Below are 109,160 nucleotides of genomic sequence, written 5' to 3' on the forward strand. Positions count from 1 at the left end.
CCGACGTCGGGGGCGGCGCAGGGGTCCTTCTGCATCAGCCGGATGGCGCGGCGCACCCGCCAGTCGACGCCGCCGGCCAGCGCCGCCTCGCGCAGGCTGACGCTGCGCCAGGGCGAGAAGCGCTCGATGACGGCGATCATCAGCTCGCCGAGCAGCCGCTCGTGCTCGGTCTTGGCGAGCGGCGCGTGGACCATTGCCGCCGAGAGGTCCATGGCGAGCGCCCGGATGCGCGGCGAGATCTCGCCGCAGGAGCGCTCGAAGAAGCCGCCGCCGCTGCTCGCCGCCCAGTTCGGCCGGAACTCGCCCAGCCAGTCCGGCTCGATGTAGAGCGCCAGGATCACCGTGCGGGCGCGCGCCGGATCGTGGACGTAGGCGTGCGGCTCCCAGGCGTTGACGCAGACCGCGAGCGCGTCGGTCAGCGGCGCCACCGACTCGCCGACCAGGAACTGGGTGTCGTCGCCCTCGACCTTGATCAGCAGGTGGCAGTGGTGGTGGGCGTGGCGGACCAGGCTCCGGTCCATGTCGAGCAGCGCGACCCGCCCGAAGGCCCCGTGCGCAATCCGCAGCGCGTCTGACATATCACTCCTCCCTGGGTGGAAGAGTGGCCTTGCCGGTCGGGGGCGACAAGGCTCTTTTGCGCAAGCCTCTCGTGCCGGCCGACCCGACGTTGCGGCCGGGCCGAGCGGCTACCCGCAACGCGCGGCCGGGCTCAGAGCCCCCGGAAGTCGCCGGGGCGCTCGTCGATCAGGCGGCGGCGGAAGGCCTCGACCGCGGCCTCGTCGCGCGCGTCGCGCGGGATCGCGACCGGGATGTCGGCGACGACGCGGCCCGGCGGCGGCGAGAACAGCAGGATGCGGTCGCCGAGCTGGATCGCCTCGCGCAGGTCGTGGGTCACGAACAGCACGGTGGTCGGCCGGCGCTGCCAGATCTCCAGCAGCAGGCGGCGCAGCTGCTGCGCGGTCGGCGCGTCGAGCGAGACGAAGGGCTCGTCCATCAGCAGCAGGTCGGGCTCGACCGCGAAGGCGCGGACCAGGGCGACCCGCCGGGTCATGCCCAGCGACAGGCGCTGGGGATAGGCCTCGGCGAAGCCGGCGAGGCCGGCGGCGGCGAGCAGTTCCTCGACCAGGCCCGCGCCGTGCCGTGCCGGATCCATCGCCAGCTCGACGTTCCGGCGCACCGTGCGCCAGGGCAGCAGGCGCGGCTCCTGGAACACGTAGCCGATCGCCGGCGGGCGGTCGTCGGCGGAGCGCGGCAGGCTGAGCGAGCCTTCGAAGCGCTCGTCCAGGCCGGCGACGATGTTGAGCAGGGTGGACTTGCCGCAGCCCGACGGGCCGAGCAGGCAGACCAGCTCGCCGTGGCGGACGGTCAGGGCGAGATCGCGCAGCGCGACGTGGGCCGGCGCCTCGGCGACCGCGTCGTAGCGCTTGAGCGCGACCCGGACCGCGAGATCGCTCATCGCCGCCACCGGTTGACCCGGCGCTCGAGCGGCTGCAGCAGGCCGAGCTCGATGGCCTGCACCACGGCGACGAAGGCGACGGTGTAGGCCAGGATCGCGGCGACGTCGAACAGCTGGAAGTAGAGGTTGAGCTCGAAGCCGACGCCGCTGCTGCGGCCGAGCAGCTCGACGACCAGCACGATCTTCCAGATCAGCGACAGGCCGGTGCGCGCCGCCGTCATCAGGAAGGGGGCGAGCTGGGGCAGCACGACGTGGCGCAGGGTCTTCCAGGGACCGAAACGGAAGACCCTGGCCATCTCCAGGGTGCCGGGATCGAGGGCGCGCATGCCCTCGCGGGTCGTGACCACGACCAGCGGCACCTTGTTGAGGGTGACCGCCAGCACCGCCGCCGCCTCGCCGAGCCCGAACCAGACGTAGCAGAGGATGATCGTGACCAGGGCCGGCACGTTGAGGAACAGGATCAGCCAGGGATCGAAGAAGCGGTCGAGATCGCGCCAGCGGCCGAGCGCCAGGCCGATCGCGACGCCGAGGGTCAGGGCCAGGAAGAAGCTGGCGGCGACCCGGGCCAGGGTGACGGCCAGGTTGTAGGGCAGGGCGCCGCTCGCGGTCTGGGCGACCAGCACGGCGGCGACGGCGGCGGGCCCCGGCAGGTTGCGGCTGTCGAGCGCCATGGCCAGCAGCTGCCAGAGCAGCAGCAGCAGCAGCGTCGAGGCCAGCAGCGGCCAGGGGAAGCCCGGGCTGCGCCGGCGCCGCACGGCCGGGCGCGTCAGTTGCTGGAGCCTTGCCAGAACGTGCCCTCCGGAAGGTGCTCGGCGGTGCCGACCAGGGGCGGCCCGCCGATCCGGCGGAGCAGCTCGAAAAGGCGGGCCGCCTCGGCCTGCTCGGCCTTGCCCCAGGGTCCCGGGATGCCGGCGCGGAAGCCGTCGCGCAGGGCCCGGAAGACGGCATCGTCCTCGGCCTGCATCAGCGGCCGCAGGCGCTGCCATTCGGCATCGGAGCCGGCCATCAGCCGGCGTGCCGCCGCCGTCGCCTCGACGAAGCCCTCGATCCGGCCGGGATGCTCCTGCGCCCAGCGCTCGTCGAAGACATAGCCGACCAGCGGCAGGTCACGGGCGAAGCCGAGCGCCTGCAGGATGTCGGCGACCCCGAGCAGCCGCCGGTAGCCCCTGGCCTCCAGCCGTGCCGCGTAGGGCCAGAAGGTGACGACCGCGTCGAGCCGCCCGTCGATCAGCTGCTCGTTGAGCAGCGGCGGCGCCCCGAACACCGGCTCGGCGGCGGTCGCCAGGTCGAGGCCGTCCTGGCGGCGCGCCAGCGCCTGCAGCAGCAGCCAGCTCTTGTCGAGCGGGCCGCCGGCGACGCCGAGCTTCCGGCCGGCAAGGTCGGCGAGCGACGTCACCGGCGAGTCCGACGGCACCATGACCGCGCCGAGGGCCGTCGAATAGGGCAGGAAGCTGACGGCCATGCCGGCGGCCCGCTGGCGCGCCACCCAGACCCAGTCGGTGACCATCATGTCGACCGCGCCGGCCTGCAGCGAGACGCTGGTCGCGCTCTTGCCGGCGAGCGGCAGCATCTCGAGCGCGATGCCGTTGGCGCGGTCGAGGCCGTGGGCCTGGACCGTGTCGAGCTCCCAGTTGACCGTGCCGAACTTCAGGACCGCGACGCGCACACTCTCGTCGGCCTGCGCGCCCGCCGGCAGGCAGGACGCCAGGATCACCAGGCAGAGCAGCAGTCGGGCGACCTGTCCGCGCATCGCCTCCGAACTTTTCTGTAGGCCTTGCCAGCCTTGCTATTTCGACCAACGGTCGCACGGCGGCGGGCGGCCATCAAGCCCGCTGGCGTCGCAGCCTGGGGCGCGGCGCCCTTCCCGGCCTGCGCCGGCCCGTCGGATGACGGGGCGTCGCAGCCGCCTCGCCGATCTTGTCCGGGGCGCCGTTGCTTGGCAGGATACACGGAGAGGTAAGAAAAAGACGCCCGATGAAATTCGCCTTTTACGCACGTGTCGCCGCGCTGGCGGGCCGACCCGGCCACTCCGTCCGCCGCCTCGCCCGGCGTCGCGGAGCGCCGGCGCCGCTTGCCGCGGCTCTGGCGGTGCTGGTCGCCGCCTGGGCGGCATGGTCGCCCGAGGCGGCGCGCGCGGCCGAGCCGCTGGCGGTGCCGATCGTCTATCTGACCGTCGGCGAGAAGGAGCCGCCGCCGCTGTCGCTGGTCGAGCCGATCATCACCGACAAGGGCCTGGCCGGCGCCAGGCTCGGCATCGCCGACAACAACACGACCGGACGCTTCCTCAACCAGAGCTACGCCCTGACCGAGGTGATCGCGCCCGACGACAAGGCGCTGGCGGCCCGCGTCGTGGCGCTGCTCGCCGAGGGCAAGCGCTACTTCGTCGCCGACCTGCATGCCGACCAGCTGCTGGCGGTTGCCGACCTGCCCGGCGCCAAGGACGCGCTGTTCTTCAACATCCGCGCCCAGGACGACCGGCTGCGCACCGACGACTGCCGCTCCAACGTGCTGCAGGTCATGCCGAGCCGGGCCATGAAGGCCGACGCGCTCGCCCAGTACCTGATGAAGAAGCGCTGGAGCCACTGGTTCCTGGTCGACGGCCAGCAGCCCGACGACCTCGCCTTCGTCAAGGCCGTGCACCGGGCCGCCAAGCGCTTCGGTGCCGAGATCGTCGAGGAGCGTCCCTACAGCTACAAGCCCGAGGCCCGGCGCAGCGATACCGGCTACATGCAGATCCAGGGCCAGATGACCCAGCTGACCCAGGAGGTCGACGACTACGACGTCCTGGTCGTCTCGGACGAGAGCGACATCTTCGGCGAGTACCTGCCCTACCGGACCTGGGACCCGCGGCCGGTGGTCGGCACCCAGGGCCTGGTGCCGACGGCCTGGCATCGCAGCATGGAGCAGTGGGGCGGCACCCAGCTGCAGAACCGCTTCATCGCCTCGGCCGGCCACGTCATGGTCGAGCGCGACTACAACGGCTGGGTCGCGGTGCGCTCGGTCGGCGAGGCGGTGACGCGCACCGGCCAGGCCGACCCGGCCTCGGTGCACGCCTACCTGGTCGGCGACGAATTCCGCCTCGGCGCCTTCAAGGGCGAGGGGCTGACCTACCGGCGCTGGAACCAGCAGCTGCGCCAGCCGATCCTGCTGTCCTCGGCGCGCATGCTGGTCTCGGTCTCGCCGCAGGACGGCTACCTGCACCAGCGCACGCCGCTCGACACCCTGGGCTACGACGAGCCGGAGTCGCGCTGCCGGCTGAACTGACGGCGCCCGCCCGGCGCCCGCGAGAGAGAACGACAACAAGGGGGCCGGACAGGCTCCCGCGCAAGGGAGGACGGACGATGTTGCAGCGGCTTCTGGCCGGCAGTCTCGGACTCTGCCTGTCGCTCGGCAGCGCCGGCGCCTTCGCCAGCACGATCTACGTCTCGAACGAGAAGGGCAACTCGATCACGGTGATCGACGGCGAGACCCTCAAGGTCACGGCGACCGTGCCGGTCGGCCAGCGGCCGCGCGGCATCACCCTCAGCCACGACCAGAAGCAGCTCTACATCTGCACCAGCGACGACAACCACATCGAGGTGCTCGACCTCGACAGCCTGAAGGTCGTCGGCACCCTGCCGAGCGGGCCGGACCCGGAGCTCTTCGTGCTGGCGCCCTCCGGCAACCCGCTCTACGTCGCCAACGAGAACGACAACCTGGTCACGGTGGTCGACGTGCACACGGGGTCGGTCCGGGCCGAGGTGCCGGTCGGCGTCGAGCCGGAAGGCATGGGCATCAGCCCCGACGGCAAGGTGCTGGTCAACACCTCCGAGACCACCTCGATGGCCCACTTCATCGACACCCAGACGCACCAGATCATGGCCAACGTGCTGGTCGACGCGCGCCCGCGCTTCGCCGAGTTCACCAGCGACGGCAAGCAGGTCTGGGTCTCCGCCGAGGTCGGCGGCACGGTCTCGGTGATCGACGCCGCGGCCCGCAAGATCGTCCACAAGATCACCTTCGCCGTGCCGGGCATCCGGCCCGAGGCGCTGCAGCCGGTCGGCATCAGCATCACCAAGGACCGCAAGCTTGCCTTCGTGGCGCTCGGCCCGGCCAACCGGGTCGCGGTGATCGACGCCCAGACCTTCGAGGTCTTGAAGTACCTGCTGGTCGGCCAGCGCGTCTGGCATCTCGCCTTCGGACCCGGCGAGAAGGTCATCTATTCGACCAACGGCGTGTCCAACGACATCTCGGTGATCGACGTCGCCGAGCAGCGCGTGGTCAAGTCGGTGACGGTCGGCGCCCTGCCCTGGGGTGTCGCGGTGCGGGATTGAGGACGGCCATGGCCCGGCGGACATGAGCGACAGCGCGAGCCTCGGCGAGGCCGAGGGCGGCCTCGAGCCCGGGGCGGAGATCGCCCTGGAGGTCGCGGGCGTCAGCCATCGCTTCGGCCAGCGCGTTGCGCTCGACGGCGTCTCGTTCCGCCTGCGGCCCGGGGAGTTCACGGTGCTGCTCGGCCGGAACGGCGCCGGCAAGACCACGCTGTTCTCGCTGGTGACCCGGCTCTACGGCAATCAGAGCGGTGCGATCCGCGTGTTCGGCCGGGACCTGAAGCGCCGCCCCTCCGAGGCGCTCAGCCGGATCGGCGCGGTGTTCCAGCAGCGCACCCTCGACCTCGACCTGACGGTCGCCCAGAACCTGCTCTACCACGCCGCCCTGCACGGCATGCCGCGCCGTCTGGCGCGTGAGCGCATGGCGGCCGAGCTGGCGCGCATCGGCCTGGCCGAGCGGGCCGCCGACAGGGTCCGGCAGCTCTCCGGCGGCCAGCTGCGCCGGGTCGAGATCGCCCGCGCTCTGGTCCACCGGCCGCGCCTGCTGCTCTGCGACGAGGCGACGGTCGGCCTCGACATCGAGAGCCGCCGCACGATCCTGGAACACATGCGGGCCTTGGTGCGCGACGAGCGCCTCGCCCTGCTCTGGGCGACGCACCTGGTCGACGAGGTCGTGCCCGGCAACCGCGTCATCATCCTGCACCGCGGCAAGGTGCTGGCCGACGGCGAGCTGACGATCCTGCTGGAGACCTCGGGCCAGCCGGACATCGGCGCGCTGTTCACCGCCCTGACCCGGTCGTCCGGGGCCGCGCCGGGCCCCGGCGGGGCGGCGCCGCGATGAGCGGCCGGCCGACCCCGGCCCAGTACCTGCGCTGCCTCGACGGCATCGTCGGGCGCGAGGCGCTGCGCTTCCTGCACCAGCGCGAGCGCTTCGTCGCGGCCCTGGTGCGCCCGCTGGTCTGGCTGTTCATCTTCGCCGCCGGCTTCCGCTCGGTGCTCGGCGTCTCGATCATCCCGCCCTACGAGACCTACGTGCTCTATCAGGTCTACATCGTCCCGGGCCTGGTCGGCATGATCCAGCTGTTCAACGGCATGCAGTCCTCGCTGTCGATGGTCTACGACCGCGAGATGGGCTCGATGCGCACCCTGCTGCTGAGCCCCTTGCCGCGCTGGTACCTGCTGACCTGCAAGCTCCTGGCCGGGGTCGCCGTCTCGATCCTGCAGGTCGCGGTGTTCCTGGCGATCGCCTGGTTCTGGGACGTGCAGCCGCCCTGGTGGGGCTACCTTACGCTGCTGCCGGCGCTGCTGCTCTCGGGGCTGATGCTGGGGGCGCTCGGCCTGCTGCTCTCCTCCTTCATCAAGCAGCTGGAGAACTTCGCGGGGATCATGAACTTCGTGATCTTCCCGATGTTCTTCGCCTCCTCGGCGCTCTATCCGCTCTGGCGGATCCGCGAGACCAGCCCGCTGCTCTACCACATCTGCCAGTTCAACCCCTTCACCCATGCCGTCGAGCTGATCCGCTTCGCGCTCTACGGCCAGGTCAACTGGACCTCGCTCGCCGCCGTCGTCGGCTGCACGCTCGTCTTCCTGGCGCTGGCGATCTACGGCTACGACCCGGCGCGCGGCCTGATCGCCCGCCGCGGGGGTCCCGGGGGCGGCGGCGGACCCGGCGGCTGAGACCAGATGAGGAGGCGTCCATGATCGACCCCAGGCCCGTCCCGACACGCATCCGGTCGAGCCTCGCGCTCGCCGCCAGCCTCGTCCTGCTGCTCGCGGCGCCGGTCCGCGCGGAGGAGGCGCAGGACGCCGACTGGCCCTGCGCGCAGCGTCTGGTCCCGGAGCTCTCGGCGGCCACGGTCTGGGCCGGACCGCCGCTCGACGACGCGCTCGCGACCTGGCAGGACGACGAGGAGGTCGTGCGGCTGGTCGGCGAGGCGAGCGCGCGCAGCGTGCCGCTGGACCAGGCCAGGCAGAAGATCGCGGCCTTCGCCGACGGCCTGACCGCCGACCGCGACGCGCGCCTGACGCGGCTCTTCGCCGGGCTGCTGCAGACGATCAACAGCGAGCGCAGCTCGATCATCGCCGGCATCGGCCGCTACACCCGCAAGCAGCGGGCCCTGGCCGCGCGCATCGAGCAGACCGGCAGCGAGCTCGACAAGCCCGCCGATCAGTCCGACCAGAAGACGCGCAGCCAGCTGCAGCAGCGGCAGGAGTGGGACATCCGCATCTACCAGGACCGCGAGCACTCGACGAAGTATCTCTGCCAGCAGCCGGTCGATCTCGAGCAGCGCCTGTTCCAGCTCGCCCGCGTCATCCAGGAAAAGCTGCAGTAGAGACCCCGGGTCCCGCTAGCGCTCCTCGGGCGGCCAGACGATCGGCTCGGTGCGGTCGGCGACGACGCGCAGCCGGCCCTTCTCGAGCGCCCAGTCGAGCCGCTCGTCGCCGGTAACCTGGAGCTGGACGGCCGAGCCGAAGGCCTGGGGATCGAGCAGCCGAAGCTGGCGGCCCTGGGCGCGCAGGTGACAGACGGCCAGGACGAAGGGCCGGCTCGGCATCGCGCTCTGCTGCAGCACGAAGATGCCGTCCTTCTCGCAGTCGCCGCCGTGGCCGCTGCAGAAGGCGCAGGCCGACAGGTCGAGCTCGGCGACGGTCTTGGCGCGCCCGTCGTCGGGATAGCGGCGCACCGCCAGGCTGGTCGCCCTGCGTTTGCCCTGGATCCGCCAGGCATAGTCGCTGCCCGGGATGCGGCGCAGCGTCTCGTCCGGCACGCCCGGCTTGCTGGCCGCGGCCGAGAGCTGCAGCTCCGGGCAGCGCGGCTGTGCGCGCTCGGCCTGGATCGCCAGGGCCGCCGCGCGCTGCCGTGCCAGCAGCAGGCGGCACAGGCTGGCGCTGGCCATCGAGGCGCCGTCGCCCGGCGAGCGCTCGATCAGATTGCACTGCATGGTCCGGTAGGACAGCCAGTCGTTCTGCGCCTTGCGGACCGCCGCGGCGTCGGCGCCGACGCAGAAGCGCCCGGCTTCGCGCTCGACCAGGGCCTCGACGTCCTGGTCGACCATCTCGCGGATCGCGTCGAGGCAGGCCGCCTGGACCCGGTAGCTGCCGCGGCTGCAGGTTGCCCGGTCGTTCTCGATCGAGCCGGCCCGCGCCGGCAGGCAGGCCAGGATGACAGCCGACAGCAGCGCCAGGAGGGCGCCCGGCAGCAGGCGTCCGGGCCTCGTCCTAGTCACCGACGGCCATCCTCGGGCGCTCCACAGACCCTCCCATTCCCCATCGGGGGGATGCCGGCCGCGGGCCGCTGCCATCTCATGGCGCGGATCGGGGCTGGCCCCCTCTTGCCGACCGCTCGTGCGCGAAGAGTGGATGTAAATGCGACGTAAATCAATCTATCGGGGATCGTTCTTCCCGGGCGCCAGATCAACCAGGTGGGGCGGCTGATGCGGTGGCGCTCCGGTGCCAGGCGGCTTTCCGCCTTGCTGCTCGCCTTCGCCTCGGTGCCCCTGCCGCCGCAGGACGGTCTGGCGGCCTGTCCGGGTGGCTGGCCGGCCGCGGGCCAGGTGCCGCGGCCCCGCGATCCGAGCAGCAGGCCCGCCCGGGCCCGGCCTTCGCGACGGTGACTCTAGCGCTCGCGCAGGAAGCAGAAGCGCTCGACCAGGCGCAGCAACTGCTTCTGGCTGCGGCAGCCGGCCTTGGCCAGCAGGGCCTTGAGCTGCTTGCGCGCCGTGTCGAGGCTGATGCCCCGGCGCCCGGCGTAGGCGGCCAGCGCCTCGCCCGAGACGACGCTGTCCAGCACCCGCAGCTCCGCCTGGGTCACGCCGAACAGCGCGGCGAAGCGGGCCAGTTCGGTCTCCGAAGGGGCGGCTTCGCGAGCCAGCGGCACGATCGAGACCAGCAGGACGCCGTCTGGCCGCGGTCCGGCATCCAGGGCCTCGGCGGGCACCGCCAGGAAGCGCAGCCCGTACTGCCGGTCGCCGGCGCCGTCGAGCAGCAGCACCGAGCCCGGCTCCGCGGCCGGCGGCATGCCGCCGGCCAGCGCGCGGAGCTGGCGCTCGAGCAGCGTCCTGGCCGTGCCGCGGCCGAAGCCGAGGCCGCGCCGCGACAGCCGGATCAGGCCCTCGGCGGCCAGGGCCTCGGCGGTCCGGTTCGCGAACAGCAGGCGGCCCTGCGGGTCGAGGGCGACGAGGGCGGTGCCCTTCGCCGACCAGAGGTCGCCGAGCGCCTTGCGCTGGACCTCCAGGCCGGCCAGCGCCAGCGCGGTGCGCAGCGCCTGGCGCAGATGCGGCAGCAGGGCCGCGAGCAGCCTTACCCGGTCCTCCTCGAAGGGGACCTCCTCGCGCCGGCCGACGCCGAACCAGCCGAGCTGGCCCTCGACGCCGATGTTGGCGCCGGTGATCTCGAACAGGCGGTGGACGCGCTGATAGTCGTGGTAGAGCGGGCTGGCGTTCCGCTCTTCGTCGGTCCAGATCGTGCGCTCGCGCAGCAGCCGGCCGGTCGGGCTGCGGGCCAGTCTCGGCACCCGGATGTCGTGCGGGAAGTAGCGCTCGACGTACTCCCGCTGCGCCGCCGGATCCGTGCCTTCCATCAGCCCGAGGATCTCGCGGCCGCTCGCCGGGTCGACCAGCATCAGCTGCGCGCTGTCGGCATCGAGACGCACCGAGACGCGCCGCAGCAGGGCCGGCCAGAGCGCCGGCTCCAGCGCCGCCTCGTGGATCCGCTCCACGGTCTCGAGCAGCCAGTCGTCGGTCATCGGCGGAGGCGGAGGTCGCGCGGCATCATGCCGTCCCGGTATCCGATCGGCGACCTGCGGTAAAGTGCCGCGGACCGTCGGCGGCGCCTCAGCCCTGCGTCGCCAGCATGCGCTTGAAGCGCAGCAGGGCGACGGCCAGGCAGAGCGCGCCGAGGCCGGCGATGGCGAGCAGCTGCGGCCAGATCACCGAGACGCCCGCGCCGCGGTAGAGGATCGCCTGGGACAGCGCGACGAAGTGCACCGAGGGCGAGGCCTGCATGACGAGCTGCAGCGGCAGCGGCATCGATTCCATCGGCGTCGTGCTGCCCGACAGCAGGTTCATGATCACGAAGACCGGGATCGCCAGCAGGCCGAACTGCGGCATCGAGCGGGCGATCGTCGCCAGCATGATGCCGAGCGAGGTGACGGCGAAGAGGTAGAGCGCCGTGCTGGCCAGGAACAGGGCGAGCGAGCCCTGGATCGGCACGCCGAGCACGCCCTCGACGACCAGCAGCAGGGACAGGGCCGTGGCGACCAGGACGACGAGGCCGTTCGCCCAGATCTTGGCGAGGGCGATCTCGGCGGGCCGCAGCGGCATGACCAGCAGGTGTTCGATCGTGCCGTGCTCGCGCTCGCGGATCACCGCCGCACCGACCAGCATGATGGCCAGGATGGTGATCGAGTTGATCACCTGCATGATCGAGCTGAACCAGGCCGACTGCAGGTTCGGGTTGAAGGCGGCGCGGATCACCACGGCGATCGGCGAGCCGCTGGACAGGCCGCGGCTCTCCAGGAAGTCGGTGGTCTCGCGCTCGACGATCTGCTGGATGTAGCCGGTGCCGATGCCGGCCTGGCTGACCGCGGTGGCGTCGACGAGCAGCTGCACCTCGACTTCCCGGCCTTCCAGCAGGTCGCTCTCCATGGCCGGTGGGAAGTCGAGCACGAAGGTCGCCTCGCCGCCGTCGAGGGCCTGCTCGGCCGCCTCGCGATTGAGCTGCCGCGGCGCCTTGAAGTAGGGCGGCAGCAGGGCCGCGGCGATGCGCCGCGACAGCTCCGAATGGTCGGAATCGACGATCGCCACCGAGGCGTTGTGGACCTCGGTATTGGCGCCCTGGGAGACGCTGTAGACGGCGAGGGAGAAGGCGTAGACGACCAGGAGCAGCATGACCGGGTCGTAGCGCAGGCTGGCCAGCTCCTTGAGGCCCAGTCGATAGACGTTGGCGAGGGCGCGCAGCACGGCTGTCAGCGCTCCTGCTTTCTCAGCAGCAGGCGCGCGGCCAGCAGGAAGACGAGGGCGAAGCCGGCCAGGGCCAGGTACTCGCTGCCCAGGTCGGCGAAGCCGAGGCCCTTCGAGAAGGTGCCGTTGCTGATCGTCTTGAACCAGCTCGCCGGGAACAGGATGCCGAGCCAGCGCGCCGAGCCCTCCAGCGAGGCCGTCGGATAGAGCAGGCCGGAGAAGTTGACCGCCGGGACCACTGTCAGGATCGAGCTGGCGAAGATCGCCGCGACCTGGCTGGAGACCAGGGTCGAGACCAGCAGTCCGAAGCCGGTCGCCGCCCAGACGTAGAGCAGGGCGCCGACGACCAGGGCGCCGAGGCCGCCGGTCAGCGGCACGCCGAGCACGAACAGGCTGCAGGCGAGCAGCAGCGCGAAGGCGATCATGCTGACCGCGACGTAGGGCAGCTGCTTGCCGAGCAGGAACTCGCCGACCGTCGCCGGCGCGGCGTAGAGGTTCATGATCGAGCCGATCTCCTTCTCGCGCACCACGCCGAGCGCGGTCAGCATCGCCGGGATCAGCACCAGCAGCAGCATGATCGTGCCGGGAGTCATGGCGATCAGCGAGCGGAACTCCTGATTGTAGCGGAAGCGCGGTTCGACGCTGAGCGATGGTGTCGCTTTGCCGGGCGTCGTGCGCTCGCGCGCCTGCTGCTCGATCTCGGTGGTCAGCAGGCCCTGGATGTAGCCGCGCGCGGTCTCGGCGCGGAACGGCATCGAGCCGTCGAGCCAGATGCTGACCTCCGGCTGGCGGCCCTCCAGCAGGTCGCGCCCGAAGCCCGGCGGGATGCCGACGACGGCACGCAGCTCGCCCGAGCGCAGCCGTCGGTCGATCTCGAACTCGTCGGCGACCGGCGGCCGCCGGTCGAAGTAGCGCGAGCCGTCGAAGGCCTCGAGCAGCCGGCGGCTCTCGACCGACTGGTCGCGGTCGAAGGGCGCCCAGGTCAGGTGCTCGACGTCGAAGGAGATGCCATAGGCGAAGGCGAACAGCAGGATCAGCGGGCCGAGCAGGGCGAAGGCCAGGCGGATCGGGTCGCGCAGCACCTCCAGGCTCTCGCGCCAGGCGAAGGCCCAGATCCGGCCCAGGGCCGCCGCCACCGGGCCCGGCGCCGGCAGCGCCACCGCTGCGGCGGTTGCCGCGACCGTCCGGCCCGGCGCCGGGGCCTTGCCGTCCTCTCCCGCGGCGTCTTTCCGGGCCGCCGCCTCCAGGTAGGCGACGAAGGCCTCCTCCAGGCTGCCGCCGCCGTGCGTCTCGGCCAGCGTCTGCGGCCGGTCGACGGCCAGCACCCGGCCGCGGTGCATCAGCGAGATGCGGTCGCAGCGCTCGGCCTCGTTCATGAAGTGGGTCGAGACGAAGACCGTGACGCCGTCGTCGCGCGACAGCCGGCCGAGGATCCGCCAGAACAGGTCGCGCGCCGCCGGGTCGACGCCCGAGGTCGGCTCGTCGAGGATCAGGACCTCGGGCCTGTGCAGGCAGGCCGCGGCGAGCTGCAGGCGCTGGCGCTGGCCGAGCGGCAGGCGGCCGGGCAGGGCGTCGGCGACGCCGCCGAGGTCGAACTGCTCCAGCGCCTCGGCGACGCGCCCCGCGACCTCGGCCTCGGGCACCCGGTAGAGCCGGGCGTGCAGGGCCAGGTTGGCGCCGACCGACAGCTCCTCGTAGAGCGAGAAGGACTGGCTGACGTAGCCGACCTTGAGACGCGTCTCCAGGCTCTGGCCGTCGACCGGCTTGCCGAGCAGCCGGGCGCTGCCGGCGCTGGCCGGCAGCAGGCCGGTCAGCATCTTCATGGTCGTGGTCTTGCCGCAGCCGTTCGAGCCGAGGAAGCCGAAGATCTCGCCGCGCTCGATCTGGAAGGAGACCGCGTCGACCGCGACGAAGTCGCCGAAGCGCCGGGTCAGCCCCTCGGCCTCGATGACCGGCGGGCCGTCGTACGGCCTGCGCGGCGCGATGGAGAAGCCTTCGTCCGTCTCGGCCGCTCCGTCCTGCAGCCGCCGGTAGGCCTCTTCGAGGCGGCCTGCGCCGGTCTGCGCCAGGATCGCCGCCAGCGGCCCCTCGGCGAGCAGCCGGCCCTCGCCGAGCGCGACCAGCCGGCCGAAGCGCTCGGCCTCCTCCATGTAGGCCGTGGCGACGACCAGGGTCATGGCCGGCCGCTCGGCCCGGATCGCGTCGATCAGCTGCCAGAACTGGCGCCGCGACAGCGGGTCGACGCCGGTCGTCGGCTCGTCGAGCACCAGCAGGTCGGGCTCGTGGATCAGCGCCGCGCAGAGCGCCAGCTTCTGCTTCATGCCGCCGGACAGCTTGCCGGCCGGCCGGTCGGGGAAGGGATCGAGGCCGGTCGCGGCGAGCAGGCGGTCGATGCGCTGCCGGCGTTCCGCGGCGCCCTGGCCGTAGAGCCGGCCGAAGAACGCCAGGTTCTCGGCGACCGACAGGGTCGGATAGAGGTTGCGGCCCAGGCCCTGGGGCATGAAGGCGACGCGCTGCGCGATCCGCCGGCGGTGCGTCGCCGAGGCCATCGAGCCGCCGAGCACCTCGAGCGTGCCCTGCTGCAGGCGCTTGGCGCCGGCGATCAGCGCCAGCAGGCTGGACTTGCCGACGCCGTCGGGCCCGACCACGGCGACCGCCTCGCCGGCGGCGATCTCCAGCTCCAGGCCGGCCAGCGCGACGTGGCCGCCGTAGCAATGGCCGAGGCCCTGAATCCGGACCGCGGGCAGCCGGACCGCGGGCCGGTCAGCTCCCGGCATCCGGCAGCCTCGGCGTCAGCCAGTCCGGCCAGGCGACCGACCGCTCCAGCCGCAGGTAGGCCTCGCCGGTCAGCCCGGCCTTGACGTAGTCGCGGTAGCGGCTCAGCAGCGCCGGGTCGATCTTCAGCTTGATGCGGAACATCAGCTTGGCGCGCTCGCTCTCGGTCTCGACGAACTTCGGCGTGAACTGGGCCTCGGCGGCGACGAAGGAGACCGTCGCCGGGACCACGTACTGAGGCGCGGCGTCGAGCACGATGCGCGCCTCGTCGCCCAGGCCCAGGCGCCCGGCCTGGGGATTGGGCAGGAAGATCGTCATGAAGACGTCGGTGAGGTCGAGCAGGGTGACCAGCCGGCCGCCCGCGGCGACCACCTCGCCGGGCTGCGCCAGCTTGTACTCGACGCGGCCGGCGACCGGCGCGGTCAGGGTCATGTCGGCGAGCACCGCCTCGATGCGCGTGACCTCGGCCCGCGCCGCGGCCAGCGTCGCCTCGGCGTCGGCCGAGGCGGCGTGGGCGCCGTCCAGGCTGGCGCGGGCGGCGTCGCGCTGGGCGGTCTTCTGGTCGACCGAGGCCTGGGAGGCGTTGTCGCGCCGGGCCAGGGCCGCGACCCGCTTCAGCTCGGCGTCGGCCAGGGTCAGGTCGGCCTGCTGCAGGGCGATCTGGGCCGCGGCCTGGGCGATCCCGGCCTCGGCCTTGCGCACCTGGGCCTTGGCGGCCGCCAGTTCGGCGGTCAGCTCGGCGGTGTCGAGCCGGGCCACCACGCTGCCCTTCTGGACGAAGTCGCCCTCCTCGACGTCGATCGCCGCGACGCGCCCGGCATACTTGGTCGCGACGTCGACGCGCTCGACCTCGACGCGGCCGTTGGCGCGCACCAGACCCTCGGGCAGCCGGCCGTTGGTGACCTGCTGCCAGTAGAACCAGCCGCCGCCGGCGAGGGCGGCGAGCAGGGCGGCACCGATGAGGAGCGGTGTGGCGCGCAAGGCCTCAGCCCCTCCGGCCGCGGCACCGGGCCGTCGCTGTCGCCGTCATCGTCTGCTTCCTCTCCGCGCTCGCCCGATCCGTCGCCAGGCCACAACGATGCTGCATCGCGGCATCGCCGTCCTTGAGCTAGCGCAAGCCGGGGTGCGGCGCCAGCTCCGGGGCCCGCCGCAATCTCCTCACCTCTCCACGAAACTCCAAACATCGGCCGGGGCCGGATCGCCTATGCTCGCCGGCGACGATGGGAGGGGAGCGGTCGGCCGGCGCGTCGTGTGCCGGCGGGGCCCGACGCGCGCCGTCAGCCTCCCGTCAGCTAGGGGCGGCAGGCTGCGTTCCCTGCCGGCGGGATCGCGGACGCGCGCGGCCCTGCGGGCGAAGACGGAGCAGGGCAGGGGTCGATGCACCGCATCCTACTGGTCGACGACGACGTCAATCTCGCGGAGATGATCCGCGAGTTTCTGGAGCTCGAGGGCTTCGCCGTCGAGGCGGTCCACGACGGGCAGGCCTGCCTGAGCCGCGATCTCGGCGGCATCGATCTCATCGTGCTCGACGTCATGCTGCCCAAGCTCTCCGGCTTCGAGGTGCTGCGGCGCCTGCGCCAGTCCCCGAACGTGCCGGCCGCGAACGTGCCGGTCATCATGCTGACCGCGCGCGGCGACGAGGTCGACCGCATCGTCGGGCTGGAGATCGGCGCCGACGACTACCTGCCGAAGCCGGTCAACCCGCGCGAGCTGGTCGCGCGGATCCGCGCCGTGCTGCGGCGGACCGAGGCGCGCGCGCCGGCGCCCGGCGGCGAGCTCAGGATCGGCGAGATCCGGCTCAACCCGGCCTCGCGCGCCGCCTGGGCAGACGAGCGCGAGCTGGAGCTGACCAGCGCCGAGTTCAACCTGCTGGAGCACCTGTTGCGCAACGCCGGCCGCATCGTCGCGCGCGAGGAGCTGTCGGCCGCCGCCTTCGGGCGCGACGCCTCGATTGGCGCCTACGACCGCAACGTCGACACCCTGGTCAGCAAGGTGCGGCGCAAGCTCGACCCGGGCAGCGATCTCGACCGGCGGATCAAGACCGTGCGCAACGTCGGCTATCTCTTCGCCCTGCCGACGCCCGAGCCGGGGGCGGCCGTCGCGGCCGCGGCCTCCTCCGCGCAGCAGCCGTCCTAGCGGCGGCGGGGGACGGGACCGATTCCGGGCCGCCGCACCCCGTCGTGGCGCAGCGCCGCGGTCCGCCGGGCCGGGCCGCCGCCGTCCGCCCGGATCGGGGGCGCCCGGATCGGGGGCGCCTGGGGCGGGCTCCTCCGGGTCGGTCTCGCCCTGGTCGGGCTCGCCTGGCTCGGCATCGAGGCACCGGCGCAGGCCGGCGACTACCGGCTCGGCCACGGCCTCGACCTCGGTCCGGTCAATGTCGCCGGCTACAGCAGCCTGGTCGGGCGGGTGCCGCGCGACGGCGCCGCCTCGCTGTCGCTCGACGACCTCAGCCTCTTCGTCTCCGGCCGCTTCGGCCGCTTCGTCAATCCCTTCGCCGAGGCCGAGCTGGCGCAGGTCGACCTCGCCCGGACCGGCTCCGGCGGTGGCGAGGGCGGCGACCTGGTGCTGGAGCGCTTCTACAACGATTCCTTCCTCAGCGAGGCGGTGACGCTGCGCGTCGGCAAGATGCTGGCACCGGTCGGCGAGTGGAACGAGATCCACGCCAATCCGCTGGTGCTGACCACCGTCCGTCCGGCCGTCACCTACCGGAACTTCAGCGAATACGTGACCGGCGCCTCGCTGATCTACAGCGATCCCTTCGCGCGCTGGCCCGACGTGCAGCTCTACTGGCAGCCGGAGGGCGAGCTGTCCGAGCGGCCGGGCCACCTGGTCGAGCATCACTACGAGTCGGTCGAGGGCCTGCACGTCAGCCTGCCGCTCGGGCTGCTCGACAAGGTCGGGGCCTCGTTCCAGCACGCGCGCGACGAGGCGGGCGTCGACCAGTCGCTGATCGGCCTCGACTTCCACTACACGCTCGACCGCCTGACGCTGCAGGGCGAGGCGACCTGGTCCGACCTCGGCAACGATTCCGCGGGCAATGCCCGCGACGGCGAGTGGGGAGCCTATGCGGCGGCCTCCTTCGCGCTCGACGACCAGTGGTCGCTGCAGGGCTGGTACGAGGGCTTCGCCGACCGGACCCGCGCCTCGACCGCCCACGACGTCCTGTTCGGCGTCACCTGGAAGCCGCAGCCGGCGATCGTCGGCCGGCTGGAATACCTGCAGAACTTCGGGGGCACCGAGATCAATCCGACCGGTCTCTACGCCTCCTGGTCGGTCCTGTTCTGACGCCATGCTGGCCAGGCTGCTCCTCGCCGCGGCCGTCGCCACGAGCCTGCTGCTGCCGGTCGCGGGCCGCGCGCAGGAGCTGCTGGTCGTCGCCAACCCCTCGGTCGAGGTGCCGGCGCCCCTGAGCCTCGGCCAGCTCGCCGCGATCTACCTGCTGCGCATCACCCGCTGGCCCGACGGCAGCCACATCGTGCCGGTCAACCGCGAGGCGACCAGCGGAGTGCGTGCGCTCTTCACCGAGCGCGTCCTGCGGCAGAGCAACGCCAGCCTCGCCGCCTACTGGAACGAGATGCACTTCAAGGGCCGGCTGCCGCCGGTCGTGCAGGAGTCCGAGCAGGCCGTCCTGGCCTTCGTGCGCAAGGTGCCGGGGGCGATCGGCTATGTCGGCGCCGTCGGCGATCCGCCGGTGCCGCCGGCTGGCGTCAAGGTCCTGGCCCGTGTCCGCTGATCCCCTCGTTCCTGCCGGGAGGCCGCAGGCATGCTGCGCTTCCTGACCCGCTCGATCCCCGGGCGCATCCTCGCCGCGCTGCTCAGCATCTACGTCGCGACCTACCTGGCGACGGCGCTGGTCGTCTATTCCGGGGTCCGCGCCTCGATCCTGGAGTCCGACGCGGCCTCGCTGGAACAGCTCGCCGACCTCAAGTACGGCCAGCTCGCCAACGTCTTCGGGGCCCTGGCCACGGACCTGACGGCCTGGTCGAAGCTCGACGTGATGAACGACCTGGTCTCCGGCGACATCGACAAGCGGGTCACCCGCTCGCTGGAGGAGCTGAAGCAGCTCTACAAGCTGACCGGCGACATCTACGCCTTCGACGCCTCTGGCAAGCTGCTCGCGAGCTCGCGCGGCGGGCGCCGCAGCGGGCCGACCGACCGCCTGCCGCAGAAGTGGCAGAACCACGAGCGCCGCCTGGTGCTGGTCGACAAGGACAGCGACCCGATGACCGGCGCCGAGGTCGTGACCTTCGAGATCCCGGTCTACGGCCGCTTCGACAGCAGCTACCGCATCGGCACCCTGGTCATGACCTACCCCTGGAGCTCGGTCGAGCGGCTGCTGTTCGGCCTGGAGGGCGGCATCGTCCTGCTGGAGCGCGGCGAGCGGGCGCGCGTGCTCGCGGCCAGCCCGGCGGACCTCGTCGCCCGCGCCGGGGCGGAGCGCATCCGCTCCCAGGCCGAGGGCGTGGTCGGCGACCTGGTGATCGGCCGCTCGCTGTCCAAGAGCGGGCTGATCGGCGGCTGGCAGGTCGTGACGCTGCACGACACCGACTCGGCGACCCGGCCGCTGCGCTGGGTCGCCCTGGAGCTGCTGCTGCTCGGCCTGTTCCTCGGCGTGCCGATCATCTTCCTCGGCCGCTGGCTGTCGAAGCGCCTGACCGCGCCGATCGCCGAGCTGACCCGCGTGGTCAGCGAGATCGCCGATACCGACCGGCTGGACGCGCGCGCGCCGGTGCCGCCGTCGGACGAGCTCGGCTCGCTGGCCCGCTCCTTCAACCGCATGACCGACCACCTGGAGCGCGTCGCCCGCGAGCGCGAGCGCTACCTCAACGAGCTGTCCGGCCTGAACCAGACCCTGGAAGCCAAGATCGCCGCGCGCACCGAGGAGCTGGAGGCCGCGATGCGGGCGCAGCAGCGGCTGATCGGCGACATCTCCCACGAGATCAAGTCGCCGCTGGCCCGGCTCTCGATGGCCCTCGGCCTGGCCCGCGTGGCGCCCGAGGGCGGCCGCCAGCGGCAGTTCGAGCGGATCGAGAGCGAGGTCGAGAACATCGCCGCCCTGGCCAGCGAGCTGCTGACCCTGGCCCGGCTCGAGGGTGCGGCGCCGCCGCCCGCCTTCGCACCCCTCGACCTCGATCTGCTGGTCGGCGAGATCCTCGACGACGCCGCCTTCGAGAAGCCGGACCGTGCCGCCGACCTGCGCCGGCCGGACCCGGCCCGGGACGGCGGCGGGATCGTCGTCGTCGGCAACGCCGACCTGCTGCGCCGCGCGATCGAGAACATCGTCCGCAACGCCCTGTTCTACACGGCCGCCGGCACCGCGGTGGCGCTCGGCCTGGCGCGCCGGGAGGACGGGGCGGTCGTGGTGACCGTGACGGACCAGGGGCCGGGCGTCGCCGAGGCGGCGCTGCCCCATCTCTTCGAGCCCTTCTACCGGGTCGACGAGGCGCGCGCCCGCGATACCGGCGGCACCGGCATCGGCCTCGCGATCTGCCAGCGCGTCGTCCAGCTGCACGGCGGCGCGGTCCGGGCCCGCAACAACCGGCCCCACGGCCTGGTCGTCGAGATCGACCTGCCCGGCGCGCCGGGCGATGCCGAAGCGGCGGCGGCGGTCAGCCCTCGACGCAGCGGAACGGCGCCGTCGTGATGCCCCAGAAGCTGGTGCTCTCGGGCTGCGCGACGGCGCGCCGGCCGTAGTCGGCGCAGCTCGCCTGGGCGACCTTGGCGACCGAGTCGGTCGAGGTGAAGTGGTCGTCGTACTTGATGACCACCGACTCCGGCGACTGGAAGGAGACGTCGTAGGAGCTGCCCCAGGCGGCGACGCAGCCGGTCAGCAGGATGCCGGTGACGAACAAGGCGGTGAATCTGTCCATGGCGATGCCCTCCGATAGGTCCCCGGGAAAGTCTCCGGGCCGCCGTCGCAGCCGGCGGGGGTGCGACCGAACGGCACGCGCACGGTAATTCCAGACGCCGTCGGCGGATGTGGAGTCCTGTCGAGACGCGTGGGGATGAGGCCGTGCCGCGCAGCGGGCGCCGCGATGCCGGCGAGGCCGCGCACCGGGCCGGCCAAAACCCCACCTTTGCCGCGCCCTTCTCCACACAACTCGACGGCGTCGACGCCTAGGCTCCGGCCATCCGATCGATCAGGAAGCCGGAGGTACCCCCGTGATGCTGTGCGACTGTGTTCCGTTCGCCCCGGCCGGGCCGACCCGCGACCTCGTTCCCGACCGGCCCGGCCCGGCGGTGTCCCGGACGGAGCCCGCGCCAGGCGGCGATCCGCGCGGCGGCCTGCTGCTGGTCCCGGCGTCGCACCCCCTGCGCGAGGCGGTCGAGGACTGCATCGCGACGGTCTACGAGCGGGCCTTCGGGGCGCGCGACCTCAGCTTCCCGACGCTGCTGATCGCCTGGGCCGGCGCCGACGGCCGGCCGCTCTGCGCCGCCGGGCTGCGCACCGCCGCCGACGGCTTCTTCTCCGAGGCCTACCTGGACCGGCCGATCGAGCGCCTGCTCGCGGCCGAGGCCGGCGAGCCGGTGGCGCGCGAAGCGGTCTTCGAGGTGACGACCCTGGCGAGCCGCAGCGCCGAGGCCTCGCCGGCCTTCCTGCGCCAGCTCGCGGTCTTCGGCGGCCGCGCCGGCTTCCGCTGGTCCTTCTTCACGGCGACCGAGCGGCTGCGCCGGCTGCTGCGCGGGCTCGGCATCCCGGCGCTCGAGCTGGCGCCGGCCGATCCCGGGCGGCTGGCCGATCCGGAGCGCTGGGGCAGCTACTACAGCCAGGCGCCGCGGGTCTGCGCGGTCCGCGACGGCTGGCTCGAGGGCGGCGTGCTCGTCCGGGGAGCCGCCGGCGATGCGTGAGCTCTTCCTGATGCTGCAGCGCCATGCCGAGGGCGCCGGCGACCGCCTGGCCTTCGACGACGGCACGACGCGCCTGACCTACGGCGCGCTGGCCCGGCGGGTCGCCGCGACGTCGGCCGGGCTGCAGGCGCTGCCCGGCGCGCCGCGGGTCGTCGGCCTGCTCGGCGGCAACGGCGTCGACTGGGTGGTCGGCCAGCTGGCCGGCTGGCACGCCGGCAAGACCATGGTGCCGCTGCCGCCCTTCTTCCGCGGGCCGCAGCTGCGCCACGTGCTGCGCGACGCCGGGGTCGGGCACCTGCTGACGACCGCCGCGATGGCCGACACCGCGCGGCTGCTCGGCCTGCCCTTCACCGCGATCGGCACGGCCCAGGCCCGCTTCGCCCCGCCCTCGGGGCCGCTCGGCGGGCAGGTCATCTACACCTCGGGCAGCGCGGGGCAGCCCAAGGGCGTGCTGCTCGAGAGCGGCCAGCTGCAGTGGACCGCCCGGGCCCTGGCTCGCGCCATCGACGCCACCGCCGAGGACAGCTGCCTGTCGCTGCTGCCCCTGCCGCTGCTGCTCGAGACGATCTGCGCGGTCGTCATCCCGATCCTGGTCGGCGCCCCGGTCCGGCTCGAGCCGGGCCTGACCGCGGCCTTCGGCGAGCCGGGCGGGGGCCAGGGCGGCGGCCCCGGCCGCGCCTCCCTGGCCGAGGCCGTGGCCACGCACCGGCCGAGCTGCCTGGTGCTGGTGCCGCAGCTGCTGGCCGGCTGGCTGGCGGAGCTGCGCGCCGGTGCCGAGCGGCCGCCGGAGTCGCTGCGCGTCGTCGCTGTCGGCGGCGCCGCCGTGCCGGTCGCCCTGGCCGAGCAGGCCTGGGCACAGGGCGTGCCGGTCTACGAGGGCTACGGCCTGTCGGAGTGCGGCTCCGTCGTCGCGTTCAACTGCCCGGGCGAGCGCCGTCCGGGGACCGTCGGCCGGCCGCTGCCCGGCCTCGAGGTCGACGTCGAGGGCGGCGAGATCGTCGTCGCGGGGCCGCCCCTGATGGACCGCTACCTGTCCGGCGAGCCGCTGCAGGGCCCGTGGCGCACCGGCGACGTCGGCGAGTTCGACGCCGACGGCTTCCTGACCGTGCACGGCCGGCTCGACAACCGCATCGTGCTGCCGCTCGGCCGCAACGTCAGTCCGGAGTGGATCGAGGCGCTGCTCGCCGCCGACTGGCGCGTCGCCTACGGCCTGGTGACCCATGCCGGCGGGCCGCACCTGACGGCGATCCTGGTGCCGAGCGCCCGCGGCGAGGCCTGGTTCGCCCGTGCCGCCAGCGCGGAGATCGAGGCTCTGGTCGCCGACTGCTGCCGCGAGGTGCCGGCCTATGCCGTGCCGCGCCGGGTCGCGGTGCTGGCCGCCCAGGAGCTCGGCCGCGACGGCCTGGTGACCGGCAACGGCCGCCTGCGCCGGCGCGAGGTGCTGCAGGCCTGCCGGGCGCGCTTCGGCTTCGACCGGGCGGCTTCGCCCGACGTCCTCTGGCAGGAGACCCAGCCATGAGCCTGCACGACCGGCTGCTCGCCGACAGCGCCGAGGCGCGCGACGGCTTCCTGGCGATCCCGATCATCGGGCGCGCCGTCACGGGCGAGGTGCCGCGGGCGCTCTACCTGGCGTTCCTCAGCCAGGCCTACCACCACGTCCGCCACACCTGCCCGCTGCTGTCGCTGGCCGCGGCACGCACCGAGGACGAGGGCTACCGTGCCGCGCTCTACGAGTACCTCGAGGAGGAGCGGGGCCACGACGAGTGGATCCTCGACGACATCTCGGCGATCGGCGGCGCCCCGGCAGCGACGCTGCTGGCGCCGGCGCGGCCGCCCTGCCGGGCCATGGTCGGCTATGCCTACCACGCGATCGACCGGATCAGCCCCTACGCCCTGCTCGGCATGGTCCACGTGCTGGAGGGCATGTCGACCCTGCTGGCCTCGCAGGCCGCCGAGGCGCTGCAGCGCGCCTTCGGCGGCGAAGACGCGGACGGTGGGCCGGGCTTCGTCTACCTGACGACCCACGGCGCGCTCGACGTCGGCCACACCGCCTTCTTCCGCAAGGTCGTCGACAGCCTGGATCCGATCGCGGCGGCCGAGCCGATCATCGACGGCGCGCGGATGTTCTACTGGCTCTACGGCAACATCTTCCGCGACCTGGAGCAGCTCGCGGCGGGAGGCAACCATGCCGCTCGGGGGTAGGACGGCGCTGATCACCGGCGCCGGCTCGGGCATCGGCCGGGCGCTGGCGATCGAGGCGGCCCGGCGCGGCCTGGCGGTCGCCCTGGTCGGCCGGCGCGAGGCGGCGCTGCGCGAGACGCGCGCGCAGCTGGCGCCCGGCACCGAGTGCCTGATCCTGCCCGGCGACGTGACCCTGCCGGCGGTGCGCGCCGCCCTGCGCGACCGGCTCGCCGCCGAGTGGGGCCTGCTGCACTTCCTGGTCAACAACGCCGGCATCGTCGCCGCCGGGCCCCTGAGCGAGACCCGGGACGCCGAGCTGGACCGGCTGATGGCGACCAACCTGGTGGCGCCGCTGGCGCTGACCCGCGAGCTGCTGCCGCTGCTGCGGGCCGCGGCGCCCGGCCGCGTCGTCAACCTCGGCTCGATGCTCGGCGACATCGCCTTTCCGCTGTTCGCCGCCTACTCGGCCTCGAAGTTCGGCCTGCGCGGCCTGTCGAGCGCCCTGCGCCGCGAGCTCGCGGGGCTCGGCATCGGCGTCACCTACGTCTCGCCGCGCACCGCGCGCACCGGGGCGACCCATGCCATCGCGCGCTACGTCGAGCCCTTCCGCCTGCCGCTCGACGGCGCCGAGGTCATCGCCCGGCGCACCTGGGCCGCCGCCGCGCGCGGCCGCAACAGCGCCTATCCGCCGGGCCGCGAGCGGCTCTTCGCCCTGGTCGAGCGGCTGTCGCCGGCGATCATCGACCGCGCGGTGCGCTCGCTGGTCGAGAGCAGCGGCACCGGCCGGATGATCGAGGCCTCTGTGCCGCCCGTCCCGGTCGCCGCCGCCGACGGCCCGGCCACCGGCACCCACGACTGAGCGAGCCCGGAAGCGTCGCTTCCGGGCAGACCGCTCCCGAACGAGAGGAGGAACGCCATGTTCGAGAACCCGACCCGGCCGATCCTGGCCGCCTTCGCCTTCGCCCTGGCCCTGAACGGCGCCTCGGCCCTGGCCGCCGGGCCCGCGCCGATGGAGGCTGCCCTGGCCCGCATCGCCCACGACTGGGCGCAGGTCACCTTCACGATGACCGACGAGGACGCCCAGAACACCCGGCTGAAGGCCCTGGCCGACCAGGCCGCCCAGGTCGTCGCCAGCTATCCCGACCGCGCCGAGCCGCTGATCTGGGAGGCGGTGATCCTGAGCGGCGAGGCCAAGACCGCCGGCACCTTCAGCGCCCTCGGCTACGCCAAGCAGTCCCGCGACCTGCTCGAGAAGGCCGAGCGCCTGGACTACCGCGCCCTCGACGGCGCGGTGCCGACCTCGCTGGGCGCGCTCTACTACCTGGTGCCCGGCTTCCCGCTCGGCTTCGGCGACAACGACAAGGCGCGCCAGTACCTGGAGCAGGCGGTCGAGATGAGCCCGACCGGCCTGGACGCCAACTACTTCTACGGCGACTTCCTCTACCAGGAGGGCGAGTACAAGCAGGCGACCGTGGTGCTGAAGCGCGCCCTCACGGCGCCGGTCAATGCCCAGCGGCCGGTCTGGGACACCGGGCGGCGCGCGCAGATCCGCGACCTCCTGTCCAAGGTCGATGCCAAGCTGGCCGCCGACGGCTGAGCGGCCGCGCCCCCGGCCCGTCCGTCGATCGGTCCCGCGCGTCATGACCTTGTGGCAGGCCGTCGGCCGCCAGCTCCGCCACCCCAGCGGTGCCGGCGGCCGACTGGCCGGCCGCCTGATGCGGCTGGCCAATGCCCGGCCCAACGCCCTGGCCGTCGCCGCCCTCGGCGCCCGGCCGGGCGAAACCGTCCTCGAGCTCGGCTGCGGCCCGGGCCAGGCGGTCGCGCTGCTCGCCCGGAATCTCCACGGCGGCACGATCCTCGGCCTCGACCAGTCGGAGGCGATGCTGGCCCAGGCCCGCGCCGCCAACCGCGCCGCCGTCGCCTGGGGCCGCGTCCGGCTCTGCCGGGCCCGCTTCGAGGCCCTGCCGCTGGCCAGCGCCTCGGTCGACCGCGTGCTGGCGATCAACGTCGCCTACTTCTGGCAGGACGCCGGGGCGGTGCTCGGCGAGGTGCGGCGCGTGCTGCGGCCCGGCGGCACGCTGCTGGTCTATGTCACCGACGCCGCCTCGATGCGGCGCTGGAAGTTCGCCGACCCCGAGACCCACCGCCTCTACGACCGCGCGGCGCTCTCGACGCTGCTCGAGTCCGGCGGCTTCCGGCCCGAGATGACGGCCGTCTTCGACCTTCCCGTCCTACCCGGCGTCACCGGCCTGATCGCCCGGGCGCGCAAGGGGCCGGCGGTCGCGGCGCTCGACGCCTCGGGCCTCGAGGCCCGGCGCCGGCCAGCGCGCGATTGCCCGGCGCCGGAACCGGCCCCTATCCTGCGTCCCGTCGCCGAGCGCGACGGCTGACGCAGCCCCCCGGACCTTCCGCCGCCGGGCGGCGAGCCGGGGGAGAGAGATGATCCGAATCTACCTCGCGGGCCCCGAGGTCTTCCTGCCGGATGCCGCCGGGATCGGCGCGGCGAAGAAGGAGCTCTGCCGGCGCCACGGCCTCGAGGGGCTGTTCCCGCTCGACAACGATCTCGGCGACGCCGGCCCCGGGCCCTTCGACCTCGCCGCCCGGATCTTCGACCTGAACCGCGCGCTGATCCGCTCGGCCGATGTCCTGATCGCCAACATGACGCCCTTCCGGGGCCCCAGCATGGACGTAGGCACGGCCTTCGAGGTCGGCTTCGCCGACGCCCTGGGCCGCCCGGTCTACGGCTACGCCAACGTCGAGGCGCCCTTCCTGGAGCGGGTCGCGGGCGCGCTGCCCGACGGTGCCCGGCGCGACGAGTCGGGCCGGCACCGCGACGCGCACGGCATGGAGATCGAGGACTTCGGCCTGTTCGAGAACCTGATGATCGGCGTGCCGGTCTGCCGCCACGGCCCGCGGGTCTTCAGCGGCTCGGTGCCACACGCGGCGCTCTATACCGACCTGGCCGCCTTCGAGGCCTGCCTGCGCCATGTGGCGGAGCGCTTCGGCGCGGGCCGGGAACAGACATGACGACGGGCCGGCTGGCCGGCCGTTCGCGCTCGACGTCTGCTGTCGGAACTCCTCCGCCCGAGAAGGAATGGCGTCCCCTAGGGGAATCGAACCCCTGTTTTCAGCGTGAGAGGCTGACGTCCTGGACCGCTAGACGAAGGGGACGCGGTCGGGCGTGAGGCGCGGGATATAGCGAAAGGCCGGGGGCGATGCAAGGGGGCGATTTGCTGCCCCGGCCGAATGTCCGGGCGGCCGTCGGCGCGCCGGACGCGCTCAGCCCGCGGCCGCGCCGCTCAGGGCGTCGGCGGTGGTGTCGAGGAAGGCGGCGACGTCGGCCTCGCTCGTGTTCCAGGCGCAGACCAGGCGCAGGCGGCCGGGCGCCCACTCGTAGAACTGGAAGCCGGCGGTGCGCAGCCGCTCGATGGCGAGGGCCGGGACCTCGACGAAGACCTCGTTGGCCTCGGCCGGGTGCAGCAGGCGGCAGCCGGGCAGGGCGGCCAGGCCCTCGGCGAGGCGCCCGGCCAGGCGGTTGGCGTGGCGGGCGTTCCTCAGCCAGACCTCGCCCTCGAAGTAGCCGGCGAGCTGGGCCGAGATCATGCGCATCTTGGAGAAGAGGTGGCCGGCCCGCTTGCGGTGGTAGGGGAAGGCCGCGGCCGCCGCCTTGTCGAAGAAGACCACCGCCTCGGCGCAGAGGCAGCCGTTCTTGGTCGCGCCGAACGACAGCACGTCGACGCCGGCCCGCCAGGTCAGCTCCGCCGGCGAGCAGCCGAGCGCGGCGACGGCGTTGGCGAAGCGGGCGCCGTCCAGGTGCACCTTGAGGCCGTGACGCCGGGCGACGGCGGCCAGGGCGGCGATCTCCTCCGGCCGGTAGAGCGTGCCGGCCTCGGTCTCGTTGGTCAGGCTGAGGACCGCCGGCTGGACGTGGTGGACCTCGCCGGCGCCGTGGATCGCAGCCTCGACGATTTCGGGTGTCAGCTTGCCGGCCTCGCCCTGGAGCGGCACCAGCTTGGCGCCGCCGGTCATCAGCTCCGGCGCGCCGCACTCGTCGACGTTGATGTGCGCCTCGGCGTGGCAGTAGATCGCGCCGTAGGAGGGCGTCAGGCAGGCCAGGGCGAGGGCGTTGCAGGCGGTGCCGGTCGCCACCGGGAAGGCCTTGAGGTCGCAGCCGAACAGCGCGATCAGCTTCTGCTCCACCGAGGCGGTCAGCGGATCGTTGCCGTAGGGCATGGCGCTGCCCTCGTTGGCGGCGACCAGGGCCTGCAGCACCTCGGGGCAGGCGCCGGTGACATTGTCGGAGGCGAAGTTCATCGGTCGGGTCTTTCCTGTCAGGGGGCAGCCGCGAACAAAGCCGCCTTGCCGGCGCCGGTCAAGGGCGGTCGGGGTCGCGACGTCACGACCGCCGCGGTCCGGGCGTTCAGTTCACGGACAGGAGCGGGACGACGGCCATGCAATGCTACCTGCTGCCCTACGCGATCACCTCCCAGGCGACCTATGTCGCGCTGGGAAAGAAGGTCCTGCTGCAGTGGAAGGTCGACGGGGGCACGCTCGACTTCCCCTTCGTGCCCCATTCCGCAGGGCAATGGGCCTTCTCCGGGGGCAAGAAGGACGGCAACGACAAGACCAGCGCGGCGGCTGCCGACCGGGAGTTCCTCGAGGAGACCGGCATCGACCTCTCGTCCGGCTCGAACTGGGCGAAGAAGTCCCTGCGCAGCGTCGACGCCCTGCTGTACGACGACGACCGCGTGGAGTTCTTCGTTTCCTACGTCTGCTTCGGCTTCGGCGACCTCAAGAACCTGGCCAAGGCGATCCGCGACAACATCGACGGCACATCGCCCGACGACCTCGAGTTCTCGACGTTCTCGGTCTTCGAGGTCGGCGACGCCCTCTCGAACCAGATCGGCCCGGCACCCCAGCCGAAGAACGGCGACTGGCGGCCGATGGTCTACGAAGCGGTCGGAACGCCCGGGCAGTTCAACACCACGATCCCCAACCTCGTCTCCAGGCTGGCAAAGGAGACGCTGGCGTCGTCGGACTGGTACCAGATGGCGCTGGCCGACCTGCAGGAGGACCGCCACGGCATCTTCGACGGCAGTGCCGACGAGAGCGAGGACGAGGACGAGGAGTGGGACGAGCACGACGAACTGGCCGAAGACTATCTGCGCAAGCGCGACATGCAGCAGGCCAAGTCCGAGCGCAAGAAGCGGTAGGGGCGCTCCCGGGGCGGGGCGGACCGCCGCCGAGCGGCGCCTACTCCGCCTTCAGCCGGATCCGGCCGACGACCTTGCCGCTGCCGCCGTCGACCAGCACGGCCTGCTGGCAGCCGCGCTCCAGCGGGCCGTCGAGGCGCAGGATCAGCAGCGCGTCCTTGCCCGGCTCGACCGCCGCCAGGCTGCAGCCGGCCGGCACCGCGACCGCGGTGTCCGCAAAGTTGACCTTTTCGCTCAGGCTTTGACCCTGGCGCATCAATCCCCATATAACCAGTCCGGTCATGGCGAGGATCACGGCACCCAGGCCGATGACCACGGCCTTGATCGCAGGCATCTTTGACGTTCCCCTAAGAGCACAATGACGACGACGACGCCCGCGAGCCCGCTCGCCGCCGAGATCCCTGGCGCGCCGGCGAGCGGCACCCACAGCATCGAGGTCGCCGAGGCCGAAGCCGGCGAGCGTGTCGACCGCCTGATCGCGCGCCGCCTGCCGGCCCTGTCGCGCAGCCGCGTCAAGGGCCTGATCGAAGCCGGCGCGCTGTCGAGCGGCGGCGCGACGATAGACGAGCCCTCGACCCGGGTCAAAGCGGGGCAGTGCTATCGCCTGACGATTCCCGAGGCGGTGCCGGCCGCCCCGGAGCCCCAGGCGCGCGCGCTGGAGATCCTCTACGAGGATTCGGCGCTGCTGGTGCTCGACAAGCCGGCCGGGCTCGTCGTCCATCCGGCGCCGGGCAACCCGGACCGGACGCTGGTCAACGCCCTGCTGGCGCACTGCGGCGCCGAGTTCGCCGGCATCGGCGGGGTCAAGCGGCCGGGCATCGTGCACCGGCTGGACAAGGACACGAGCGGCCTGATGGTCGTGGCCAAGACCGAGACGGCGCACCGCTCGCTGACCGGGCAGTTCGCCGAGCGGACCATCGACCGGCGCTACCGGGCCCTGGCCTGGGGCCGGCTGCTGCCGCCCGGCGGCGCAACGGCGGCGGCAGAGGCGTGGGGCGAGATCGCCGGCAACATCGGGCGCAGCCCGCGCAACCGGAAGAAGATGGCGGTGCTGGCCAGCGCCGGAAAACCCGCCGTCACACGTTACAGGGTGGAACGTCTATTCGCCGGGGGGGCGGTGTCCATGATCACCTGTCGTCTGTTGACCGGCCGCACGCACCAGATCCGCGTGCATCTGGCCAGCCGCGGCCATCCGCTGCTCGGCGACCCGCTCTACGGGCGCGCCAGGCCGGCGGCCCTGGCGGCGCTGCCGGAGCCGGTGCGCCGGGAGGTCGAGGGCTTCGGCCGCCAGGCGCTGCACGCCGAGCGGCTCGGCTTCAGCCATCCCGACGACGGGCGGCCGCTGCTCTTCGAGTCGCCGCCGCCCGGCGACCTGGCGCGCTTGATCGCGTCTCTGGAATCACTTTGATTTGTAGTCCCATCCTGCTGGAACCGGGGCATGCTGGCTCCGTTCCCGGGGATGACGGTTAAGGAAAGGACGGTCCCGTGGCTGCTGCCAAAGTTCCTCTGCTCGTCACCGAGGGCAACCTCTCCCGGTACCTCCAGGAGATCCGCAAGTTTCCGATGCTGGAGCAGGACCAGGAGTACATGCTGGCCAAGCGCTGGCAGGAAAAGGAAGACACCGAGGCCGCGCACCAGCTGGTCACCAGCCACCTGCGCCTGGTCGCCAAGATCGCCATGGGCTATCGCGGCTACGGCCTGCCGCTGTCCGAGCTGATCAGCGAGGGCAACGTCGGCATGATGCAGGCGGTCAAGCGCTTCGATCCCGACCGCGGCTTCCGCCTGGCGACCTACGCCATGTGGTGGATCCGCGCGGCGATCCAGGAGTACATCCTGCATTCCTGGTCGCTGGTGAAGATGGGCACCACGGCGGCGCAGAAGAAGCTGTTCTTCAACCTGCGCAAGCTGAAGGGCCAGATGCAGGCGATCGAGGAGGGCGACCTCAAGCCGGAGCAGGTGACGCACATCGCGACCCAGCTCAACGTGCCGGAGCAGGACGTGGTGTCGATGAACCGGCGCCTGTCGAGCCCCGACCACTCGCTCAACGCGCCGCTGCGCCAGGACGGCGACGGCGAATGGCAGGACTGGCTGGTCGACGACAACGACAACCAGGAGACCCTGCTGGCCGACCGCGAGGAGCTCGACCAGCGCCGGGTGCTGCTGGAGAGCGCCATGGAGAGCCTGAACGAGCGCGAGCGGCACATCCTGACCGAGCGGCGGCTCAAGGAGAACCCGACGACGCTGGAGGACCTCAGCCAGGTCTACGGCATCAGCCGCGAGCGGGTGCGGCAGATCGAGGTCCGGGCCTTCGAGAAGCTGCAGCGGGCGATCAAGAACGCGGCGATCCAGGAGCGCCTGGCCAACGAGTAGGCCGGGCGCTCCGCGGCGCCGCGCCCCCTGCGGCTCCGCTACTCGGGGACGGCGTCGAGCAGGCTCTCGTGCCCGTCCCGCTCGTGGTCGAGGTGACGGCCCGAGACCTCCTCGCCCCAGGCCTCGATCAGCTGCTTCTGGCGCTTGCGCAGGTGGTTGACCCGGTGCTGGGTGACCAGGGTGTAGTAGCTGCTGACCAGCGGCGGCAGCGAGGTGAAGATCGCCCAGCCGACGCCGGCAGCGCCGAAGGCGGCGATCCAGTAGACCATGTCGGTCAGCAGGCGGAAGGCGTTGTCGATCGACTGGCCGCGGTCCCACAGCGCGACCAGGGCCGGCAGCACGCCGCAGAGGTTGAGCAGGCCGACGGTGGCGACCAGGTAGCGCTCGCGCGTGCGGTCGACCAGGAAGGCGACGACGGTCGGCAGGCTGAGCACGAAGACGAGCATCGTCGTCGGCAGCAGCACGACCATGGCCGGCAGCGCCACGAGCAGGCCGACCGCCAGCTTGGTCCAGTTGACGCCGCCGCCGCCGCTGCCGCCGGTCGGGATGTCCTTCGCCTTGCGCGCCGCCATCCGTCCCGCCTCAGCCGAAATAGAACATGGTCATGACCAGCAGGGTGATGCTGGCGAGGCAGCCGGCCGCCACCGCGGCGATCTGCTGCGACTTGGCGAAGACGAACTGCGGCCGGGTCAGGCCGCCCTGCTCGATCCAGGCGAGCTCGCGGCCGATCGCGGTGTACTCGGCCTGGGCGGCCGCGAAGCCGCGCTCGTCGTCCTGGCGCAGCTTGCCGTCGTCCATCGCCAGCGCGAGGTGGTAGAGGTCGCCGCCGTCGACCGCCGCCTGCAGCTCCAGCGCCAGGGTCTGGCGGATCTCGCGGCTGTTGTAGGACTCGATGACCGGCGCCATGCTCTGGCCCAGCCAGGCGGCGAGGCCGGGCAGCCGCGCCGGTCCGACCAGGCGCTGCACCTCGGCCAGCAGGTAGACCACGCCGAGCCGGCGGACCACCTCGTCGTCGTCGCGGCCCAGCGCCGTCAGGATCCGCTCCGGCGTGCCGCGCATGCGGGCGACGGCGAAGGCGGCGACGTGCCGGTCGACCGGCTCGCGCTCCGGCAGGCCGTTGGCGGTCAGCCGCTCCAGGGCCGGCAGCAGCTCCTCGATCCGGGTCACGTAGGCGTCGCTCAGCAGCGGGCTGAGGCAGGGCCAGAACTCGTTCTCCTCGTAGAGGCAGCGCTCGAGGCCATAGCCGATGCGCTGGCGCATCAGGAAGAAGCCGAGCTGCTCGTAGCCCTTCTTGAGCACGGCGTACTCCGGCCGCATGCCGGGCTGCGCCTCGAACCAGAAGTTGACCAGGCGGTTGCCGATCGTCTCGGCGAAGATCTGCCGGATCGACTGGTCGGCGTAATGGACGGCGAGCACGTCGCCCAGCGAGTCGATGCGCGCCGAGAGCTGGCGGAAGCGCAGCGGCGCGCGGGCGTCGAGGGCCATCAGGACGCGGGCCAGCTGGCGGTCGCTGCGCGGCTCGCTCGAGGTGCCGCCCTGGGAGCCGCGCATCAGCAGGGCGAGGCGTTCGGCGCGCTTCTCGTCGCCGACGCTGCGGTGGACCCAGGTGATCAGCTCCTCGCCGGCCAGGGTCCGGCAGGCCTCGTCCCAGTGATAGCCGAAGGCCGCCGACAGCGAGCGGCAGTTCCAGTAGTCCTTCTCGTTGAACTCGAAGGGCCGGCTCGCCCGGGTCAGGGCCATCGGCTGCTTGGGGCTGAGATGGCGGCCGTTGGCCCACATCTCGAGGTCGTTCAGGCCCCAGCGCTCGATCGGCTCGTCGCACAGCAGGCCGCGCAGCGCCTCGGTGATCGCCAGCGGCAGGCGCTGCTTGCCGATCAGCGTCGCGTAGGTGCCGCGGTTGAGCTTCGCGTGGACGATCTGCTCGTCGGTCATGTCGGCGACCGGATTGCCGCCGCGCAGCAGGATCGCCAGGGTGACGCCGAAGGCGTAGAGGTCGTCGCTGGTGCTGCCCAGGCCGCGGCCGGCCGGCAGCGCGAGGGCGCTCTCGATCGGCTCGTAGACCGACGGCTGGTCGAGCGCGGCGGGCGCCGAGACGCATTCGCCGAGCATGCACTCGTTGCGCGCGCCGTCGCGGAAGAACAGGTTGTCGGCGCGGATCGCCCGATGGCTGATGCCGCGCGCGCCCAGCTCGATCAGCGCCGGCATCAGCGGCTGCACGACCTTGCGGATCAGCGCGTCCTCGTCGAAGGGCGCGAAGCTGGCCTGCGGATTGGCCTGGACGCGATCGCCCTCGGGCTTGGTCAGGATCAGCACGCCGCGCCGCGCGTTGTCCGGCGGCCAGAACACCGTCTCGTAGGCCAGCGGCACGGCCAGCGGCAGGCGACCCATGGTCGGCAGCTGGCTCATCAGGCTGCGCCGCGGCGCCAGCAGCGGGTCGCAGACCAGGGCGTAGACCGGCCGTCCGCCGGCCTGGTCGCGTGCCGCGGCGGCGAAGGCGTGGGCATGCGGCTGGTCGAGCGCCGGCAGCGGGAAGCCGGGCTCGACCTCGAAGCGGCCCTCGACGCGCACCGTGCCGCCACCCTGGCCCTGGCTGCCGCGCTGGCGGCGCCCGCCGGAGCGCGGCAGATCGGCGAAGCTGACGTCTTCGGCTAGGTCGCTCATGCCTGTCTGCCGGGGCCCGATTCAGTGGTTCCCGACCTGACTACACGACTCAAGGGTAAGGGAAGGTTAACGCGGGTGGCCTCGGTTGTGGCGACCGGCCCGTCAATCGAGCGTCTGGCGGTAGCGCAGCATGGCCAGCGCCGTGATCACCACGACGATGGCCGCGAGCGCGCCGAGCTCGGGCAGGATGTCGGACAGGCCGGCGCCCTTCAGCATCACCTCGCGGACGATGCGGATGAAGTGGGTGTTGGGGATCGCGATGCCGATCGCCCGGGCCCAGCCCGGCATGCCGGAGAACGGGAAGAGGAAGCCCGACAGCAGGATCGCCGGCAGCATGTAGAAGAACGACATCTGCATGGCCTGCATCTGGTTGCGCGCCACGGTCGAGAACAGGAAGCCGAGCGCCAGGTTGGCGACGATGAACAGGTTGAGCCCGACCAGGAAGGCGGCGGCCGAGCCGGCGAAGGGCACGCCGAAGGCGGTCAGGGCGAGCGCCAGGAACACCGAGGTCTGGACGTAGCCGACCAGCACGTAGGGCAGGATCTTGCCGAGCATCACCTCGGCCGGGCGCACCGGGGTTGCGATCAGCGTCTCCATGGTGCCGCGCTCGGCCTCGCGCACGATGGCGATCGCCGTGATCATCACCATGGTCATCGACAGGATCGTGCCGAGCAGCCCGGGCACGATGTTGAAGGAGGTGACGCCGGCCGGGTTGTAGTGGCGGTGGACCAGGATCTGGAAGGCCGGCGGGCGTGCCGCCAGGCCCTGCAGCGGCCCGGTCAGGCTCGCCGCCAGGGCGCCGTCGACGATGCCCGACAGCGCGGCGATCGCGCCGCCGGTGGCGGTCGGGTCCGAGGCGTCGGCGCTGAGCAGGATCGCGGGCCGCTCGCCGCGCACCAGGTCGCGCTCGAAGCGCGGCGGCACGACCACCACGAAGATCGCCTCGCCGCTGCGCAGGGCGCGCGACGCCTCGGCCTCGCCGGCGACCGTGCCGCGGAAGTCGAAGTAGGCCGAGTTCTCCAGGGCGGCGAGCAGGGCGCGGGTGATCGGTCCGTCGTCGTTGCTCTCGACCAGGGTCGGCAGGTGCTTCGGGTCGGTGTTGATGGCGTAGCCGAAGATTGTCAGCTGCAGGATCGGCACGCCGATCATCATCGCGAAGGTCACGCGGTCCCGCCGCATCTGGATGAATTCCTTGACCAGGACGGCCAGGAAGCGGGCGAAGGAGAAGGCAGCCGTCATGGCGGCCTCAGGCGCGGCGTCCGGCGGCGCCGCCGTCCGGGGCGGCGTTGTCCCGGGCGAAGTTGTCCCGGGATTGGGCCATCAGGTGGATGAAGACCTCCTCCAGGCCGGACTCCTGGCGGGTCCAGCGCTGCGGCCCCGCGGCCGCGCGGGCCTGCGCGGTCGCGCCGAGCGCCGCGGCGTCGGTGCCGGAGACGTGCAGCTCGGCGCCGAAGCGGGCGATCTGCTCGACCCCGGGCGCGCCCGCCAGCGTGCGGGCGAGCTCCGCGAGGCCGGGTCCCTCGACCTTCCAGGTCGCCAGGCCGACCTGCCGCGGGATCGCCGCGGCCGGCGCGTCGATCAGCTTGGTGCCATAGGCGATGTAGGCGATGAAGTCGCACTGCACCGCCTCGTCCATGTAGTGGGTCGAGACCAGCACCGTGACGCCGCGGTCGGACAGGCCGCGGATCTCGTCCCAGAAGTCGCGCCGGGCCTTGGGATCGACGCCGGCGGTCGGCTCGTCGAGCAGCAGCAGCGCCGGCTCGTGCAGCAGGCAGGCGGCGAGCGCCAGGCGCTGCTTCCAGCCGCCCGAGAGGGTGCCGGCGAGCTGGCCCGCGCGGTCGGCGAGGCCGAGCTCCTCGAGCGCCTGCCCGACCCGCTGGCGGCGCCGGTCCAGGCGGTACATGCGGGCCATGAAGTCGAGGTTCTCGCGGATCGACAGGTCCTCGTAGAGCGAGAAGCGCTGGGTCATGTAGCCGACCCGCTCCTTGATGCGCCGCGATTCGGTCAGGATGTCGTAGCCCAGGCAGTGGCCGTCGCCGGCGTCGGGAGTCAGCAGGCCGCACATCATGCGGATCGTCGTCGTCTTGCCGCTGCCGTTCGGCCCCAGGAAGCCGTAGATCGCGCCCTTCGGCACGGTCATGTCGAAGCCGTCGACGACGGTCTTGTCGCCGAAGCGCTTGGTCAGGCCGGTGACCTGGATCACCGGCTGGCCGTTCTCCGCCGCGCGGCCGCTCATCGGGCCGGCCTGACGTCGACCGGCTGGCCCGGCAGCAGGGCCGGGCTCCGGTTCTCGGGACGGGCCTCGACCAGGAAGACCAGGCGGCCGCGCTCGTCCAGGCTGTAGATCACCGGCGGCGTGTATTCGGCCTGGGAGGACTGCCAGGTGACGCTGGCGCGGATCGGCCCGCCGCAACCGTCGCAGCCGACCAGCACCGCGCTGCCGAGCGGGAACTCGCTGCGTCGCGCCTCGGGCACGTAGAAGCGCACCTTCAGCTTGTCGGGCGGCAGCAGCGAGACGACCGGCGTCGAGGGTCCGGCCTGCTCGCCGGGGTCGAGGAAGGTGCGCTCGATCCGCCCGGCCGCCGGCGCCGCCACCTTGCAGTCCTCGAGGTCGGCCCGGGCCCTGGCGACCGCGGCGCGCGACGCCTCGACCTCGGCCTCGGCGGCGGCGATCTGCTGGCTGCGCGCCGGCAGGCGGGCGACGGCCAGCTGCGCCTCGAGCTCGCGCACCCTGGCCCCGGTCGAGCCGAGCTGCGCCCGGTCCTCGTCGAGCTTGGCCTGGGAGGCGACGTCGCGGGCGCTCAGCCGCTTCGAGCGCTCGTAGGAGAGCTCGGCGAGCTTGCGGTCGGCCCGGGCACCGGCGAGCTGCTGCTCGATGACCTGCAGCTCCTCCGGGCGCTCGCCGGCCTCGCGGTCGCGCAGCGTCGCCTCGGCGTTCGCGAGCTGCGCCCTGGCGGACGCGAGCTCGGCGGCGCGCTGGTCGTCCTCGACCCGGAACAGCGGGGCGCCGGCCGCGACCTCGTCGCCGTCGGCGACGGACAGCGCGGTCAGCTGCCCGCTGCAGGACGAGGCGAGGTAGAGGTAGTCGCCCTCGACGTAGCCGAGCACCGGCTGTGGCCCGGAGACTCCGGGCAGGACGGCGGCCAGCAGGCCGCCCAGCCAGGCGATCACGCCGCTCATGCTTTCCTCTCCCCTTCGGCCGCCAGGCCGTTCATCAGGATGTCGAGATGGCTGTCCAGGAAGCGCCGGGCCCGCGGGTCGTCCGCCGGCGCGATGCTGAAGATCCGCGCCAGCAGCAGGTGCGCGATCAGCGGGCCGACGACGTTGCGGGCGGCCAGCTCGGGGTCGACCGGACGGAACTGTCCCAGCTCGACGCCGCGGCGGATCAGGGCGGTCAGGGCGCCGAGGCCGCGCTCGATGACCTGGCGCCGGTAGCTCTCGACCAGCTGCGGGAAGTTGCCGGCCTCGCCGACGATGATCTTCGGGATCGCGGCGACCCGCGGCTCGGCGAGGCCGTCGCCGATCAGGTCGATCAGCGACCGCAGCGCGGCCTTCGGGTCGCCGGTCTCCAGCCTGCCGAGCGCGGCGACCTGCTCGGCGATCGGCAGAATCGAGCGCTGCACCAGCGCCTCCAGGATCGCCTCCTTGCTCGGGTAGTAGAGGTAGACCGCGCCCTTGGAGAGGCCGGCCCGCCGCGCGATGTCCTCGACCCGCGTCGCCGCGAAGCCGCGGGCGATGAACAGGTCGAGCGCGGCGTCGAGCACCTCGTCGGGGCGGGCCTCGGCGCGGCGGCGGAACTTGGGGCGCTTGGTCGGCGTCGAGGCCATGCCGGTAGAAATAACTGACCAGTCAGTTATTTTCAAGCCACCGAGACCGCTGCCCGCGGTCGCCGGCACCTCGGCCCGGCCGTCAGATCGGCGTATAGACGACGAGGCGCAGGTCCGGCGCGCTCTCGACGAGAAAGGCGGTGTGCTCGAACTCCAGCTCGCCGAGCGTCTCGTGGTCGAAGCGCTTGATGCCCTCGCCGCTGCCGGAGACGTCCTGGCGCGGCCACCAGCGGCGGAACTCCGGGCTGGCGGCCTCGAGCTGCTCGACCAGCGCCTCGAAGGCGGGATCGCCCTGGGCGCGGCCGTAGTCCAGGCGGAACTTGGCGAGCGCGCGGCGCGCGTCGCCCTCCCAGTCGATCATGCGGCGCCGGCAGCGCGGGTTGCCGAACAGCTGCAGGACGATGTTGCTGAGCCCCGGCTCGAGCGCGATGCAGCCCTCGAACAGCAGGGCGGCGGCGGCGTTCCAGCCCAGCACGTCCCAGCGCTGGTTCTTGACGTAGGCGGGGTTGGAGAGGCCGTCGAGCATGCGCTGGATGGCCGGCGGCAGGGTGTCGGCCGAGACCGGCTCGTGCGGCGGCGGCCGGCGCTGCGCCAGCGAGAAGAGGTGGATCCGCTCGGCCCGGTCGAGCCTGAGCGCGCGCGCCAGGCGCTCCAGGAAGGCGGTCGAGACCTGGATGTCGCGGCCCTGCTCGAACCAAGTGTACCAGGTCAGGCCGATGCCGGCGAGCAGGGCGACCTCCTCGCGGCGCAGGCCGGGCGTTCGCCGCCGCGGCCCGCCGCTCAGGCCGACCTCCTCGGGCCGGGTGCGGGCGCGGCGGTCGCGCACGAAGGCCGCCAGGGCCCGGCGCTCCTCGGTTCTCTGCAAGTTCGGCATGGCTCGGCTGTCAGCAACAGTAATAGGATAAGATCTTATCTGATAACACGATAAAGCTCGGCCCATCTTCCCTCCCATCGAGGCCGCTGGCAAGCGGCGCCTGCTGTTGGGAGAGGCCGATGGGCGAAGGGGCGATGGTGGCGGCAACGGCGGCGGGGGCGGAGCCGGCGGCCTGCCTGCAGGACCCGCCGCGGGGCTCGACGGCGGCCCGCTGGCGCGCGCGCCTGGCCCTCGGCGTGCTGCTCGCCGGGCCGTTCATGGCGGTGATGGACGTCTTCGTCGTCAACGTCGCGGTGCCGACTATCCGGCGCGACCTCGGTGCCAGCTATGCCGAGGCCGAGCTGGTCATCGCCGGCTACGCCTTCGCCTACGCGCTGGCGCTGATCACCGGCGGGCGGCTCGGCGACATCCACGGCCGCCGCCGGGTGTTCGGCATCGGCCTCACCGCCTTCACCCTGACCTCGGGGCTCTGCGGCCTGGCGACGAGCCCGCTGCTGCTGGTCGGGGCGCGCCTGCTGCAAGGGACGGCGGCGGCGCTGCTGTTCCCCCAGGCCTTCGCGCTGATCCGCGTCGCCTTCCCGACCGACCGCGAGCGCGCCCGGGCGTTCGGCGCCGTCGGCGTGACCCTGGGCCTCGCCGCCATCGCCGGCCAGATCCTCGGCGGCGTGCTGGTCGAGGCCGACCTCTGGGGCCTCGCCTGGCGACTGATCTTCCTGATCAACCTGCCGGTCGGCCTCGCCGCCGCCCTCGCCCTGCCGCGCCTGGTCGCCGAGTCGCGCTCGCCGGAGGCCAGGCGGCTCGACCTCGCCGGGGTCGGCCTCGGCGCGCTGGCGCTCGGGCTGCTGCTCTATCCGCTGATCGAGGGCCGCGAGGCCGGCTGGCCGGGCTGGGCCTGGGCGATGCTGGCGGCGGCGCCGGCGGCCTTCGCCGTCTTCGCGCGCCACCAGCACGGCAAGTCGCGCGGCGGCGGCGCGCCGCTGCTGCCGACCGGGCTGTTCCGCAACCGCGCCTTCCTGGTCGGGCTGCTGGTCAGCCTGCTGTTCTACTCGACCCTCAACTCCTTCTACCTGGCCTTCGCCTTCCTGATCCAGCAGGGCCTCGGCCGCTCGCCGGTGACCGCCGGCCTGCTGCTGACCGCGGTCGGCATCCCCTTCATGACCAGCTCGCTGCTGGCCGGCCGGCTGCCGGCGGCGCGCCGGCGCGGCGGGCTCATCGCCGGTGCCGCGCTCAGCGCCGTCGCCTGCCTCGCCGCGGCGGCGGTGGCGCGCCTCGCCGTGCCGCTGACGCCGGCCGAGCTGGTCCCGGCCTTCGTGCTGCTGGGGCTCGGCAACGGCTTCGTCATCGGGCCGCTGCTCAACACCGTGCTCGGCGCCATCCCCGAGGACGACATCGGCTCGGCGTCGGGGGTGATCGCCACGATGCAGCAGACCGGCGGCGCGCTCGGCATCGCCCTGGTCGGGCTGCTGTTCTTCGGCATCCTGGGCTCGGCGCGGGCGACCGGCCTGGCGCCGGCCGAGGCCTACGGCCAGGGCTTCGCCGCGGCCGCCGCCTACGCCGCAGCCGGCAACCTCGTCACCTTCTGCCTGCTGTTCCTGCTGCCGCGGCACCGTCCGTGACAGGCTGGCCGGCGCGGCCGGCGACCGGGCCTACCCCGCGAAGGGGTCGCGCATCAGGATCGTGTCCTCGCGCTCGGGGCTGGTCGAGAGCAGGGTGACCGGCGCCTCGATCAGCTCCTCGATGCGGCGCACGTACTTGATCGCCATGGCCGGCAGCTCGCCCCAGGAGCGGGCGCCGTAGGTCGTCTCCTGCCAGCCCGCGAAGGACTCGTAGACCGGCTTCGCCCGGGCCTGCAGGCTGCCGAGCGCCGGCAGATGGTCGTAGCTCGCGCCGTCGATCTCGTAGCCGGTGCAGATCTTCAGCTCCTCCAGGCCGTCGAGCACGTCGAGCTTGGTCAGCGCGATGCCGTCGATGCCGCCGGTCTTGATCGCCTGGCGGACCAGCACGGCGTCGAACCAGCCGCAGCGCCGGGCGCGCCCGGTGACCGTGCCGAACTCGCGGCCGCGCTCGCCGATGCGCCGGCCGGTCTCGTCGAGGAGCTCGGTCGGGAAGGGGCCGGAGCCAACCCGGGTCGTGTAGGCCTTGGTGATGCCGAGCACCGTGTCGAGCGCGCCGACGCCGATGCCGCTGCCGGCCGCCGCCTGCCCCGCCACGGTGTTCGAGGAGGTGACGAAGGGATAGGTGCCGTGGTCGACGTCGAGCAGCGCGCCCTGGGCGCCCTCGAACAGGATGCGCCGGCCGATGCGCCGCGCCTTGTCCAGGCGCTGCCAGACCCGGTCGGCGTAGGGCAGCACCTTGGGCGCCACCTCGAGCAGGCGGTCCATCAGCTCGGCCTTGTCGACCTCGGGCTCGCCGAGGCCGCGGAACAGGGCGTTGTGGTGGACCAGCAGGGCGTCGAGGCGGCCCGACAGGTGGTCGGCGTCGGCGAGGTCGCAGAGCCGGATGGCCCGGCGCCCGACCCGGTCCTCGTAGGCCGGGCCGATGCCGCGGCCGGTCGTGCCGATCGCGTCCTTGCCGCGCGCGGCCTCGCGCGCCTTGTCGACCAGCGAATGCAGCGGCAGGATCAGCGCCGCGTTCTCGGCGACCCTCAGGGAGTCCGGCGTGACCGTGACGCCCTGCTTGCCGATCCGCTCGATCTCCTCGATCAGCGCCCAGGGATCGACCACGACGCCGTTGCCGATGATCGACAGCTTGCCCGGCCGCACCACGCCCGAGGGCAGCAGCGACAGCTTGTAGGTCGTGTCGTTGACGACCAGCGTGTGGCCGGCGTTGTGGCCGCCCTGGAAGCGCACGATCACGTCGGCGCGCTCCGACAGCCAGTCGACGATCTTGCCCTTGCCCTCGTCGCCCCACTGGGCGCCGACCACCACGACGTTGGCCATAGTCTCGTTCCCGTCCGTTCGTTCCGGTGCCGGCCCGCTCCCCCACCCGGCCACCCTTCCAGGATACTGACGTGGGTGGCCGGGTGGGGGAGCGGGCCGGCGCCGGGGCCGCGCCAGCGGCCCTAAGCTAACCGACCCGGCGCACGCCGGCGCCGTCGAAGATATGGGTGAAGCCGAGCCGCACCGCCTCGCGGTCGAGGTCGGCGACCGGCTCCAGGGCCGCGACGGCGATGCGACCCTCGCGGCGCAGCGCCTCGAGCCGCTCGGGCGCGATGTCGAAGGGCGCCAGGACCCGCTCCGGCAGCGGCGCCTCGGGCACGACCCGGTAGAGCTGGTCGAGGCTGAGGCTGCAGCCGACCGAGGGCTCGGCGACGAAGCCGCTCATCCGGTAGGTGCCGCCGCGCCCGACGTGGCTGCGCGCGCCGCCGACGAAGAGCGCGAAGCCGAGGTCGGCATGGGCCTCGAAGCCGCGGCTCTCGACCGGGTCGAGCAGCAGGGTGGCGCCCGGCGCCGAGCGCTTCAGCCGCTCGGCGACCGCGGCCAGCAGCTCGACCTGGCGCTTCGCCTCGGCCGGCAGGTCGAGCGCCCGCAGGCGCGGCAGGCTGTCCTCGACCGGGCCCGAGGCGTCGAGCAGCGCGACCAGCCGCTCGGCCAGCTTCGGCTCCTGGCCGGCGAGGTCCTCGCGGGCCTTGCGCGCCATGGCGCTCTCGGCGCGCCGGCGCATGCCGGAGCGCACGCCGGCCTCGGTCAGGATCGTGTCGACCAGCTGCGGCAGGGTGAGGTCGAGGTTGACCTCGTCCAGGCCGACGACGTTGAGCGCACGCACCGCCGCCGCCGCGACCTCGGCGATCGCCGCCGCGGCCTCGCTGCCGAACAGGGTCACGCCGACCTGGCGGTTCTGCTCCAGGCCGCCGTCGGCGGCCATGCGCACCGTCGGTCCGGCGTAGCAGAGGCGCAGCGGCCGCGGCTGGCGGGTCAGGCGGCTGCCGGCGACGCGCGCGACCTGCGGCGCGATGTCCGGGCGCACGCCGACGGTCTGCCGGGTCGCCGCCTCGAAGGAGCGGAAGAGGTCCGTGGAGACCCGCTTGTCGAGCCGCGAGAGCGACTCGTCGTATTCGATCAGCGGGGGGGCCACCAGCTCGTATCCGCAACGCTCGAACGACTGCAGCAACGCCGTCTCGACGCGCCGGTCTTCGGCGGCGTGCGGCGGCAGCAGGTCACGCATGCCGCGGGGCAGAAGCTGGACGAGGTCGCGGTCTGACACGGGTCTGTCAAAGCTTGCAGGTGGTTGGCCGGGAAAGAGCGGGCGGATACCTAGCGCCCTTGCCGCGACAAGGCAACGGGGCAGGGCGCGCAGCAGCTGCGCGGCGCTGCCCTGCGACCGCCGCCTCCCTGGGCTGCGGCCGTCAGCCGATCTGCTGTTCGATGGTCTTGGTCAGCGGCGTCTCGACGTCGCCGGTGTGCAGCGTCGTCACGGTCTCGACGAGGACGACCCAGCACTCCTGCTCGGCGACCGGATTGTGCTCGACCCCGCGCGGGACGACGTGGAGCACTCCCGGCTCCAGCACGACGGCCGGCCGGTCCCGGTACTCGATGCGCAGCCGGCCCTTCAGGAGGTAGAACAGCTCGTCCTCCTGCTTGTGGCTGTGCCAGGCCAGCTGGCCGCGCAGCTTGGCCACCTTGACGTACTGGTCGTTGACCCGGGCGACGACGCGGGGCGACCAGAAGTCGTCCAGCTCGGCGAGCGCTGCCAGCAGGTCGACGGTCTCGGGGAAGGCGGGCCCGTTGAGCATGGTGCGACTCATACGCCGGCCCAGATCGGCACGATAGAGGCCGCGAGCAGGGCCGCCAGCAGCAGGTTGGCGACGCGCCAGCGAGCCTCCGTGCGCAGCCAGCGGCCGAGCAGCAGGCCGGCGCCGCACCAGAGCGTCAGCGAGGCGGCAGCGGCCAGCCCGAAGGCCGCGCCGAGCAGCAGGGCCAGCTGCAGGGGGCCGTCCGCCAGCGAAGCGAAGGAGCCGGCGGCGGCCAGCGCCATCGCCCAGCCCTTCGGGTTGCTGAGCAGCAGCAGCAGGCCGCCGCCGAAGCTGACCGGTGCCGCGGTTCCGGTGGCTTCGCCCGGCGCGCCGCTGGTCGCGAGCCGCCAGGCCAGCCAGAGCAGATAGGCCGAGCCGGCCAGCCTCGTCGCCAGTCCGAGCGACGGGACCTCGAGCAGCAGTCCGGCCAGGCCGAGCGCGGCCGTCGCCGCCAGGCTCGCGAGGCCGAGCGCGATCCCGGCCAGCAGCGGCAGCGAGCGTCGGAAGCCGAAGCGCGCCCCGGAGGCCGTCGCCAGGGTCGTGGCGCCGCCGGGCGACAGAGTCGCGACGGCGGCGAAGAGGGCCAGGGGCAGGATCGAATCGGGCTGCATGACGCGGTTCCGTCGGTGGGCGGTCCCGCAGGCTAGAAAGCGGCCTCTGAATCAGTAAATGCAATTCTTGATCGGTCGGCCATTAGAATTCATGATGGCTCCATGCGCCGGAACCTCGATACCGCCCTGCTGCGCAGCTTCGTCTCGGTCGCCGAGCTCGGCAGCATGACCGGCGCGGCCAGGGCCCTGAACCTGACGCAGGGCGCGGTCAGCCAGCAGGTCCGGCGGCTCGAGGAGGCGCTCGGCTGCGGCCTGTTCGAGCGCAGGCGCGGCGGGCTGCGGCTGACAGCCGACGGCGAACGGCTGCTCGGCAGGGCACAGCGCCTGCTGCTGCTCAACGACGAGATCTGGAGCGAGATGGCGGCCGAGCGCTTCGTCGGCCCGCTGCGGATCGGCGTCCCCTACGACCTGGTCGGCAGCTTCCTGGCGCCGGCCATCAAGTCCTTTGCCGAGGCCTGCCCGGGAGTCGAGGTCTCGCTCTCCTGCGACGCCTCGCCCGAGCTCGCGCGGCAGCTCGAGGCCGGCGCCCTGGACCTGGCGGTGGTCGAAGAGCCGCTGGGCGGCGGCGCCGGCGAACGGCTGCGCGTCGACCGCCTGGTCTGGGTCGGCGCCCGGGCCGGCTCGGCCTACCTGAAGCGCCCCCTGCCGGTCTCCCTGGTCGCCGACAGCTGCGCCTTCCGGCCCTTCGTGCTGGAGGCCCTGCGCCGCGACGGCCGCGCCTGGCGCTCGGTCTTCGAGCAGGGCAACATCGAGGCGACGGCGACCACGGTGCGCACCGACCTCGCGGTCACCGCCTGGCTGGCCTTCACGGTGCCCGCGGACCTGGAGATCCTCGGGCCGGACTCGGGGCTGCCGGCGCTGCCGGACTTCTCGGTCAACCTGCGGCTGCCGCGCGGCGGTGCGACGCCGGCCGCCGAGGAGTTCGCCCGCCACCTGCGCGGCGGCGCGGCCGGCCGGCGCGCCGTCGCCTGAGGCCGCGGCGGGGTGGTGCACCTCGCCTTGCACGCCCGGAGGGCGGCTTCTATGATCCGCGCCGTTTTGCGGGGGCCCCTCCGACGCCCGGGCCGCCCCTCCCGCCACCGGTTGCCAGCACGCAAGGACGATCCATGGAGCGGCAGATCCTGAAGCCGACGCCGATCAGCGGCTTTCCCGAGTGGCTGCCGGCCGAGAAGCTGGTCGAGCAGCGCTTCCTGGACAGGATCCGTGCGACCTTCGAGGCCTACGGCTTCACGCCGATCGAGACGGCGGCCGCCGAGCGCACCGAGGTGCTGACCGCCAAGGGCGGCCTGGAGAAGGAGATCTACGCCCTGTCGCGGCTCGCCGCCGGCGAGGGCGAGGAGGCCGAGACCGGCCTGGCGCTGCACTTCGACCTGACGGTGCCGACGGCGCGCTACGTCGCGCAGAACTACGGCCACCTGACCTTCCCCTTCCGGCGCTACCAGATGCAGAAGGTCTGGCGCGGCGAGCGGCCCCAGGCCGGGCGCTTCCGCGAGTTCTACCAGTGCGACATCGACGTGATCGGCGACGGCCAGCTGTCGATCGCGACCGATGCCGAGATCCCGGCGATCATCTACGACCTGTTCCGCGAGCTCGCGATCGGCGACTTCGTCATCCGCATCTCGAACCGCAAGATCCTCTCGGGCTACCTGACCCACCTCGGCTGCCCGGACGGCGCGATCCACGCGGTGCTCGGCACGGTCGACAAGATCGAGAAGATCGGCGCCAGCAAGGTGGTCGCGGAGATCGAGGCCCTGGGCGCGCTGGCGCCCGCAGCGCTCGACAAGCTGATGGCGCTGATCGCGACCAAGCGCTCCAACGAGGAGCTGATCAGCCACCTCTACTCGGTCTCGGGCAACGAGCGCTTCACGCTCGGCGTCGACGAGCTGGCCGAGGTGACCGAGGCGGTCGCCGCGCTCGGCGTGCCCGACAGCCACCTGGAGATCGACCTGACCATCGTGCGCGGCCTCGACTACTACACCGGCACGATCTACGAGACCCGCCTGGTCGAGCACCCGGAGATCGGCTCGATCTGCTCGGGCGGCCGCTACGACGACCTGGCCAGCCACTTCATCGACAAGCCGCTGCCCGGCGTCGGCATCTCGATCGGCCTGACCCGCCTGCTGTCCAGCCTGTTCAAGGCGGGCATCGTCCAGGCCTCGGCCCAGAGCCCGGCGCCGGTGCTGGTCACGACCTTGGAGCGTGAGCGCACCGGCGACTACCTGAAGCTGGCCCGCTACCTGCGCGAGGGCGGCATCAAGACCGAGGTCTTCCTGGAGCCGAAGAAGCTCGGCCAGCAGCTCAAGTACGCCGACAAGAAGGGCTTCCGCTTCGCGCTGATCGCCGGCGGCACCGAGTTCGATGCCGGCACCGTCAAGCTGAAGAACCTGGCGAGCGGCCAGGAGCTGACCGTCGCGGTCGGCCAGATGGTCCACGTCCTGCACCAGAAGCTGGCGCAGGAGTAGCGGCGGCCTACCTGACCCGCATGCGCGGCCGCAGGCGGCGGCCGAGCAGATGCTCCGGCAGGTCGAGGATGCGCGCCATGCCCTTGCCCAGCGTGCCGCCGATCTTCAGCACCTCGTCGATGCGGCGCTCCAGGAAAGCCCGGGTCGCCTCGCGGCCCTCGCTGCGGTCGTTCAGCCAGTAGAGCGAGGTCGTGCCGAGCACGCCGAGCAGCAGGCTGCGCTTGGAGTACCAGTTGTAGTCGGTCGCGGTATCGCCGGCGGCGTACCAGATCGCGTCGCAGGTCTTCCAGGCCAGCTTGGCGCCGAGCGCGGCATGGGGCGGCAGGGCCAGGAAGGAGGCGAGGCGGCGCATCGCCTCGTGGTGCGGCTCCAGCAGGGCGAAGCGGGCGCGCAGCAGCGCCGAGACGCGGTCGCGCACGCGCAGGCCCGCGAGCTCCGCGGCCGGCACCGCCTCCAGCATCCGCCGGTCGGTCAGCTCCGAGAAGGCCCGCGCCGCCTCGGCCGGGCCGCCGGGCAGGGCGGCCATGACCAGTCCGGGCTCCAGCTTCAGGTCACGGGCGCCGGCCAGCAGGGACGTCTCGCTCCAGCCGTCGAAGGCGACGTGCGGCAGCATGGCGTCGACCAGCCGCTCGCGGAGCCTGTCGAGGTCGTGGATCTGCTCGCTCTTCGGCTTGGTGGCCATGGGGTCAGTCCTCCGCGGCAGCCTGGGTGTGGTGCCGGATCTCGCTGGTGAACATGAGGCGCGTCATGTCGGCCATCCGGGTCGGGTAGAGGCGGCCGTCGAGGTGGTCGCACTCGTGCTGCACGACCCGGGCGTGGAAGCCCTCGGCCTCGCGCTCGACCGGCTGGCCGTCGAGGCCGAGGCCGCGGTAGCGGATGCGCTTCCAGCGCGGCACCTCGCCGGCCAGGCCCGGCACCGACAGGCAGGCCTCCCAGCCCAGCACCGTCTCGTCGGACAGCGGCTCGACCTCGGGGTTGATCAGCACGGTCAGCGGCACGCCCTCGGCCGCCTCGCCGTCCTCGGAGCGGGCGCGCTGCCGGCCGACCTTGAAGATCACCAGGCGCAGCGGCACGTGGACCTGCGGAGCGGCGAGGCCGGTGCCCGGCGCGTCCTCCATGGTCTCGATCATGTCGCGGACCAGGGCCGCGACCTCCGGCGCCGTCGGATCGGCGACCGGGGCCGCCGGCGCCAGCAGCACCGGATGCCCCATCTTGGCGATCTTGAGTATGGCCATGGCGTCCTTATATGGCGGGACCCGGCCCGGGCGTAAAGCGCTGGCCGGGGGCCTCGGCCCGGACCCGGCCTCGATGCGGCGGCCTTTCGCCGCGCGAGCAGGCGGGTTTCGCTTCACAACGCGCCGGGGCTATGGTACCAGACTGCCACCTGCCGCGCTGGTCAAAGCGCGAGCGGGTGTTTTTTGTCGAGATCCAACGAGAACTCAAGCGCAGACCGAGGAGGTCGGATCGACCGTGCAGGTTACCGTTCGCGACAACAACGTCGACCAGGCAATGCGCGCGCTCAAGAAGAAGCTGCAGCGCGAGGGCGTCTTCCGCGAGATGAAGCTGCGCCGCCACTTCGAGAAGCCGTCTGAGCGCCGCAAGCGCGAGCGTGCCGAGGCCGTGCGCCGGCACCGCAAGCTGCTGCGCAAGCGCCTGGAGCGCGAGGGCTTCTAGCCCGCCGCCGTCGACGGATCCGCGCGGCGCCCTCCGGGCCGCCGCGCGCTTCCCGATTACGAGTTCGGCCGGACGCGGTCTCTTTCGAGGCCGCGTTTTCGCGTGTCCGGACGCCGCTATTCCGCCGGCAGCTCGATCGCCCGGGCGGCGGCCGCCGACTCGGCGGCGCGCAGGCGGTTGTTGACGAGCTGGGCGAGGGTCGCCGCCGTGCCGCAGCCGACCATCAGGGCGAACATCGCCAGGGTGTCGTAGCGCTGCAGGATGCCGACCGCCTGGCTGGCCAGGGCGCCGGTGCTGATCTGCAGGCAGCCGGCCAGGCCGACCGCGGCACCTGCGACCGCCGGGTTCAGGCTGGCGACCGCCGCGAAGCCGTTGGGCATGGTCATGCCGTTGCCCAGGGCGGCGAAGGTCATCGGCAGGAAGATCAGCCAGGGCTCCAGGCCGAGCGTCGCGCCGAGGATCAGGCCGACGAGCGAGGCGAGGGCGGCGAGCGCGCCGCCGGCCAGCAGCAGGGCGTCGACGCCGACGCGCTGCGAGTAGCGGCCGGACAGGAAGTTGCCGGCCATCCAGCCGATCGAGACGACGATGAACCAGGTGCCGTAGTCCAGCGGCGAGCGGTGCATCACCTCGACCATCAGATAGGGCGCGCCGCCGAGGAACGAGAAGAACACGCTGCTCGTGAAGCCGAGCGTCAGGGTGTAGAGCCAGAAGCGCGGCCGCCGCACCAGCCAGCGGTAGCCGCTGAGCAGCGCCATCGCGCCGCTGCCCTGGGCGTGCGCCTGGCCCCGGTGGTGGTTCGTCTCGTGCAGCCACTTGAGGCAGGCCAGCAGCACCAGGGTGCCGAGGCCGATCAGCAGCAGGAAGGCGCTGCGCCAGCTGCCGGTCGCCTCCTCCAGCAGGCCGCCCAGGCCGGGCGCCAGCATCGGCGCGACCGCCCAGACGACGGTGATGTAGCCGATCACCGAGGCGGCCTTCTCGCGGCCGAAGAGGTCGCGCACCATGGCGCGCGCCAGCACGACCCCGGCGGTGCCGCCGATCGCCTGGGCCAGGCGCGCGGCGATCAGCACCTCGATCGAGGGCGCCAGCGCGCCGGCGATGCCGGCCAGGACGAAGAGGCAGAGCCCGCCGAGCAGCACGGGCCGGCGCCCGAAGTGGTCGGACAGCGGGCCGTAGAAGACCTGGCAGCCGGCCATGCCGATCAGGTAGAGCGTCAGGGTCAGCTGCACCGTCGCGTAGTCGACGCCGAAGCTGCTCTGCATGCCCGGCATCGAGGGCACGAGGATGTTGAGCGCCAGCGGGCCGAGGGTGCTGATGGCGATCAGCATGAGCAGCGACGGCCGGGGCTTCTGCCCGAGGTCGTTCGAAGCCTGGCCCGGACTGTCGGCGGAATCGGTCATGAGCATCCTGTCGGAAGGGTCTCCGGGATAGTGGGGTGCGGCGTCGGTGCGGCAAAGCCGCGCAGCCGGGACCGTGCCATGCATGGCCCGCAGGACGCGGTGACGTTGGCGGATCGCAGGCTGCCGCAAAAGCTTCAAGCTTCCGTTACGCGGGCCTTTGATCAACTGTCACGGGGCGCAGGCAGTCTGCAGGCCGCCCAACCGGGAACGCTTCTCCGAAGCCTTCATCGCTTCCGCTCGAGGGAGATTCCATGACTCGCCTGCTCGTGCCCAACACCCGCTTCTCGCGCCGCCGCTTCCTGACCGGTTCGGCCGCCGGCCTCGGCGTCGCCGCGGTCTCCAGCTTCGTCGCCCCGGCGATCAGCCGCGCCGCCAGCCGGCCCGAGATCACCCACGGCATCCAGTCGGGCGACGTCATGGCCGACAGCGGCATCGTCTGGAGCCGCAGCGACCGGCCCTCGCGCATGATCGTCGAGTACGACACCCGCGAGAGCTTCGCGACGGCCCGCCGCCTGGTCGGCCCGGCGGCGCTGGAGGACAGCGACTTCACCGCCAAGGTGCGGCTCTCCGGCCTGCCGGCCGGCCAGCAGGTCTTCTACCGCGTCTCCTTCGAGGACCTGTCGGAGCCGGGCGTCGCCTCGGCGCCGCTGCAGGGCAGCTTCCGCACCGCGCCGGCCGACCGGCGCTCGGTGCGCTTCGTCTGGACCGGCGACACGGTCGGCCAGGGCTGGGGCATCAACGAGGAATGGGGCGGCCTCAGGGGCTTCGCGGCGATGCTCAAGCAGGATCCCGACTTCTTCCTCGACTCCGGCGACACGATCTACGCCGACGGTCCGCTGGAGGCCGAGAAGACCCTGCCCGACGGCACGGTCTGGAAGAACATCGTGACCGAGGAGAAGTCGAAGGTCGCCGAGACGCTCGCCGACTTCCGCGGCAACTACAAGTACAACCTGCTCGACCACAACTACCGCGCCCTGATGGCCGCGGTGCCGCGCATCGTGCAGTGGGACGACCACGAGACGCTGAACAACTGGTATCCCGGCGAGATCCTGCCGGCGAACGACAGGCACGGCGTCAAGTCCTCCTCGCTGCTCGCCGCGCGCACCAACCGCGCCTTCCACGAGTACATGCCGATCGGCACGCCGGCCCAGGAGCCGGACCGGGTCTACCGCAAGATCGCCTACGGCCCGCTGCTCGACGTCTTCGTCGTCGACATGCGCTCCTTCCGCGGCCCGAACGGCCCGAACCGCCAGCCGGCCGCCGGCCCGGACACCGCCTTCCTCGGCTCCGAGCAGCTGGCCTGGCTGAAGCGCGAGCTGCTGGCCAGCAGGGCGACCTGGAAGGTGATCGCCGCCGACATGCCGATCGGCATCATGGTGCGCGACGGCAAGACCGACTTCGAGAACTCCTCGAACGGCAACGGCCCGGTGCTCGGCCGCGAGTTCGAGATCGCCGAGCTGCTGCGCTTCATCAAGCTGAACGGCGTCGCCAACACGGTCTGGCTGACCGCCGACGTGCACTACACGGCGGCGCACTACTACGACCCGAACAAGGCGCAGTTCCAGGACTTCGAGCCCTTCTGGGAGTTCGTCTCCGGGCCGATCCACGCCGGCAGCTTCGGTCCCGGCGAGATGGACGACACCTTCGGCCCGCAGGTCGTCTTCTCCAAGGATCCGGGCGGCAAGCCCAACCTGCCGCCCTCGGCCGGCCTGCAGTTCTTCGGCCTGGTCGAGATCGACAGCGAGAGCGAGGTGATGACCGTCACCCTGAAGGACATCGCCGACACCGCGCTCTACAGCGTCGACCTGCAGCCGAAGCAGGCCTGAGCGGGCGCGGAGGGACTCCGGGCAAGGGGCTCCGGCAACAGCCGGGGCCCCTTGCCAGCCGCGGGCCGTTGGCGTCAGCATCGGGAATGACCAGCGCTCTCTACCTGCCTGCGGCCGAGCGGGTCTCGCGGCCCTGGAAGAACGGCGGCGGGCTGACCGCCGACCTCGCGATCGAGCCGGCCGGCGCCGGCCTCGACGACTTCGACTGGCGGATCTCGATCGCGCGGGTCGAGGCGGCGGGGCCTTTCTCGGCCTTTCCCGGGGTCGAGCGCGTCATGGCGATCCTGTCCGGCGAGGGGCTCAGCCTGACCGTCGGCGCCGCGCCGCCGGTCGCGCTGACGCCAGCGAGCGAGCCGCATCGCTTTCCGGCCGACCGGCCGACCGACTGCGCGCTGCTCGGCGGGCCGGTCACCGACCTCAACGTCATGGTCCGGCGCGGCCGGGCGGAGGCCGCGCTGACCCGGATCGCCCTCGAGCCGGGCGTCGCCGAGACCTTCGAGAGCGGCCCGGCCGTGCTGCTCTGGGTCGAGGGCGAGGGGGCGCTCGAAGTCGCCGACCTCTCGCTGCGGCCGGCGCCGCTCGATGCGGTGCGCTGCGACGGGCCGGCGCGCTGGCGGCTGCGCGCCGACGGGCCGGTGCTGGCCTGGCTGGCGGCGGTCAGCTGATCAGGCTGCCGACCCGCTCGATCGAGGATGGCAGCGCGACGCCGTAGCGCTGACAGAGCGGCGCGACCCGCTCCTCGACGGCCTCGCGGCCGAGCGCGTCCATCAGGGCGCAGGGCGGCTTGCCGAACTTCAGTGCCAGGGCGGCGCCGCGGTCGATGTCGGCCGGGCTGGCGACCGTCTCGTCGAGCTCCTCCAGGACCGGCAGGAAGACGGCGCCCTGCAGGCGCTCGGCGATCAGCGCGTCGGTCTCGGCCCCGGGGCCCGGATCCTCGCCGATCTCGAAGCTCTCGCCGGCCTCGCCGACGCGCTCCAGGAGCTCGGCCGGCGCATAGAAGGGGCCGAGCGGCGCCAAGTTGCGGATGGCGTGCAGGTTGATCCGCGGCTTGACGATGTTCTGCACGGCGAAGGGGCCGACGGCGACGCCGAGGGCCTCGCGGGCGACCCGGTCGACCTGTGCGGTCGTGCCGAGCTGCTCGTCGACCAGGCGTGCCGCCTCGTTGGTGAAGGGGCAGAAGAAGCGGTTGACCGCGAAGCCGAAGGAATCCTTGCAGAGCAGCGGCGTCTTGCCGGTCGCCCGGGTGAAGGCCAGCGCCGTCTCGACCGTCGCCTGGCTGGTCTCGGCACCGCGCACGACCTCGACCAGCGGGTTGATCTGGGCCGGGCTGAAGTAGTGCAGCCCGAGGAAGCGCTCGGGCGCCTCGACGTTGACGGCCAGGTCGCCGACCCTCAGGCAGGAGGTGTCGGTCGCCAGGATCGCCGAGCGGCGGGCGATCAACGAGAGCTCCTGGAACACCTTGGCCTTCAGGTTGAAGTCCTCGAACACCGCCTCGACGATCAGGTCTCGGTCGGCGAAGGCCGCCATGGCGGCCACCGTCTTCAGCCGTGCCCGGGCCGCGTCCGCCGCCGTGGGGGCGATCCGGCCCTTCTCGATGCCGCGCTCGTAGAATCGCTCGGCCTCGGCGAGGGCCGAGGTCAGGCGTGCCGAATCGATGTCGACCAGCAGCGTCTCGATGCCGGCCAGCGCCGCGCCGATGGCGATGCCGCTGCCCATGGTGCCGGCCCCGAGGATGCCGAGACGGGTGATATCCATGCCGCTGCGCTCCCTGTCTGTCGATGACGCCCCTGCTTCCTACCGGGGGCTTTTACCGGCTGCTTGATCCCGGTCAAGGCGCCGACTGCCGCGGCGCGGCTAGCGTCCGCCGACAGCGACGAGGGAGACGAGGATGACGGCATTGGTCCAGGAGATCACCCGAGAGCATCGCAACATCGCCCAGGTGCTGCGGCTGCTCGAGCGCGAGATCGGCGCCTTCGAGGAGGGCGAGGGCTTCGACGCCGAGCTCTGGCACCTGATCCTCGACTACCTGCGCGACTTCCCGGCCCGGGTCCATCATCCCAAGGAGGACCTGATCTACCGCCGCCTGATGGAGCGCCAGAGCGAGGCGGCGCCGGCCCTGCAGGACCTGGAGGCCGAGCACGTCCGCCTCGCCGCGACGCTGGACCGTCTCGCCGGGCTGGTCGAGGCGGTCGAGCGCGACGTCGAGCTGCCGCGCTGCCTGCTGGTCGGCGCGGCCCGCGACTTCCTCGCCTTCCAGCGCACCCACATGCTGCGCGAGGAGGAGTCCTTCCTGCCCTTCGCCGAGAGCCGCCTGACGGCCGCCGACTGGCAGGCCGTCGCCGCCCGGGCCCAGAAGCGCCCGGATCCGCTGTTCGACGAGCAGGAGGAGAAGCGCTTCGCCGAGCTGCGCACCGCGATCCTGGAGGCGTCCTGACCCCGCCCCCGGGGGCGCTCCGGCTCAGCCGCGCCCGCGATAGGGCGGCACGCCCTGGTCGGGCAGCCAGAGGCCGGCCGGCGGCGGGCCGCTCTGCCAGAACACGTCGATCGGGATGCCGCCGCGCGGATACCAGTAGCCGCCGATCCTGAGCCAGCGCGGCGCGACGGCGGCGACGATGCGCCTGGCGATCCTGAGCGTCGTGTCCTCGTGGAAGCAGCCCTCGTTGCGGAAGGCCGCGAGGTAGAGCTTCAGCGACTTCGATTCGACCAGCCAGCGGTCCGGCACGTAGTCGATCACCAGGTGCGCGAAGTCGGGCTGGCCGGTCACCGGGCAGAGCGCGGTGAACTCCGGGCAGGTGAAGCGGGCCAGGAAGTCGAGGTCCGGGTTGCCGTTCGGCACGCGCTCCAGCACGGCCTCGTCGGGCGAGGCCGGCGCCTGGACGCTGCGCCCGAGCTGCGTCAGCTCCTCGCCGGTCATTGTTCTGCAATCCTGAGCATGACGACCAATCCTTCGGTGCCCGGGGGCGGGTGCTTCCGCCCGACCGTGCCCCTGCATCCGTCATCCCCGCGAAGGCGGGGATCCATCGTGAGGCGCCGGTCGGCACCGGCGGTCGCGCCGCGCTCATGTCGGATTCCCTATGGATCCCCGCCTTCGCGGGGATGACGAGGGAAGAGCGGTAGCGAGCCCCGGGGAAAGGATCGGGGCCTGGGCGGACCGGCCCTAGTGCTCCAGCGCCTTGACGATGTCCTCGCACATCTTCTTGGCGTCGGCCAGCAGCATCATGGTCTGGTCCATGTAGAACAGCGGGTTGTCGACGCCGGCGTAGCCGCTGGCCATCGAGCGCTTCACGAACAGCACGTTCCGGGCCTTCTCGACGTCGAGCACCGGCATGCCGTAGATCGGCGAGGACTTGTCGGTCTTGGCCGCCGGGTTGGTGACGTCGTTGGCGCCGATCACGAAGGCGACGTCGGTCTCGGCGAACTCGCGGTTGATCTCCTCCATCTCGAAGACCTCGTCGTAGGGCACGTTGGCCTCCGCGAGCAGCACGTTCATGTGGCCGGGCATGCGGCCGGCCACCGGATGGATCGCGTACTTGACCTCGACCCCCTCCTCCTTGAGCAGGTCGGCCATCTCGCGCAGCACGTGCTGGGCCTGGGCGACCGCCATGCCGTAGCCCGGCACGATGATCACCTTGTCGGCGTTCTTCATCAGGAAGGCGGCGTCCTCGGCCGAGCCGGCGCGGTGCGTCTTGTCGCCCTGCTCGCCGCCGCCGGCCACGGCGCTCTCGCCGCCGAAGCCGCCGAGGATGACCGAGAAGAACGAGCGGTTCATCCCCTTGCACATGATGTAGCTGAGGATCGCGCCGGAGGAGCCGACCAGGGCGCCGGTGACGATCAGCAGGTTGTTCTCCAGGGTGAAGCCGATGCCGGCGGCCGCCCAGCCCGAATAGGAGTTCAGCATCGAGATCACGACCGGCATGTCGGCGCCGCCGATCGGGATGATGATCAGCACGCCGAGCGCCAGGGTGACGACCAGGATCAGCCAGTAGGCCGCCGGCGCGTTGCTGACGCACAGCCAGGCGATCAGCAGGACGACCAGGATGCCGAGCGCCAGGTTCAGCAGGTGCTGGCCGGCGAAGGTCACCGGCTTGCCGCTGACCAGGCCCTGCAGCTTGCAGAAGGCGACGATCGAGCCGGTGAAGGTGATCGCGCCGATCGCCGTGCCGAGCGACATCTCGATCAGCGAGTTCAGCTGGATGGCGCCGGGCGTGCCGATGCCGTAGGCCGAGGGATTGTAGAAGGCCGCCGCGGCGACGAAGACCGCGGCCAGGCCGACCAGCGAGTGGAAGGCCGCGACCAGCTGCGGCAGCGCCGTCATCTGGATGCGGTAGGCGATGAAGGTGCCGATGCCGCCGCCGATCACGATGCCGGCGACGATCAGGCCGAGGTTGAATTCCTGCAGCTGGGTCAGCGTGGTCAGGATCGCGATCGCCATGCCGAGCATGCCGAGGCGGTTGCCGTTGCGCGCGCTCTCCGGATGCGACAGGCCGCGCAGCGCCAGGATGAACAGCACCGAGGCGATCAGGTAGAGCAGGGCGGCGAGATCGTGGCTCATGGTTCCGCTCCGTCCCCTACTTGGCCTTGCCCGCGGCGGCGGACCGGTCCTTCTTCTTGAACATCGACAGCATCCGGTGGGTCACCAGGAAGCCGCCGAAGATGTTGACGCTGGCCAGCGTCACGGCGACGAAGCCCATGACCTCGGAGAAGCCGGCGCCCGAGCCCGCGGCGATCAGCGCGCCGACGATGATCACCGAGGAGATCGCGTTGGTGACGCCCATCAGCGGCGAGTGCAGCGCCGGCGTGACCCGCCAGACGACGTGGTAGCCGACGAAGACCGCCAGCACGAAGACCGTGAGGCCGACGATCAGGGGCGAGCTCATGTGCTCGGCACCGCCGCCGCTCGTCGCCAGCGTGCCGCCGGCCTGCCGGCTGGCGTCGACGGCGAGAGCGCCGAGGTCGTGGGCCAGCTCGGCGGCGTCGCCGGCGATGCCGTGCAGCCGCTCGATCAGCTCGTTACTTGCCATTCTTCTCGGCCTCCTGCGCTGCCGGGCCCTGGCCGTCGCCGGCCGCCCTGTCCTCGCTCGGCACCTCGCCCGGCGTCTCGCCCGGTGTCCCGCCCGGTGTCTCGGAGGCGCCCGGCTGCGGCGCGGCGGGCTTGGCAGCCGCCTTCTTCGCGGGGGCCTTCTTCGCCGGGGCCTTCTTGACCGGAGCCTTCTTTGCCGCCGCCGGCTCGGCCGGCGCGTCGCCGCCGGCCTTGGCCAGCTCGGCCTTCACCTGCTCCAGGTTCGGATGGACGATCTCGCCGTCGCGGGTCACGACCGTGCTCTTGACGATCTCGTCGTCCCAGTCGACCGCCAGCTTCTTCTCGGCCTTGTCCCAGAGCAGCGAGACCAGGTTGAACAGGTTGGTCGCGTAGAGCTGCGAGGTGTCGGTGGCGAGGCGCGCCGGCAGGTTGCGGTGGCCGATGATCTTGACGCCGTGCTTGACCGCGATCCGGTCCGGCTCGGAGAGCTCGCAGTTGCCGCCGGTCTCGACCGCGAGATCGACGATCACCGAGCCCGGCTTCATCGACTCGACCATCTCGGCGGAGATCAGCTTCGGCGCCGGCCGGCCGGGGATCAGCGCCGTGGTGATCACGATGTCCATCTTCTTGATCGTCTCGGCGGTCAGCTCGGCCTGCTTCTTCTTGTAGGCGTCGCTCATCTCCTTGGCGTAGCCGCCGGCGGTCTCGGCCTGCTTGAACTCCTCGTCCTCGACCGCGACGAACTTGGCGCCGAGCGATTCGACCTGCTCCTTGGCGGCCGGGCGCACGTCGGTCGCGTGCACCACGGCGCCGAGGCGCCGGGCCGTGGCGATCGCCTGCAGGCCGGCGACGCCGGCGCCCATGACCAGGACCTGGGCCGGATTGACCCGGCCGGCCGCGGTCATCATCAGCGGGAAGGCGCGGCCGAACTCGCCGGCGGCGTCGATCACCGCCTTGTAGCCGGCCAGGTTGGCCTGGCTCGACAGCACGTCCATCGACTGCGCGCGCGTGATGCGCGGCATGAACTCCATGGCGAAGGCCGTGATCCCGGCGTCGGCCAGGGCCTTGAGCTCGGCGCCGGCGCGATAGGGATCGACCAGCGAGAGCAGCAGCGTGCCCCTGTCGAAGGCCTTGGCTTCCGCCGCCGTCGGGCGCTGCACCTTGAGCGCGATGCCGGCACCGGCCAGGGCCGCCTTGGCGTCCTTGGCCAGCGTCGCGCCGGCCTGCTCGTAGAGCGAGTCGGGCAGGCTGGCGCCGTCGCCGGCACCGGTCTCGACCGCGATCTCGAAGCCGAGGCCGAGATACTTCTTCACGACCTCGGGCGTCGCGGCCACGCGGGCCTCTCCCGGGCGCCGCTCCTTCAGGATGGCGATCTTCATGGACCTTCCGCCGTCTTTGGTGCGATTCCCCTAGCGGCCGCTACCATGCCGTGGCCAGGGCCTGCCCGCAAGGGCGGTGCCTGCAGGAATCCGGCAGGCGTCCGACCAGCGGCCGGCCTTCGATCTCGCGGATCAGCTTGCGCCGGATCGCGGCGGCGAAGTCGGCGTAGCCGGACGCGACCTCGACGAAGGCGCCGGCCCCGCCGATCAGGTGCCGGCGGTAGTAGTCGGCGAGGCCGGGCTCGTCCTGGACGATCGCCAGGCCGTTGATCGTGATGCCGCGCAGCAGGGCGAAGGCGCGGCCCTGGGCGATGTCCAGGCTCCACTCGCGGAACGGTGTCTCGCTGCCGTCGCCCGAGACGTCGATGACCTTGCGGTCGGCGGCCAGGCCGCTCTGCCCGATCTGCCAGGCGGCGTACTGCAGGGCCTTGCCGATGCCGGTGCCGCCGCGCACGACGCGGCGCGGGAAGCGCTCGATCAGCTGCGCCACGCGCTCGGCCGAGGCCGGCCCGTCGATCCGCTGCCAGCCCGAGCTGTCCTTCGGCCGATTGGCCTCGGACCAGACGGCGAGGTTGACCGCGATGCTGCCGCGGGCGCCCTCGGCGATCGCCTGCTGGACCTCGGGCGCGCGCAGCGCCGCGGCGATGCCGCCGAGCTGCAGGGCGTACTCGCCGTCGTCGACGGAGCCGGAGGCGTCGACCGCCAGCACCAGCAGCAGGTCGAGCGGCCCTGCGCCGCCCGGGTCGGCGCAGGCAGGCCCGGCCGGCAGCAGCAGGGCGGCGAGCAGCGCGGCGAGGACCGGCAGGAGTGGGCGCATGGCCCCAAGACTAGGGCGCGACGGCGCCCGCGTCGAAGCCCCGCGTCGAAGCCCCGCGTCGAACCATCGTCGCCGGCCCAGTGGCGGCTCAGGCTTCCTCGGGCTTGAAGGTCCAGACGATGCGCAGGCCGGGCTCGTTGTCCTGCAGCTCGAGCCGGCTGTCGTGCAGCTTGGCGACCGCCGCCGCCAGCGACAGGCCGAGGCCGCTGCCCGGACGGCTGCGGCTCTCGTCGAGGCGCACGAAGCGCTGCAGCACGGCGGCGCGCGAGGCGGCCGGCACGCCGGGGCCGCGGTCGGCGACGCACAGCACCGTCTCGCCGTCGCGCCGGCTGAGCGCGATGCGGATCTCGCCGCCGCTGGCGCCGTACTTGAGCGCGTTGTCGACCAGGTTCGAGATCGCCTGGGCGAGCAGCTGGCGGTGGCCGAGGATCGGCGCCGGGCCGCCGGCCGAGATGAACAGCCGGCAGTCGGATTCCTCGGCGAGCGGCTCGTAGAGCTCGCCGAGCTCGGCGACCAGCTCGGCGAGGTCGACGCTCTCGAAGGAGACGCGGGTGACGCCGGCCTCGGCCTCGGCGATGGCGATCAGCGAATCGAAGGTGCCGCGGATTGTCTCGACGTCGGTCAGGGCCTGCTCCAGCACCTGGCGGTCGAGGCTCTGGCCTTCGCCCTCCCCCCCGGGCGGCAGCGCGTCGTGCTCGCGCAGCGCCATCTCGATGCGGCTGCGCAGCCGGGTCAGCGGGCTGCGCAGGTCGTGGGCCAGGCTGTCGGTGACGATGCGCATGCCGGTCATCAGGGTCTCGATCCGCGCCAGCATGCGGTTCAGGTTCTCGGCCAGGCGGTCGAAGGCGTCGCCGGTGCCGCTCAGCGGCACGCGCTGGGTGAGGTCGCCGTCGACGATGCGCCGGCTGGTCTGGCTGACCGTCTCGACGCGGCTGAACAGGTAGCGGCCGAGCAGCCAGCCGCCGAGCGCGCCGAGCAGCAGCGCCGCGCCGAGGCCCCAGCCGATCGCCTCCAGGATGGTCCGGCGCAGCGATTCGCGCGCGCCCAGGTCGCGGCCGACCAGCAGGCGGAAGCCGCCCTGCAGCTCGAAGGCGCGGGCGCCGACCAGCACCTGCTCGGTGTGCTCCAGGGTGCGGTAGAGCTTCAGGCGCAGCCATTCGCCGTTCGGCTGCGCGGCCTCGGGCCAGGCCAGCAGGTTGCCGGCGAGCCGGCGGCCGGTCGGGCTGACCAGCAGGTAGACGTTGTCGGTGTCGCCGCCGGGCGAGCTGCGCTGCTGGATGACCTCGAGCAGGCGCGGCAGGCCCTCCTCGGCGTACTGCTCGGCCAGGCCGCGCAGCTCGGCCTGCACCGTGTCGGCGACCTGCCGCTCGATGACGTCGACGCTCGACCAGTAGACGAAGCTGCCGAGCGCGGCCATCGAGGTCGCGAAGAGCAGGGCGTAGAGGGCCGCGAAGCGGAAGCTCGCCCCGCGCCACCAGCGTGGCGATGCCGTCACGCGTCCTCCGCCAGCCGGTAGCCGACGCCGCGGACCGTATGGATCAGCGGGCGGTCGAACTCCCGGTCGATCTTCTGCCTGAGCCGGCTGACGTGGACGTCGATGACGTTGGTCTGGGGGTCGAAGTGGTAGTCCCAGACGCCCTCGAGCAGCATCGTGCGGGTCACGGTCTGGCCGTTGTGGCGCAGCAGGTACTCGAGCAGCTTGAACTCGCGGGGCTGCAGGTCGATCGCCTTGCCCGAGCGCGTCACCCGGCGCGCCAGCAGGTCCATCTCGAGGTCCGCGACGTTGAGCTTGGTCTGGGCGACCGCGGAGCTGCGCCGGCGCGACAGCGCCTCGATGCGGGCGAGCAGCTCGGAGAAGGCGAAGGGCTTGACCAGGTAGTCGTCGCCGCCGGCCTTCAGGCCCTTGACCCGCTCGTCGACGTGGCCGACCGCGGAGAGGATCAGGACCGGCGTCTCGATCTCGGCCGCGCGCAGCGCCTGCAGCACGGCGAGGCCGTCGAGCTTGGGCAGCATGCGGTCGAGGACGACCGCGTCGTAGTCGCCGCCCGAGGCCAGGAACAGGCCCTCCCGCCCGTCGGCGGCGGTGTCGACGGTGTGGCCGGCCTCGGTCAGGCCCTTGGCCAGGTAGTCGGCGGTCTTCGCATCGTCTTCGACGATCAGGATACGCATCGCGGTGTCACTCCCCCTTGCTCGTAATAGTGCGGTTTTCCCTGGTTTTGCGCAAAAGAAAGGGCCGGCCGCTGCCTGCGACCGGCCCTCCCACCCCGGCCGACGGGGACGAAGGGGCTTAGGCGCCGGCCAGGGTCAGCCCGAGGTAGAGGGCGTTGCCGTCCCGCTTGACCAGCAGGGCGACCGCCTTCTTGTCGTGCTCGCGGGCCTGGTCGATCGCCTTGTCCAGCGCAGCCGGGGTGTCGACCGTCTTGCCGTCGACCTCCGAGATCACGTCGCCTGGCTTCAGGCCCTGGCGGGCCGCCAGACCGTTCGGCGCGACGCCGGTGACCACCACGCCCTTGGTCGAGCTGTCGAGCTGCAGCTGGTCGCGCAGCTCCGGCGTCAGGGCCGACAGCTTGGCGCCGAGCTTGTCCGACTCGCCCTGGCTCGGCTGCTCGAGGGCGGCCGTCTGCTGCGGGTTCATCTTGGCGATGGTGACGTCGAGCGACTTCTGCTGGCCGTTGCGCAGCACCTCGACGTCGACGTCGGTGCCGGGCTTCACGGCGGCGACCAGACGCGGCAGGTCGCGCATCGTATCGATCTGCTCGCCGTTGAACTGCGTGATCACGTCGCCCGACTTGAAGCCCGCCTTCTGGGCTGGCGAGTGGTCGAACACGTCGGCGACCAGGGCACCGTGGTCCTCCTTGATGCCGAAGGCCTGGGCCAGCTCCGGGGTGACCTGCTGGATCTTGACGCCCAGCCAGCCGCGCTCGACCGAGCCGTGCTCGCGCAGCTGCGCGATGACGTTCTGGGCCAGGTTCGACGGGATCGCGAAGCCGATGCCGACCGAGCCGCCATTCGGCGAGTAGATCGCCGAGTTGATGCCGATGACCTTGCCGTCGATGTTGAACATCGGGCCGCCCGAGTTGCCGCGGTTGATCGCGGCGTCGGTCTGGATGAAGTCGTCGTACGGGCCGGCGCCGATGTCACGGCCGCGGGCCGAGACGATGCCGGCGGTCACGGTGCCGCCGAGGCCGAAGGGGTTGCCGATCGCCAGCACCCAGTCGCCGACCTCCATCTTGTCGGAGTCGCCCCAGGTCACGGTCGGCAGCGGCTTGTCGGTCTTGACCTTGAGCAGCGCCAGGTCGGTCTTCGGGTCGGTGCCGAGAACCTTGGCGTCGAACTGGCGGCCGTCGCTCAGCTTGATGCTGACCTTGTCGGCCTTGTCGACCACGTGGTTGTTGGTGACGACGTAGCCGTCGGCGTCGATCACGAAGCCGGAGCCGAGGGCGCGCTCGGGGCCCTGCGGAGCCTGCTGCATCGGGCCGAAGTGCTTGAAGAAGTCCTCGAAGGGCGTGCCCTCGAAGGGGTTGGGGGCGTTTTGCGGACCGGCGTCGCCGCTGGCCGTCGGATGGTCGATCTCGGACGTGATCAGCACGACCGCCGGGCTGACCTTCTTGACCAGGCCCGCGAAGGACTCGGGCACCGGCGCCGCGGCCGCCACCTGGGTCCAAACGAGCAGGCCACCTGCCAGCGCGGCGCCGGCCCAGCGGATCGGCCGGCTGAGCGGCCGCGCTTTCGTCGTCTGGGTTAGCATCTCTGCACCTCTTGTGCGTTGGGGGATTCCGGAGGACGCCACGACCTATTGCCGGGGCGCTCGACTAGGAGAATGGTGAGGGGCGTCTTACGGTCCCCTGTCCGGCACATTAAGACTTGTCCACCTTCCGGTAAGGAAAGCGGCGGCCGCGCCGCCGGCGCCGGTCCGGCCTGCGCAAAGCCCGCTTTGGCGCCCCGTTCGGCGCCGTGTAAGCTGCCTCGCGCTTGGGATTGGCCGGGGAGGGGCGGAGCGCTTTGCGGATCGCGGTTCTGGGAGCCGGCCTCGCCGGAGTCACCTGCGCCTGGCGCCTGGCCAAGGACGGCCACGAGGTCACGGTCGTCGATCGCGGCGAGACCGCGGCCAACTTCACCTCCTACGCCAACGCGGGCTTGGTCGCGCCCGGCCATGCCTATGCCTGGTCCTCGCCGAAGGCGCCGGGCATGCTGCTGCGCTCGCTGTGGCGCGACGACCAGGCGCTGCGCTTCCGGCCCAACCTGGATCCGGCGCTGTGGCGCTGGACCGTCAAGTTCCTGCTGCAGTGCACCAGCGAGCGCGCGCGCATCAACACGACCACCAAGGTGCGGCTCTGCCTCTATTCCCAGCAGTGCCTGCAGGCGGTCGTCGCCGAGACCGGCGTCGCCTACGACGGCCGCGGCGGCGGGCTGCTCTATCTCTATCGCCGGCCGGCCAGCTTCGAGGCGGCGGTCGCCAAGATGGCGATCCTGACCGGCGAGGGCGTCGAGCTGCAGGCCCTGGATCCGGCGGCTGCGGCGGCCATCGATCCGGCCCTGGCGCCGGTCGCCGGCCGCCTGGCCGGCGCGGTCTTCGCGCCGGGCGACGAGAGCGGCGACTCGCGCCGCTTCACCATCGAGCTGGCCAAGGCCTGCGAGGCCAGGGGCGTGACCTTCCGCTGGGGCGAGACCGTGCAGCGCCTGGCGGTCGAGGGCGACCGCGTGGCCCGGGTCGCGACCGACAGGGGCGGCGTCGAGGCCGATGCCTACGTCCTGGCCCTCGGCGTCTACAGCCCGCATCTGGCGCGCGACCTCGGCCTCGACCTGCCGATCTATCCGGTCAAGGGCTACTCGGTGACGATCCCGACCGCCGGCGGCAGCGACGTGCCGCGCCTCGGCGGCGTCGACGAGGACAACCTGGTCGCCTACTGCCCGATGGGCGAGCGGCTGCGGGTCACCGCGACCGCCGAGTTCGCCGGCTACGACACCAGCCACCGCCCGTCCGACTTCCGCTACATGGTCAAGACCGCGCGCGAGCTGTTCCCCGAGGCCGGCGACTACGAGCGGCCGGACTATTGGGCTTGCCTCAGGCCGATGACCCCGACCAACATTCCGATCCTGGGCCGCAGCCGGCACCGCAACCTGTTCCTCAACACCGGCCACGGCCACATGGGCTGGACCATGGCCTGCGGCACCGCCGAGATCGTCGCCGACGCGATCGCCGGCCGCCGGCCCGGCATCGACACCGCCGGCATGACCCTGCCGGGCCTCGACCTCCACTGACGGGAGACAGCGCGATGACCAGCCAGCCCCTCAGCCAGCCCTCGGCCGACGTCCAGCCGGTCTCGAAGCAGCACATGGCGCACGCGCTCGACGGCGGCCTGGCCGGCCGGGCGCGGATCGGGCTGATCGTGCTGGCCAGCGACCATACGATCGAGCACGAGTTCCACCGCGTGCTGGCGCCGCTCGAGGGCGTCACGGCCTACGGTGCCCGGGTGCGCAACGATCCGCGCATCACGCCCGAGACCCTGGCCGCCATGGAGGCCCGGATCGCGGAGGCGACCGACCTGATCCTGCCGGGCGTGCCGCTCGACGTCGTCGGCTATGGCTGCACCTCCGCCTCCATGGTGATCGGCGAGGACAAGGTCGGCGAGCGCATCCGCGAGGCCCGGCCCGGCGTGCCGACGACCACGCCGGTGACCGCGGCGCGCGCGGCCTTCGCCGCGCTCGGCATGAAGCGGATCGCGCTGCTGACGCCCTACATCGATTCGATCAACCAGTGGATGCGCGGCTACTTCGAGGAGCGCGGCATCCCGGTGCCGGTCATGGGATCCTTCACCGAGGAGAACGACAACGACGCGGCGCGCGTCTCGCTCGACTCGATCGAGGCAGCGGCGCTGGAGCTCGGCGCCGATCCGTCGGTCGACGGCGTCTTCGTGTCCTGCACCTCGCTGCGCCTGGTCGCGGTCGCCGAGCGGCTGGAGTCGCGACTCGGCAAGCCGGTCACCTCGAGCAACCACGCGCTGATCTGGCACTGCCTGCGCCTGGCCGGGGTCGGCGACGCGCTGCCGGGCCTCGGGCGGCTGTTCCGCGAGCCCCTGGAATAGGCGCCGGGCGGCGGCTCGCGGCGCTTCGCGACGGAACCTTGCGCCGGCCCCGCCGTTTTTCGAAAGCTTCCTTTCGCCCGGGGCGCTTGCGCGAAACGCTGTTTCGCGCTCCAATCCGCGTCCCTTCGGCGCCGCCCGGCGCAAAATGGCCTTCTGTTAACCACTGCCGTGGGAGGCTGTGGCTGGTTCCGCGTCCTGCTGTCCAGCCGAAGACACGCGAAACAGCCACGAAAAGATCCGGTGAATGCTTTACAGTCTCTACGAGTTCCAGCACACGGCGCTGATGCCGTGGCGCATCCTCTCTGACGTCACGCGCGGCGTCCTGACCCATCCCTGGGTCCCGGCCTCCTACACCCAGCTCGGCAAGTCGATCGTCGCCGGACTCGACGTCCTGGACTCGGCGACCGCACGCCGGCCGAAGCCCGACTGGGCGATCGACGAGGTCGCGGTCGGCGGCCGCAAGGTCGCGGTCGAGATGCGGGTCGAGCTCGAGAAGCCCTTCTGCCGCCTGCTGCACTTCGCCAAGCAGGGACCGCGCGCGCTGCAGCCGCGGGTGCTGGTCGCGGCGCCGATGTCCGGCCACCACGCGACGCTGCTGCGCGGCACCGTCAAGGCGCTGCTCGCCGACCACGACGTCTGGATCACCGACTGGACCGACGCGCGCGACGTGGCGCTGGCCGACGGCCCGTTCGGCGTCGACTCCTACATCGACTACCTGCTCGAGTTCATGCGCCGGCTCGGCCCCGAGCTCCATGTCATCGCGGTCTGCCAGCCGGCGCCGCTGGTGCTCGCCGCGGTCTCGCTGCTGGCCCAGGCGGACGACCCGGCGCAGCCGCGCTCGATGACCCTGATGGGCGGCCCGATCGACACGACGGCGGCGCCGACCGAGGTCACGCGCCTCGCCGAGACCCGGCCGCTGTCCTGGTTCGAGAAGCACCTGCTGACCGAGGTCCCGAGCTTCTATCGCGGCGGCGGACGGGTGGTCTATCCCGGCTTCCTGCAGCTCGGCGGCTTCATCTCGATGAACGCCTCGCGCCATTTCGACGCCCACCTGCGCTTCTTCCGGCACCTGGTGCGCGGCGACGGCGACTCGGCGGCGCAGCATCGCCGCTTCTACGACGAGTACCTCGCGGTGATGGACGTGCCGGCCGAGTACTACATCGAGACCGTCGACCGGATCTTCCAGCGCCACCTGCTGCCGCGCGGCGAGCTGGACTGGCGCGGCGTCCGGGTCGAGCCGAAGGCGATCGAGACGACCGCGCTCCTGACCGTCGAGGGCGAGCTCGACGACATCTCGGCGCCCGGCCAGACGATCGCCGCGCACCGGCTGTGCAGCGGCCTGGCGGCCGGCAAGCAGCAGGACCTGCTGCAGAAGGGCGTCGGCCACTACGGCATCTTCAACGGCCGGCGCTGGCGCGAGGACATCTGCCCGCAGATCGGCGCCTTCATCCGCGAGCACGACTGAGGCGAAGCGCGCGGGACCGGGACCCGACGCGGCGGCGTCAGCCCAGCGTGATCAGCGGCCCCTCGAACGGCGGTTCGCCCTTCGGGTCCTCGACCTCGACCAGCCAGAGGTCGGGATCGCGCCGGGTCGCGCGCTCCAGGTAGGCGTCGGCCTCGGCCTCGGGAACCGGCCCCTTGCCGGCCGCGACCATCCAGCCGAGCCGGCCGTCGAGGTCGCGCTGCTGGGTCAGCACCAGGGCGGTCCCGTCGAGCCGGTTGACCTTGAGCAGCACCAGGCCGCCGGTCCGCTCGCCCTTGCGCAGGACGAAGGCCGGACGGCCCTCGGCATGGCAGCGCCGGACCTGGGCCATGACCCAGATGTCGGTCGGCAGACGCGCCTCGCTCATGTGCTTTCCCGTCGGGTAATTGTCGGATCGGTTGTGCGCGGCATTGCCTTTCGTGGCGCCGCTGGGATCATATGGCCGCTGCGTTCCGGCGGACGAGGCCATGGCACAGAGCGGCGGCAGGGACAAGCGAGGCGTATCGAACACGCGATTCTTCGCGCCCTTCATGGCGATCTTCCTGCTGTTCGTCGGCGTCGCCGGGGGACTGCTCGCCTACTGCGCCTCGGTTCAGAACGACCTCGCCCGGCAGCAGGCGAGCATGGCCGTAGACCAGAGCATGGAGCGCATCGGCGCCCGCCTGCGGGCACTCGCCGTCGAATACAGCATCTGGAACGAGCAGAGCCTGCGCGGCCTGCTGTCCGACGAGCCGAATGCCGCCAAGCGTCGGCTCGGGCTCTGGCTGTTCCAGAAGCACGGCATTCCCGTCAGCTTCCTGATCGGCCCGGACGGCCGGGTCCGGGTCGCCCTGGTCGAGGGCCGGACGGTCGAGATGGACCCGCAGCCCTCGCTGTCCAGCGGCCTGCCGGCGCTGCTGGCCCAGATCGAGCGGAGCGGCGGCGAGGCGAGCGGACGCGCGATCGGCCTGCTGTCGATCGATTCGACCGTCGACATCGTCGCCGCGACGACGCTCAGCATCCCCGGCGACGCATCGACGGCGACCTCGGGCGACGGGCGGGCGGCGCTGCTGATCGGCGCCCCGCTGCGGCGCGAGCTGCGGAACGAGCTCGGCGCCAGTCCGCTGCTCGGCGATCTCGACGTCCTGCCCGCGGACGCCGAGGCGCCGCGGGGCGTCCTGTCCGGCCGCGCGCTGGCCAGCCCCGACGGCACCACCGTGGGGCTGCTGGTGTGGCGGCCTGCGCGCCCCGGCGACACCCTGCTGTTCCGCCTCGGCCCGCCGCTCGCCCTCGTGCTGCTGGTCGTCGGCGGCCTGCTCTGGTGGATGGCCAACCGCCTGAGGGCCGCCAACACGGTGATGGCCGAGCGTGCCGAGGCGCTGGCCAAGGCCAACGAGGACCTGGCCGCCAACGCCGGCATGCTGGAGGTCGTGTTCGACGCGATCGACCACGGCGTCAGCGTCTGGGACCGGGACCTCAAGCTGGTCGGCTGGAACGACAACTTCCGGCGCGTCGTCGGCTATCCGCGCAGCCTGCTGCGGGTCGGCGTCGAGGCCGTCGAGCTGCTGCACTACCGGGCGATGCGCGGCGACTTCGGCGATCGCGACCCGGCCGCCACGGTCGCCGCCGAGCTGAAGCGACTGCGCTTCTCCGGCAGCTACAATTTCGAGGAGGTGACCGCCGACGGCACGGTCCTGGAGGTGCGGCAGCACGAGCTGGAGACCGGCGGCCTGGTGCGCAGCTATCTCGACATCACCGAGCGGCGCCGGGCCGAGGCGCTGCTCCAGGCCTCGGAGGCGCGCTACCGGGCGGTCGTCGAGAACCAGCGCGAGTTCATCGTGCGCATGACCCCGGACCGCACCTGCACCTTCGTCAACGAGGCGATGTGCCGGTTCCTGCAGCGCCGCCGCGAGGAGCTGATCGGCCAGCGCGAATTCGAGCCGATCGACCCGCTCGACCGCACCGCCGTCGAGCGCGAGCTGGCCAGGATCACGCCGGACAGCCCGACGCTGACCCTGGCCTACCGCGTCGACAAGGCGGATGGCGAGCTCGGCTGGGTCGAGTGGACCTATCGGGCGATCCTCGACGAGAGCCGCCAGGTTGCCGAGATCCAGGGCGTCGGCCGCGACATCTCCGAGCTGCGCGCCGCCCAGGAGCAGGCGCTGCATCTCGCCAAGCTGGCCTCGCTCGGCCAGGTCGTCGCCGGCCTCGCCCACGAGATCGCGCAGCCGCTCAATGCCCTCTCGATGGCCTCGGAGAACGCCCTGATGGCCCACGACACCGAGGGCGACGAGGCCATCGACTACATGCGCGAGAAGCTGGAGACCGTGCGGCTGCAGGGCGAGCGCATGGCCAAGATCGTCGACCATCTGCGCCGCTTCAACCGCGCCGACCTGACGGGCCTCGAGGAGGTCGAGCTGGCGCTGGTCGTACGCAGCGCCCTGATGCTCTCGAAGAACCAGATCGCGCTCGACAAGATCGAGCTGCTCGACGAGGTGCCGGGCAGCTCGCGACGCATCCGGGGACGGCCCTTCGAGATCGAGCAGGTCATCCTGAATTTCATCACGAATGCCCGCGATGCGATCATCGAGAACAGCCCGCCGCCGGCTCCCGACCGGACCGGTCCGCGCGGCCGCATCCGGGTCGAGCTGATCGACCGGCCGGGCCGCTCCAACCTCAGGATCCGGATCTCCGACACCGGCGGCGGCATCCCGGAGGCGCACCTTTCTCGGATATTCGATCCATTCTTCACAACCAAGGAGCTGGGCAAGGGCATGGGCCTCGGCCTGTCGATCTGCTACCGGGCCATTGCAGGCATGGGCGGCCATATCAACGTGTGGAATATCGAGGGTGGTGCGCAGTTCGAGATTCTCTTGCCGGCCATCGAGGATGGCGGTATCGAGAAGGTCGCGCAGCCGAGCGCCGAGGGAGCCAGTCAATGAACGAGGTGGCGGTCGTCATCGCCGACGATGATGAGAGCCAAAGGCGGGAAATCGCCGAGTTCCTGGACCGCCTCGGCGTCAGCCATGCCGAGGCCTGCGACGGCGGCGAGGCCAAGAAACTTTTCACCGAAATGCAGCCGAAGATAGTGCTGCTCGACATGAACATGCCGAAGATCGACGGCGTCGAGGCCTTTCGCTGGATGCGCGAGCAGGATTCCCGTGCCAAGATCATCCTGATGTCCGGCTACATGAACCGCGTCCGCGAGGCCAACGAGAGCGAGCTCGGTGCCTTCGCCGTGGTCGAGAAGCCGATTCCGCTGCGCACCCTCGGCCAGTTCATCAAGAACGTCCTGTCCGGCCGTGTCCCTGCCTGAGGTCCGAAAGGCCGGCCGGCGGCGGGGGACGGTCCCGGCGCTCGGCGTCCTGGCGCTCGCGGCTCTGCTGGCGGGCTGCACGACCGATCCGACCCCGACGCAGGGGCCGAAGGCGCTGGTCCAGCCGATCCAGCGGGCAACCCAGCGGGCGCTGGTCGCCGGCGTCACCCCGGCGCCGCAGCCGATTGTGGTCTCGTTCTGCTACAGCAGCCTGGTCAACACCCGCAAGCAGCTGCGCGAGGACGCCCAGGCGCGCTGCTACCTGGGCAAGGGGCAGCTGCAGTTCGTCGGCGAGGATTCGATCCTGGCGCCCTGTCCGCTGTTCCAGCCGGTCCGCGCGACCTGGCTCTGCTATCCCGCCCCCCAACCGAGGTAGACCGCTACGGCGGCCCGGCCCATTCAGCCCTGGCCTCGGCATCGCTCTCGACCGCGAGCCGGCGCCGGGCCTCGGCCGTCGCCTCGGCCTCCGGGGCGAGCCGGCGCAGCGCCCAGGCGGCGGCGCCGCGCACCAGCGGCTGCGGGTCGTCGAGGCGGGCGCGCACCGAGGGCAGCAGGCCGGGCGCCCCGGAATTGCCGATCGCGATCAGCACGTTGCGCAGGAAGCGGGCGAGCCCGATGCGCTTGATCGGGCTGCCGGAGAAGAGTTGCCGGAAGGCGGCGTCGTCGAGGCCGGCGAGCGCGGCCAGGCGCGGGGCCTCGAGCGCGGCGCGCGGCCGGAAGTCGGCTTCCGCCGCCGTCCGGGCGAACTTGTTCCAGGGGCAGACCGCCAGGCAGTCGTCGCAGCCGTAGATGCGGTTGCCGATCGCCCGCCGGAACTCCCGCGGGATCGGCCCCCTGTGCTCGATCGTCAGGTAGGAGATGCAGCGCCGGGCATCGAGGCGGTAGGGCGCGGGGAAGGCGTCGGTCGGGCAGGCGTCGAGGCAGCGACGGCAGCGGCCGCAGTGGTCGGCCTCGGGCGGGTCTGGCGGCAGCGCGAGGTCGGTGAAGATCTCGCCCAGGAACAGCCAGTTGCCCCAGTCGCGGCTCAGGAGGTTGCTGTGCTTGCCCTGCCAGCCCAGGCCGCCGGCCTGGGCCAGCGGCTTCTCCAGCACCGGCGCGGTGTCGATGAAGACCTTGACCTGGCAGCCGGCCTCCGCGGCGAGCCAGCGGGCGACGCGCTTCAGCCGCTTCTTGACCGTGTCGTGGTAGTCGCGGTTGCGGGCGTAGACCGAGACGCTGGCCAGCTCGGGCTCGCCGAGCAGGGCCAGCGGATCGCTCTCGGGGCCGTAGTTCTGGCCGAGCACCACGACGCTGCGCGCCTCCGGCCAGAGCGCCCGCGGGTCGCAGCGCCGCTCGGCGGTCTCGGCCAGCCAGCCCATGTCGCCGTGGAAGCCGGCCTCCAGGAAGTCCCGGAAGGCGGCGCGGGCGGACTCCGAGCTGGTCGCCGGCGCGAAGCCGACGGCATCGAAGCCCTCGGCCAGGGCCCGCTCGCGGATCGCCGCCTTCAGCTCGGACATGGCCTCCCGCCGCAATGGGTTCAGGCCGGGGTCGGCGCCACGTACTCCGGCAGGTCGCCGCGCCCGTAGGCCTCGTGGAACGCGGCCGCGAAGTCCTCGAGGCTGCCGGTCTCGATGGCCCCGCGCAAGCCGCGCATCAGCGTCTGGTAGAAGGTCAGGTTGTGCAGGGTCAGCAGGATCGGGCCGAGCATCTCGCCGGCCCGGAACAGGTGGTGCAGGTAGGCCCGGGAGTAGCCGCTGCAGAGCGGGCAGCCGCAGGCCGCATCGAGCGGCCGCGGGTCGTCGCGGTGCCGCGCGTTCTTCATGTTGACCTCGCCGTCGGCGGTGTAGCCGCGGCCGGTCCGGCCGCTGCGCGTCGGCAGCACGCAGTCGAAGAGGTCGACGCCGCGCCGCACGCTCTCGACCAGGTCCTGGGGCCGGCCGACGCCCATCAGGTAGCGCGGCCGCTCGGCGGGCAGGGCAGGCGCCGTCTCCTGCAGCACCGCCAGCATGGTCTCCGGCGGCTCGCCGACCGCCAGGCCGCCGATCGCGTAGCCGTCGAAGCCGATGCCGCGCAGCGCAGCCGCCGATTCATGGCGCAGCGCCGGATAGACGCCGCCCTGGACGATGCCGAACAGGCCGTAGCCCGGACGCAGGCGAAACGCCGCCTTGCAGCGCTCGGCCCAGCGCATCGACAGGCGCATCGAGCTCGCCGCCTGCTCCTCGGTCGCCGGGAAGGGCGTGCATTCGTCCAGCACCATGGTGACGTTGCTGTCGAGCAGGTCCTGGATCTCGACGGCGCGCTCCGGGGTCAGGCGGTGGGCCGAGCCGTCGAGGTGCGACTTGAAGGTGACGCCGTCCTCGTCGAGCCGGCGCAGCGAGGCCAGGCTCATGACCTGGAAGCCGCCGGAATCGGTCAGGATCGGCTTCGGCCAGTTCATGAAGCGGTGCAGGCCGCCCAGGGCCGCGATGCGCTCGGCGCCCGGGCGCAGCATCAGGTGGTAGGTGTTGCCGAGCAGGATCTCGGCGCCGGTCGCCGCGACCTGCTCGGGCATCATGCCCTTGACGGTCGCGACCGTGCCGACCGGCATGAAGGCCGGCGTCTCGACCGTGCCGTGCGCCGTGGTCAGGCGGCCGCGCCGTGCCGCGCCATCCCGGGCGAACAGCTCGAATCCCAGGCCCGCTCCGCTCGTCGTCGCGGGCGCGCTCACGCCTGGCGCTCCAGCAGGCAGGCGTCGCCGTAGGAGAAGAAGCGGTAGCCCTCGGCGATGGCGTGGGCGTAGGCCGTCCGCATGGTCTCGAGGCCGCTGAAGGCGGCGACCAGCATGAACAGGGTCGAACGCGGCAGGTGGAAGTTGGTCATCAGCAGGTCGACGGCCTTGAAGCGGTAGCCGGGCAGGATGAACAGGCTGGTCTCGCCCTCGAAGGGCTCGACCAGGCCGGCCCCGGCGCCTGGGCGCGCCGCGCTCTCCAGCGTGCGCAGCGCCGTCGTGCCGACCGCGACGACCCGGCCGCCGCGCGCCCGGGTCCGGGCCACCGCGGCGGCGGTCTCGGCGCTCAAGGAGGCCCATTCGGCGTGCATCCGGTGCTCCTCGACCCGCTCGTGCTTGACCGGCAGGAAGGTGCCGGCGCCGACGTGCAGCGTCAGGGTCGTGCGCTCGATGCCGCGCGCCGCCAGGGCCTCGAGCAGCGGCTCGGTGAAGTGCAGGCCGGCGGTCGGCGCCGCGACGGCGCCGCTGCGCTGCGCGAAGACGGTCTGATAGGCGCGCCGGTCGGCGGCCTCGGCGCCGCTGGGTCGCTTGATGTAGGGCGGCAGCGGCATCGCGCCGTGGCGTTCCAGGGCCTCGATCAGTGCCGGGCCGCTGCGCTCGAAGACCAGCGCCAGCTCGCCGCCCTCGTGCTTCTCGGCGACCTCGGCGGCGAAGGCGCCCTCGGCGTCGCTGGCGAAGACGATGCGGTCGCCCGGCTTCAGGCGCTTGGCCGGACGGGCGAAGGCGCGCCAGCGCGCCGGGCCCTCGGCCTTGTGCAGCGTCACCTCGACGCCGGCCTCGCCGCGCTTGCCGGTCAGGCGCGCCGGCAGCACGCGGGTGTCGTTGACGACCAGCAGGTCGCCGGCGCGCAGCAGCTCGGGCAGGTCGCGGACCCGGCGGTCGGCGAGGCCGTCCCGGCCGACCTGCAGCAGGCGCGCCGAGTCGCGCGGCTCGACCGGCTGTTGCGCGATCAGGGACTGGGGCAGCTCGAAATCGAAGTCGGAAAGCAGCATGGCGGCGCTTCCTACACTCTCGGCCGGCCCTCGGGAAGCATCAGGGCGCCTTGGTCCGGTCGTGGCGCAGGCCGATGCCGTAGCGGGGCGCCGAGACGCCGTCCAGGAAGTGGAAGGGCCGCTCGTCGCTGCCGGCGAAGCCCGGCGCGCGCATCAGCAGCAGGCGGCCGGGGGCGATGCTGACCTCCTCGGCGCCGCTGCCGGCGCGATCGTCGCAGACGAACAGGCGGGCCCGGCCCGACAGGGTCAGCAGCACCACCAGCGAGCGGTAGCGCAGGTGATCGCGGTGCGGCGAGATGCCGCGCGAGCCGGCCGGGTAGCGCTGCACGGCGATGTCGTTGAGCGTCGGCGGCGCCAGCGGCGGCCGCTCGAGACGTCCCAGGGCCGCCGCGAGGTCGGCCTCCAGCTCGTCGGCGAAGCGCCGCAGCAGGCCGTCCTGCGGCACGTCCAGGGTGATCTCGAAATCCTGGAAGACCGTGCGCTCGGCCTCGCCGACCCGGGCCCGGGCCCGGCGGAACGGCAGGCGGGCCGCGGCGCGGCGCAGCCGCTCCAGCCGGCCGGGGGCGAGCCAGGGCAGGGAGACGGCGCCGCGCCCCGGACGGGCCAGCTCGTCGAGCGCGCAGGCCAGCAGGCCGCAGTCGGGCCGCGGCTCCGGTCTCTCGGGCAGGTCCAGGGTCTTCATGGACCAGGGAAGATGGCCCTGGCCCGGCTCGTCGGAAAGGGCCTTCGCAGCGGCGCGCCGGCCGCTCAGGACGGGCCGAGCGACTTCACCAGGTCGATCAGCCGGCGTCGGACGTCCTGGTTGAGGATGCGGTGGTAGGCCCGCACCAGCACCAGGGTCTCGCGCTCCGCCATCAGCGTCGGCAGCTCCGGCCCGGCGGTCGCCGGACAGTCGAAGCGCTTGGCCTCGCCGTCCGGCATGTCCTCGAAGAAGTAGTCGACCGTCACGCCCAGCGCGCGCGCCAGCTCGTACAGCCGGCTCGCCACGATCCGGTTCGTGCCGCGCTCGTATTTCTGGACCTGCTGGAACGTGATGCCGATGATCCGGGCCAGTCGCTCCTGCGTCATGCCGACGCCGACCCGTCGCTGTCTCAACCGGCCGCCGACGTGAATGTCGACGGCGTGCGGTCCTTCCCGCTCCTGCTGAGCCGAATCGCTCTCCTGCGCGCCCATTTGCCTAGACACGGTTGCCCCCCAATGCAGCTGCGTCCCACCCCATCCGGCGCCGGGCACCGCAGCGCCCGAATTCCCCCACGCCAAATGGTTGAAATTACCCTAGGCCTAATTTGCCTCCGGGTAAAGCTCGTCGTTAATAAATGGGGCAACGTTTTCGCCCAGTTGCCGCCTCGGTAGGGGCGCCGTAAACGTCCTCGTGCATCTCGAATCGAGATGCACGTATCTGGTGTGTCGAGGCCTTCGGCCCTTGCTTTCGCCGGCCGCCCGGTTAGCTTGCTCGGCATCATGATCGAGGACGACGAGATGCGCCCGGGCGGGCGCCCCTGGCTGGCCGTCGCCGCGGCGAGCGGGTTGCTGGCGGTCGCCTTCGGCGCGGTCGCCAGCCATGCCCTCGGCGGGCTGCCGGCCGAGCGGCTCGCCTGGATCGATACCGCGCTGCGCTACCACATGCTGCACAGCGTTGCGCTGCTTGGCGTGGCCATCCTGGCGGAGCGGCGCCCCAGCCGCCTGCTCGCCGCCGCCGGGGTCGGCTTCCTCGCCGGCCTGCTGCTGTTCTCCGGCCTGCTCTACGCCATGGGGCTGGGGGCGCCGCGCTGGCTGGGGGCGGTCGTGCCGCTCGGCGGCCTGTCCTACATGGCCGGCTGGGCGGCCCTGCTGGTCTTCGCCCTGCGCCGCCGGAGGGGCGGCCGGTGAGCGAGCACCGCCTCGACGCCCGGGGCCTGAAGTGCCCGCTGCCGGTGCTCAAGGCGCGCAAGGCGCTGAAGCCGCTGGCGCCGGGCGAGACGCTCCTGGTCGAGGCGACCGACCCGAGCGCCGTCAGGGACTTCGCCAGCTTCTGCGAGACCACCGGCCACGAGCTGGTCGAGAGCGCGCAGGACGGCGAGCTCTACCGCTTCGTCATCCGCAAGACCGGCTGAGCCGGGCCGGCCGGCGCCGCGCAGGCGCCGGCAGCCGGTCCCCTGGCGCTCCCGGATCGACGCGGCAGGGAGTCGCTGGCCCGGATTCTTGACATGTGGCCGCGCGCCGGCGTACAAAAATTCATGGAAAGACGGTGGGTTATCGGCGGACTCTCCAGCAGCCTGTTAGCTCTCGGGCTGTTCGCCGCCTGCCCGATGCGCGTCGCTTCCGCCGCCTCCCGGCGCAGCCGCAAGCCGACGGTGGTGATCGATCCCGGCCATGGCGGCGTCGATCCGGGAGCGCTGGGACGCAACGGCCTCGAGGAGAAGGCCGTCGTCCTGGACATCGCCGAGCACTGCGCGACCGCGCTCGCGCTGCGCAGCGGCGCCTCCGTGCACCTGACGCGCCGCGAGGACGTCTTCCTGTCGCTCGAGGAGCGGGTCGCCATCGCCCGGAGGCACCAGGCCGACCTCTTCGTCTCGATCCATGCCGACTCGGCGCCGACGCCGGCGGCCCGCGGGCTGTCGGTCTACACCCTGTCGGGCGATGCGTCGGACAAGCTGGCCGCGTCCCTGGCGCGCCACGAGAACGCCGTCGACGCGGCCTACGGCGTCAAGCTGCGACAGTTCGACGACGCCGTCGCCTCGATCCTCTTCGACCTGGCGCGCCGGGAAACGCTGAACCTCTCCCGCGCGGTGCAGCGGCGCCTGATCGGCGACCTCGCGAGCCGGATGCGGCTGCTCGACAATCCGGCCCGCCATGCCGACTTCGCGGTGCTGCGCTCCGCGGCGATTCCGGCCGTCCTGGTCGAGACCGGCTTCCTGTCCAACCGTGCCGACGAGCTCGAGCTGCGATCCGGCCGCTACCGCCGCAAGATCGGCGCGACGCTCGCGACCTCGCTGTCCGACGCGCTCTCCGTCGTGCTGACCTCCTGACGCTCGGCGCGTCCGCTACGCGCCCCAGGGCCTGAAGTGCTTCGAGAGGGTCAGCGACTGGGCGTGGTAGTGCGAGCCGATGCCGGCGCCGTAGAGCCGGTCCGGAGTCGCCGCCAGGCGGTGGTACTCCAGGCGACCGACCGGCTGGCCGTCCTGCAGCAGGAACGGCACCTCGTGCGAGCGCACCTCCAGGACCGCGCGGGTCCCGACCTCCTTGTCCGGATCCCAGCCGAAGCCGGGATCGAAGAAGCCCGCGTAGTGCACCCGGAACTCGCCGATCTGGGTGTCGTAGGGCACCATCTCGGCGGCGTAGTCCGGCGGGATGCGCACGGTCTCGCGCGAGGCCAGGATGTAGAACTCGTTGGGGTCGAGGATCAGCTCGCCCCGCGGGCTCGCAGCGATCGGGTCCCAGAACTCGGCCGGGTCGTAGTGGCCGATCCGCGAGAGGTCGATGACGTCGGCGTGGCGCTTGGCCTTGAAGCCGGCCAGCCGGTCCGGCCCCAGGCCGCCGAGGTCGACGGTGAAGACCAGGCCCTTGCGGATCTGCGCCGCCTCGGCCCCGGCGCCGGCGCCGCCCTCGCCGACCAGCCCGACCTCGCGGTGCAGGCGCTGCAGGGCGCTGTCGGCGACGCCGGGACGGCCGCGGCGGAAGCGCAGCTGGTTCAGGCGGACGCCGCTCCTCGCCAGCACCGAGAAGGCGTTCGGCGCGAGCTCGGCATAGAGCGGCCCCTCGTAGCCTGCCGGCACGACGTCGAACTGCTCGGCGCCGTCGACGATCAGGCGGGTGAAGAGGTTGAGCCGGCCGGTCGAGGACTTCGGGTTGGCGAGGCCCGAGACCTGCGATCCGAGCGCCAGGCGCTCCATCAGCGGCACGATGTAGACGCAGCCGACCTCGAGCAACGCGCCGCCGGTCAGGTCGACCTCGTGCATCGAGAACTGCTCGATGCGCTCGGCGACCGTGCGGCCACGGCCGGGCAGGAAGCTGGCGCGCAGGCGATGGGCCCTGGCGCCGAGTCGCAGGTCCAGGCTGGCGGGCTGCACCAGCTCGGCGAGATCGCCCGCGCCGCGGATCTCGCCGTCCGCGATCAGCTCGGCGATCGCCTGGCGCGGCAGGATGCCGCCGCGCGCGGCCGGTGCCGCCGCCTGCCGCTCGGCCTCGGCTGGTCCTGGCTTCGATCCCATTGCCTCATCCCTTCACGGCCCGGTAGGTAGCAAGGTGCAACACGGGCGGCAAAGGGATTCGCCGCCACACGGTCCCGCACGACGGAGAAGACGGCATGGCGCTCCACTACCAGATCAGCCAGGACCTCCTGCTGGCCTTCCCGACACCGATGCTGAAGGCGCAGATGCCCGGCGCCGAGCAGGTCAACCCGGGCCTGCGCGAACTGATCCTGCAGCGCGAGCGCGACGATCCCGGCGTGCTGCGCTCGAACGTCGGCGGCTGGCATTCGCGCGACGACCTGCTCAACTGGCCCGGACGCGAGATCGAGGCCCTCAAGGGCTGGATCACCCACGGCGTCCAGCGCCTGACCGAGACGACCTACGGCGGCGACGCGCGCGGCCTGCGCTTCGACCTGGACGGCGACGCCTGGGCCAACGTCCTGCGCGACGGCGGCTACAACAAGCTGCACAACCACATCGGCTGTTCCTGGTCCGGCGTCTACTACGTCAGCCTGGGCGAGCGCCGGGCGGACGTGCCGGGCAACGGCCAGATCGAGTTCCTGGACCCGCGCTTCGGCGTCGACGCTGTCGAGCTGCCGGGCCGGCCGTTCGGCGGCAGCTACGTGATCGACCCGGAGCCGGGCATGCTGGTGATCTTTCCCAGCTGGCTCTACCACTACGTCAATCCCTTCCACGGCTCCGGCGAGCGCATCACCGTCGCCTTCAACATCCGCGTGCGCATGCTCGGCCAGCCCCAGGGACCCGGCCAGGGACCCGGCCAGGCCCCGGCGCCCGGCCCGCGCTAGCGCCGGCATGCGGCGGCGGGGCTTGGCTGAGGGCGCCGCGCTGGTCTAGGAAGGGGCTCGGGGCGCACAGCCCGGTGCCGCCCCGTGGGAGCCGACGTCCGTGAGTACCCTCCTCTTCACCCACCCGGCCTGCGGCCTGCACGATCCCGGCCACTTCCACCCGGAATCGCCGGCGCGCCTGAAGGCCGTGCTCGACGCGCTGTCGGCACCGGAGTTCGCCGCGCTGCAGTGGCGCGAGGCGCCGCAGGCGACGCGGGCGCAGCTGGAGCGGCTGCATCCGGCCGACTACGTCGACGCCGTGCTCGCCGCGATCCCCGCCGAGGGCCATGCCGCGCTCGACGGCGACACCAGCGTCTCGCCCGGCTCCGGCGAGGCCGCCCTGCGCGCCGCCGGGGCGGTCTGCGCGGCGGTCGACGCCGTGATGGCCGGCGAGGCCGACAACGCCTTCTGCGCCGTGCGGCCGCCGGGCCATCACGCCGAGCCCGAGCGGGCGATGGGCTTCTGCCTGTTCTCCAACATCGCGCTCGGCGCGTTCCACGGCCGCGAGGCGCACCGGCTGCAGCGCATCGCCGTGGTCGATTTCGACGTGCATCACGGCAACGGCACCCAGGCGGCCTTCTGGGACGACCAGGACCTGCTGTTCGCCTCGACGCACCAGATGCCGCTCTATCCGGGCACCGGCAGCGCGGCCGAGCGCGGCGCTCACAACAACGTGCTCAACGTGCCGCTTGCGCCAGGCAGCGGCTCCACGGTTTTTCGCCGGGCCATGGGCGAGCGCATCCTGCCGCGTCTCGCCGCCTTCGAGCCGCAGCTGATCCTGATCTCGGCGGGCTTCGACGCCCACAAGGGCGATCCCCTGGCCGGGCTCGCTTTCGAGGACGACGACTTCGCCTGGATCACCGGGGAGGTCTGCCGGATCGCCGACCACGCCTGTCGAGGCCGGGTGGTATCGGCGCTCGAAGGCGGCTATGACCTGGACGCGCTGGCGAGCAGTGCCGCGGCCCACGTCCGCGCGCTGATGGCGGCGGCCTGACGGCGCGGGCGGTGCGGGCCGGGTCGGGGACGGGAAGAGCAAGGGGTGGACGAGGTCATGGCTGATGCGAACCAGGCGCCGCGCGAGGTCGCCGAGCTGTCCTTCGAGGAGGCGCTCGAGGAGCTGAAGCAGATCGTCGGTCGGCTCGAGCGCGGCGAGGGGCGGCTCGACGACGCCATCGAGGCCTACGAGCGCGGCGCCCGCCTGAAGGCGCACTGCGAGGCCAAGCTCAAGGAGGCGCAGGCCAAGATCGAGCGCATCGGCCTCGCCCCGGACGGCACGGCTCGCACCGAGCCCTTCGACAAGGAATAGGGGTTCCCAGGGGAATGACGGAGGCCGAACTGAAGAAGGCGCTGGCGGAGGTCGCCGGCGCCGTCGAGACGATGCTCGCCGAGCTGATGCCGGACGCCGCCGGGCCGATCGGCCGGCTGCGCGCCGCCATGCGGCACGGCTCGCTGAACGGCGGCAAGCGGCTCAGGCCCTTCCTGCTGGTCGGCTCGGCCGACCTGTTCGGCGTGCCGCGGGAGCGCTCCCTGCGCGCCGGCGTCGCGCTGGAGATGGTGCACTGCTACTCGCTGGTCCACGACGACCTGCCGGCGATGGACGACTCCGACCTCAGGCGCGGCCAGCCGACGGTCCACAAGGCCTACGACGACGCGACGGCGGTGCTGGCCGGCGACGCCCTGCTGACCGAGGCTTTCGGCGTGCTCGCCGATCCGGCGACCCACCCCGACCCGGCCGTGCGCTGCCGGCTGGTCGCCGGGCTGGCGCGTGCCGCCGGCTCCGAGGGCATGGTCGGCGGCCAGGCGATCGACCTCTCGGCCGAGCGCCACGGCCTCGACCTCGCCGGCATCGAGCGGCTGCAGGCGCTCAAGACCGGCGCGCTGATCGCCTATGCCTGCGAGGCCGGCGCCCTGCTCGGCGAGGCGTCGCCGGAGCAGACGGCCGCGCTGGTCGACTACGCCCGCCTGCTCGGCCTGGCCTTCCAGATCGTCGACGACCTGCTCGACGTCGAGGGCACGACCGAGGAACTCGGCAAGCCGGCGCAGCAGGACGCCGATCTCGGCAAGGCGACTTTCGTCGTCCATCTCGGGGTCGACGGGGCGCGCCGGCGGGCCGCGGAACTCGCCGACAAGGCGCGGTGCCGCCTTGATTCTTTCGGTGAGAATGCCGATGCTCTGCGCCGTACGATCGATTTCGTGCTCGCGCGGCGGTCGTGACCTGGGACGCTCTGTCGCGCTTTCTGAGGGGTGCGCGCGGGGCCAACCTGTATTGGAACTTTACGGATAGGCGATATGGCTGATCAAGGGAGCAAGACCCCTCTTCTGGACCGCGTGTCCACTCCCGACCAATTGCGCTCCCTGCCCGAAGACCAGCTCCGGCAAGTTGCCGACGAGCTGCGTTCGGAGCTGGTCGAGGCGGTGTCGGTGACCGGCGGCCACCTCGGCGCCGGGCTCGGGGTCGTCGAGCTGACGGTGGCGATCCACTACGTCTTCGACACGCCGCGCGACAAGCTGATCTGGGACGTCGGGCATCAGTGCTATCCGCACAAGATCCTGACCGGCCGGCGCGACCGCATCCGCACCCTGCGCCAGTCGGGCGGCCTGTCCGGCTTCACCAGCCGCCGCGAGAGCGAGTACGACCCCTTCGGCGCGGCGCACTCCTCGACCTCGATCTCCGCCGGACTCGGCTACGCCGTGGCGCGCGACCTCAAGGGCGAGGACTTCAACGTCGTCTCCGTGATCGGCGACGGCGCGATGTCGGCCGGCATGGCCTACGAGGCGATGAACAACGCCGGCGCGCGCAAGTCGCGGCTGATCGTCGTCCTGAACGACAACGACATGTCGATCGCGCCGCCGGTCGGCGCGATGAGCGCCTATCTGTCGCAGCTGATCTCCTCGAAGCCCTACCAGTCGGTGCGCCATCTCGGCAAGCACATGGCCGAGCGCTTCCCGCGGCCCTTCCGCAAGGCCGCCGAGCGCGCCGAGGAGTACGCCCGCGGCCTGCTGACCGGCGGGACGCTGTTCGAGGAGCTGGGATTCTTCTACGTCGGCCCGATCGACGGCCACAACCTCGACCACCTGCTGCCGGTGCTCAAGAACGTCCGCGACGGCGACTACGAAGGGCCGGTGCTGATCCACGCCGTGACCCAGAAGGGCAAGGGCTACGGCCCGGCCGAGAAGGCCGCCGACAAGTATCACGGCGTCGTCAAGTTCGACGTCGTGACCGGCAAGCAGGCCAAGCCGACGCCGAGCGCGCCGCAGTACACCTCGGTCTTCGCCGATGCGCTGATCGACGAGGCCGAGCGCGACGACCGGATCGTCGCGGTGACCGCGGCGATGCCGTCGGGCACCGGCCTCAACAAGTTCGGCGAGCGCTTTCCCGAGCGCACCTTCGACGTCGGCATCGCCGAGCAGCACGGCGTGACCTTCTGCGCCGGCCTCGCCTGCGAGGGCATGAAGCCCTTCGCGGCGATCTACTCGACCTTCCTGCAGCGCGCCTACGACCAGGTCGTCCACGACGTCGCGATCCAGCAGCTGCCGGTGCGCTTCGTGCTCGACCGCGCCGGCATGGTCGGCGCCGACGGCGTGACCCACCAGGGCGCCTACGACATCGCCTACCTGGGCTGCCTGCCGGGCTTCGTGCTGATGGCGCCCGCCGACGAGGCCGAGCTGGTCAACATGGTGGCGACCCAGGTCGCCATCGACGACCGGCCCTCGGCGCTGCGCTATCCGCGCGGCGAGGGCCTCGGCCTCGAGCTGCCGAAGCACGGCGCGCCGCTCGAGATCGGCAAGGGCCGGATCCTCAAGGAAGGCACCAAGATCGCCATCCTGTCCTACGGCACGCGCCTCACGGACGCCCTCAAGGCCGCCGAGGAGCTCGGGGCCAAGGGCCTGTCGACGACCGTCGCCGACGCCCGCTTCGCCAAGCCGCTCGACAGCGACCTGGTGCGGCGCCTGGCCGCGGAGCACGAGGTGCTGATCACCATCGAGGAGGGCTCGGTCGGCGGCTTCGCCAGCCAGGTCCTGCAGGAGCTGGCGGGCCAGGGCCTGCTCGACCACGGCCTGAAGTTCCGGCCGATGTATCTGCCGGACCGCTTCATCGACCACGGCAAGCAGGACGAGCAGATCGCCTGGGCCGGCCTCGGCGCACCCGACATGGTGGTGACCGCCCTGACCGCCCTCGGCTACAACGACGCCGACGCGACCCGCCCGGCGCGCGCCTGAGCCGCCGGAGGCAGGCCCTGTCCGCAGGGTGAGCCGGTCGGTCCGTCCGCAACCTTGATTTAGTCGTTCTCCTCTTGCCACTGCCCTCAAAACGCGCATAGTGGCGCGCGTCATGGGGATCATCGCTTCGTCGAGACCGATCGGGCCGGAGCGGGCTGCCTACGCAGCCGGCAGCCTCGGCCTGTGGCTGGAGGAGGCGCGGGCCATGGTCGGGCTCGCCCTGCCGATCGTCTGCAGCCAGCTCGGCCTGATCGCCATGCAGACCACCGACGTGATCATGCTGGCGCGGCTCGGCCCGGACTACATGGCCGCCGGCTCGCTCGGCTTCGCCGTCTACTTCAACGTCTGGCTGTTCTGTCTCGGCATCCTGATCGCCAGCGCCTCGCTGGTCGCCCAGGCCTACGGCGCGCGCGACTACCGTGGCGTGCGCCGCAGCGTGCGCCAGGCCTTCTGGGTCGCCCTGACGCTGGCGCTGCCGGCCATGGCGCTGATCTGGAACGGCCATCACCTGCTGCTCTGGGCCGGCCGCGACGGCGCGGTCGTCGACCATGCCCGGACCTACCTGCACACCATCGTCTGGGGCATCCCCTTCTCGCTCGGCTTCCTGGTGCTGCGCTACTTCGTCTCCGCGCTGTCGCGCCCGAAGATCGTGATGGTCGCGCTGATCGGCGGCGCGCTGATCAACGGGCTGCTCGACTACCTGCTGATCTTCGGCCATCTCGGCTTCCCCGCGCTCGGCGTCGCCGGCGCCGCCGGCGCGACGGCGGCGGTCCACGTCGGCCTGTTCCTGACCCTGGCGACCTTCGTGCTGCGCGACCGGCAGTTCCGCCGCTTCCACGTCTTCGCCCGCTTCACCAGGCCGGACTGGCAGCGCTACCTCGAGGTCTGGCGGGTCGGCCTGCCGGTCGGCGTGACGGTCGTCGCCGAAAGCGGCCTGTTCCTTTCGGCGCAGCTGCTGATGCTGCGGCTCGGCACGCTCAACGTCGCCGCTCATGCCGTGGCGCTGCAGATCACCGCCGTCGCCTTCATGATCCCGCTCGGCGTCGGCCAGGCCGGGCAGGTTCGGGTCGGCCAGCATTTCGGCGCCCGCGACGTCGAGGGCGTGCGCCGGGCGGCCTGGGTGGCTGCGGCGCTCGGCTGCGGCTTCATGGCCTGCACGGCGACCCTGATGTGGCTGGCGCCCGGCGCCGTCGTCAGCCTCATCGTCGACCCCGGCGACCCGCAGCTCCTGCCGGTCTTCAATCTGGCCGTCAGCTTCCTCGTCGTCGCCGCGCTGTTCCAGATCTTCGACGGTGCCCAGGCGGTAATGTCCTGCTCGCTGCGCGGGCTCTGCGACACCGCCTGGCCGATGGCCCTGGCGATGACCGGCTACTGGGGCATCGGCTTCGTCGCCGCCTACCTGCTGGCCTTCGAGGCCGGGCTCGGCGGCATCGGCGTCTGGTACGGCCTGGCGCTGGGCCTGGCCGTGGTCGCCGCCGCCCTGACCACCCGCTTCTCGCTGCGCCGCCGGCTCGGCCTGCTCGACCGGCACCGCCTCAGCGCCCTGCCGTCGCGCGCCGCCCGCACGGAGACCTAGCGACCGGGCTTGCGGCCCGGCGAATCCCGGCTAGGCTCCGCGGATCGCCGTGACCGGGAGCCCGCCAGATGCGCCAGCGCGCCGACCGCCTGCTCGTCGAGCGCGGCTTGGCCGAGAGCCGGGCGCGGGCCCAGGCGCTGATCGAGGCCGGCCTGGTCGAGAGCGCCGGCCGGCCGGTCGCCAAGCCGGGCCAGCTGCTCGCCGCCGATGCGCCGCTCGCGGTCACCGGCCGCGACCACCCCTGGGTCTCGCGCGGCGGGGTCAAGCTGGCCCACGGCCTCGAGCACTTCCACATCGACCCGGCCGGCCTGGTCTGCCTGGACCTCGGCGCCTCGACCGGCGGCTTCACCGACGTGCTGCTGCAGCGCGGCGCCGAGCGTGTCTACGCCGTCGACGTCGGCCACGGCCAGCTGCACCCGCGCCTCGCCGAGGACCCGCGCGTCGTCTCGCTGGAAGGGGTCAACGGCCGGGCGCTGAGCGCCGAGCTGGTGCCCGAGGCGCCGGCCCTGCTGGTCTGCGACGCCAGCTTCATCTCCCTGGAGACGCTGCTGCCGGCGGCCCTCGCCCTGGTCCGGCCGGGTGGCCGGCTGGTCGCGCTGGTCAAGCCGCAGTTCGAGCTCGGCCCCGGCGCCGTCGACAGGCGCGGGGTGGTGCGCGACCCCGCGGCGCGGCGCCGGGCCTGCGAGCAGGTCGTCGCCTGGCTGGAGGCGCAGCCCGGCTGGCGGGTCACGGACCTGACCGAGAGCCCGATCGCCGGCCCGGAGGGCAACGTCGAGTACCTGCTCGCCGCCGAGCTGCCCTAGGAGGTCACCTGACCGCGCGCAGCAGGTTCGCGCGCGGGTCCTGGCTCAGCAGCTGCGCCTCGCCCGCGGCCTGGGTCAGCGGCGGCAGCAGGCCGCTGGCGCGCAGCAGGCCGGCGACGCGGGTCGCCAGCAGGCTGTCGGAGAGGAAGCGGCGCAGCAGCCGCTCCAGCCGGTTGCCGGCCTTCGGGTAGTCGACCAGCGCGACCTCGGAATCCCTGGGCAGGCCGGCCAGCTCGCGGGCCGCATCGATCGCCGCGCGGTAGCCGCCCAGGCCGTCGACCAGGCCGTGCTGGGCGGCGTCGGCGCCGCTCCAGACCCGGCCGCCGGCGACCGCCTCGGCCTCGGCGACGCTCAGCTTGCGGCCGCTCGCGACCTTGCCGACGAAGTCCGCGTAGGCGGCGTCGACGAAGCCGGTGAAGCGCGCCCACTGCTGGGGCGTGAAGTCCCGGGTCGAGTCCCAGAAGCCGGCGTTGGCGCCGGCCTGGACGCCGCTCCAGTTGACGCCGAGGTCGTGCCACAGCCCGGCGGTCAGGATCTTGCCCGAGACCACGCCGATCGAGCCGGTGATCGTGCCCGGCTCGGCGATGATGCGGTCGGCGGCGGCCGAGACGAAGTAGCCGCCGCTCGCGGCCAGCGCGCCCATCGAGACGACGACCGGCTTGCCGGCCTCCTTCGCCTGGCGCACCGCCCGCCAGATCGTGTCGGAGGCGGCGTAGGAACCGCCCGGGCTGTCGACCCGGAACAGGATCGCGCGCACCGTCGGATCGGCGGCCGCCTCGCGGAACGCCTCGGAGACCGTGTCGGCGCCCATCGAGAGGCCGCCGAAGGGGCTGCCGTCGCCGCTCTCGCCCAGGGTCACCGGGCCCTGGCCGTAGATCACCGCGATGCGCGGCAGGCCGTCCTCGCTGCCGCCGTCGCCGCGCGCCGACAGGTAGTCCCGGACCGGCTCGAGCTCGGCGCCGGAGCCGGCCGCCTTCAGGATCGCGGCCTCGGCCTCGTCGCGGTAGCCGAGGGCGTCGACCAGCCTGTCCTTCAGCGCCTCGGCCGGCAGGTAGGGACCGCCGTCGACCAGGCCGCGCACCGCCGCCTGGGTCAGGCCGCGGTCCCTGGCGACGTCGGCAGTCAGCTGCCCCAGCCAGGAATCGAGCAGGCCCTGCAGGTTCTCGCGGACCGGCTGAGTCATCTCCTCGAAGGTCAGCGGCTCGGCCGCGCCCTTGTACTCCTCGCGGCGATAGATCCGCGCCTTGACGTCCCATTCGTCGAGCAGGGCGCGGGCATAGGGCTGGTCCAGGGTGAAGCCGACCAGGTCGAGGTTGCCCGAAGGCTGCAGCGTGATCCGGTCGGCGGCCGCCGCCAGGTAGTAGTGCAGCGTGCCGTCGCCGCCCTCGCCGAACGAGGCCGCGAAGGCCTGGACCGGCTTGCCGCTCTTGCGGAAGGCGAGCACGGCCCGGCGCAGCTGCTGGGCGCGCGCCATCGACAGCTCGCCCGCGCCGAGCCGCAGCAGCAGGCCGCCGACGCGGGGGTCGTCGGCCGCCGCCTCCAGGCCGAGCACCAGCCGGCGCAGGTTGGTCTCGCCGGTCAGGCCGCCGAAGGTCGCGGCCGGGCCGGGCGGGCCGTCGGTCAGGCCCTTGGCGAGGTCGAGCACCAGCACGGCGTTGTCCGGCTGCCCGACCTCGGCGCTCTTCCAGGACTCGACGTTGCGCCAGGCGAGGCCGAGCACCAGCGCGACCGCCACGACCAGCAGGCCGAGCGTCGCCAGGATGCCGACGACGCACTTCAGCAGGAACAGCAGCAGCCGCATCGGAAGGTCCTATTCCTCGCCTCTGGCCATGCCGTGGTACTCGGGGTTCGGCATCATGTCGACGCCGGCGGCGACGCGGTTCGACATGTTGAAGAAGCCGACCACGTTGCAGAGGTCGAAGATGTCCTCCTCGCCGAAGCCGAGGTCGCGCAGCGCCTGGCGGTCGGGGTCGCCGACCAGCTGCGGCGTCTCGGTCAGCTTCCAGGCGAAGTCGAGCAGGCCGCGCTGGCGCGCCGACAGCTCGGCCACCCGGTAGTTCATCACCATCATCTCGCCGAGCTGAGGGTCGCCGGACAGCTCGCGCACCGCGGCGCCGTGGGCGACCAGGCAGTAGTAGCAGCGGTTGACCGAGGAGACGACGACCGCGACCATCTCGCGCTCCAGCTTGGACAGGCCCGACTCGCCGAGCATCAGGTCGTTGTACATCTTGCCGAAGGCGCGCAGCTTCTCCGGCCGGATCGCGTAGGCGGCCAGCACGTTGGGCACCAGGCCCAGCTTGTCGCGGCAGACCTGGAAGTACTTCCGGATGTCGTCGTCCAGGCCGGCCTCGTCGGGCACCGGTAGCTTCATCACGTGGTCGGGCTGCGGCACGGGCTCTTCTCCCTTTCGTTGTCGTCGGCCAGCAATCGGTAGCGCGCCGGCGGTCCCGTAGGCTACTAGCATGGCCTCCGGGAATGACAGGATCGCGAAACAGCATGCGCAGGCACGCGAGGCCGGGCGGCGGCCGGCAGGTCGAGGTGACGATCGAGGGACTGGGCGGCCGCGGCGACGGCGTCGCGACCTGGCAGGGCAGCCCCGTGTTCGTCGCCCAGACCGTGGTCGGCGACCGGCTCAAGGTCAAGCTGACCAGCGAGAAGGCCGGCGGCTGGCGCGGCGAGCCGGTCGAGCTGATCGAGGAGGGGCCGGGGCGGCAGGACCCGGTCTGCGGCCACTTCGGGCCCTGCGGCGCCTGCCAGCTGCAGCAGCTCGACGACGGCCTCTATGCCGAGTGGAAGCGCGGCCTGGTGCTCGACGCCCTGGCGCGCCAGCAGCTCGAGGCGGCGGAGGTGGCTCCCCTGGTCCGGGTGCCGCCGTGCAGCCGGCGGCGCGCCAGCCTGGCGGCGCTCCGCCTCGGCCGGCGCGCGCTGCTCGGCTTCCACGAGCGCATGAGCCACCGGGTCGTCGACCTGTCCGAGTGCCACGTGCTGCGCCCGGAGATCTTCGCCCTGCTGGCGCCCCTGCGGGAGCTGCTCGCGGTCCTGCTGCGCGACGGCGAGAGCGGCGAGGTCATGGTCACCCTGACCGAGAACGGCTGCGACCTGCTGCTGACCCTGCCCAGGGCGCCGGATCTCGCGGGCCGCCAGGCGGCGACGGCCTTCGCCGAGGCGCAGGACGTGGCGCGGCTCTCGGCCCAGGCCAAGGGCGAGACGGAGCCTGAGCCGCTGTGCCTGCGCCGGCCGCCGCTGCTGACCTTCCGGGCGCCGGGCAAGGACGTGCCGGTGACGCCGCCGCCGGGCGGCTTCGTGCAGCCCAGCGCGGAGGGCGAGGCGGCGCTGCGCGACGCCGTGCTCGGCGCCCTCCCGGAGGCGCTGGGGCGCGTCGCCGACCTCTTCTGCGGCTGCGGCACCTTCTCCTTCGCGCTGCTCGCGAAGGCGTCCGGCGTGCTGGCGGTCGAGGGCGACGAGCCGTCCCTGGCCGCGCTCTGGACGGCGGCGCGCCACGGCGGCCTGGCCGGGCCGCTCGACATCGCCTCGCGCGACCTCGCGCGCCAGCCGCTCCGGCCCGAGGAGCTGGCCGGCTTCGACGCCGTCGTCTTCGACCCGCCGCGCGCCGGTGCCCGCGAGCAGGCCCAGCACCTGGCGGCCAGCGCCGTGCCGCGGATCGTCGCCGTCTCCTGCAATCCCGTGAGCTTCGCCCGCGACGCCCGCATCCTGGTCGAGGGCGGCTACCGGCTGGAGCGGATTGTCCCCGTCGACCAGTTCCCCTGGACGGCGCACCTGGAGCTGGTCGCCGGGTTCCGGAGACCGTGAGCGCCTAGTCCGCCAGCCGGCGCAGGCTCTCGCCGCTGACCACGTAGACGTCCTTGTTGACCTCGCGGGCGCCGACGATGGTGCGGTAGAAGCGCAGGGCAGGGCGGTTACGGCGGTCGACGGTCCAGACGATGCGCGGCCAGTCGCGCTGCCGGGCGATGCGCGCGAGGCAGCGCATCAGGTCGCGCCCGACGCCGCGGTTGCGCCAGCGCTCCAGCACGAAGATCTCCTTGAGGAACAGCGCGATGCGGCAGTCGCTGGTCCAGAACACCGGGGCATAGATGGCGTAGCCGATGTCGACGCCCTCGCTGGAGGCGAGCACCGCCTCGTAGCCCGGCTGGGCACCGAGGTAGCGGCGCAGGCGCCCGGCCACCTCGCTTGCCGGGATCGGCTCGGGGTCGCCGTAGAAGGCGTAGGTCTCCATCAGCAGGACGGTCAGGCGGCCGATGTCCTCGGGCGCGACGGGGCGCAGCTCGAGCTGCGGCACCGTCTCAGACCCTGCCGGTCTGCGCGCGCTGGCGCAGCAGGTGGTCGGCCAGCACGAGCGCCATCATGGCCTCGCCGACCGGCACCGCGCGGATGCCGACGCAGGGGTCGTGGCGGCCCTTGGTGACGATCTCGGTCTCGTTGCCCTCCAGGTCGATCGTGCGCCGCGGCATCAGGATCGAGGAGGTCGGCTTGACGGCGAAGCGCACGACGATGTCCTGGCCGCTGGAGATGCCGCCGAGCACGCCGCCGGCCTGGTTCGACAGGAAGGCGACCTTGCCGTCGACCATGCGCATCTCGTCGGCGTTCTCCTCGCCGCTGAGCTCGGCGGCCGCGAAGCCGGCGCCGATCTCGACCGCCTTGACGGCATTGATCGACATCATCGCCTTGGCGAGGTCGGCGTCGAGCTTGTCGTAGATCGGCTCGCCGAGGCCCGGCGGCACGCCCTCGGCGACGACCTCGACGACCGCGCCGAGCGAGGAGCCGGCCTTGCGGGTCGCGTCGAGCACGCCCTCCCAGCTCTGGGCGGCCTGGCGGTCGGGGCAGAAGAAGGGATTGTCCTCGACCGCCGCCCAGTCCCAGTTGTCGCGGCTGACCCGGTGGCGGCCGATCTGCACCAGGGCGCCGCGGATCGTGACGGCGCCGGGGCCGAGCACGGCGTCGAGCACCTTGCGGGCGACGCCGCCCGCGGCGACGCGCATCGCCGTCTCGCGGGCGCTGGAGCGGCCGCCGCCGCGGTAGTCGCGGATGCCGTACTTCTTCCAGTAGCTGTAGTCGGCGTGGCCCGGACGGAACTTCCCGGCGATCTCGCCGTAGTCCTTGGAGCGCTGGTCCTGGTTCTCGATCATCAGGGCGATCGGCGTGCCGGTCGTCCGGCCCTCGAAGACGCCCGAGAGGATGCGCACCTGGTCGGGCTCGCGGCGCTGGGTGGTGAAGCGCGACTGGCCCGGCCGGCGCTTGTCGAGCCAGACCTGCAGGTCCGGCTCGGCGAGCGGGATCAGCGGCGGCACGCCGTCGACGACGCAGCCGATCGCGGCGCCGTGGCTCTCGCCCCAGGTTTCGAAGCGGAAGGCTTGGCCGAAGGCGTTTCCCGGCATGGCCGTCAGGCCTGGGAGGAGGCGTTGCCCGGCACGGCGGTCAACCCTGGGTCTTGAAGCCTTCGAGCAGCTCGCGCACCTGGGCGGCGGCGTCGACCGCCATCATGCCGACGGTGTGGTAGCCCGAATCGACGTGGTGCACCTCGCCGGTGACGCCCGCCGAGAGGTCGGAGAGCAGGTAGAGCGCGGAGCCGCCGACCTGGTCGAGGCTGACGTTGCGGCGCAGGGGCGAGTTGTACTCGTTCCACTTGAGAATGTAGCGGAAGTCGCCGATGCCGGAGGCGGCCAGCGTCTTGATCGGGCCGGCCGAGATCGCGTTGACCCGGATGCCCTGCTCGCCGAGGTCGGCCGCGAGGTAGCGCACCGAGGCCTCGAGCGCCGCCTTGGCGACGCCCATGACGTTGTAGTGCGGCATGACCCGCTCGGCGCCGTAGTAGGTCAGGGTCAGCAGGCTGCCGCCGTCGGCCATCAGCGGCACCGCGCGCTGGGCGACGGCGGTGAACGAGTAGCAGGAGATGTCGAGCGAGCGGACGAAGTTGGCGCGGGTGGTGCGCAGGAACTTGCCCTTCAGCTCGTCCTTGTCCGCGTAGGCGATGGCATGGACCAGATAGTCGAGCCGGCCCCAGCGTTCCCCGATCGCCTCGAAGACCGCATCGATCGAGGCGTCGTCGGTGACGTCGCAGGGCAGCACGATCTCGCTGCCGACCGAGTCGGCGAGGGGGCGCACCCGCTTCTCCAGCGCTTCGCCCTGGAAGGTGAAGGCGAGCTCGGCACCGTGCTCGTGCAGGGTCTTGGCGATGCCCCAGGCGATGGAACGGTCGTTGGCCACCCCCATGATCAGGCCGCGCTTGCCGGACATGAGGGCGTCAGGATGGCTCATATGTTGGTCTCGACTTGTCGCTGCTTGTCTCGGGGGGCGCTGGAGAACGGCCGGCGGGGGCGCATCCTACACCAACCCGGAGGGCGGTCAAACCGCACCGGGCCGCGGTCTGCGCCTCGCCGACGGGTTGAACGGGACGGTCCGGCACGACAGAGTCGGACTCGGCGAGGAGGGCCCGATAGATGACCGAAGGCAAGGCTCTGGCGTCCCGGCTCAGCGCCGTCTGGAAGCGGTCGGGCGGCTTCGCCAGCTTCCTCGGGCGGCGTTGCCTGCGCGACAACCTGACCGGCCTCGCGGCCAGCCTGAGCTACACCTCGCTGCTCGCCCTGGTGCCGATGCTGGCGATCGCCCTGTCGGTGCTGGCTGCCTTCCCGGCCTTCGACCAGGCCCGCGAGCGCCTGCGCGGCGCGATCTTCGACATCCTGCCGGCCGACCAGGCCGCGGCCGCGGCGGCGCAGATCCAGAGCTTCCTCGACAACGCGACGAACATGACCGCGGCCGGCGTGATCGGCCTGGCGGTCACGGCCCTGCTGCTGCTCTCGGCGATCAACGGCGCGCTCAACACGGTCTGGCGCATCACCCAGCAGCGGCCGCTGGCCAGCCGCTTCCTGGTCTACTGGGCGCTCCTGACCATGGGGCCGCTGCTGATCGGCGCCTCGCTGACCGTCTCGAGCTACGCCTTCGCGCTGGCCCAGAGCGCGACCGTGCAGGTCATCGGCAGCGATTTCGTCGCCTTCTCGCGGCTGATCTCGATCCTGCTCGCGGCCGTCGGCTTCGTGCTGGTCTATTTCATCGTGCCGAACCGGACGGTGGCGCTGCGCGACGCCCTGGTCGGCGGCTTCGCCGCCGCGGTCGCCCTGGAAGGGCTGAAGGCGCTGTTCGGTCTCTACATCGCCAACTTCTCGTCCTACGCGCTGATCTACGGCGCGCTCGCGGCGATCCCGATCTTCCTGCTCTGGATGTACGCCTTCTGGGTCATCGTGCTGCTCGGCGCCGAGATCACCGCGATGCTGCCCGAATGGCGCGTCACTGCGCGCCGGGACGGCGGCAGCGAGCGGGCGGCGACGCGCCTCGTGCTGGCGCTGGCGATCCTCTGCCGGCTCGGCGAGGCGCACCGCGACGGCAGCACGGTGCGCCACGGCCGCCTGCTGCGCAGCCTGCCGGTGACGCCCGCCGAGCTCGACGAATGCCTGTCGCGCCTGCGCCGGGCACACCTGATCCAGCGCAGCGACAGCGACCGCCTGCTGCTCGCCCGCGACCTCGCCAAGGTCGACCTCGACAGCCTGCTCGAGGTGCTGGGCCTGCGCCTGCGGGCCAGCGTCGCCTGGCCGGAGGCGTCGCGCCGGGTGATCGAGGCGATGGACGGCGCGCTCGGCCGCTACCGCTCGGCCAGCCTCGCCAGCCTGCTCGACGATCCGGACCTGATGGAGAGCACGGCCCGGCTGCGCCCGGCCGGGAAGGCGGCGCCGGTCAGGCTCGATGCGGAGGAGGAGGCGGGGGCTGCCGACTGAAGCGACGGATGCTCCGGGCCGGGGTCACTCGCCGAGCGACTCGGTGAGGCGCTTCTCGAAGGCGGCGCGCCAGTCCGGCGGCAGCTCGCGCACCGCCTCGCGGATCTCGCCGAGCGTGCGGCGCAGGCCGTAGAGCTGGTCGAGCAGGTTGAGGATCACCGGCACGGCCTCGTCGTTGATCGCCATGTCGCGGCGCAGCTCGCAGATCAGCTCGATCCGCGCCTTGTCGGCCTCGTCGAAGAAGTAGCCGCCTTCCTCATGCAGCGGGATCACCCAGGACTGCTGGATGAAGCCCTCGACCTCGGTCTGCTGGATCTCGATCCCCTCTTCGCGGATCGCGGTGATGACCTCGACGAGCGACAGCAGCGCCATGGTTCCCCCTAGAGCGCGTCGCGCTCGACCTGATGCGTCACGGCGACCAACGTCCAGCCCCCTACGCCAGGCCGGCCTTCTTGCGCGGGTCGTAGCCGTGCTCCTTGCCCCAGCTCTCCATGAAGCGCTGCAGCTCGGCGTCCGGCTTTTCGGGCAGCACGACCTTGAGCTTGACGTACTGGTCGCCGCGCTCGCCCGACTTCTGGTCGACCGTGCCCTTGCCCTTGAGCCTGAGGGTCGTGCCGCTGTTGGCGCCGGCGGGCACCTTCATCGAGACCTTGCCTTCGACGGTCGGCACCGAGATGGTCGCGCCCAGAACGGCCTCGGGCAGGCTGACCGGCACCTCCAGGTGGATGTCGCTGTCCTTGCGGGTGAAGAAGCGGTGCGGCGCGATGTGCACCTCGACGTAGGCGTCGCCGGCGCCGGCGCCGCCCAGGCCCGGCAGGCCCTGGCCCTTCAGGCGCAGGGTCTGGCCGTCGGCGGTGCCGGCCGGAATGGTGACGTCGACGGTCTTGCCGTCGGCGAGCTGGATGCGCTTGCGCGCGCCGTTGGCGGCCTCCAGGAAGTCGATGTGCACGCTGTAGGAGACGTCGGCGCCGCGCTGCCGCGGGGTGCGCCCGCCGGCGCGCCGGCTGCGCCCGAAGCCGCCGAACAGGTCCGAGAAGATGTCCTCGGCGGCCTCGGCGTCGAAGCCGTGGTACTTCTGACCCATGCCGGCGTCGGCGTAGGAGCGGTAGAAGCCGCGTGACGGCTTCTCCTGCCCCGCGGCGTCGATCTCGCCGGCGTCGTAGCGCTTGCGCTTGTCGGGGTCCGAGAGCAGCGAGTAGGCGGCGTTGATCTCCTTGAAGCGCTGCTCGACGGTCTTGTCGCCCGGGTTGAGGTCCGGGTGCAGTTCCTTGGCCAGCTTGCGATAGGCGCGCTTGATCTCGTCCGCGCTGGCTTCGCGGGAGACGCCGAGAGTGCTGTAGAGATCGCTCATGTCAGAACCGTAACGCCGACGAACGGAAAGCGCCCAGCGGCAGACCCCGCTGCCGCTGCGCGCCTTCCGGTCATCTTTGCAGGCCGGCGGGGCGGGCCGCCAGCGCTTTGTCCTACTTCTGCTCGACGATCCGCCAGGTGCCGTCCGGCTGCTGGCAGGCGACGCCGTAGGCCTTCTGCTGCTGGTTGTTGATCGTCACCGTCTCCTGGAACTCGCGGCAATAGGCGCCGTCCTGGCGATAGCCCTCGCGGACCGGGGTGTAGCTGCCCGAGTGACCGGTGTCGGGATTCGACCAGGTGATGGTCTGGTTGATCGGCGCGGTGCGCGCCTGCGCCTGGGCCTGCTGGGCCTCCAGCTTGTCGGCCTTGTCGAGGCCCTTGCCGACCTCGGAGCCGACCAGGCCGCCGGCGACGGCGCCGAGCGCCGTGAAGGCGAGGTTCGCCGTGCCGCCGCCGAACTGCGAGCCGAGCAGGCCGCCCAGCGCAGCGCCGCCGAGGCCGCCGATCGTCTGCTTGGTGCCGTATCCGCTGCCGTCCTGCGAACAGCCGGCAACGGCGAGCACGCCCGCGAACAGGGCCGCCAGAAGGATCTTGGTTTTCATCACACTCCTCGCCAATCGTTTGGGACTGGAACGCTCGGACAGCGCAATTCCGTCGCTATTTGTTCCGTTGGTCGTTGATCGGAATCAATCCGGCGCAAGTCAGGCTATTTGGCGACGGCTCTTCGCCGCGCCAAGCCCTGGTAATTCTTCCCCGGTGGAACAATGTCGTGCGGCGGGATAGCGTTCCACCGGCTGCCGGCCGCCGATTCGCCGCAGCCGCCCTCAGATGCCCGAGAGAAGTCCCAGAGGAATCCATGTTCGATTCGCCGCCGGCCGATCCCCTGACGCTGTTCGCCGACTGGTTCGACGAGGCCAGATCGGCCGAACCGAACGACCCCAACGCGATGGTCGTCGCCAGCGTCGGCGAGGACGGCATGCCCTCGGCGCGCATGGTGCTGCTCAAGGACTACGACCCGCAGGGCTTCGTCTTCTACACCAACTACGAGAGCCGCAAGGGCCGGCAGATCCAGGCCCATCCCCAGGTCGCGCTGCTGTTCCACTGGAAGTCCCTGCGCCGCCAGGTGCGGATCGAGGGGGCGGTGAGCGAGGTCACGCCCGCCGAGGCCGACGCCTACTTCGCGTCGCGCCCGCGGCAGAGCCAGATCGGCGCCTGGGCCTCCGAGCAGTCGCGGCCGCTGGAAAGCCGCTTCGCGCTCGAGAAGCGGGTCGCCGCGATGGCCGCCAGGTACGCCATCGGCGGCGTGCCGCGACCGCCGCACTGGTCGGGCTTCCGCGTCGCGCCGCGGCTGATCGAGTTCTGGAAGGACGGGGCCTTCCGGCTGCACGACCGCTTCGTCTATCATCGCGAAGGCGAGGGCTGGCGCATCGAGCGCCTCTATCCCTAGGGCCCCTCGAGGTCCCGGGATCTCGACGCGCCGGGCCCGGCGTCGCGGCGGTGCCGCGTGGCGGCCCGGCACGGCAAGCGACAAGGCGGCGCCGGCGGTCCGGCGGCAACAGACAGGAACGGCAGACGGCCCATGGCGTCGGGACGGTCGGAGACGGTGGGCGGCGTGGCCCCGGCACCGCGGGCGGGGCCGGCAGAGAGCGGCCGCCTGATGCGCTGGGCGACCTACGCCTCGACCGCGACGGCGCTGACGCTGATCACGCTGAAGCTGCTCGCCTGGTGGATGACCGATTCCCTGGCCCTGCTGTCCAGCCTGGTCGACTCGCTGCTCGACGGCACCGCCTCGGTGATGATGCTGCTCGCGGTCCGCCATTCGCTGGTGCCGGCCGACCGCGAGCACCGCTTCGGCCACGGCAAGGTCGAGGCGCTGGCGGCCCTCGGCCAGGCCTGCCTGATCAGCGGCTCGGCGCTGTTCCTGGTGTTCGAGGCGCTGCGCCGGCTGTTCGCTCCGGCGCCGGTGAGCCACGGCGAGCTCGGCCTCGCGGTCATGGCCGTCTCGCTGGTCGCGACCTTCGCGCTGACGCGCTTCCAGAACTACGTCGTGCGCCGCACCGGCTCGGTGGCGATCCGCTCCGACGCGCTGCACTACCTCAGCGACCTGCTGATGAACGCGGCGGTGATCCTGGCCCTGGTGCTGACCAGCCAGCTCGGCTGGACCCTGGCCGATCCGCTGCTCGGCCTGGCGATCGCCGCCTTCATCGTGCGCGGCGCCTGGCGGATCGGCGTCGACGCCTACAACATGCTGATGGACCGCGAGCTGCCGGACGACGAGCGCAGGCGGATCGTCGAGCTGGTGCGCCAGCACTCCGAGGTGCTGGGCGTGCACGACCTGAAGACCCGCACCTCGGGACGCACGACCTTCATCCAGCTGCACCTGGAGATCGACGGCGGCATGACGCTCTATCGCGCCCACGCGATCGCCGAGGCCGTCGAGGCCGAGCTGCAGACCGCCTTTCCCAATGCCGAGGTGACGATCCACCAGGACCCCCACGTCCTGTCCGAAGAGACGCCGGTCTATTCCTGAGCCGGTGGCGCGCCGGGCCGCCGCCGTCCTGCTGCCCGAGGCGCGAAAAACGCATGTCGACCTTCGCCGGGCGGGGGCAAGGTTCGTTTGATGCAAGTCATTGTCGTTCGCTAGTCTGGTCCCATGATGTGCGCGCAATCCCCGGCCCTAGGAGCCTGTCGATGACCTACCGTTCGATTCTCGCCGTTCTGGACGGCTCGCCCGCCAGCAACGCGCCCCTGCAGGCTGCCTTCGCGCTGGGACGTCGCTTCGACGCCTACCTCGAGGTGCTGCACGTCAGGCCGGACCCGAACCTGTCGCTGCCGCTGGTCGGCGAGGGCATGTCGGGCGCCCTGATCGACGACGTCGCGCGCGAGCTGGAGGAGAGCGCCAAGACCAATGCCGAGCGGGCGCGCCGCTTCTACGAGGACGCCTGCCGCTCGGTCGACCTGGCGCCCACCGACGCCGGCGACAAGCCGCTGGCCGGCGGCTTCCGCCCGGTCTGGCGCAGCCTGGTCGGACGCGAGGACAGCGAGACCGCGGCGCGCGGCCTGCTCGCCGACCTGATCGTCGTGGCGCGGCCGGACCCGGGCCAGGACGGTGCCTACGCGCCGGCGCTCGAGGCCGGGCTGTTCGAGACCGGACGGCCGGTGTTGGTCGTGCCGCCGAGCCACCAGAGCCTGATGGCGCGCAAGGTCGCGATCGCCTGGAACGCGACCCGCGAGTCGACCCGTGCCGCGGCCGCCGCGCTGCCGCTGCTGGTCGAGGCCGAATCGGTGACCGTGCTGTCGGTCGCCGAGTCGAGCGGCGGCCAGGCGCCGGACCCGGCGCGCCTGGCCGACTACCTGGTGCTGCACGGCGTCGAGGCCCGGTCCAAGCGCGTCGAGGCGCAGCGCCATGCCGGCAACGAACTGATCTCCCAGGCCTCGGAGCTCGGCGCCGAGCTGCTGGTGATGGGGGCCTATGGCCATAGCCGGCTGCGCGAGTTCGTGCTCGGCGGTGCGACCCGCGACGTCCTGACCAACACCGAGGTTCCGGTCCTGCTGGCCCACTAGCCCGGTCGCCGGCGTCCCGCCCCGCGGGCCGCCGGCCGCCCCTTTCGGGGAGGGAAAAGCCATGTTGACCCTTGAAGACTGCATCGCGCTCTGCGACCTCAGCGAGGAGGAGATCGAGGCGATCATGGAGCACGAGCACGTGCCCGAGATCGTCGCGGTCGAGATGGCGCAGTACCTGGTCGGCTGCCCCGAGGGCGGGCCCTGCCTCAAGCGGATGATTCTCGACGATATCGAGGCCGCCGAAGCGCGCGGCGACGAGGCGCACGCCTGGAAGCTGCGCATGGTGCTGAGGCACTTCGTCCGCACCCATCCGGCCCTTGCCGCGACCCTCGGGAAGCAGAAGACCGACAAACAGACATTGGCGAAGACGAGCTCATGAGCCTGAAGAACATCCGTCTGGAACTGGCCCGCGATCCCGAGCATCCGTCCGGCAGCGATCGGCACGGCTACGAATTCATCGCGCCGCTCGATGACGAGGGCCACATCGACGTCGAGGAGTACCGGAATCGACGCGAGGAGTGCCGGGTCTGGCGCTTCTGGAACGGCGAGGACGACGAGTTCGGCCGCCTGGTGCACACCCGCGGCGGGTCCTGGGCCTTCCACTACGATGTCGAGGGCGTCCAGGACGTCGACGAGTCCGGCTTCCGCTTCGGCGAGCACAGCTTCGTCGTCGGCGAGTACGTCTCGATCCGCGAGCCGGACGGCGACCTCATCACCTTCCAGGTCAGGGCGGTGCGGTCGGCGCAGCTGCATCCCCTGCCGCGCTGAATCGGGCCGCCGCCGGACAGCGGCGTCGGGTCGCTGCGAACGACTCTCGGCGGGCGCGACGGCCGCGCGCGGATCGGCTAGAGTGCCGCGCGATGACCGCCGACCCAGATCCAGCCATGTCCGACGACCTCGCCCGAGCCAACGAGAAGACGGTGATCCTGACCGGCGCCAGCCGGGGGATCGGCCATGCCACGGTGCAGCGCTTCTCCGACGAGGGCTGGCGCATCATCACCTGTTCGCGCGAGGGCATCCCGCCGCACTGCAAGGCCGACCCGAACTGGACCCACCACATCACGGTCGACCTCGCCGATCCGGCCGGCGTCCAGGACTTCGTCGCCCAGGCCAACGAGATCATCGGCGAGCAGCCGGTGCATGCCCTGGTCAACAACGCGGCGATCTCGCCCAAGACGCCCTACAAGGAGCGCCTGGGGATCCTGAACGGCGAGATCGAGGGCTGGCGACGGGTCTTCGAGCTGAACTTCTTCGCGCCGCTGGCCCTGGCCCGCGGCTTCGCCATCTCCCTGCGCCGCGGCCAGGGCTCGGTCGTCAACATCACCTCGATCGCCGGCCATGCGATCCACCCCTTCGCCGGCTCGGCCTATTCGACCTCGAAGGCCGCGCTCTCGGCGCTGACCCGCGAGATGGCGGTCGAGTTCGCCGAGTTCGGGGTGCGGGTCAACGCGGTCGCCCCGGGCGAGATCGAGACGGCGATGATCGGGCCCGAGTACGAGGCGCTGATCCCGCGCATCCCGATGCGCCGCATGGGCACGCCGGAGGAGGTCGCCGGCGCCGTCTACCAGCTGTGCACGCCGGACTTCGGCTACGTCACCGGCACCGAGGTGTTCGTGACCGGCGGTCAGCACCTGTTCTAGCGCGCCGCCGGGGGCGCCTGACGCGAGGCTGCCGTGAGCCTGCCTGACAGCCTGCCCGACCTCCCGCTGCCGGGCGACCAGCTTCTGCTCTTCGGCCTGCTGGCCCTGCTGGTCGGGCTGCTGGTCTGGGGCCGGATCCGCTACGACATCGTCGCCTTCGGCACGCTGCTCGCCGCCGTGCTGCTCGGCCTGGTCTCGCCGGGCGCCGCCTTCGGCGGCTTCGGCCATCCGGCGACGATCACCGTCGCGCTGGTGCTGGTCGCCTCGCGCATCCTGGCCGACACCGGCGCCACCGAGGCCCTGGCGCGCGCCGTGCTGCCCTTCGCCCGGCGCACCAGCAGCCACGTCGGCATCCTGGCCGGCATCGGCTCGCTGCTGTCCGGCTTCATGAACAACGTCGGCACCCTGGCGCTGCTCATGCCGATGGCCATCGACACCGCGAAGAAGGCCGAGCGCCCGGTCGCGGCGCTGCTGATGCCGCTGTCCTTCGCGACGATCCTCGGCGGCCTGCTGACCCTGATCGGCACGCCGCCGAACCTGATCGTCTCGGGCATCCGCGCGCAATACCTCGACGCGCCCTTCGCGATGTTCGACTTCACCCCGGTCGGCGGCGCCGTTGCCCTGGTCGGCGTGCTCTTCATCGCGCTGCTCGGCTGGCGCCTGGTGCCGGCGCGGCAGGACGGCGCGGCCGCCGAGGCCGGCCTGTTCGACATCGAGAGCTACCTCGCCGAGGTCCTGGTGCCGAAGGACAGCGCCGCCGCCGGCCTCACGCTGCAGCAGCTCTACGAGAAGCTCGGCGACAGCGAGCTGCAGGTCGTCGGCCGGCTGCGTCGCGGCAGGCATCTGGCGCCGGTGCCCCGCTCGGCCGACATCGGCGCCTCGGACCACCTGCTGCTCGAGGGCAGCCCGGAGGCGATCGACAAGGCCGTCGGCGAGCTCGGCCTGAAGCTCGGGGCCGGCAAGGGCAAGGCTGGCCTGCTGAAGGGCGAGGAGACCGAGCTGCGCGAGGCGCTGATCCAGGTCGGCAGCCGCTGCATCGGGCGCAGCGCCGCCCAGCTGCGCTTCGTCGCGCGCTACCGGGTCAACCTGCTCGGCGTGTCGCGGCAGGGCCGGGCGTTCCGCGGCCGGGTCCGGGATTTCCGCTTCGAGGCCGGCGACGTGCTGCTGCTGCACGGCGAGCCCGGCGACCTCGACGAGGCCCAGCTGCAGCTCGGCCTGCTGCCGCTCGCCGGGCGCGGCCTGACCTTCGGGCTCAAGGAGAAGGGGCCCTGGGTCGTCGGTCTCTTCGCCGCGGCCGTGGTGGCGGCCAGCCTCGGCCTGGCGCCGATCGCCGTCACCCTGGGGGTCGCGATCGCGGCCATGGCGGCCGCCGGCCTGGTCGCGCCGAGCCGGCTCTACGAGGGCATCGACTGGCCGGTCATCGTGCTGCTCGGCTCGCTGATGCCGGTCGGCGCGGCCCTGCAGAGCACCGGCGCCACCGATACGATCGCCGGCGCGATCCTGGCCCTGGGCGCGGACTGGCCGCCCTGGCTGGTCCTGGTGCTGGTGCTGGTCGTCACCATGACCCTGTCGGACGTGCTCAACAACGCGGCGACGGCGATCGTCATGGCGCCGATCGGCATCGCGCTGGCCGAGCGCCTGAAGGTCAATCCCGACGCCTTCCTGATGGCCGTCGCCGTCGGCGCCTCCTGCGCCTTCCTGACCCCGGTCGGGCACCAGAACAACGCCCTGATCCTGGGACCGGGCGGCTACCGCTTCGGCGACTACTGGAGGATGGGGCTGCCGCTGGAGCTGCTGATCTGCCTCGTCGCCGTGCCGGCGATTCTGCTGGTCTGGCCGCTCTGAGGCGGCCGCCGGTCAGGCCTCGCTCCCGGTCCCGCCGATCCGGCCGCGCAGCTCGTCGAACCAGGCGAGGCGGGCGCGGGTCTGGGCGATCTCCAGGTCGAGCCAGCCGGCCAGCTCGCTGGCGCCGTCCTCGTGCTCGTGGCGCAGCTCGATCAGGCGCAGCAGCTCGCGCTCGAACAGCTCGAGCAGCATCTCGACCTGGGCCTCGCGCTCGGCTTCCGGCAGCAGGTGCAGGAAGCGGATCTTGATCGCGACGATCAGCTTGCTGAGGTCGTTGACCTGGGCGCGGACGTTCGAGGCGAGCAGGCGGTGCAGCTCCTGCTCGCCGGTCCTGGTGATGCGCAGCTCCTGCTCCTCGGCGGCGAGCTGCGAATCCTGCGGCTTGCACAGGCCCTCGACCTTGAGCAGCTCGAGCGGCTGGGCGACGAGCTCGAGCGATGGCCCGACCAGATGGCCGATGAAGTGCCGCACCTCGCTCGCCAGCGCGCCGTAGTTGCGCGCGCGCGTCGCCAGCAGGCCGAGCGCCAGCAGGCGCACCGCCTCGCTCGGCATCAGGGAGTTGTCGCGATACATCGGTCGCTTCCTGCCGCGGGGCGCCGTTGCCCACGCAGCGAATCATAGGAAGCGGCGGCGGCCGAGTCCAGCCGCCGCCGGCATCCTTCGCTCGGAACGGGTGCCGCGGCGCCGCGCGGCTGCCCGGTCAGGCGGCCTTGCGCGGGGCGTGGCCGCGCCTGGCGGCCGGCCTGCCGCCGGTGGCGACCGGCTCGCCCAGCCCGCCGTCGATGACCCGCAGGGCCCTGAGCGGCCGCAGCAGGTACCAGCACAGCGCGATGGTGGCACCGATCGCCGCCAGCGAGGCGATGACCTGGACCGCGTCGATCGAGCCGGCGCGGTGGACGTGCAGGATGTACTTCAGCACCAGCAGCGAGCCGATCATGGCGACGCCGATGACGCTGGCCAGCAGGATCTCCCACAGCAGCTCGACCCGTCCCCAGCGCGGCATCGCCGGCCGCCGGTTGACCTCGTAGGCCCAGACGAGCGCGATCAGCGAACCGCAGAGCAGCAGCACGCCGGTAAGGAGCAGCATGTTCGGTCGGGACTCCACCCGAGGACCGGGCCCTTCAGGGCGGCCGGCGGCCTGTGCCGCCGGACCGGAGCGCGACGCATCCGCGCCCGCACCGTCCTTCGAGGCGCGATGATTCCGCCGTTCCGGGCCGGGGGAGCAGCGCGATTGCGGCGTGCCCACCCTGCGTTCCTTGCAGATCTGGCCCGCGTTTTCCCCGCCGGGCGGGGGCGTCGCTCCCCCGGCGCGGCCCGCTACTGCGGCAGCCAGATCCGGGCGCGCAGGCCGCCGGCCGGCGCCTGGTCGAGGGTCAGGTCGCCGCCGTGGCTGCGCACCACGTCGCGTGCGATGGTCAGGCCCAGGCCGGTGCCGCCGGTCTCGGGATTGCGCGAGCGCTCGAGCCGGAAGAAGGGCTTGAAGACCTCCTCGCGCTGCTCCGGCGGGATGCCGGGGCCGTCGTCGTCGACCAGGATCTCGATGCCCTCGCGGCGCCGGCCGGCGGTCACGGTGACCTGGCCGCCGTAGCGCTGGGCGTTGTTGATCAGGTTGGCGAGGCAGCGGCGCATGGCCTCGCGGCGCAGCACGGCCGGCAGGCGCTCCTCGATGTGCAGGTCGACGCTGGCGCCCTCGCGGCGCGCCTGCTCGGCGACCTGGCGCAGCAGGTCGCCCAGGTCGAGCGGGCGCGGCTGCTCGGTGCCCTCGCCGCGGGCGAAGGCGAGGTAGCCCTCGATCATCCGCTCCATCTGGGTGACGTCGTGCTTCAGCGCCTCGACCTCGCCGCCCTCGCCGAGCAGGGCGAGCTCCAGCTTCATGCGGGTCAGCGGCGTGCGCAGGTCGTGGCTGACGCCGGCCAGCATGGTCGTGCGCTGCTCGATCTGGCGGCGGATGCGCTCGCGCATGCGCAGGAAGGCGATCGAGGCCTGGCGGACCTCGGTCGCGCCCTCGGGCTTGAAGTCGCTGACGTCGACGCCCTTGCCGAACATCTCGGAGACCTGGGCGAGGCGGCGGATCGGCTTGACCTGGTTGCGCATGAACAGCAGCGCGACCACGGCCAGGATGATCGAGGTGCCGACCATCCACATGATGAAGATGTAGGAGGTCTCGCTGAACAGCCGCTCGCGCGGCACCAGCACGTAGAGGATCTTGTTGCCGAGGTCGACCTCGATCCAGACGTCGCGCGGCAGGCTGTGGGTGTCGATGACGAAGGGCAGGTCGAGGCGTTCGGCCAGGGCGTCGGTCAGCTTCTTGTCGAGGATCGAGGGGATCCAGGGCCGCGACGGCTGGCTGAGGGTGTCGGTGTCGAGCAGGCGGACGCGCAGCCACAGGCGGCGCCAGGCGAACTCGTAGACGTCCTGCAGCTGGTTGGCGTCGTCGGCCTCGCGGATCATCTGCACGACGGCGCCGACGTCGCCGGCCAGGTACTGCGACAGGCGCCGGGTGATGGTGTCGTAGTGGCGGTCGTAGAAGATCCAGGTCGAGATCACCTGCAGCAGCACGAGCGGCAGCAGGATGATCAGCAGCGAGCGGCCGAGCAGGCTGCGCGGCAGCATGCGGCGCGGCCAGGAGCGCGGCGGCCTGAGGGTCAGCAGGTCGGCGGCCAGGCCGGTCGCCTCGCCGAGCCGGTCGCCACCCCGGTCGGCCCCCCGCTCCATCTCGTCGCGCAGGCTGTCGCGGCCCGTCGGCATCGCTGTCTCCGCTGCCTCGTCGCCGCCGGCCGCCGGGGCGCTGCGCTGCTGCGCGTGCTTCGCCCGACGTCCCGGCCACGGCATCCAGGACGGCAGGGTCGGCCGGAAGGCGGGCCAGGGCCTGTCCATCAGTCGGGAATCAGCGCGTAGCCGATGCCGCGCACCGTCTGCAGGTAGCGCGGGTACTTGGGATCGTCCTCGATCTTGCGGCGCAGCCGGGTCATCTGCACGTCGATCGTCCGCTGGTTGCCGATGTCGGGGCTCTCGGCGGCCAGCGCCTCGCGGCCGATCGCCACACCGGGCCGGCGGGCCAGCGCTGCCAGCAGCACGGTCTCCGCGGCGGTCAGGCGCACGAAGCGGTGGCCGTCGATGCGCTCCTCGCGCAGCTCCTCGCGGGTCAGGTCGAAGACGAAGCGCCCGAAGCGCAGGCTCTGGGGACGCGGCGGCTCGGCCGCCGGCATGGCCGCGGTGCGGCGCAGGATCGCCTGGATGCGCAGCAGCAGCTCGCGCGGCTCGAAGGGCTTCGAGAGGTAGTCGTCGGCACCGCTCTCGAAGCCGGCGATGCGACTCTCGACCTCGTCCATGGCGGTCAGCAGCAGGATCGGCACCTGCTTGTCGCGGCGCAGCGCCTGGGTCAGCTCCAGGCCGCTCTCGCCGGGCATCATGATGTCGAGGACGATCAGGTCGACGTCGAAGGCGGCCAGCCGGGCCCGTGCCTCGGCGGCGTCGGCGGCCTCGAGCACCAGGTAGCCGCGCTCGCTGAGGAAGCGCTTCAGCAGCTCGCGCAGCCGCGTGTCGTCGTCGACGACCAGGATGTGGACGGCGCTCTCGTCGGCCGTGCGCCGTCCGGTGGTCGGGCTCTCGCTCATCGCCATCGGCTTGCCCTCCCGTCGCCGGTCCGCCAGCCGCTGCTCAGTCGCCGCGCGGGGCCCGCACGCCCGGCCGCTCGCCGCCGCGGCCCTCGAAGCGGGCGCGGTCGCGCTCGTTGATCAGGCCCAGCATGACCGTGCGGAAGCCCTCGACCGCCTCGGCGCCGGCGGCGCGGTAGGCTCGGGCGAAGCGGCCTGCCTGGGTCTCGGTCAGGCGGCGCTCCAGCTCGTAGCCGCGCGGCGTCAGGTGCAGGTGGCGCCGGCGCCGGTCCTGGGTCCCGGCCTTCTGCTGCACGAAGCCCTCGCGGACCAGCTGGCCGAGCACCCGGCTGAGGCTCTGCTTGGTGATCTGCAGGATCTCCAGGAGCTCGCTGACCGCCAGGCCCGGGTTGCGGCCGACGAAGTAGATGACCCGGTGGTGGGCGCGCCCGTAGTCGTACTCGGCGAGGATTCTGTCCGGCTCCGCCGTGAAGTCGCGGTAGGCGAAGAACAGCATCTCGATGCCCTGGCGCAGCTCCTCCTCGCGCAGGAAAAGCGGGTTCGCGGCAGTTTTTATGTCAGTCATGTTGACTTAATTCGCTAAGGTCATTACGTTCCTCGGAGAGGATCGGACAGAAAGTTACAAACCCGGTCGGTTCTCCGCAACGAACCGCGGAGTTTCCTGGTCTCGCCCGATCCGACCACGTAGCTTCACCGAACGCGTCCCTGGCCGGGACAGGCCAGACGATGCAAGGACTTATAGGGCCGGAGGACCCGCCATTTCCATGCTTCCTTTCGACGATCGCGACGGACTGATCTGGCTGGATGGCCAGTTCGTCCCCTGGCGTGAGGCCAAACTCCACGTGCTCAGCCACGGCCTGCACTACGCGAGTGCCGTGTTCGAGGGCGAGCGCGCCTACAACGGCACGGTCTTCAAGATGACCGAGCACCACGAGCGACTGCACGAGTCCGCGCGCATCCTCGGCTTCACGATCCCCTGGTCGGTCGAGCAGATCGACCGGGCGACCGACGAGCTGCTCGCGGCCAACAACATCGTCGACGGCTACGTCCGGCCGATCGCCTGGCGCGGCAGCGAGATGATGGGCGTCTCGGCCCAGAAGAACGCGATCCACCTGGCGATCGCGACCTGGGAGTGGCCGGCCTACTACTCGCCGGAGGCGCGCATGCAGGGCATCCGCATGATGTTCGCGCCCTACCGCCGGCCCGATCCGAAGACCGCGCCGGTGCACTCCAAGGCCGCCGGCCTCTACATGATCTGCACGCTGTCGAAGCACGCCGCCGAGAACCAGGGCTACAACGACGCCCTGATGCTCGACTGGCGCGGCCAGATCGCCGAGGCGACCGGCGCCAACGTGTTCCTGGTGCAGGACGGCAAGATCCACACGCCGACGCCGGACTGCTTCCTGAACGGCATCACCCGGCGCACGGTCATGGAGCTCGCCCGCGAGCACGGCTACGAGGTGATCGAGCGCTCGATCCTGCCGGAAGAGCTCGGCCACACCCAGGAGGTCTTCATCACCGGCACGGCCGCCGAGGTCACGCCGGTGCGCGAGATCGGCGAGTATCGCTTCACGCCGGGCGAGGTCACGCTGAACCTGGTCGAGGCCTACGACGCGATGGTCAAGCGCTCGCACAAGAAGGCGGCCGCCGCGGCGACCAGCGCCGCCTGAACGACCGAGGGCCTGGCCGCCGCCGGCAGGCACCGGCGGCGGCCGGCCTCAACCCTGCTGCAGCATGTGCAGCAGCACCCGCGCCTGGTAGTGGTATGAGTTGATGCCGGAGCCGTTGTAGCGGCGCACGGCATAGGGCCAGTCGCAGCCGACGGCCGCGCGCCGCGGCACGCCGCTGTAGCTCGCCGAGGCGTAGTACTGGGTCGGCGCCCAGAGCGTCGTCGAGCCCTCGTAGACCGGCTCGCCCTCCCGGATGTCGACGGCGCCGGCCTGGCGCAGGCAGGTCAGGCAGTCGCTCATGTAGCGCGCATCGCCCGCCGGATACCTGCAGAGCCGCAGCGGCCCCGTGCCGACTTCGGCGATGCGGTCGTCGGCCCGCGTGCCGCTGGTCGAGCCGTTGACGAAGCCGTCGAACTTGGCGCGCAGCTCGCTCCTCGCGGCCTCGACGTTGCCGCTCGGGCTGTCGACGCGGCCGGCGATCTCGTCGCGGCTCGGCGGGTGGTGGAAGAAGGTGTACTGGCCGATGCCGTAGCCGCGCGAGGTCACGGCCTCGGAGGCCGCCGAGTCGTTGCGGTCGAGACCGACGACGACGAAGTTGTCCTCGTTGCCGCCGCTCGGCTCCCGATAGTGCTTGCCGCCGCTCTCCTGCTCGAAGATGCCGAGCTGGAAGGGCATCGGCGCGACCTCGGAGCGCTCGCCGCTCAGCTCCTCGAGCAGCGCCGCGTTGGCCTCGGCGGCGTTCTCCGCAGCCGGCACCCGGCCGAAGGCGGGCTCGTCGAGCAGGTCGCCGATGCAGGCGGCGAAGGCCTCGTCGCAGGCGCCGGTCACCGTCGCGACGCGGCCGCGGTTGTAGTCCCGGACCGCGATCGGCGCCGGGCCGTCGCTGCCGCTGCCGTCGTTGTGCAGCAGGTCGTGGCTCAGCGCCTGCAGCGCCGCCTCGGTGCCCGAGCCGAAGATGCCGTCGATGTCCTTGTAGAGGTAGCCGAGGGCGCGCAGGTCGCGCTGCAGGTCGCGCACCTGCTGCGGGCTCGCCGTGCCGCCGCGCTGCAGCACCAGTCCCGTCTGACGATAGCTCTGGTCCGCCATGGTCCTTCCTCCCTGCCGGCGCCGACGCCTGTCGTCCAAGGCAGTAGGACGACGCGGCGGCGCGTCGCTACGTGACGGTCGGGAAGCGGCCGCTCGCTGCTACTCGGCGGCCTTCGGGCCGTCCTCGCTCCAGCGGGCCGCGGCGGCCTCGTCGCTGTCGCGCGCCTCGACCCAGCGGCCTTCGCCGCCGTCGCTCTCCTCGACCTTCCAGAAGGGCGCCTTGGTCTTCAGCCAGTCGATCAGGAACTGGCAGGCCTCCAGGGCAGCCTGGCGGTGCGCGCTGGCGCAGGCGACCAGCACGATCGGCTCGCCCGGCTCCATGCGGCCGTAGCGGTGGACGATCAGGCTGGCCTCCAGCTCCCAGCGCCGGTTGGCCTCGGCCTCGATGCGCTCGAGCATCTTCTCGGTCATGCCCGGATAGTGCTCCAGGGTCATGGCGGCGAGCGCCGCGCCCTCGCCCCCTGGCGGGGCGACGTCGCGGACCAGGCCGACGAAGGAGGCGAGGCCGCCGATCGCATGGTTGCCGGCGCTCAGGGCATCGAGCTCGCGGCCGAGGTCGAAGGCCTCGCGCTGCACCCGGACCGTCATGGCGCCCTCCGGGGCATCTCAGCCTCCCGTCACCGGCGGGAAGAGCGCGATCTCGTCGCCGGCCGCGACCGGGTCGCCGGGCCTGGCGTACTCCTGGTTGACCGCGACCCGGATCAGCTTCGGATTCTCCAGGGCCTTGGCGTAGCCGGGCCCGCGGCTCGGCAGCCAGGCCAGCAGCTCGGCGACGGTGGTCACCTCCTGCGGCAGCGCGACCTCCTCCTCGGCCGTGCCGGTATGGCTCTTCAGCCAGGCGAAATAGAGCAGTCGTGCCATCCGATCCTCGCCTCGCCTCAGCTCATCAGCGCGCTGAAGGGCAGGAACCTCACGGTGGTGCCGGGCTCCAGCCGGGTCAAGTCCTCGGGCAGCTCGACCAGCCCGTCGCTCTCGACGATCGAGGACAGGATGCCGGCGCCGTCGCGCGGGAACTTGCGCGCCACCAGGCGGCCGTCCTCGCTGTCCAGCGAGGCGCGCAGCCACTCGCGGCGGTCCCGCTTCTTCCTGTGGGCGAAGCCGGCGGTCACCGCGAAGCCGGGCGTCGGCTCGGGCGCGGCGCCGGCGAGGCGCAGGATCAGCGGGCGCACGAAGGTGACGAAGGTCACGACCACCGCGACCGGGTTGCCGGGCAGCCCGACGAGGGGCACCCGCCCGACCTGGCCGAGCGCGATCGGCCGGCCCGGCTTGATCGCGAGGCGCCAGGCGTGGAGGCGCCCCAGCGCCTCGACCGCCGCCTTGACGTGGTCCTCCTCGCCGACCGAGACGCCGCCCGAGGTGATCACCAGGTCGTGGCTGCCGGCGGCCTCGGCCAGGGCGGCGCGGACCGCCGGCTCGCGGTCCTCCAGGATGCCGAGGTCGGTGACCGCGCAGCCGAGCCCGCGCAGCAGGCCGCCCAGGGTGTGGCGGTTGGAATCGTAGATGCAGCCCGGCGGCAGCGGGCTGCCCGGCTCGCGCAGCTCGTCGCCGGTCGAGAAGAGCGCGACGCGCAGGCGCCCGGCGACCGCGAGCTCCCGGCGGCCGATCGCAGCGGCCTGGCCGAGGTCCTGGGGCCTGAGGCGCCGGCCGGCGGCCAGCACGGTCTCGCCCTGGCGGATGTCCTCGCCGGCCAGGCGGCGGTTCGAGCCGCGCCTGATGCCCGGCGCGATCACCACCGTGTCGCCCTCCAGGCGGCAGTCCTCCTGCATCATCACGGTGTCGGGCGCCTCGCCGTCGAGGCCGGCGGGCATGGCGGCGCCGGTGAAGATGCGCACGGCGGTGCCGCGCGCCTGAGGCCCGGCCAGGGGATGGCCGGCGGCGGCCCGGCCGCGGATCGGCAGGCGCGTCTCGGCCTCGGGGTCGAGATCGTCGAAATAGACCGCATAGCCGTCAACCGCGGAGTTGTCGTGGGCCGGCACCGAGAAGGCCGCGACCAG

At 72.3% G+C, this 109,160-nt stretch carries 111 protein-coding genes and 1 tRNA gene (1 of these 112 running past the window's edge); 52 read left to right on the forward strand and 60 right to left on the reverse strand.

Translation table 11 applies throughout. The features are described 5' to 3' along the window. The 4 genes from B9O00_RS22230 to B9O00_RS22245 form a co-directional block, all read right to left on the reverse strand. The coding region (locus tag B9O00_RS22230; protein WP_085124940.1) for an AraC family transcriptional regulator at positions 1–578 on the reverse strand (578 nt) is incomplete at its 3' end. Positions 579–709: 131 nt separating this feature from the next. Next, the gene (locus tag B9O00_RS22235; protein WP_085125052.1) at positions 710–1,456 is read right to left on the reverse strand and encodes an ABC transporter ATP-binding protein; all 747 of its coding nucleotides are present in this window, start codon (positions 1,454–1,456) and stop codon (positions 710–712) included. After that, on the reverse strand, positions 1,453–2,211 hold the full coding sequence (locus B9O00_RS22240; protein WP_322111214.1) for an ABC transporter permease: 759 nt from the start codon (positions 2,209–2,211) through the stop codon (positions 1,453–1,455). The genes B9O00_RS22235 and B9O00_RS22240 overlap by 4 nt, the downstream gene beginning before the upstream one ends. A gap of 11 nt (positions 2,212–2,222) precedes the next feature. Continuing rightward, on the reverse strand, positions 2,223–3,206 hold the full coding sequence (locus tag B9O00_RS22245; RefSeq protein ID WP_085124942.1) for an ABC transporter substrate-binding protein: 984 nt from the start codon (positions 3,204–3,206) through the stop codon (positions 2,223–2,225). 224 nt (positions 3,207–3,430) lie between these two features. Between B9O00_RS22245 and B9O00_RS22250 the strand changes: the two genes are divergently transcribed. The 5 genes from B9O00_RS22250 to B9O00_RS22270 all read left to right on the forward strand — a co-directional run bounded on the left by B9O00_RS22250 (position 3,431) and on the right by B9O00_RS22270 (position 8,099). Further along, positions 3,431–4,720 (forward strand): ABC transporter substrate-binding protein, encoded by a 1,290-nt coding sequence (locus B9O00_RS22250; RefSeq protein WP_085124943.1) that lies wholly within the window; start codon positions 3,431–3,433, stop codon positions 4,718–4,720. A gap of 77 nt (positions 4,721–4,797) precedes the next feature. Next, positions 4,798–5,769, forward strand: coding sequence for a YVTN family beta-propeller repeat protein (locus B9O00_RS22255; protein ID WP_085124944.1), 972 nt, complete (start codon positions 4,798–4,800; stop codon positions 5,767–5,769). Between the two features lie 22 nt (positions 5,770–5,791). Then, the gene (locus B9O00_RS22260) at positions 5,792–6,607 is read left to right on the forward strand and encodes an ABC transporter ATP-binding protein (protein WP_085124945.1); all 816 of its coding nucleotides are present in this window, start codon (positions 5,792–5,794) and stop codon (positions 6,605–6,607) included. Next, the gene (locus tag B9O00_RS22265) at positions 6,604–7,443 is read left to right on the forward strand and encodes an ABC transporter permease (protein WP_085124946.1); all 840 of its coding nucleotides are present in this window, start codon (positions 6,604–6,606) and stop codon (positions 7,441–7,443) included. Before B9O00_RS22260 ends, B9O00_RS22265 begins: the two co-directional genes overlap by 4 nt. A gap of 20 nt (positions 7,444–7,463) precedes the next feature. Then, positions 7,464–8,099, forward strand: coding sequence for a hypothetical protein (locus tag B9O00_RS22270; protein ID WP_085124947.1), 636 nt, complete (start codon positions 7,464–7,466; stop codon positions 8,097–8,099). 15 nt (positions 8,100–8,114) lie between these two features. Here the strand turns inward: B9O00_RS22270 and B9O00_RS22275 are convergent, their stop codons facing one another. The 5 genes from B9O00_RS22275 to B9O00_RS22295 all read right to left on the reverse strand — a co-directional run bounded on the left by B9O00_RS22275 (position 8,115) and on the right by B9O00_RS22295 (position 15,482). Next, the gene (locus B9O00_RS22275) at positions 8,115–8,993 is read right to left on the reverse strand and encodes a lysozyme inhibitor LprI family protein (protein ID WP_159460293.1); all 879 of its coding nucleotides are present in this window, start codon (positions 8,991–8,993) and stop codon (positions 8,115–8,117) included. 389 nt (positions 8,994–9,382) lie between these two features. Then, positions 9,383–10,510, reverse strand: a complete 1,128-nt coding sequence (locus B9O00_RS22280) for a helix-turn-helix transcriptional regulator (protein ID WP_085124949.1) — start codon at positions 10,508–10,510, stop codon at positions 9,383–9,385. 88 nt (positions 10,511–10,598) lie between these two features. Further along, positions 10,599–11,726 carry an ABC transporter permease gene (locus B9O00_RS22285; RefSeq protein ID WP_085124950.1) on the reverse strand — a complete coding sequence of 376 codons (1,128 nt, stop codon included), beginning with the start codon at positions 11,724–11,726 and terminating at the stop codon, positions 10,599–10,601. Between the two features lie 5 nt (positions 11,727–11,731). Then, a complete protein-coding gene (gene rbbA / locus B9O00_RS22290) occupies positions 11,732–14,503 on the reverse strand; it encodes a ribosome-associated ATPase/putative transporter RbbA (RefSeq protein WP_085124951.1) in 2,772 nt (923 codons plus the stop codon). Then, positions 14,490–15,482: an HlyD family secretion protein gene (locus B9O00_RS22295; protein ID WP_085124952.1), complete on the reverse strand. Its 993-nt coding sequence runs from the start codon at positions 15,480–15,482 to the stop codon at positions 14,490–14,492. Before B9O00_RS22295 ends, rbbA begins: the two co-directional genes overlap by 14 nt. 396 nt (positions 15,483–15,878) lie before the next feature. On the opposite strand from B9O00_RS22295, the gene B9O00_RS22300 reads away from it, so the two are divergent. The 4 genes from B9O00_RS22300 to B9O00_RS22315 all read left to right on the forward strand — a co-directional run bounded on the left by B9O00_RS22300 (position 15,879) and on the right by B9O00_RS22315 (position 20,145). Further along, positions 15,879–16,637, forward strand: a complete 759-nt coding sequence (locus B9O00_RS22300) for a response regulator transcription factor (protein WP_085124953.1) — start codon at positions 15,879–15,881, stop codon at positions 16,635–16,637. Between the two features lie 270 nt (positions 16,638–16,907). Continuing rightward, positions 16,908–17,786: a hypothetical protein gene (locus tag B9O00_RS33140; RefSeq protein WP_085124954.1), complete on the forward strand. Its 879-nt coding sequence runs from the start codon at positions 16,908–16,910 to the stop codon at positions 17,784–17,786. Positions 17,787–17,790: 4 nt separating this feature from the next. Then, on the forward strand, positions 17,791–18,234 hold the full coding sequence (locus B9O00_RS33145; protein WP_085124955.1) for a substrate-binding domain-containing protein: 444 nt from the start codon (positions 17,791–17,793) through the stop codon (positions 18,232–18,234). 30 nt (positions 18,235–18,264) lie between these two features. Next, on the forward strand, positions 18,265–20,145 hold the full coding sequence (locus tag B9O00_RS22315) for an ATP-binding protein (RefSeq protein ID WP_085124956.1): 1,881 nt from the start codon (positions 18,265–18,267) through the stop codon (positions 20,143–20,145). Here B9O00_RS22315 and B9O00_RS22320 read toward each other — a convergent pair. Further along, positions 20,111–20,371 (reverse strand): hypothetical protein, encoded by a 261-nt coding sequence (locus tag B9O00_RS22320; protein ID WP_085124957.1) that lies wholly within the window; start codon positions 20,369–20,371, stop codon positions 20,111–20,113. The two genes, B9O00_RS22315 and B9O00_RS22320, sit on opposite strands and share 35 nt — an antisense overlap. 295 nt (positions 20,372–20,666) lie before the next feature. Here B9O00_RS22320 and B9O00_RS22325 point away from each other — a divergent pair, with 295 nt between their 5' ends. Genes B9O00_RS22325 through B9O00_RS22355 form a run of 7 tightly spaced genes read left to right on the forward strand, consistent with a single transcriptional unit; the run spans position 20,667 to position 26,558 of the window. After that, positions 20,667–21,350, forward strand: coding sequence for a thermostable hemolysin (locus tag B9O00_RS22325; protein ID WP_085124958.1), 684 nt, complete (start codon positions 20,667–20,669; stop codon positions 21,348–21,350). Further along, positions 21,343–22,869 (forward strand): class I adenylate-forming enzyme family protein, encoded by a 1,527-nt coding sequence (locus B9O00_RS22330; RefSeq protein WP_085124959.1) that lies wholly within the window; start codon positions 21,343–21,345, stop codon positions 22,867–22,869. The genes B9O00_RS22325 and B9O00_RS22330 overlap by 8 nt, the downstream gene beginning before the upstream one ends. Further along, positions 22,866–23,552: an iron-containing redox enzyme family protein gene (locus B9O00_RS22335; protein WP_085124960.1), complete on the forward strand. Its 687-nt coding sequence runs from the start codon at positions 22,866–22,868 to the stop codon at positions 23,550–23,552. The genes B9O00_RS22330 and B9O00_RS22335 overlap by 4 nt, the downstream gene beginning before the upstream one ends. Beyond that, entirely contained in the window at positions 23,536–24,390 is an 855-nt protein-coding gene (locus B9O00_RS22340) for an SDR family NAD(P)-dependent oxidoreductase (protein ID WP_085124961.1), read from the forward strand. Before B9O00_RS22335 ends, B9O00_RS22340 begins: the two co-directional genes overlap by 17 nt. A 57-nt stretch (positions 24,391–24,447) precedes the next feature. Beyond that, the gene (locus B9O00_RS22345) at positions 24,448–25,128 is read left to right on the forward strand and encodes a tetratricopeptide repeat protein (protein ID WP_085124962.1); all 681 of its coding nucleotides are present in this window, start codon (positions 24,448–24,450) and stop codon (positions 25,126–25,128) included. 43 nt (positions 25,129–25,171) lie between these two features. Then, positions 25,172–25,921 (forward strand): class I SAM-dependent methyltransferase, encoded by a 750-nt coding sequence (locus tag B9O00_RS22350; RefSeq protein ID WP_085124963.1) that lies wholly within the window; start codon positions 25,172–25,174, stop codon positions 25,919–25,921. A gap of 49 nt (positions 25,922–25,970) precedes the next feature. After that, entirely contained in the window at positions 25,971–26,558 is a 588-nt protein-coding gene (locus B9O00_RS22355; protein ID WP_085124964.1) for a nucleoside 2-deoxyribosyltransferase, read from the forward strand. A gap of 68 nt (positions 26,559–26,626) precedes the next feature. Here the strand turns inward: B9O00_RS22355 and B9O00_RS22360 are convergent. After that, a tRNA-Glu gene (locus tag B9O00_RS22360) sits at positions 26,627–26,702 on the reverse strand. 108 nt (positions 26,703–26,810) lie between these two features. Then, positions 26,811–27,845 carry a threonine aldolase family protein gene (locus tag B9O00_RS22365; RefSeq protein ID WP_085124965.1) on the reverse strand — a complete coding sequence of 345 codons (1,035 nt, stop codon included), beginning with the start codon at positions 27,843–27,845 and terminating at the stop codon, positions 26,811–26,813. Between the two features lie 137 nt (positions 27,846–27,982). Between B9O00_RS22365 and B9O00_RS22370 the strand changes: the two genes are divergently transcribed. After that, complete coding sequence (locus B9O00_RS22370; RefSeq protein WP_085124966.1) at positions 27,983–28,744, forward strand: NUDIX domain-containing protein; 762 nt, start codon at positions 27,983–27,985, stop codon at positions 28,742–28,744. Between the two features lie 40 nt (positions 28,745–28,784). On the opposite strand, the gene B9O00_RS22375 is transcribed toward B9O00_RS22370, so the two are convergent. Further along, positions 28,785–29,078: a hypothetical protein gene (locus tag B9O00_RS22375; RefSeq protein ID WP_085124967.1), complete on the reverse strand. Its 294-nt coding sequence runs from the start codon at positions 29,076–29,078 to the stop codon at positions 28,785–28,787. Positions 29,079–29,102: 24 nt separating this feature from the next. On the opposite strand from B9O00_RS22375, the gene B9O00_RS22380 reads away from it, so the two are divergent. Beyond that, on the forward strand, positions 29,103–30,152 hold the full coding sequence (locus B9O00_RS22380; protein ID WP_085124968.1) for an RluA family pseudouridine synthase: 1,050 nt from the start codon (positions 29,103–29,105) through the stop codon (positions 30,150–30,152). Positions 30,153–30,229: 77 nt separating this feature from the next. Beyond that, positions 30,230–31,114: an RNA polymerase sigma factor RpoH gene (rpoH, locus tag B9O00_RS22385; protein WP_085124969.1), complete on the forward strand. Its 885-nt coding sequence runs from the start codon at positions 30,230–30,232 to the stop codon at positions 31,112–31,114. Between the two features lie 38 nt (positions 31,115–31,152). Here rpoH and B9O00_RS22390 read toward each other — a convergent pair whose 3' ends face one another. The 7 genes from B9O00_RS22390 to B9O00_RS22420 all read right to left on the reverse strand — a co-directional run bounded on the left by B9O00_RS22390 (position 31,153) and on the right by B9O00_RS22420 (position 38,467). Then, positions 31,153–31,686, reverse strand: a complete 534-nt coding sequence (locus B9O00_RS22390; RefSeq protein ID WP_085124970.1) for a hypothetical protein — start codon at positions 31,684–31,686, stop codon at positions 31,153–31,155. A 10-nt stretch (positions 31,687–31,696) separates the two neighbouring features. Further along, positions 31,697–33,775 carry a hypothetical protein gene (locus tag B9O00_RS22395; RefSeq protein ID WP_085124971.1) on the reverse strand — a complete coding sequence of 693 codons (2,079 nt, stop codon included), beginning with the start codon at positions 33,773–33,775 and terminating at the stop codon, positions 31,697–31,699. A gap of 102 nt (positions 33,776–33,877) precedes the next feature. Beyond that, a complete protein-coding gene (locus B9O00_RS22400; RefSeq protein ID WP_085124972.1) occupies positions 33,878–35,014 on the reverse strand; it encodes an ABC transporter permease in 1,137 nt (378 codons plus the stop codon). Positions 35,015–35,021: 7 nt separating this feature from the next. Then, positions 35,022–36,011 carry an ABC transporter ATP-binding protein gene (locus tag B9O00_RS22405; protein WP_085124973.1) on the reverse strand — a complete coding sequence of 330 codons (990 nt, stop codon included), beginning with the start codon at positions 36,009–36,011 and terminating at the stop codon, positions 35,022–35,024. After that, positions 36,008–36,955, reverse strand: coding sequence for an HlyD family secretion protein (locus B9O00_RS22410; RefSeq protein ID WP_085124974.1), 948 nt, complete (start codon positions 36,953–36,955; stop codon positions 36,008–36,010). The genes B9O00_RS22405 and B9O00_RS22410 overlap by 4 nt, the downstream gene beginning before the upstream one ends. Next, positions 36,952–37,602 (reverse strand): TetR/AcrR family transcriptional regulator, encoded by a 651-nt coding sequence (locus tag B9O00_RS22415; RefSeq protein ID WP_085124975.1) that lies wholly within the window; start codon positions 37,600–37,602, stop codon positions 36,952–36,954. Before B9O00_RS22415 ends, B9O00_RS22410 begins: the two co-directional genes overlap by 4 nt. An 82-nt stretch (positions 37,603–37,684) precedes the next feature. Next, on the reverse strand, positions 37,685–38,467 hold the full coding sequence (locus tag B9O00_RS22420) for a helix-turn-helix transcriptional regulator (RefSeq protein WP_437123430.1): 783 nt from the start codon (positions 38,465–38,467) through the stop codon (positions 37,685–37,687). Between the two features lie 128 nt (positions 38,468–38,595). On the opposite strand from B9O00_RS22420, the gene B9O00_RS22425 reads away from it, so the two are divergent. Beyond that, positions 38,596–40,092 carry an MFS transporter gene (locus B9O00_RS22425; protein WP_089229768.1) on the forward strand — a complete coding sequence of 499 codons (1,497 nt, stop codon included), beginning with the start codon at positions 38,596–38,598 and terminating at the stop codon, positions 40,090–40,092. Between the two features lie 30 nt (positions 40,093–40,122). Here B9O00_RS22425 and B9O00_RS22430 read toward each other — a convergent pair whose 3' ends face one another. The 4 genes from B9O00_RS22430 to B9O00_RS22445 form a co-directional block, all read right to left on the reverse strand. Next, positions 40,123–41,415, reverse strand: a complete 1,293-nt coding sequence (locus tag B9O00_RS22430; protein WP_085124977.1) for an adenylosuccinate synthase — start codon at positions 41,413–41,415, stop codon at positions 40,123–40,125. A gap of 127 nt (positions 41,416–41,542) precedes the next feature. Continuing rightward, positions 41,543–42,679: an ATP phosphoribosyltransferase regulatory subunit gene (locus tag B9O00_RS22435; protein ID WP_143596322.1), complete on the reverse strand. Its 1,137-nt coding sequence runs from the start codon at positions 42,677–42,679 to the stop codon at positions 41,543–41,545. Positions 42,680–42,821: 142 nt separating this feature from the next. Next, positions 42,822–43,208: a cupin domain-containing protein gene (locus B9O00_RS22440; protein WP_085124979.1), complete on the reverse strand. Its 387-nt coding sequence runs from the start codon at positions 43,206–43,208 to the stop codon at positions 42,822–42,824. An 8-nt stretch (positions 43,209–43,216) separates the two neighbouring features. Further along, positions 43,217–43,819, reverse strand: coding sequence for a LysE family translocator (locus B9O00_RS22445; RefSeq protein ID WP_085124980.1), 603 nt, complete (start codon positions 43,817–43,819; stop codon positions 43,217–43,219). A gap of 102 nt (positions 43,820–43,921) precedes the next feature. Here B9O00_RS22445 and B9O00_RS22450 point away from each other — a divergent pair, with 102 nt between their 5' ends. Then, positions 43,922–44,791 carry a LysR family transcriptional regulator gene (locus B9O00_RS22450; RefSeq protein ID WP_089229767.1) on the forward strand — a complete coding sequence of 290 codons (870 nt, stop codon included), beginning with the start codon at positions 43,922–43,924 and terminating at the stop codon, positions 44,789–44,791. Between the two features lie 134 nt (positions 44,792–44,925). Continuing rightward, positions 44,926–46,281: a histidine--tRNA ligase gene (gene hisS, locus B9O00_RS22455; protein WP_085124982.1), complete on the forward strand. Its 1,356-nt coding sequence runs from the start codon at positions 44,926–44,928 to the stop codon at positions 46,279–46,281. Between the two features lie 7 nt (positions 46,282–46,288). On the opposite strand, the gene B9O00_RS22460 is transcribed toward hisS, so the two are convergent. Then, positions 46,289–46,963 (reverse strand): COQ9 family protein, encoded by a 675-nt coding sequence (locus B9O00_RS22460; protein WP_085124983.1) that lies wholly within the window; start codon positions 46,961–46,963, stop codon positions 46,289–46,291. A gap of 4 nt (positions 46,964–46,967) precedes the next feature. Next, complete coding sequence (def, locus tag B9O00_RS22465; protein ID WP_085124984.1) at positions 46,968–47,516, reverse strand: peptide deformylase; 549 nt, start codon at positions 47,514–47,516, stop codon at positions 46,968–46,970. A 235-nt stretch (positions 47,517–47,751) separates the two neighbouring features. Here def and rpsU point away from each other — a divergent pair, with 235 nt between their 5' ends. Next, positions 47,752–47,955 (forward strand): 30S ribosomal protein S21, encoded by a 204-nt coding sequence (gene rpsU, locus B9O00_RS22470; protein WP_085124985.1) that lies wholly within the window; start codon positions 47,752–47,754, stop codon positions 47,953–47,955. Positions 47,956–48,071: 116 nt separating this feature from the next. Here rpsU and B9O00_RS22475 read toward each other — a convergent pair whose 3' ends face one another. Beyond that, complete coding sequence (locus B9O00_RS22475) at positions 48,072–49,352, reverse strand: multidrug effflux MFS transporter (protein ID WP_159460294.1); 1,281 nt, start codon at positions 49,350–49,352, stop codon at positions 48,072–48,074. A 251-nt stretch (positions 49,353–49,603) separates the two neighbouring features. Between B9O00_RS22475 and B9O00_RS22480 the strand changes: the two genes are divergently transcribed. Both B9O00_RS22480 and B9O00_RS22485 read left to right on the forward strand, forming a co-directional pair. Next, the gene (locus B9O00_RS22480; protein ID WP_085124987.1) at positions 49,604–51,178 is read left to right on the forward strand and encodes an alkaline phosphatase D family protein; all 1,575 of its coding nucleotides are present in this window, start codon (positions 49,604–49,606) and stop codon (positions 51,176–51,178) included. Positions 51,179–51,264: 86 nt separating this feature from the next. Beyond that, a complete protein-coding gene (locus B9O00_RS22485; RefSeq protein ID WP_085124988.1) occupies positions 51,265–51,843 on the forward strand; it encodes a HutD/Ves family protein in 579 nt (192 codons plus the stop codon). Here B9O00_RS22485 and B9O00_RS22490 read toward each other — a convergent pair. After that, entirely contained in the window at positions 51,836–52,933 is a 1,098-nt protein-coding gene (locus B9O00_RS22490; RefSeq protein WP_085124989.1) for a 3-hydroxyacyl-CoA dehydrogenase family protein, read from the reverse strand. The two genes, B9O00_RS22485 and B9O00_RS22490, sit on opposite strands and share 8 nt — an antisense overlap. A gap of 133 nt (positions 52,934–53,066) precedes the next feature. On the opposite strand from B9O00_RS22490, the gene B9O00_RS22495 reads away from it, so the two are divergent. Then, the gene (locus B9O00_RS22495; protein ID WP_085124990.1) at positions 53,067–53,612 is read left to right on the forward strand and encodes a hemerythrin domain-containing protein; all 546 of its coding nucleotides are present in this window, start codon (positions 53,067–53,069) and stop codon (positions 53,610–53,612) included. A gap of 24 nt (positions 53,613–53,636) precedes the next feature. On the opposite strand, the gene queF is transcribed toward B9O00_RS22495, so the two are convergent. From queF to B9O00_RS22535, 8 genes are all read right to left on the reverse strand, one after another. Continuing rightward, on the reverse strand, positions 53,637–54,092 hold the full coding sequence (gene queF, locus B9O00_RS22500; RefSeq protein WP_085124991.1) for a preQ(1) synthase: 456 nt from the start codon (positions 54,090–54,092) through the stop codon (positions 53,637–53,639). 243 nt (positions 54,093–54,335) lie between these two features. Next, positions 54,336–55,730, reverse strand: coding sequence for an NAD(P)(+) transhydrogenase (Re/Si-specific) subunit beta (locus B9O00_RS22505; protein ID WP_085124992.1), 1,395 nt, complete (start codon positions 55,728–55,730; stop codon positions 54,336–54,338). 16 nt (positions 55,731–55,746) lie between these two features. Then, on the reverse strand, positions 55,747–56,199 hold the full coding sequence (locus tag B9O00_RS22510) for an NAD(P) transhydrogenase subunit alpha part 2 (RefSeq protein WP_085124993.1): 453 nt from the start codon (positions 56,197–56,199) through the stop codon (positions 55,747–55,749). Continuing rightward, positions 56,189–57,577 carry a Re/Si-specific NAD(P)(+) transhydrogenase subunit alpha gene (locus B9O00_RS22515; protein ID WP_085124994.1) on the reverse strand — a complete coding sequence of 463 codons (1,389 nt, stop codon included), beginning with the start codon at positions 57,575–57,577 and terminating at the stop codon, positions 56,189–56,191. The genes B9O00_RS22510 and B9O00_RS22515 overlap by 11 nt, the downstream gene beginning before the upstream one ends. A 40-nt stretch (positions 57,578–57,617) precedes the next feature. After that, the gene (locus tag B9O00_RS22520) at positions 57,618–58,394 is read right to left on the reverse strand and encodes a DUF1194 domain-containing protein (protein WP_085124995.1); all 777 of its coding nucleotides are present in this window, start codon (positions 58,392–58,394) and stop codon (positions 57,618–57,620) included. Positions 58,395–58,482: 88 nt separating this feature from the next. Continuing rightward, complete coding sequence (locus tag B9O00_RS22525; RefSeq protein WP_085124996.1) at positions 58,483–59,889, reverse strand: sensor histidine kinase; 1,407 nt, start codon at positions 59,887–59,889, stop codon at positions 58,483–58,485. Continuing rightward, on the reverse strand, positions 59,886–60,563 hold the full coding sequence (locus B9O00_RS22530; RefSeq protein ID WP_085124997.1) for a winged helix-turn-helix domain-containing protein: 678 nt from the start codon (positions 60,561–60,563) through the stop codon (positions 59,886–59,888). Before B9O00_RS22530 ends, B9O00_RS22525 begins: the two co-directional genes overlap by 4 nt. Before the next feature lie 118 nt (positions 60,564–60,681). Further along, on the reverse strand, positions 60,682–62,142 hold the full coding sequence (locus B9O00_RS22535; protein WP_085124998.1) for a DegQ family serine endoprotease: 1,461 nt from the start codon (positions 62,140–62,142) through the stop codon (positions 60,682–60,684). A 254-nt stretch (positions 62,143–62,396) separates the two neighbouring features. On the opposite strand from B9O00_RS22535, the gene B9O00_RS22540 reads away from it, so the two are divergent. The 3 genes from B9O00_RS22540 (at position 62,397) to B9O00_RS22550 (ending at position 65,945) form a co-directional block, all read left to right on the forward strand. After that, positions 62,397–63,656 carry a D-amino acid dehydrogenase gene (locus B9O00_RS22540; protein ID WP_085124999.1) on the forward strand — a complete coding sequence of 420 codons (1,260 nt, stop codon included), beginning with the start codon at positions 62,397–62,399 and terminating at the stop codon, positions 63,654–63,656. Between the two features lie 14 nt (positions 63,657–63,670). After that, positions 63,671–64,480 carry a maleate cis-trans isomerase family protein gene (locus B9O00_RS22545; RefSeq protein WP_085125000.1) on the forward strand — a complete coding sequence of 270 codons (810 nt, stop codon included), beginning with the start codon at positions 63,671–63,673 and terminating at the stop codon, positions 64,478–64,480. Positions 64,481–64,724: 244 nt separating this feature from the next. Further along, positions 64,725–65,945 carry a polyhydroxyalkanoate depolymerase gene (locus B9O00_RS22550; RefSeq protein ID WP_085125001.1) on the forward strand — a complete coding sequence of 407 codons (1,221 nt, stop codon included), beginning with the start codon at positions 64,725–64,727 and terminating at the stop codon, positions 65,943–65,945. A gap of 37 nt (positions 65,946–65,982) precedes the next feature. Here the strand turns inward: B9O00_RS22550 and B9O00_RS22555 are convergent, their stop codons facing one another. Next, positions 65,983–66,330: a DUF1491 family protein gene (locus tag B9O00_RS22555; protein ID WP_085125002.1), complete on the reverse strand. Its 348-nt coding sequence runs from the start codon at positions 66,328–66,330 to the stop codon at positions 65,983–65,985. A gap of 100 nt (positions 66,331–66,430) precedes the next feature. Between B9O00_RS22555 and B9O00_RS22560 the strand changes: the two genes are divergently transcribed. From B9O00_RS22560 to B9O00_RS33150, 3 genes are read left to right on the forward strand one after another with little or no spacing between them, the layout of a single operon-like run. After that, on the forward strand, positions 66,431–68,884 hold the full coding sequence (locus B9O00_RS22560) for a PAS-domain containing protein (protein ID WP_085125003.1): 2,454 nt from the start codon (positions 66,431–66,433) through the stop codon (positions 68,882–68,884). A gap of 5 nt (positions 68,885–68,889) precedes the next feature. Beyond that, a complete protein-coding gene (locus B9O00_RS22565; RefSeq protein ID WP_159460295.1) occupies positions 68,890–69,258 on the forward strand; it encodes a response regulator in 369 nt (122 codons plus the stop codon). Then, positions 69,245–69,634 carry a hypothetical protein gene (locus B9O00_RS33150; RefSeq protein WP_085125005.1) on the forward strand — a complete coding sequence of 130 codons (390 nt, stop codon included), beginning with the start codon at positions 69,245–69,247 and terminating at the stop codon, positions 69,632–69,634. The genes B9O00_RS22565 and B9O00_RS33150 overlap by 14 nt, the downstream gene beginning before the upstream one ends. A gap of 4 nt (positions 69,635–69,638) precedes the next feature. Here the strand turns inward: B9O00_RS33150 and queG are convergent, their stop codons facing one another. The 5 genes from queG to B9O00_RS22595 form a co-directional block, all read right to left on the reverse strand. Beyond that, positions 69,639–70,754, reverse strand: a complete 1,116-nt coding sequence (queG, locus tag B9O00_RS22575) for a tRNA epoxyqueuosine(34) reductase QueG (RefSeq protein ID WP_085125006.1) — start codon at positions 70,752–70,754, stop codon at positions 69,639–69,641. Between the two features lie 20 nt (positions 70,755–70,774). Beyond that, positions 70,775–71,944: a tRNA guanosine(34) transglycosylase Tgt gene (tgt, locus tag B9O00_RS22580; protein WP_235017177.1), complete on the reverse strand. Its 1,170-nt coding sequence runs from the start codon at positions 71,942–71,944 to the stop codon at positions 70,775–70,777. Further along, positions 71,941–72,996: a tRNA preQ1(34) S-adenosylmethionine ribosyltransferase-isomerase QueA gene (queA, locus tag B9O00_RS33875; RefSeq protein WP_218822915.1), complete on the reverse strand. Its 1,056-nt coding sequence runs from the start codon at positions 72,994–72,996 to the stop codon at positions 71,941–71,943. The genes tgt and queA overlap by 4 nt, the downstream gene beginning before the upstream one ends. 40 nt (positions 72,997–73,036) lie before the next feature. Continuing rightward, positions 73,037–73,678, reverse strand: coding sequence for a hypothetical protein (locus B9O00_RS22590; RefSeq protein ID WP_085125008.1), 642 nt, complete (start codon positions 73,676–73,678; stop codon positions 73,037–73,039). Positions 73,679–73,743: 65 nt separating this feature from the next. After that, positions 73,744–74,169, reverse strand: a complete 426-nt coding sequence (locus B9O00_RS22595; RefSeq protein WP_085125009.1) for a helix-turn-helix domain-containing protein — start codon at positions 74,167–74,169, stop codon at positions 73,744–73,746. Positions 74,170–74,457: 288 nt separating this feature from the next. On the opposite strand from B9O00_RS22595, the gene B9O00_RS22600 reads away from it, so the two are divergent. From B9O00_RS22600 to B9O00_RS22610, 3 genes are all read left to right on the forward strand, one after another. Beyond that, positions 74,458–74,865 (forward strand): DUF423 domain-containing protein, encoded by a 408-nt coding sequence (locus B9O00_RS22600; RefSeq protein WP_200808633.1) that lies wholly within the window; start codon positions 74,458–74,460, stop codon positions 74,863–74,865. Further along, the gene (locus B9O00_RS22605; protein ID WP_085125010.1) at positions 74,862–75,089 is read left to right on the forward strand and encodes a sulfurtransferase TusA family protein; all 228 of its coding nucleotides are present in this window, start codon (positions 74,862–74,864) and stop codon (positions 75,087–75,089) included. Before B9O00_RS22600 ends, B9O00_RS22605 begins: the two co-directional genes overlap by 4 nt. 195 nt (positions 75,090–75,284) lie before the next feature. Beyond that, a complete protein-coding gene (locus B9O00_RS22610; protein ID WP_159460296.1) occupies positions 75,285–76,004 on the forward strand; it encodes an N-acetylmuramoyl-L-alanine amidase family protein in 720 nt (239 codons plus the stop codon). A 15-nt stretch (positions 76,005–76,019) separates the two neighbouring features. Here B9O00_RS22610 and B9O00_RS22615 read toward each other — a convergent pair whose 3' ends face one another. After that, positions 76,020–77,186, reverse strand: a complete 1,167-nt coding sequence (locus B9O00_RS22615) for a 2'-deoxycytidine 5'-triphosphate deaminase (RefSeq protein WP_085125012.1) — start codon at positions 77,184–77,186, stop codon at positions 76,020–76,022. 95 nt (positions 77,187–77,281) lie between these two features. Between B9O00_RS22615 and B9O00_RS22620 the strand changes: the two genes are divergently transcribed. The 7 genes from B9O00_RS22620 (at position 77,282) to B9O00_RS22650 (ending at position 84,610) form a co-directional block, all read left to right on the forward strand. Further along, positions 77,282–77,971: a 2OG-Fe(II) oxygenase family protein gene (locus tag B9O00_RS22620; RefSeq protein ID WP_085125013.1), complete on the forward strand. Its 690-nt coding sequence runs from the start codon at positions 77,282–77,284 to the stop codon at positions 77,969–77,971. Between the two features lie 100 nt (positions 77,972–78,071). Next, the gene (locus B9O00_RS22625) at positions 78,072–79,004 is read left to right on the forward strand and encodes a histone deacetylase family protein (protein ID WP_085125014.1); all 933 of its coding nucleotides are present in this window, start codon (positions 78,072–78,074) and stop codon (positions 79,002–79,004) included. A gap of 57 nt (positions 79,005–79,061) precedes the next feature. Then, positions 79,062–79,316 carry an exodeoxyribonuclease VII small subunit gene (locus B9O00_RS22630; protein ID WP_085125055.1) on the forward strand — a complete coding sequence of 85 codons (255 nt, stop codon included), beginning with the start codon at positions 79,062–79,064 and terminating at the stop codon, positions 79,314–79,316. Between the two features lie 14 nt (positions 79,317–79,330). Beyond that, positions 79,331–80,224: a polyprenyl synthetase family protein gene (locus B9O00_RS22635; RefSeq protein WP_085125015.1), complete on the forward strand. Its 894-nt coding sequence runs from the start codon at positions 79,331–79,333 to the stop codon at positions 80,222–80,224. Between the two features lie 75 nt (positions 80,225–80,299). Further along, complete coding sequence (gene dxs / locus B9O00_RS22640; RefSeq protein WP_085125016.1) at positions 80,300–82,231, forward strand: 1-deoxy-D-xylulose-5-phosphate synthase; 1,932 nt, start codon at positions 80,300–80,302, stop codon at positions 82,229–82,231. A gap of 112 nt (positions 82,232–82,343) precedes the next feature. Then, on the forward strand, positions 82,344–83,807 hold the full coding sequence (locus B9O00_RS22645) for an MATE family efflux transporter (RefSeq protein ID WP_085125017.1): 1,464 nt from the start codon (positions 82,344–82,346) through the stop codon (positions 83,805–83,807). A gap of 68 nt (positions 83,808–83,875) precedes the next feature. Then, entirely contained in the window at positions 83,876–84,610 is a 735-nt protein-coding gene (locus B9O00_RS22650; protein WP_085125018.1) for a TlyA family RNA methyltransferase, read from the forward strand. A gap of 4 nt (positions 84,611–84,614) precedes the next feature. Here the strand turns inward: B9O00_RS22650 and sppA are convergent, their stop codons facing one another. Further along, complete coding sequence (gene sppA, locus B9O00_RS22655) at positions 84,615–86,411, reverse strand: signal peptide peptidase SppA (RefSeq protein WP_085125019.1); 1,797 nt, start codon at positions 86,409–86,411, stop codon at positions 84,615–84,617. A 9-nt stretch (positions 86,412–86,420) separates the two neighbouring features. Next, positions 86,421–87,002, reverse strand: a complete 582-nt coding sequence (locus tag B9O00_RS22660) for a peroxidase-related enzyme (protein WP_085125020.1) — start codon at positions 87,000–87,002, stop codon at positions 86,421–86,423. Positions 87,003–87,106: 104 nt separating this feature from the next. Here B9O00_RS22660 and B9O00_RS22665 point away from each other — a divergent pair, with 104 nt between their 5' ends. Then, positions 87,107–88,420 (forward strand): class I SAM-dependent RNA methyltransferase, encoded by a 1,314-nt coding sequence (locus B9O00_RS22665; RefSeq protein ID WP_218822913.1) that lies wholly within the window; start codon positions 87,107–87,109, stop codon positions 88,418–88,420. Positions 88,421–88,424: 4 nt separating this feature from the next. On the opposite strand, the gene B9O00_RS22670 is transcribed toward B9O00_RS22665, so the two are convergent. The 3 genes from B9O00_RS22670 to fabI are packed head-to-tail and all read right to left on the reverse strand — an operon-like array spanning position 88,425 to position 90,883. Next, positions 88,425–88,907 carry a GNAT family N-acetyltransferase gene (locus B9O00_RS22670; protein WP_085125022.1) on the reverse strand — a complete coding sequence of 161 codons (483 nt, stop codon included), beginning with the start codon at positions 88,905–88,907 and terminating at the stop codon, positions 88,425–88,427. 4 nt (positions 88,908–88,911) lie between these two features. Further along, on the reverse strand, positions 88,912–90,003 hold the full coding sequence (aroC, locus tag B9O00_RS22675; protein ID WP_085125023.1) for a chorismate synthase: 1,092 nt from the start codon (positions 90,001–90,003) through the stop codon (positions 88,912–88,914). Between the two features lie 40 nt (positions 90,004–90,043). Continuing rightward, on the reverse strand, positions 90,044–90,883 hold the full coding sequence (gene fabI / locus B9O00_RS22680) for an enoyl-ACP reductase FabI (protein ID WP_085125024.1): 840 nt from the start codon (positions 90,881–90,883) through the stop codon (positions 90,044–90,046). Between the two features lie 182 nt (positions 90,884–91,065). On the opposite strand from fabI, the gene B9O00_RS22685 reads away from it, so the two are divergent. Next, positions 91,066–92,394: a YihY family inner membrane protein gene (locus B9O00_RS22685; protein WP_085125025.1), complete on the forward strand. Its 1,329-nt coding sequence runs from the start codon at positions 91,066–91,068 to the stop codon at positions 92,392–92,394. Between the two features lie 24 nt (positions 92,395–92,418). On the opposite strand, the gene B9O00_RS22690 is transcribed toward B9O00_RS22685, so the two are convergent. From B9O00_RS22690 to B9O00_RS22700, 3 genes are all read right to left on the reverse strand, one after another. Next, the gene (locus tag B9O00_RS22690) at positions 92,419–92,766 is read right to left on the reverse strand and encodes a chaperone modulator CbpM (RefSeq protein ID WP_085125026.1); all 348 of its coding nucleotides are present in this window, start codon (positions 92,764–92,766) and stop codon (positions 92,419–92,421) included. A 61-nt stretch (positions 92,767–92,827) separates the two neighbouring features. Beyond that, complete coding sequence (locus B9O00_RS22695; RefSeq protein ID WP_085125027.1) at positions 92,828–93,745, reverse strand: DnaJ C-terminal domain-containing protein; 918 nt, start codon at positions 93,743–93,745, stop codon at positions 92,828–92,830. A gap of 112 nt (positions 93,746–93,857) precedes the next feature. Further along, the gene (locus tag B9O00_RS22700) at positions 93,858–94,346 is read right to left on the reverse strand and encodes an RT0821/Lpp0805 family surface protein (RefSeq protein ID WP_085125028.1); all 489 of its coding nucleotides are present in this window, start codon (positions 94,344–94,346) and stop codon (positions 93,858–93,860) included. A 254-nt stretch (positions 94,347–94,600) separates the two neighbouring features. Between B9O00_RS22700 and pdxH the strand changes: the two genes are divergently transcribed. The 7 genes from pdxH to B9O00_RS22735 all read left to right on the forward strand — a co-directional run bounded on the left by pdxH (position 94,601) and on the right by B9O00_RS22735 (position 100,793). Beyond that, the gene (gene pdxH, locus B9O00_RS22705; protein ID WP_085125029.1) at positions 94,601–95,191 is read left to right on the forward strand and encodes a pyridoxamine 5'-phosphate oxidase; all 591 of its coding nucleotides are present in this window, start codon (positions 94,601–94,603) and stop codon (positions 95,189–95,191) included. 210 nt (positions 95,192–95,401) lie between these two features. Further along, entirely contained in the window at positions 95,402–96,274 is an 873-nt protein-coding gene (locus B9O00_RS22710; RefSeq protein WP_085125030.1) for a cation diffusion facilitator family transporter, read from the forward strand. Between the two features lie 161 nt (positions 96,275–96,435). Further along, positions 96,436–97,308: a universal stress protein gene (locus B9O00_RS22715; RefSeq protein ID WP_159460297.1), complete on the forward strand. Its 873-nt coding sequence runs from the start codon at positions 96,436–96,438 to the stop codon at positions 97,306–97,308. Positions 97,309–97,369: 61 nt separating this feature from the next. After that, positions 97,370–97,687, forward strand: a complete 318-nt coding sequence (locus B9O00_RS22720; protein WP_085125032.1) for a hypothetical protein — start codon at positions 97,370–97,372, stop codon at positions 97,685–97,687. Next, positions 97,684–98,076 carry a hypothetical protein gene (locus tag B9O00_RS22725; RefSeq protein ID WP_085125033.1) on the forward strand — a complete coding sequence of 131 codons (393 nt, stop codon included), beginning with the start codon at positions 97,684–97,686 and terminating at the stop codon, positions 98,074–98,076. The genes B9O00_RS22720 and B9O00_RS22725 overlap by 4 nt, the downstream gene beginning before the upstream one ends. 116 nt (positions 98,077–98,192) lie before the next feature. Then, positions 98,193–98,948 carry an SDR family NAD(P)-dependent oxidoreductase gene (locus tag B9O00_RS22730; RefSeq protein ID WP_085125034.1) on the forward strand — a complete coding sequence of 252 codons (756 nt, stop codon included), beginning with the start codon at positions 98,193–98,195 and terminating at the stop codon, positions 98,946–98,948. 33 nt (positions 98,949–98,981) lie between these two features. Then, complete coding sequence (locus B9O00_RS22735; protein WP_235017178.1) at positions 98,982–100,793, forward strand: SLC13 family permease; 1,812 nt, start codon at positions 98,982–98,984, stop codon at positions 100,791–100,793. 12 nt (positions 100,794–100,805) lie between these two features. Here B9O00_RS22735 and B9O00_RS22740 read toward each other — a convergent pair whose 3' ends face one another. From B9O00_RS22740 to B9O00_RS22760, 5 genes are all read right to left on the reverse strand, one after another. Next, positions 100,806–101,366 (reverse strand): hypothetical protein, encoded by a 561-nt coding sequence (locus B9O00_RS22740; protein WP_085125035.1) that lies wholly within the window; start codon positions 101,364–101,366, stop codon positions 100,806–100,808. 127 nt (positions 101,367–101,493) lie between these two features. Then, positions 101,494–101,880 carry a hypothetical protein gene (locus B9O00_RS22745; RefSeq protein WP_085125036.1) on the reverse strand — a complete coding sequence of 129 codons (387 nt, stop codon included), beginning with the start codon at positions 101,878–101,880 and terminating at the stop codon, positions 101,494–101,496. Between the two features lie 230 nt (positions 101,881–102,110). Then, positions 102,111–103,541 carry an ATP-binding protein gene (locus B9O00_RS22750; protein ID WP_218822911.1) on the reverse strand — a complete coding sequence of 477 codons (1,431 nt, stop codon included), beginning with the start codon at positions 103,539–103,541 and terminating at the stop codon, positions 102,111–102,113. A 128-nt stretch (positions 103,542–103,669) separates the two neighbouring features. Beyond that, entirely contained in the window at positions 103,670–104,416 is a 747-nt protein-coding gene (locus tag B9O00_RS22755; protein WP_322111213.1) for a response regulator, read from the reverse strand. A 37-nt stretch (positions 104,417–104,453) separates the two neighbouring features. Next, a complete protein-coding gene (locus tag B9O00_RS22760) occupies positions 104,454–104,975 on the reverse strand; it encodes a MarR family winged helix-turn-helix transcriptional regulator (protein WP_085125037.1) in 522 nt (173 codons plus the stop codon). Between the two features lie 193 nt (positions 104,976–105,168). Between B9O00_RS22760 and B9O00_RS22765 the strand changes: the two genes are divergently transcribed. After that, positions 105,169–106,080 (forward strand): branched-chain amino acid aminotransferase, encoded by a 912-nt coding sequence (locus B9O00_RS22765; RefSeq protein ID WP_085125038.1) that lies wholly within the window; start codon positions 105,169–105,171, stop codon positions 106,078–106,080. Positions 106,081–106,128: 48 nt separating this feature from the next. Here the strand turns inward: B9O00_RS22765 and B9O00_RS22770 are convergent, their stop codons facing one another. From B9O00_RS22770 to B9O00_RS22785, 4 genes are all read right to left on the reverse strand, one after another. Beyond that, complete coding sequence (locus tag B9O00_RS22770; protein WP_085125039.1) at positions 106,129–107,166, reverse strand: peptidoglycan-binding domain-containing protein; 1,038 nt, start codon at positions 107,164–107,166, stop codon at positions 106,129–106,131. A gap of 99 nt (positions 107,167–107,265) precedes the next feature. Beyond that, positions 107,266–107,754: a molybdenum cofactor biosynthesis protein MoaE gene (locus B9O00_RS22775; protein WP_085125040.1), complete on the reverse strand. Its 489-nt coding sequence runs from the start codon at positions 107,752–107,754 to the stop codon at positions 107,266–107,268. 18 nt (positions 107,755–107,772) lie between these two features. Next, positions 107,773–108,027: a molybdopterin converting factor subunit 1 gene (moaD, locus tag B9O00_RS22780; protein WP_085125041.1), complete on the reverse strand. Its 255-nt coding sequence runs from the start codon at positions 108,025–108,027 to the stop codon at positions 107,773–107,775. Between the two features lie 17 nt (positions 108,028–108,044). Continuing rightward, positions 108,045–109,160, reverse strand: the 3' portion of a protein-coding gene (locus B9O00_RS22785) for a molybdopterin molybdotransferase MoeA (RefSeq protein WP_085125042.1). It continues 153 nt past the right edge of the window; 1,116 of the gene's 1,269 nt are visible here — the last part of the coding sequence; its start codon lies off the right edge, out of view; its stop codon occupies positions 108,045–108,047.

The sequence above is a fragment of the Tistlia consotensis USBA 355 genome (assembly GCF_900177295.1).
Classification (GTDB): Bacteria; Pseudomonadota; Alphaproteobacteria; order Kiloniellales; family DSM-21159; genus Tistlia; species Tistlia consotensis.

Bases quoted from the DNA above. Each gene is read 5' to 3' on its own strand.
- B9O00_RS22235 (WP_085125052.1), bottom strand. From the start codon at position 1,456: ATGAGCGATCTCGCGGTCCGGGTCGCGCTCAAGCGCTACGACGCGGTC.
- B9O00_RS22245 (WP_085124942.1), bottom strand. From the start codon at position 3,206: ATGCGCGGACAGGTCGCCCGACTGCTGCTCTGCCTGGTGATCCTGGCG.
- B9O00_RS22250 (WP_085124943.1), top strand. From the start codon at position 3,431: ATGAAATTCGCCTTTTACGCACGTGTCGCCGCGCTGGCGGGCCGACCC.
- B9O00_RS22255 (WP_085124944.1), top strand. From the start codon at position 4,798: ATGTTGCAGCGGCTTCTGGCCGGCAGTCTCGGACTCTGCCTGTCGCTC.
- B9O00_RS22260 (WP_085124945.1), top strand. From the start codon at position 5,792: ATGAGCGACAGCGCGAGCCTCGGCGAGGCCGAGGGCGGCCTCGAGCCC.
- B9O00_RS22265 (WP_085124946.1), top strand. From the start codon at position 6,604: ATGAGCGGCCGGCCGACCCCGGCCCAGTACCTGCGCTGCCTCGACGGC.
- B9O00_RS22270 (WP_085124947.1), top strand. From the start codon at position 7,464: ATGATCGACCCCAGGCCCGTCCCGACACGCATCCGGTCGAGCCTCGCG.
- B9O00_RS22280 (WP_085124949.1), bottom strand. From the start codon at position 10,510: ATGACCGACGACTGGCTGCTCGAGACCGTGGAGCGGATCCACGAGGCG.
- rbbA (WP_085124951.1), bottom strand. From the start codon at position 14,503: ATGCCGGGAGCTGACCGGCCCGCGGTCCGGCTGCCCGCGGTCCGGATT.
- B9O00_RS22300 (WP_085124953.1), top strand. From the start codon at position 15,879: ATGCACCGCATCCTACTGGTCGACGACGACGTCAATCTCGCGGAGATG.
- B9O00_RS33145 (WP_085124955.1), top strand. From the start codon at position 17,791: ATGCTGGCCAGGCTGCTCCTCGCCGCGGCCGTCGCCACGAGCCTGCTG.
- B9O00_RS22315 (WP_085124956.1), top strand. From the start codon at position 18,265: ATGCTGCGCTTCCTGACCCGCTCGATCCCCGGGCGCATCCTCGCCGCG.
- B9O00_RS22320 (WP_085124957.1), bottom strand. From the start codon at position 20,371: ATGGACAGATTCACCGCCTTGTTCGTCACCGGCATCCTGCTGACCGGC.
- B9O00_RS22325 (WP_085124958.1), top strand. From the start codon at position 20,667: ATGCTGTGCGACTGTGTTCCGTTCGCCCCGGCCGGGCCGACCCGCGAC.
- B9O00_RS22330 (WP_085124959.1), top strand. From the start codon at position 21,343: ATGCGTGAGCTCTTCCTGATGCTGCAGCGCCATGCCGAGGGCGCCGGC.
- B9O00_RS22335 (WP_085124960.1), top strand. From the start codon at position 22,866: ATGAGCCTGCACGACCGGCTGCTCGCCGACAGCGCCGAGGCGCGCGAC.
- B9O00_RS22340 (WP_085124961.1), top strand. From the start codon at position 23,536: ATGCCGCTCGGGGGTAGGACGGCGCTGATCACCGGCGCCGGCTCGGGC.
- B9O00_RS22345 (WP_085124962.1), top strand. From the start codon at position 24,448: ATGTTCGAGAACCCGACCCGGCCGATCCTGGCCGCCTTCGCCTTCGCC.
- B9O00_RS22350 (WP_085124963.1), top strand. From the start codon at position 25,172: ATGACCTTGTGGCAGGCCGTCGGCCGCCAGCTCCGCCACCCCAGCGGT.
- B9O00_RS22355 (WP_085124964.1), top strand. From the start codon at position 25,971: ATGATCCGAATCTACCTCGCGGGCCCCGAGGTCTTCCTGCCGGATGCC.
- B9O00_RS22365 (WP_085124965.1), bottom strand. From the start codon at position 27,845: ATGAACTTCGCCTCCGACAATGTCACCGGCGCCTGCCCCGAGGTGCTG.
- B9O00_RS22370 (WP_085124966.1), top strand. From the start codon at position 27,983: ATGCAATGCTACCTGCTGCCCTACGCGATCACCTCCCAGGCGACCTAT.
- B9O00_RS22375 (WP_085124967.1), bottom strand. From the start codon at position 29,078: ATGCCTGCGATCAAGGCCGTGGTCATCGGCCTGGGTGCCGTGATCCTC.
- B9O00_RS22380 (WP_085124968.1), top strand. From the start codon at position 29,103: ATGACGACGACGACGCCCGCGAGCCCGCTCGCCGCCGAGATCCCTGGC.
- B9O00_RS22390 (WP_085124970.1), bottom strand. From the start codon at position 31,686: ATGGCGGCGCGCAAGGCGAAGGACATCCCGACCGGCGGCAGCGGCGGC.
- B9O00_RS22395 (WP_085124971.1), bottom strand. From the start codon at position 33,775: ATGAGCGACCTAGCCGAAGACGTCAGCTTCGCCGATCTGCCGCGCTCC.
- B9O00_RS22400 (WP_085124972.1), bottom strand. From the start codon at position 35,014: ATGACGGCTGCCTTCTCCTTCGCCCGCTTCCTGGCCGTCCTGGTCAAG.
- B9O00_RS22405 (WP_085124973.1), bottom strand. From the start codon at position 36,011: ATGAGCGGCCGCGCGGCGGAGAACGGCCAGCCGGTGATCCAGGTCACC.
- B9O00_RS22410 (WP_085124974.1), bottom strand. From the start codon at position 36,955: ATGAGCGGCGTGATCGCCTGGCTGGGCGGCCTGCTGGCCGCCGTCCTG.
- B9O00_RS22415 (WP_085124975.1), bottom strand. From the start codon at position 37,602: ATGGCCTCGACGCCGACCAAGCGCCCCAAGTTCCGCCGCCGCGCCGAG.
- B9O00_RS22425 (WP_089229768.1), top strand. From the start codon at position 38,596: ATGGGCGAAGGGGCGATGGTGGCGGCAACGGCGGCGGGGGCGGAGCCG.
- B9O00_RS22430 (WP_085124977.1), bottom strand. From the start codon at position 41,415: ATGGCCAACGTCGTGGTGGTCGGCGCCCAGTGGGGCGACGAGGGCAAG.
- B9O00_RS22440 (WP_085124979.1), bottom strand. From the start codon at position 43,208: ATGCTCAACGGGCCCGCCTTCCCCGAGACCGTCGACCTGCTGGCAGCG.
- B9O00_RS22445 (WP_085124980.1), bottom strand. From the start codon at position 43,819: ATGCAGCCCGATTCGATCCTGCCCCTGGCCCTCTTCGCCGCCGTCGCG.
- B9O00_RS22450 (WP_089229767.1), top strand. From the start codon at position 43,922: ATGCGCCGGAACCTCGATACCGCCCTGCTGCGCAGCTTCGTCTCGGTC.
- hisS (WP_085124982.1), top strand. From the start codon at position 44,926: ATGGAGCGGCAGATCCTGAAGCCGACGCCGATCAGCGGCTTTCCCGAG.
- B9O00_RS22460 (WP_085124983.1), bottom strand. From the start codon at position 46,963: ATGGCCACCAAGCCGAAGAGCGAGCAGATCCACGACCTCGACAGGCTC.
- def (WP_085124984.1), bottom strand. From the start codon at position 47,516: ATGGCCATACTCAAGATCGCCAAGATGGGGCATCCGGTGCTGCTGGCG.
- B9O00_RS22475 (WP_159460294.1), bottom strand. From the start codon at position 49,352: ATGACCGATTCCGCCGACAGTCCGGGCCAGGCTTCGAACGACCTCGGG.
- B9O00_RS22480 (WP_085124987.1), top strand. From the start codon at position 49,604: ATGACTCGCCTGCTCGTGCCCAACACCCGCTTCTCGCGCCGCCGCTTC.
- B9O00_RS22485 (WP_085124988.1), top strand. From the start codon at position 51,265: ATGACCAGCGCTCTCTACCTGCCTGCGGCCGAGCGGGTCTCGCGGCCC.
- B9O00_RS22490 (WP_085124989.1), bottom strand. From the start codon at position 52,933: ATGGATATCACCCGTCTCGGCATCCTCGGGGCCGGCACCATGGGCAGC.
- B9O00_RS22495 (WP_085124990.1), top strand. From the start codon at position 53,067: ATGACGGCATTGGTCCAGGAGATCACCCGAGAGCATCGCAACATCGCC.
- queF (WP_085124991.1), bottom strand. From the start codon at position 54,092: ATGACCGGCGAGGAGCTGACGCAGCTCGGGCGCAGCGTCCAGGCGCCG.
- B9O00_RS22505 (WP_085124992.1), bottom strand. From the start codon at position 55,730: ATGAGCCACGATCTCGCCGCCCTGCTCTACCTGATCGCCTCGGTGCTG.
- B9O00_RS22510 (WP_085124993.1), bottom strand. From the start codon at position 56,199: ATGGCAAGTAACGAGCTGATCGAGCGGCTGCACGGCATCGCCGGCGAC.
- B9O00_RS22515 (WP_085124994.1), bottom strand. From the start codon at position 57,577: ATGAAGATCGCCATCCTGAAGGAGCGGCGCCCGGGAGAGGCCCGCGTG.
- B9O00_RS22520 (WP_085124995.1), bottom strand. From the start codon at position 58,394: ATGCGCCCACTCCTGCCGGTCCTCGCCGCGCTGCTCGCCGCCCTGCTG.
- B9O00_RS22530 (WP_085124997.1), bottom strand. From the start codon at position 60,563: ATGCGTATCCTGATCGTCGAAGACGATGCGAAGACCGCCGACTACCTG.
- B9O00_RS22535 (WP_085124998.1), bottom strand. From the start codon at position 62,142: ATGCTAACCCAGACGACGAAAGCGCGGCCGCTCAGCCGGCCGATCCGC.
- B9O00_RS22545 (WP_085125000.1), top strand. From the start codon at position 63,671: ATGACCAGCCAGCCCCTCAGCCAGCCCTCGGCCGACGTCCAGCCGGTC.
- B9O00_RS22550 (WP_085125001.1), top strand. From the start codon at position 64,725: ATGCTTTACAGTCTCTACGAGTTCCAGCACACGGCGCTGATGCCGTGG.
- B9O00_RS22555 (WP_085125002.1), bottom strand. From the start codon at position 66,330: ATGAGCGAGGCGCGTCTGCCGACCGACATCTGGGTCATGGCCCAGGTC.
- B9O00_RS22560 (WP_085125003.1), top strand. From the start codon at position 66,431: ATGGCACAGAGCGGCGGCAGGGACAAGCGAGGCGTATCGAACACGCGA.
- queG (WP_085125006.1), bottom strand. From the start codon at position 70,754: ATGTCCGAGCTGAAGGCGGCGATCCGCGAGCGGGCCCTGGCCGAGGGC.
- queA (WP_218822915.1), bottom strand. From the start codon at position 72,996: ATGCTGCTTTCCGACTTCGATTTCGAGCTGCCCCAGTCCCTGATCGCG.
- B9O00_RS22590 (WP_085125008.1), bottom strand. From the start codon at position 73,678: ATGAAGACCCTGGACCTGCCCGAGAGACCGGAGCCGCGGCCCGACTGC.
- B9O00_RS22595 (WP_085125009.1), bottom strand. From the start codon at position 74,169: ATGGGCGCGCAGGAGAGCGATTCGGCTCAGCAGGAGCGGGAAGGACCG.
- B9O00_RS22600 (WP_200808633.1), top strand. From the start codon at position 74,458: ATGATCGAGGACGACGAGATGCGCCCGGGCGGGCGCCCCTGGCTGGCC.
- B9O00_RS22610 (WP_159460296.1), top strand. From the start codon at position 75,285: ATGCGCGTCGCTTCCGCCGCCTCCCGGCGCAGCCGCAAGCCGACGGTG.
- B9O00_RS22615 (WP_085125012.1), bottom strand. From the start codon at position 77,186: ATGGGATCGAAGCCAGGACCAGCCGAGGCCGAGCGGCAGGCGGCGGCA.
- B9O00_RS22620 (WP_085125013.1), top strand. From the start codon at position 77,282: ATGGCGCTCCACTACCAGATCAGCCAGGACCTCCTGCTGGCCTTCCCG.
- B9O00_RS22630 (WP_085125055.1), top strand. From the start codon at position 79,062: ATGGCTGATGCGAACCAGGCGCCGCGCGAGGTCGCCGAGCTGTCCTTC.
- B9O00_RS22635 (WP_085125015.1), top strand. From the start codon at position 79,331: ATGACGGAGGCCGAACTGAAGAAGGCGCTGGCGGAGGTCGCCGGCGCC.
- dxs (WP_085125016.1), top strand. From the start codon at position 80,300: ATGGCTGATCAAGGGAGCAAGACCCCTCTTCTGGACCGCGTGTCCACT.
- B9O00_RS22645 (WP_085125017.1), top strand. From the start codon at position 82,344: ATGGGGATCATCGCTTCGTCGAGACCGATCGGGCCGGAGCGGGCTGCC.
- B9O00_RS22650 (WP_085125018.1), top strand. From the start codon at position 83,876: ATGCGCCAGCGCGCCGACCGCCTGCTCGTCGAGCGCGGCTTGGCCGAG.
- sppA (WP_085125019.1), bottom strand. From the start codon at position 86,411: ATGCGGCTGCTGCTGTTCCTGCTGAAGTGCGTCGTCGGCATCCTGGCG.
- B9O00_RS22665 (WP_218822913.1), top strand. From the start codon at position 87,107: ATGCGCAGGCACGCGAGGCCGGGCGGCGGCCGGCAGGTCGAGGTGACG.
- aroC (WP_085125023.1), bottom strand. From the start codon at position 90,003: ATGCCGGGAAACGCCTTCGGCCAAGCCTTCCGCTTCGAAACCTGGGGC.
- fabI (WP_085125024.1), bottom strand. From the start codon at position 90,883: ATGAGCCATCCTGACGCCCTCATGTCCGGCAAGCGCGGCCTGATCATG.
- B9O00_RS22685 (WP_085125025.1), top strand. From the start codon at position 91,066: ATGACCGAAGGCAAGGCTCTGGCGTCCCGGCTCAGCGCCGTCTGGAAG.
- B9O00_RS22690 (WP_085125026.1), bottom strand. From the start codon at position 92,766: ATGGCGCTGCTGTCGCTCGTCGAGGTCATCACCGCGATCCGCGAAGAG.
- B9O00_RS22695 (WP_085125027.1), bottom strand. From the start codon at position 93,745: ATGAGCGATCTCTACAGCACTCTCGGCGTCTCCCGCGAAGCCAGCGCG.
- B9O00_RS22700 (WP_085125028.1), bottom strand. From the start codon at position 94,346: ATGAAAACCAAGATCCTTCTGGCGGCCCTGTTCGCGGGCGTGCTCGCC.
- pdxH (WP_085125029.1), top strand. From the start codon at position 94,601: ATGTTCGATTCGCCGCCGGCCGATCCCCTGACGCTGTTCGCCGACTGG.
- B9O00_RS22710 (WP_085125030.1), top strand. From the start codon at position 95,402: ATGCGCTGGGCGACCTACGCCTCGACCGCGACGGCGCTGACGCTGATC.
- B9O00_RS22715 (WP_159460297.1), top strand. From the start codon at position 96,436: ATGACCTACCGTTCGATTCTCGCCGTTCTGGACGGCTCGCCCGCCAGC.
- B9O00_RS22720 (WP_085125032.1), top strand. From the start codon at position 97,370: ATGTTGACCCTTGAAGACTGCATCGCGCTCTGCGACCTCAGCGAGGAG.
- B9O00_RS22725 (WP_085125033.1), top strand. From the start codon at position 97,684: ATGAGCCTGAAGAACATCCGTCTGGAACTGGCCCGCGATCCCGAGCAT.
- B9O00_RS22730 (WP_085125034.1), top strand. From the start codon at position 98,193: ATGTCCGACGACCTCGCCCGAGCCAACGAGAAGACGGTGATCCTGACC.
- B9O00_RS22740 (WP_085125035.1), bottom strand. From the start codon at position 101,366: ATGTATCGCGACAACTCCCTGATGCCGAGCGAGGCGGTGCGCCTGCTG.
- B9O00_RS22745 (WP_085125036.1), bottom strand. From the start codon at position 101,880: ATGCTGCTCCTTACCGGCGTGCTGCTGCTCTGCGGTTCGCTGATCGCG.
- B9O00_RS22750 (WP_218822911.1), bottom strand. From the start codon at position 103,541: ATGCCGACGGGCCGCGACAGCCTGCGCGACGAGATGGAGCGGGGGGCC.
- B9O00_RS22755 (WP_322111213.1), bottom strand. From the start codon at position 104,416: ATGGCGATGAGCGAGAGCCCGACCACCGGACGGCGCACGGCCGACGAG.
- B9O00_RS22760 (WP_085125037.1), bottom strand. From the start codon at position 104,975: ATGACTGACATAAAAACTGCCGCGAACCCGCTTTTCCTGCGCGAGGAG.
- B9O00_RS22770 (WP_085125039.1), bottom strand. From the start codon at position 107,166: ATGGCGGACCAGAGCTATCGTCAGACGGGACTGGTGCTGCAGCGCGGC.
- B9O00_RS22775 (WP_085125040.1), bottom strand. From the start codon at position 107,754: ATGACGGTCCGGGTGCAGCGCGAGGCCTTCGACCTCGGCCGCGAGCTC.
- moaD (WP_085125041.1), bottom strand. From the start codon at position 108,027: ATGGCACGACTGCTCTATTTCGCCTGGCTGAAGAGCCATACCGGCACG.